Genomic DNA, 87180 nt, shown 5'->3' with positions numbered 1-87180 from the left:
CAGCCGCAGCTGATCGGGACCGACCGGGCAGCCCTGGCGCCAGCTGGAACCGAGCCGCTCCGCGGTGACCGGCTTGATGACGGCAACGTAGGACGACAGGCCGCTGCCGGCCGGCGCGGCGAGTTCCACGGTCTGGACCGTGGCGGCCGGCGCCGACGTGGCACCACCGAGGACCGCGGCCAGCGCGAACGTGATGACAGCAAAGACTTTCGTTCTCAGATTCACGATCACCCCACACCTCACCCCGCGGTTCGGCTGCGTCGGAGTCGGATTCGTCACAGCCGGACAACCTCCGGCAGCTCGGCTTCATCGAGGACGATCTCTCCGGCGCCACGGAACCGGGCCGCGGATGATTAAGCTGCGAACCATGCTGGTGGGTGCGCACGAGGTCGAGGTCTTCGAGGGGGCCAGGGCGCGGTTGGAGGCGATCGCGTACCGCCTGCTGGGGTCGGCGAACGATGCCGAAGACGCGGTGCAGGACACGTACTTGCGGTGGCAGGCCGCCGACCGCGAGCTCATCGAGACGCCCGAGGCGTGGCTGACGAAGGTGCTCACCAACCTCTGCCTCAACCGGCTCACCTCGGCGCGGGCCAAGCGGGAGACCTATGTGGGCCAGTGGCTCCCCGAGCCCGTCTTCGCCGGGGATCGGATGCTCGGGCCGTCGGAGACCGTCGAGCAGCGTGCATCGATCTCGATCGCGATGCTCACGCTGATGGAGCGGCTTTCGGCCAAGGAACGCGTCGTGTACGTGCTGCGCGAGGCGTTCGGTTACGCGCACGGCGAGATCGCCGAGGTGCTCGACCTCACCGAGGCGAACTGCCAGCAGGTCTACCGGCGCGCCAAGCAGCACCTGGCCACCGACCGGCGCCGGGTGGCGGTCGACGCGGCCGCGGCCCGCAAGATCGTCGAGGAGTTCCTCGCCGCGGCCCTCAGCGGCCGGACCGACTCGCTGGTGAAGCTGCTGACCGACGACGCGGTCAGCGCGGGTGACGGCGGCGGCGTGGTCTTCTCGGTGCCGCGGCCGATCACCGGCGCGCTGCGGGTGGCCAGGTTCCTGCGCACGCTGTTCAAGCCCAGCGAGGCCAAGTGGGAGATGGTCGGCGGGCGGCCCGACCTGTTCGCCGCGGTCGCCAACGGCGGGCCCGCGCTGGTGATGGCGGTCGGAGACCGGGTCGTCGGCGTCTTTTCGCTGGAGGTGACCGCCGACGGCATCGCGGCCGTCCACGCCCAGGCGAACCCGCACAAGCTCGACCGCGCGACCCGCCGATGGGCCACCTCCGAACGCGGGGAGCCGCTCGCCGGCGACTGGTGACCTGGATCACAACTCAAACCTGTCAGGTCTCGTGCCGCTGCCCGGTTCAGGAAGCGACACCAGCCGGACAGGAATGAGGGAACCATGAAGCACCGGATCGTCGTCCTGGGGGCCGGATACGCCGGAGCCAACGCCGCCGCACGCCTGGCCAAGCGGCTGCACCCCGCCGACACCGAGATCACGCTCGTCAACGCCGATCCCGGGTTCGTCGAACGCGTCCGCATGCACCAGCTCGCGACCGGCCAGGACCTGAAGCACCGCCCCCTGACCGAGGTCTTCGCGGGCACGGGTGTGCGGGTGCGGGTGGCGCGGGTGACCGCCGTCGACGCCGAACGCAGGACCGTCGGCCTTGCCGACGACCTTGGCGAAATCGCCTACGACACGCTCGTCTACGCCCTCGGCAGCGCCGCCGCCGACTGCGGCGTTCCCGGCGTCGCCGAGCACGCCCACGACCTCGCCGGCAAACAGTCCGCGCTGCGGCTGCGTGCGCGGCTGGCCGGTCTCGCCGCGGGCGGCACCGTCCTCGTCGCCGGGGCCGGCCTCACCGGCATCGAAGCCGCCACCGAGATCGCCGAAGCCCGGCCGGACCTCGAAGTCTCCCTCGTCGCCCGCGGCACCCTCGGCGACTGGCTGAGCGAGAAGGCGCGGCGCCACCTGCGCAAGGCCGTCGACCGGCTCGGCATCACCGTGCACGAAGGCACCGACGTCGCGGGCGTCGAGCCGACCGGCGTGGTCACCACCGACGGCCGCACGATCCCGGCCCAGGTGACCGTCTGGACGGCCGGCTTCGCCGTCCACCCCATCGCCGCGGCCACGACTCTGCGGGTTTCCGCGACGGGCCGGATCGTCGTCGACGAAACGATGCGGTCGGTCTCCCACCCCGACGTCTACGCCGTCGGCGATGCCGCGCTCGCCCCGGGTGCGGGCGGCACGCCACTGCGGATGTCCTGCGCGTCGGGAGTCCCCGCGGCTTACCAGGCGGCCGAAGCCATCGCCGCCCGCCTGACCGGCCGCCCGCTCCCCCCGAACAAGATCGGCTACACCGCCCAGTGCATCAGCCTCGGCCGCCGCGACGCCGTCCTGCAGTGGGTGACCCCGGACGACCAGCCCAAACCGTCCTCCCTCACCGGCAAGACGGCCGCCCGTCTGAAGGAGATGATCTGCAGGACCGCGGCCTGGAGCGTCTCCCACCCGACGTCGATGCTCCCGGCCCGCCGCCGCCACACCGTGCCGGTCGACCGGTCCCGCGCGATCACCGCGTGAAGTTTCCGGGAGATGCGGGCCTCACCGATCTCGGCGGCCGGCGGGTGCCCGGCTTGCGGCGCGAAGAGGTCGCCATGCTCGCCGGGATCAGCGTCGACTACTACCCTCACCCGTCGGCCGACCGGCACCACTAGCCGGGAGCGCTCAGCCCAGGCTGGCATCCATCGAGCGGCTGGGGACCTTGTCCAACGCGGCCAGCGTCTCCTCGTCGAACACGATGTCGCCGGCGGCCGTGTTGGCTTCGAGGTGCGCCACACCGGCGGTGCCCGGGATCAGGTGGACGTTCGGGGCGTGGTGCAGCAGCCAGGCCAGGCCGACTTGTTCCGGCGTGCGGCCGAGGGTCTGCGCGGCAGTGTGCACCGCCGGCTCGTCGGTCACCTTCGGCAGGCCGGGGAAGGCGCCACCCAGCGGGAAGAACGGGACCCACGCGATGTTCTCCGCGACGCACAACTGGAGCATGTCCTCGTCGTCCCGGCTGACGAGGCTGTAGGCGTTCTGAACGCAGGCGATGCCGGCCGGGAGGGCGCGGCGCAGCACGTCGATGGTGACGCCGCTGAGCCCGATCGCGCCGATCTTGCCCTCGTCGCGCAGGGCCGTCATCACGGCGAGCTGGTCGTCGAGGTCGACGAGCTGGTCCCCCTCGGCGAGCACGCCGGGCCGCCGGTCGGCGCGGCGCAGGTTCACCAGGGGGATCCGGTCGAGATCCAGCGCCCGGAGGTTGTCCTCGACACTCGCGCGCAGTTCCTCGGGCCGTTGCGCGAGGCGGAGCGGGATCCGGCCGCCGGGGTCCGGATCGGCGCCGACCTTGCCGGCGATCAGGACGTCGTCGCCGGGCCGGAGGGCGTCGCGGATGACTCCGTTGACGAAGCCGTTGCCGTAGAACTGCGCGGTGTCGACGTGGTCGACGCCGAGCTCGACCGCGCGGCGCAGGAGGGCGACGGCCGCGCCGCGGTCGTCGCGCAAGCGTTCGAGCTGCATCGCGCCGTAGCCGACGCGGAAAACGGTGCGGCCGGCGAGCGCGCCGCGGGCGGTGGAAGGCATGGGTGCCCCCTGTCTCGTGCGATGATGACGAAGCGGAGGAACCTCCGTTCAAGCCGACCGTAGCATAACCGGAGGTGCCTCCGCTTTGTCTTCGCTCGAACCCGGGCGGTCAGTGCGCTCCGACGCGCGCCGGAACCGGGACAAGCTCGTCGCCGTCGCGCGGGCCGCGTTCGCCACCGCCGACGGCACCGTCGCGCTCGAAGCCGTCGCCCGCGAGGCCGGCGTCGGGATCGGCACGCTGTACCGGCACTTCCCGACCCGCGAAGCGCTCGTCGAAGCCGTCTACGCGGCGGAACTCGACGACGTCACGGCCAGCGCACCGGCCCTGCTCGACGAACTCCCACCCGAGGAAGCTCTCCGGGCGTGGATGGACCGCTACGCCGCTTTCGTGGCGACCAAGCGCGGCATGGCGGACGTCCTCCGCGCGAGCGTGGCGTCGGGCCGCATCGCGACGCCGGCGACGCGGCAGCGCCTCACCGCCGCGATCGGCGCGATCCTCGACGCGGGGGCCAAGGCGGGGACGCTGCGCGCCGACACCGATCCGGAAGACGTGACGCTGCTCCTGCTGGGCGTGTTCCTGTCCACGTCGGGGGACCAGGACGCCGAGCGGACCGGCAGGATGCTCGACCTGATCCTCGCCGCGCTGCGTCCCCCCGGCCGGGGGTGATCGCCCGAGTGGCGCAATCCGTCAGTTTCCGCCCGGTGTACGGCGGGACGGTGTTAGTTTCCGTCCGTCATCCGCTGCCCGAGCGAGGTGTTTCAGCCGCTGTGAGCCTGCACACGGACAAATTCGCCGCCTACCTGCGCATGTTGAAGGACCGCAGCGGCCACGGCTACGACCGTCTCGGCCGGCAGGCCGGGGCCAGCGGCTCCAGCCTGCACCGGTACTGCTCGGGCAAGAGCGTCCCCGCGGACTACCGGGTGGTCCACTCGTTCGCCAAGGTCTGTGGCGCGTCCGCCGAGGAACTGCGCGAACTGCACCAGCTGTGGGCCCTGGCCGACGCGGGCCGGGTCGACGAGGCGCCGCCGGAGCACGTCGAGGCCCCGCCACCGGTCGCGCAGGTCACCGGTGAGAACGTCGCACCGGCACTACGCAGACGCGGGTACGCGGCAGCGGCCATCGCGATCGTGGTCCTGCTGACGGGCGGCCTGGTCTGGCTCACCGCCGACCGGTCCGAGCCGGCCAGCGGCCGGTACGCCGACCGGATGCTGTTCTCCCCGGCCTGCCGGCCGCCGGTGAGCATGGGCCAGCACGACGAGTGCGTCACCGAGGTGCAGAACCTGCTGGTCGCGGCCCAGGGACGGCTCTCGGTCGACGGCTCGTTCGGCCCGGAGACGCTGCGCCGGGTCACCGCGTTCCAGGTGCTGGCCGGCCTGCCCGCGCGCGGCGTGGTCGACGAGGCCACCAAGAGCGCGCTGTACGACCACCGGACCAGCCTGGCGACCTGGTCGGGGGCGATGGTGGAGCAGCGCATCCGGGCCGTGTTCACCGAGGCGCCGGACACCGCGGTCGCGATCGCCCGCTGCGCCTCGTTCCTCGATCCGCTGTGGGTGCTGCCGAACACGAACGGCAGTCGCAACTGGGGGGTCTTCCAGATCTCCGACGACCGCCTCCTGGACCTGGGTGGCACGCCACGGCAGGCGTTCGACCCGGTCTGGAACATCGACGCGGCGCACCGCCTGTGGAGCGCGCACCACGACTTCCACGACTGGCCATCCTGCTCGGCGGCCCTGCAGCCCCCGCAGCCGCACTGAGCGCGGACACGGCGATGCCCGCGCCCTCCGAGGGGACGCGGGCATCGCGGCACGGTCGGGGCGGATCAGACCGTCCCGTTCTCCCACCACCACGCGCGGCCGAGGTCGGCCCGGCTGTCCACGTGCTGGTGGTCGGTGTTGTAGGTCTCCAGGCCGGAGAACCCGCAGGTCTCCGCCTTCTGGTACACGGTCTTGTTGGCCACGCCCGGCACGTCCAGGTCGGCCGCGGTGCCGTACAGGTGCATGCTGTCGCTGGCCCCGCCGATCTCCGCGTTGTGCGCGATGCTGCGGAACCCGGAATTCACCGTGATCGCCTTGTTCCCGAGCTTCTTGCGCAGCGCCTCCAGCTTGTACATGCAGCGGCGGGCGTTCTCCCTGGCGGTGGCCGCGCTGACCTTGCCGCCGTTGAAGGTGCCGCTCGACCGGTCGGTGAACTCGCTGAAGTTGAAGTGCGTGGTGGACCCGTCGCTCTGCTCCAGCGCGTTGAGCGCGGCCTGGGTCGCCGGGCCGGCCTGGCCGTCCGCGCCCAGGCCGTAGGCCGCCTGGAACCTGCGGACCGCCGCCGCCGTGCCGGGGCCGAACTCACCGTCGATCGAGACCCGGCTGTGGCTGGGCGAGTCGGCCGCCCAGCCCGCCACCCGGATCTGGAGTTCGGTGACGTCGGCGCCCGTGCTGCCCTCCGCCAGGGTTCGGGACCACGGGTACGCCTGGGCGGTGCCCGTCAGCAGCAGCGGGCTGACCGCCGCGGCCGCGCCGAGCACCACCGCGCCGCGCAGCACCGTTCGGCGGCTCATGGGGAGTCTCATTCTCGTCCTTTCGTAGCGGGGATTCACCGGTTGGCGAGCTGGTCGAGATCGGCCTGGGTGCCGTTGAAGACGTCCCCGGTCGCCGGCGCGGGGATGCCGTCGGGGATGGCCGCGTCGGTGTACTGCCACATCAGCCAGGTCTTCGACCCGGCGGGCAGTGGCGGCTGCGTGATCGACTGGCGGTAGTCGGCGAGCTGCATCGGATAGGCGGCGAACGCCGTGGTGGCGCTCATGCACGCGTCCAGGAACGACTTCTGGGTGTAGATGATCGGGGTCCGGCCGAACGCCGTCCGCACCTTGTCCAGCCACGCCTTGGTGTCGGCGACGGTGGCGTACGGCGGACAGCGGCCGGAGCCGTCGTCCATCCGCTCCAGGTCGAACACGGGCGGCAGGTCACCGGCGCGGTTGCCGGTGTACCCGGTGGCGCGCACCGCGGCGATGAACCGGTCCGCCTGCGCACCGCCGGTACCGGCCGCCGTGCCCGTGTAGAAGTGGTACGGGGCCACGGCCAGGCCGGCGTTGCGGGCGGCGGGCAGGTCCGTGGCCAGGTATTCGTCGGTGGTGGTGAGGCCGCGGGTCGCCTTGACGGTCGCGAACTCGACACCGGACGCCTTCACCGCGCCCCAGTTGATCGGCGCGCCGCCGGGGTGCTGGTACTTCGCCGTGTCCACGCCGTCGATCGGGTGCCCGGCGGGCTTCGGTGGCGTGCAGTAGGTGTTGCGGCCGGACCAGTCGGCGACCTTCGCCCACGTGGTGGGCCCGGCGACCCCGTCGGCACTGGCGTTGACGCAGTGCTGGAACTGGATCACCCGGTTGCGGGTGCCGTCCCCGAAGTTGCCGTCCACCGTGAGGGGTGGGTAGTGGCCCGGTTCCATGGCGAGGTTCAGCCGGCATTGGAGTTCCTTGACGTCCGTGCCGGTGGAGCCGCTCTGCAGGGTCGGCCGGGCCGTGGACAGGCCGCAGACCACGCCCTGCGCGGCCTCCGCCGTGCCCAAGGTGGCGCACTTCCTCGGACGCGCGGCCCACGAGTTCAACGCGGCCCACGTGTTCGGCCCGAGCTGGCCGTCCACGCTCAAGGCGGCGCACCGCTGGAACACGCGTACCCGGGCGTCGGTCGCCGCGCCGAAGGAACCGTCCGCACCGATGGGCGTGTACCTGCTCGCCTTGGTCGCCAGGTTCAGTTCGCACTGGGCTTCGGCGACCGCGGGACCGGTCGCCCCTTGTTTCAGGGTGGGCTGGGCACTGGTGTGCCCGCACACCGCAACGGGTTCGGCCGCGGCGGTGGCGGTGGCGGCAGCCGCGGGGAACACCAGCAGCACCGCGACGGCCAGAGCGAGTCTTTGCATGGCGAGGAGGCTGGCACCGGCCGCCCCGCCGGTCGCCGGTCAGCGACCGACTCGGGACGCCGGGACAGTCCCACCCCGCCGGACCAGCGGGAACGCCACCCGCGTGGGACGCCGCTGGGACGGACCTCGGCCCGGTTCCCGGCCCGACCCGTGACAGCTGGGGTTCCGGTGGGGGTCACCCGAGTCGGTGGCTTGGACCGCGGAGCCGTTCTTTCGCTCCGTTCCGGGGCACTTCTGCGGGGACAGGCGAACGGAAACGGCTCTAGGACAGGAGTATCGCCATGCGACGAATCACTGCCGCCATCGGTGTCTTGGCGTTGACGGCCGGAGTCTTCCTCGGGCTGACGGGAACGGCCTCGGCCCAGGCCGAAAGCGTGCCGCCGTTGGCGGCGTGCGTCGGCAGCTCGCTCCTGATGTTCAACACGACGGCCTTGTGCGTCGTCGACCGGCACTACCCCGTCATCATCTGGGGCTGACCCGTCCGGCGCGAAAGCCGGCCCGGTGCTCCGGGCCGGCTTTCGCGGGGGGAACTTGAGAGCGCTCCCAATCAAGCCCATCACAACGCCGCCCCCTTTCACAATTCCTTGCCGGCTTTATGACGGACATTACGGCGGTTGGCCTCGCAAGGTGCCGCCGATCCGCCTACTGCGAACCCGCGTGCTTTACACGATTGATCCGGCTCCTTACCCTTCGCCCTGGAAGCGCTCCCAGGACCGAGGAGGCGGAGTGCGCACTTCACCGACGAAGGCGGTTTCCCGAGCGGTCGTGGCCCTGCTCGTGCTCGGCCTGACCCTGGGGATCCCGGGCCTGTCCGCGGGGGCCGGCGCCGCCGCCGGGAAGTTCGACTACGGCGAGGCGCTGCAGAAGGCCGTCTGGTTCTACGACGCCCAACGCTCCGGCGTGCTGCCCGCCGACAACCGCGTGTCCTGGCGCGGCCCGTCCGCCGTGGGCGACGGCCAGGACGCCGGCCTGGACCTCTCCGGCGGGTTCTACGACGCCGGTGACCACGTCAAGTTCGGGCTGCCGTTCGAGTTCAGCATGACCACACTCGCCTGGGGTGCGCTGGAGAACCGCGCCGCCTACCAGGCTTCCGGCCAGTGGCGGTACCTGCTGTCGAACCTGCGCTGGGGCGCCGACTGGCTGATCAAGGCGCACCCGCAGCCCAACGTGCTCTACGGCCAGGTCGGCAAGGGGGACGACGACCACAAGTGGTGGGGTCCCGCCGAGACCATGACCATGGCCCGCCCCGCCTACCGCGTCGACACCTCTTGCCCCGGCTCGGACCTCGCCGGCGAGGGCGCCGCGCAGATGGCCGCCGGCTCGCTGGTGTTCAAGGCCGACGACCCCGCTTACGCGGCCACCCTGCTCACCCACGCCAAGCAGCTCTACTCGTTCGCCGACAACTACCGAGGCGTCTACTCCAACTGCATCACCGACGCCCAGAACTTCTACAAGTCCTGGAGCGGCTACCAGGACGAACTGGTGTGGGGCGCGATCTGGCTCTACAAGGCCACCGGTGACACCGGCTACCTGACCAAGGCGCGCGCCGAGTACGAGAAGCTGGCCACCGAGCCACAGACCTCCACCCGCTCCTACCGCTGGACGCTGGCCTGGGACGACAAGTCCTACGGCGCGTACGTCCTGCTCGCCCAGCTCACCGGGGACGCCGAGTACGTGGCCGACGCCAACCGCTGGCTGGACTGGTGGACCACCGGCGTCAACGGCCAGCGCGTGCCCTATTCCCCGGGCGGCCAGGCCGTGCTCGACCAGTGGGGCTCGCTGCGGTACGCCGCCAACACCGCGTTCGTCGCCCTCGCCTACTCGGACTGGCTGCGGACCACCGACCCGGCCCGCGCCGGTACCTACCACGCCTTCGCCGTGCGGCAGATCGACTACGCGCTCGGCGACAACCCGCGCGGCGCGAGCTTCGAGGTCGGGTTCGGCGTCAACCCGCCCCGCAACCCGCACCACCGCACCGCGCACGGCTCCTGGGCCGACAGCATCCTCGAACCCACGGTGAGCCGGCACGTCCTGTACGGCGCGCTCGTCGGCGGCCCCAGCTCGGCCAACGACGCGTACACCGACGACCGCAGCAACTACACCATGAACGAGGTGGCGCTCGACTACAACGCCGGCTTCACCGGCGCACTGGCCCGGCTGTACGGCGAGTACGGCGGCGCGCCACTGGCCGCCTTCCCGCAGCGGGAAACCCCGGACGGCCCGGAGATCCTGGCGCAGGGCGCGCTCAACCAGCCCGACGGCGGCACGTTCACCGAAGTCAAGGCGTACGTGATCAACAAGTCGGCGTGGCCGGCGCGCACGTTCACCGGCTCGCTGCGCTACTACTTCACGCTCGACGGCGCCACGACGCCCGGCCAGATTTCGGTGACCTCCGCGTACAACCAGTGCGACGCGCCGACCGTGCACCAGTTCTCCGGCCCGGTGTACTACGTCGAGGTGCCGTGCTCCGGCGGCGTCGCCCCCGGCGGCCAGTCCCGCTACCGCAAGGAGGTGCAGTTCCGGATCGCCAGTGCCGGAACCTGGGACCCCGGCAACGACTGGTCGCACACCGGCCTCGCCCCGAGCGGAACCGCGCCGGTGAACAACCCGCAGCTCGTGCTCGCGCAGGGTTCCGCGGTCCTGTGGGGCACCCCACCCGGACAGTCCACAGGGGACACCACGCCGCCTGCCGCGCCCACCGCGGTCACCGCCACCCCCGGCAGCACCAGCGTCGCCCTCACCTGGACCGCCGCCACCGACAACGTCGGCGTCGCCGGGTACGACGTGCTGAACTCGGCCGGTGCGGTGGTCGGCAGCACCGCGAGCACCGGTTACCAGGTCACCGGCCTCACCCCCGCCACCGCGTACACGTTCTCGGTCCGCGCCCGGGACGCCGCCGGCAACCAGTCCGCGCCCAGCAGCGCGGTATCGGTCACCACCACGACCGGCGGCGGCAACACCGGCACCGGCTCGCTCGCCGTGCAGCAACGCGACGGCAGCGGCGCCATCGGCAACCAGATCCGCACCGGCCTCCAGATCGTCAACCGGGGCAGCACGCCCGTCGCGCTGAACGGCGTCACCGCGCGCTACTGGTTCACCGGCGACGCCACCAACCCGGGCTACCAGATTTGGTGCGACTACGCGGTTCTCGGCTGCGCGAACGTCACCCTGCGCGTCGTGAAGCTCAGTACACCGCGCCCGGGGGCCGACGCCTACGTCGAGGTCGCCTTCGCCGGCGGCACCCTCGCCGCCGGCGCGAGCACCGGCGAGGTCCAGGTCCGGGTGGCCAAGGCCGACTGGTCCACCCTCAACCAGGCCGACGACTACAGCTACCGCGCGGCCGCGTCGTTCAGCGACCTCGCGACCACCACCGCCTACCAGGCCGGAGTCCTCACCTGGGGCACCGAACCCTGACCCCTCGTGCTTCACCGGCGAACGGCCACGCCTCGATGAGCGAGGAGCGCCGTCAGCAGCGTGGCGGCCACCAGCAGGTATCCCATCGTCGTCACGGCCACCACGGGGATCGGGCCGAGGCCCGCGCTCAGCGTGCCCGCCGCCGTGAGGTCGGCCTGATGCCGGGTTGAAGCCACCGTCCCGCAGAATTGCGTCAGGGTGATCGCCCGGGCCGGGCGCCGGTCGACACCGGAGTCGTGGGTGCCGCGGTGGGGGGAGGAGCCACGGCACCCACCCGAGGGGGGATGAAGGACGCCTTCAGCGCAGCGAATGCACTGAAGGCGTCCTTCCGGGCCACCGTCCCGGTCCTCAACCCCGGGCCGGCTCCGAAGCCTCCGGAACCCCCAGCACCGTGAAGATCTCCAGAGCTGCCGCGCGCAACTCCGAGGCGGCGGCCGTGTCCCCGCGAGACTCCTGGACCGCGGCGGCCACCCGCAGGGCACGTGCCTCGTGCAACTGCTGGCCGTTCTCCCGCGCGCCCTTCAGCGCCCGAGCGATGTACCGCGAAGCCGCCGGGCGGTCGCCCAGGTCCAGGCACGCCGCCGCCAGCTCGGTCAGCGCCGCGCATTCCAGCACCCGCATGCCCGTCTCGTTCATCTTGGCCAGGGCCAGCTCCGTGTGCGTCACCGCGTCCGACGGGTGGCCGATCGCGCGGTGCGCGGCAGCGAGCCCGATGAGAACGGACGTCTCGCCGTAGCGGAAGTGGATCTTCCGGGCCAGCTCCAGCGCCACCGAATATCCCTCGATGCTGTCCGCGATCCGTCCCCGCCGCCGGGCGACGGTCGCGAGGATCTCCAGCGCGCCCGCTTCCTGCCGACGTTCGCCCAGCTCACGACCCTTTTCCAAAGCCTGCCGGGCGCACTTTTCCGCGTCACCGTAGCGGCCGAGGTCGCAGTAGGTCTCGGCGAGGCACACCAGGTTGTTGGTGAACATGTGCCACAGTCCCCACTGCTCGCACAGCAGCAGACCTTCCTCGTGGCATTCCGCGGATTCCCGCATCCGGCCCGCCGTCCAGTGGGCCAGCCCGAGCCCGTTGAGCGCGAGCAGCCGGACGTACCGGTTGCCGGACCGCTCGCTGAGCTCGACGGCCTCGGTGTGCCACCGGATCGCCGTCTCGACCCGGCCCAGCGACAGCAGCGACACTCCGATGTAGTTGGTCTCGCGGGCCTCGGTCCCCAGGTCGCCGGTCTGCCGGGCGATGGCCAGCGCGCGCTCGTGGTGGCGCATCCCGTCGCGTGGCCTGCCGAGCTGCGAGTACACCCGGCCGAGGCCGTGCCGCGCCTCCGACTCGGCCGCGGGGTCCATGTCCGTCCCGCCGCATTCGAGCGCTTCCTCGTACCGGGCGATCGCGGCGTCGTAGTCGCTCAGGTAGTAGGCGATCGTCCCGCGCAGCACGAGCACCGAGACCTCGGCGAGGCGATCGCCTGCGTCGCGGGCGGCGCCCAGGGCGGCGTTGGCCACCGCGAGCCCGTCCGCCGCGAGCCCGCGCCCGGCGTAGTAGCCACGCAGGGTGTCGGCCAGCAACGTGCTGTAGCGGCGCAGCTCGGGCGACCGAGCCGCGCGTTCGACCGCGGCGACGAGGTTCGGGCGCTCCTCGCCGAGCCAGCGCATCGCCGGCTCGTCGTCCTCGAACGACGCCTCGGGTGCCGACGTGGCCAGGATCCGGCGGAACAGCGGGTACAGCCGCTGCGTGGCGGCCACCGCGGTGTCCAGGTAGTACTCGTACAGCCGGGCGTCGGCCGCGGCCAGCTCGCCGGGCACCTCGTCGGCCCGCGCGCGGTCGGCGGCGTATTCGCGCAGCAGGTCGTGGAACTGGAACCGGGTGGCGCTGCGCCGGGTCAGCAGGCTCGCCGCGACCAGCCGGTCGAGGCAGCGCCGGGTGTCCGGGCCGGCCAGCGCTTCCGCCGCGGCGAGGCCGAAATCGGGACCCGGGATCCGGCCCAGCAGCCGGAACACGCGCCGCGCCGGTTCGTCGAGCGCCTGGTAGGACAGCTGGAACGTCGCGCGCACGGCGACGTCCGGGTCGCCCTCGATGGCCAGCTCCGCCAGCGGGTCGGCACGCAGCGCGGCCACGTAGTCCCCGATCGAGGAGTACTTGCCCCCCACCAGGTTCGCCGCCGCGATCCGCAGCGCCAGCGGCAGGTGCCCGCACAGGTCGGCGAGCCGGTCGACGGCCTGCGGTTCGGCGTCGACCAGGCCGGGGCCGAGCAGGTCGGTGAGCAGCGTCCGGGTGTCCGAGGTGGTCAGCACGTCCAGGGCGAGCACCCGGGCGTCGTTGAGCACGGTCAGCCCGCGCAGGTCGCCGCGGCTGGTCACCAGCGCCGCGCAGCCGGGGTGCGGCGGCAGCAGCGGCCGGACCTGATCGGCGCCGGCCGCGTTGTCCAGCACCACCAGCACCCGGCGTCCGGCCAGCAGCGTCCGGTAGAGCACGACCTGCTCGTCCAGCGTCACCGGCACCTGCAAGGCGGACACGCCGAGTGCGCGCAGGCACAGCGTCAGCGCCTGGGTCTTGGACAACGGCGAGGTCGACGCGTACCCGCGCAGGTCGACGAACAGCTGGCCGTCCGGGAAGCGAGCGGCCATCCGGTGCGCCCAGTGCACGGCCAGCGCGGTCTTGCCGATCCCGCCGGGCCCGGCGATCGCCAGCGTCCGGTCCCCGGGTGGGTCGCCGAGCAGCGCGTCGAGCTTCGCCAGGTCCGACGTCCGCCCGGAGAAGCTGGGCAGGTCCGCGGGGAGCTGGCAGACGGCGGGAAGCGGTTCGACGGCCGCCGGCTCTTCCGGTCCGCTGAGGATCGCGCGGTGCGCCGCGCGCAGCCGCGGGCCCGGCTCGACGCCGAGCTCCTCGGCGAGCATCCGGTGCACGTCACGGTAGGTCTCCAGCGCGTCCGCCTGCCGCCCGCACCGGTGCAGCGCCAGGATGTACAGCGCCCAGAACGACTCCTGCCAGGGGTGTTGCCGGGTCAGGGTGCCGAGTTCACCGACGATTTCGCGGTGCTTGCCCAGCTCGAGGCTGACCTCCAGGTAGCGCTCACGGGTGCGCAGCAGCTCCTCGGCGAGCGGAGCGGCCTCGTCGCGTTGCAGCGACTCGGACGGGATGTCGGCCAGCGGCGCACCCCGCCCGCACGCCAGCGCCTCGGCCAGCAGCGTCCGTTCGGTCTCCGGGTCGGCCTCGCGGGCCCGTTCGACGAGCGAGCGGAAGCGCTCCAGGTCCGACTGCCCGGGCTCCAGCCGCAGCAAGTACCCGTCCGGGCGCGTCTCGATCAGGGCCTCGCCGAGCGCACGCCGCAACCTCTGCGCGTAGAGCTGCGCGCTCTTGCGCGCGGTGGGGGGCTGCTCGCCGCCCCACAGGTCCTCGGCGAGCCGGTCGAAGGTGACCGTGGCGTTCGCGCGCAGCAGCAGCGCGGCGAGCACGATGCGCAGCTTCGGCCCGTTGACCGGGACCGGCGTGCCACCGCGTGTCACCTCGAGCGGACCGAGGATTCCGAACCTCAGATCGGATGTGCCCACGTCTTCCCCTCGCACGGACAGCACGAGGTGGGTCGGCTGTCCGCTGCCGACCAGGGTAACGGGGTGCTGCCGGCTCGCCGACCGGTACGCGACGAGATCGCCGCTCCGATCAGGTGGGCGGCAGCACCCGTGGCGGTGGCCTACGGCTTGGCCGACGAGGCGATCGGCGGTGCGGCCGAGGCCCCGGAGTCCGGCACCTGCGCGTAATCGGGCAGCTCGACGCCGTTGAGCGCGCGGTCGATCACCCCGGTGAGCCACTCGACGTCGGGCTCTTCGCCCGGCTCGGCGTCCGGGGCGGGGACGTCGCGGCTGCGCGCGTGCAACCGGCCGATCTCCTGGTTGGCCTCGACGAACGAGCGCATCCGCGTCTCGTAGCCCGCGAACCCGGCCGCCGGGTCCCACCCGGCGGCGGCCAGCTCGCCGGCCAGCAGGTAGGCGCCGACCAAGGCCAGCCCGGTGCCCTGCCCGGACAGCGGCGACGAGCTGAACGCCGCGTCCCCGAGCAGCCCGACCCGGCCGCTCGACCAGCGGTCCATCACCACCTGGGCGACCTGGTCGAGGTAGAAGTCCGGGGTGTCGTCCAGGTGCGCGAGGATGCGCGGGGTCCACCAACCCAGGCCGGCCATCCGCTCGCGCAGCAGGCGCTTCTGGGCCTCGACGTCGCGGTAGTCGACGTCGAAACCGGCCGAGGCGAAGGAGAACATGGCCATCGCCCGGGTGGCGTCCTGGATGGGCCGCAGGCCCGCGGAGCGCCCGGGCTCCTGGTGTTCGATCAGCCAGCGGTCCAGCCCGAACTCGTTGGGCACGGTGTAGAAGGCCAGCACGTGCCCGAGGTGGCGGATGAACCGCTCGCGCGGCCCGAAGACCATCTCGCGCAGCGCCGAGTGCAGCCCGTCGGCCCCGACCACCAGGTCGAAGCGCCGCCGGGCGCCGCCCGCGAAGGTCACGTCGACCCCGTCCGCGTCCTGGGTGAGCTCGGCGATGCGGTCGCCGAAGACGTACTCGACCCGGTCACGGGTGTCGTCGTGCAGTACCCGGGACAGGTCCCCGCGCAGGATCTCGATCTCCGAGATGTACCCGTCGCCGCCGTCGTCGTCCGCGCGGTGGGTCTCCAGCACGGTGCCGTCGACGTCGACGATGTACGCGCCGGCGGTCTCGGTGCGAGCCGCGCGCACCGCCGCGTCCAGCCCCATCCGCCGGATCACCTCTTTGGTCACCCCGCGCGCGTCCACCGCCTGCCCGCCGGGACGCAGCCCGGGCGCCCGCTCCACCACGGTCACCTCGGCCCCCCGCCGGTGCAGCCAGTGGGCCAGCGCCGGCCCCGCGATGCTCGCTCCCGCCACCAAAATCCTGGTCCCGCTCACCGTGTCCCCCTGCTCGCCCGTCCGGATCACCGGCCGGATCGTACAGCGGCCGACGGCGGCAGAACGTTCCCGACAGCCGATCCGCGCTTCATTCGAGGGCGGCTCATCGGCTCCCGGCCGATCGAGCCAGCCCTGTCGCACCCAACCCGGGCTCCTCGTGTTGTCCGATGTGGACAGCGGCACGTCCCGGTGCGCGGGTCGGGGTCAGGACGGGGTGCGGATCCGGTTCAGCCACTTGAGCAGCAGAGCCGTCTCCTCCGGCTCCAGCGGTGACGCGCCCGGTTCCCGGAGCTGGGCCTCGAGCTGGAGGGCCGGCACCGTCATCGCGTGGCCCGGTGCCGCCCCGGCAGTGGTCTCCGGTGTGAAGCACGCGGCGAAAACCGCGTCGCGCACCCGGTGGGAAAGGCCCGGATCGCCGTAGCGGGCCGGTTGGGAAAGCATGCTCAGCGCGACACCGACGTTCGCCGACAGGATCGCTTGGGCCGCTTCGGCCGGCGGAATCCGGAGCGCGCCGATCGCCGCGCAGCGATCGAGCGCGTGGACCAGCAGCCCGAAGATCCGGCCGGCGGGCGCGGGGACCTCCGGCAGGACGGGAGAGAACATGAGCCGGTAGAGCGCCCCGTTGGTGAGGGCGAAGTCCATGTGGTCGTCCCAGCCCGCGCGCAGGTCGGCGACGGGGTCGTCCGTGGACTCGAGGGCCTGTTTCCGCTGGACGTAGCGCTCGAACCCGTTCTGCACCAGCGCGTACAGCAGCCCGTTCTTGTCCTTGAAGAGCCGGTACAGGATGGGCTGGGCCACCCCGATCGCTTCGCACACCGCGCGAGTGGAAATGTCGTGGTCTTCCGACTCGATCAACAGCCTTTCGGCGGCTTCGAGCATGCGAGCACGGACGTCGTCGGCCTTCGCACCCCGCGTGGTGGCATCGGACATGACCAGCCCACTCGCCTTTCCCTGAACTACCCCGGCCGTACCGGCCACCGGGATCTCCGGATCACCTTATTCCAGCCGCCGTCGACCACTTCGTCCACGATCACGGACGGAAGCAGCTGTTCGATGCCGATCCGCCGGTAGAACCCGGCGCGGATGCGGTCGTTGACGACGGAGACGACTTCGCTGCCGTCGTTGCTGGGGTCGACGTGGACGCGGAAGGGGCGGAGCCCGGCCGAAGCCGGCACATCGGCAGCGAGCGGCCGCTCGACGACCGGATCGGCCACCGCTGCCGGCTAACGGCCGTATGCGGCCATGAACATGTCGAGCAGGTCGTCGATGGCCTGCTCGTCGACCACTCGGGTCGAGAGCAGATGGCGGTAGTACAGCGTGCCGCACAGCACCTCCGCCGGGAACGTCAGGTCCACACCCGGGACGAGCTCTCCGGCCTCCTGGGCGCGGGTGATCCGGTCGAGGGTGCGCAACTCGACCGTGCGCAGAAAGCGGTCGTGCAGCGTGGCCCGCAGGGTTTCGTCCGCCTGCGCCTCGGCGATCACCGCGCGGTAGACCGGCCCGATCGGCGGACCGGCGAGCGCGGGAGCCGAGCGCAGGAACTGCTCACGCAGGTCCGCCCGGACGTCGCCGGTGTCGTGGTAGTCGAGGTCGGTGGTCCACGCGCGGCTGAGCGCATCCAGCAGGAGCGCCGCTATCGACGGCCAGCGCCGGTAGATCGTGTGCTTGCCGACGCCGGCCCGACGCGCGACCGCCTCGACGTTCAAGCCCGCGTAGCCGACTTCACCAGCGAGCGCGAGCGTCACATCGAGCAGTTCGGCGGTGCGGGCCGCACCTCGACGGCGCGGTTCCTCGGCCATGACCCGAGCATATCGGCACGCACCGTGCCATTGACCGGATCGGCTCCTTCGGGTCATCATGAGCCCTAACGGCACGGCACGTGCCGATAATCCAAGGAGTACCACTATGGGGACACTTACGGCCGAGGAGCGGGCCGCGCTGAAGGAACGAACCGCAGAGCTCAAGACCGCCACCCGCCGCACCTCGCAGGCAGAAAAGGCCACGCAGGCCGAGCGCGACGTGCTCGCCAAGATCGCCGAAATGCAGCCGTCCGACCGGCTCCTGGCCGAGCGGGTCCACGCCGTCGTCACGGCCGAGGCGCCGGTTCTGGAACCGAAGCTGTGGTACGGCATGCCGTCCTACGCGCTCGACGGCAAGGTCGTCTGCTTCTTCCAGAGCGCGGAGAAGTTCAAAGCGCGCTACGCCACGCTCGGCTTCAGCGACCTGGCCCGGCTGGACGACGGCCCGATGTGGGCTGCGGCCTTCGCACTGACCGAAGTGACGCCTGAAGTGGAGAAGAGGATCGCCGAACTGGTGGCACGAGCGGTGAACTGAGGCGCGGCCGGGTCCGCGTCCGGCGCGAGCCCGGCCGACCTCGGCACAAAGAGCAGCAGAGCGCGTCCGCGCCGACGAGGGTCACGAAGTCACGGCGAGCCCCTCCGGTTCGCTGCCGACGGGCACGGTCGCCACGACGGTGTTCGTCGCGGTGTCGAGAACCGACATCGACCCCGAGGCCGAGTTCGTGACGAACACGTAGCTGGCGTCGGGGGACGCCGCCAGCCCTTCGGGCTCGTCCTGCACCGGGATGGGCGCCGGCGCGTTCCGGCCCAGCACCGACACCGTGTCGGAACCGGCGTTGGCGACGTAGACCTGGCCGCGCGGGGTGACCGCGACGCCTACCGGTGACTGCCCGACCGGCTGCGTCGTCATCGGCGTCGGCGTCGTCGCGCTGAGGGAATTCACGCTGTTCGAACCGGTCGCCGCCACGTAGACACGGTCGCCACCCGGGCTGACCGCGATCCCGGCCGGGAAGCGGCCCACGGGCAGCGTCTCGACGACCCGGTCCGACCTGACGTCGATGACCGAGACACTGGCCGCGCCGTTGTTGGTCACGTACACCAGGCGCCCGTCCGGGCTGACCGCCGGGCTGTGCGGGAACCGGCCCACCGGGATGTGCCCCTCGACCGTGTTCGTCGCGGTGTCGATCACGGTGACGTTGTCGGCGCCGAAGTTGGCGACGTAGGCGTGCGAATCGGTGACCGCGACACCGAACGGGTGGAGGCCCACCGGAACGGTCGCCAGTGTCGCGTAGGTCCGGGCGTCGATCACCGAGACGGTGTTGGAGAGCTCGTTGGCGACGTAGACCCGGTCCCCGCCGGGTGCCGCGCCCACACCGACCGGTGACCGTCCAACCCGGACGGTCGCCACCACCTCGTTCATCCGGGTGTCGTACACGGTGACGCTGTCGGAGCCACTGTTGGCCACGAACACCTGCACACGCGAGGGATAGGCGTGCGCGTCCGGGCAGACGAGACCGAACGCGAGGAGGAGCAGCGCCGCCAGCACCCGGCCGGCCCGTCGGCCGGGAATCCTTCCGGCGACCCGCCGCGAACGAGGAATCGACGTCGTGCCGTTGCCGAATGACATTGCCTTCTCCAGGTACAGCCAACGTGTCTTGCACAGGAAATGAAGGCTTTTCAGATTCGCTGATCGAACGCCTTCCGGGAGGCCGGCTGACGAGGCGCTTGTGGCGCGTCGATTTCCCGGCTGGTGCCAAGCTAACCGACCCCTCGGCGAGCCTGCCACCGGAACAAGATCATGATCGCCCCGACGGGTGAAGACGACGCCGGCGCACCAAGCGGATTACCGCGTGACCCTTCCCTCCTGCGCGTATCGCCGATGCCACGGGAAGGTCGCCTAAACATCCCGACGGGGTGCTTTTCGGCGATCACGTCTTTTTACGGCAATCTTTATGACGCGATGTCTCGCCGAGCACAGCGTCGCCAGAATCGCGGCACCTCAATCCGCCTCACGGGCCGGCCCCACGGAGATGCCTTTTCCCGTTTTTGCGCTCAAAACGTTCCCTCCCGGAAACGGATCCACTGTCGAGTTCTCCTGCCACCGCCGGACAAGTGACCACAGCAGGGACGGTCGACGACGGCCGGACCTCTCCGAGCACCGCCGGCGCAAGGCCGGCTGAGGCTTTGTGCCCGGGAGGCCCGAAAAGCCTGTCCCGGCGGGCAGCCGAGCACCAACCCATACACCGGCCATCGCGGCGTTGCTATCCTCCCGACGAGTGATCGTCGACAAGGGCGCCACCGGCTGGCGACCCGGTTCGCCGGCCCCCCGGAAAGGTCGCGTAGTGGGAAACCCGCTGGTTGCGGAAACCAAGGACTCCACCAAGGCGTACTCGGGCATTTCGCTGCTGGAAACGGCGAACGACCTGAAGTCCGCGATCGAGAGCGGCGACTGGGCCGCCGTGGCGCTCGGCGCCGTCGGCACCGCACTGGACGCCCTCTCGATGGCGATGGACCCCTTCGGCGCGATCCTCGCCGCCGGCGTCGGGTGGCTCATCGAACACGTCGGCCCCCTCAAAGAAGCCCTCAACGGCCTCACCGGCAACGCCGACGAAATCGCCGCCCAGTCCGAGACCTGGAAGAACGTCGCCGCCGAACTCGGCAGCATCGGCCAAGACCTCACCGGCATGGTCCAGGCGGACACCGCGTCGTGGACCGGGAACGCCGCCGACACCTACCGCCAACGCGCCCAAGACACCGTCACCCTGCTCGAAACCGCCCAAAAAGGCTGCGAAGGCGCCTCCAGCGGCGTCAAAACCGCCGGCGAGGTCGTCGCCGCCGTCCGTGCGCTCGTCCGCGACATCATCGCCGAACTCGTCGGCCACCTCATCAGCTGGGCACTGCAAGTCGTCTTCACCCTCGGCATCGGCATGACGTGGGTGGTCCCCCAGGTCATCAACGCCGTCGCGAAGACCGCGTCGAAGATCGCGGACCTGGTCAAGCGGCTCGTCACCGCGTTGAAGGCACTGATCCCGCTGCTCAAGCGCGCCGGCGACCTCTTCGCCGACGCCGCCAAGGCACTCAAGAACATCAAGCCCGGCAAAGCCGCACCACCGCCCAAGCACGCCGACATCAACGGCAACCCGAAGGGCCCGGACGGGCCGAAGGGCGACGGCAACACGACGCCGTCGGGCGCTAAGGGCGACAACACCACCCCGTCCGGCGCCAAGGGCGACCCGCCGCCCAAGAGCGATCCGCCGCCGGCGTCCAAAGGTCCCGACGACACGCCGTCGCCGAACGGCTCGACCACGCCCTCCGGCGGTGGGAAAGGCTCCGGCGGCGGGAAAGGCTCGGGCGGCGGGAACGACGGTGGCCGGCCGCGCGGCGGCGGGCTCGCCGACGACAACAAGACCCCCAAGGAGAACTCGACCCCGACCGACTGCCGCCCGGGCAGCGGCGACCCGATCGACATGACGACCGGGCGGATGATGCTCGCCCAGACCGACGTCGAGATCGAGGGCGTCCTGTCGCTCGTGCTGGACCGCGCCCAGTTCTCCGGCTACCGCAGCGGTGTCCACTTCGGACGGTCCTGGGCGTCGACCGCGGACCAGCGCCTGGAAACGGGGGACGGCCGCGTCGACTTCGCCGCCGAGGACGGCACCCTGCTGGTCTACCCCGTCCCGGGCGCCGCGGCCGTCGCGCCGGTCGAGGGCCCGCGGTGGCCGCTGCGGCGGCTCGGTGACGAGTACGTCATGGAGCAGCCGGACCTCGGCCGCACCCTGCACTTCCCCGCCGGCGGGGACACCGGCTGGCTGGCGGCGATCTCCGACGCCGACGGCAACCGGATCGTCTTCGACCGCGACCCCCACGGGACGCTGCGCGAGGTGCGGCACTCGGCCGGGCACCGCGTCGCCGTCACCACGACCGACGGCCGGATCACCGAGCTCACCTCCGTCGGCGCCCGCGACGACGACCGCGTCACCCTCGCCCGGTTCGCCTACGACGAGCGGGCGCAGCTGGTGGAGGTGGTCAACTCCTCGGGCCGGCCCTACCGGTTCGCCTACGACGACGCCGGCCGCATCACCAGCTGGCACGACCGCAACGGCCGGGGCTACGAGTTCACCTACGACGAGCTGGACCGCTGCGTCCGCGGCGCCGGGCCGGGCGGGGTGCTCGCCTACACCTTCGCCTACGACCGGGAAACCCGCGTCAACCGCGCGACCGACTCGCTCGGCCACACCACCACCTTCGAGCTGAACGAGGAGTTCCAGCTCGTCCGCGAGACCGATCCGCTCGGCGGCGTCACGACCTACGAGTGGGACCGCCACGACCGGCCGCTCGCCGTGACCGACCCGCTGGGCCGGGCCACCCGGTACGGCTACGACGAGCACGGCAGGCGGACGTCGGTAACCCGCCCGGACGGGAGCGTGCACAGCGTCCGGTACGACGGGCGGGGCCGTCCGCAGGCCACGATCGAACCGGACGGCGCGGTGTGGGCCCACGAGTACGACGAGGCCGGCCGGCTCGTCGCGACCACCGACCCGATGGGCGGGGTCCGCCGCTACGGCTACGGCCCGGGCGGGGCGCTCAGCTCGTTCACCGACGAAGAAGGCCGCACGACGGGGATCGCGTGCGACGCCCTCGGCAAGCCCCGGACGGTCCTCGACCCCGCCGGTGGGCGCACGGCCTACACCTACGACCGGCTCGGCCGCGTCGAATCCGTCACCGACCCGGCGGGCCACACGACGACGTTCGCGTGGACGGTCGAGGGCGAGCTGTGGAAGCGCATCGCCCCGGACGGTTCCGTGGAGCGCTTCACCTACGACGGCGAGATCAACGCGATCGAGCGGACGGACGCCGCGGGCGCCGTGACCCGGACCGACTTCGGGCCGTTCGACCTGCCCGTCTGCGAGATCGCGCCGGACGGCAGCCGCACGCGGTTCGCCTACGACACCGAGCTGCGGCTCGTCTCGGTGACCAACGCCGCGGGTGCGCAGTGGCGGATCGACTACGACGCCGCCGGGCGGGTCGTGCGCGAGACCGACTTCGACGGCCGGGTCGTCACCTACCGGCGGGACGCCGCCGGCCAGCTGGTCGAAAGCACCACGGGCGCCGGGGAACCGACGACCTGCACCTGGGACGCGCTGGGCCGGCTGACCGGAAAGCGCCGCGGGGACCGCGTCACGACCTACGCCTACGACGCCGCGGGCCGGCTGGTGCGCGCGACCAACGCCGACGCCGACCTCACCCTCGCCTACGACCGCCTCGGCCGGGTGGTGGCCGAGACGTGCAACGGCCGGGAAGTCCGCTCGGGCTACGACCGCAGCGGGCTGCGGACCGCGCGCCGCACCGCCTCGGGCGTCACGAGCACCTGGACCTACGACGCGGCGAGCGCGCCGGCCGAGCTGAGCACGGCCGGCCGGTCGATCCGGTTCGCGCACGATCCGGCCGGCCGCGAGATCGGCCGTGTCTTCGGCGCCGCGACGCTGACCCAGACCTGGGACGCGAACGACCGGCTCGTCGAGCAGGTCGTCGCGGAAGCCGACGGGCAGCCGCGGCAGCGGCGCGCCTACCGCCACCGGGCGGACGACGTGCTCGCGGGGGTGGACGACCTGCTGTCGGGCCGCCGCGAGTTCGCGCTGGACCGGCTGGGCCGGGTCACCGGGCTGCAGCGGCCCGACGGCAGCGAGCGGTACGCCTACGACGCGGCGGGCAACATCGCCGTGGCGGAGTGGGCCGCCCACCCGGCCGCGGGACCCCGCGAGTACACCGGGACGCTGGTGCGGCGCGCCGGCGACGTCGAGTACCGCTACGACGACCTCGGCCGCCTGACCTGGCGGCAACAGCCGGGCGGCCCTGCCGGCTGGAGCTTCGCCTGGAACGCCGACGACCGCCTCGAGCAGGTGCGGACCCCGGACGGCCACGAGTGGCGCTACGCCTACGACGCGCTGGGGCGCCGGGTCGCCAAGCGCCTGCTCGGCCCGGACGGCACGGTCGCCGCCGAGACGGTCTTCGTCTGGGACGGGATCGTCCCGGCCGAGGAGATCGTCACGAGCGGCGGCGCGCCGGCGCGGGTCACGACGTGGGACTGGGAACCGGACCGGCCGGTGCCGGTGAGCGTGCTGGACCGCCGCACCCGCGCGGACGGTGGCCTCGACGAGCAGTTCCACGCCGTCGTCGCCGACCTGATCGGCAGCCCGGCGGAGCTGGTCGACGAGTCCGGCCGGATCACGTGGCACTCGGCGCAGACCCTGTGGGGCCTGGAGGCCGGTGGCCCGGGGCCGACACCGCTGCGGTTCCCGGGCCAGTACTTCGACGCCGAGACGGGCCTGCACTACAACGTCAACCGGTACTACGAGCCGGAGACCGGGCGGTACATCAGCCCGGACCCGATCGGGCTCGGCGGCGGCACCAACCCGCACGCCTACGTCCGCAACCCCACCGGCTGGCTCGACCCGGTCGGCCTCAAGGGCGGCAAGTGCAAGGGCGGCAAGGCGAACAACCCGGTGCTGGCCAACAACCGTCCGGGCCAGCCGGTGTTCCACGGCAACGCGAACGTGCCGGTGACGGAGATCAGCGACAAGAAGTTCGTCGGCATCCTGGAGAACCTCGCCGCCGGCCGCGGCGAAGGCGCGCGCCGGGCCAAGGAACTGCTGAAGCAGATGCAGGAAGGCCGCGGCTGGCAGCAGACGGCCGGCATCCACCAGGGCGGCCTCGGCGGCGCGGCGGGCGGCGCCGACCCGCGGCCCCACATCACGGTGAACGTGGGCGGCCGCGGCTACCACGTCCACGTGGGCAGCTCCAACGGCAACCTCTTCGCCCAGGACATCACGCCCAACCCGATCCGCTGACGCACGGCACCCGGGGCCGCCGCGGGTGCCCGGCCTTCCTGACCCGACGGCCGGGTGCTCCCGGACTCCGCCAAAACGATGATCATCGGTGCATGCCGACGCGAAGCGCGTCCCTGACCGGTTCACTACTCCGTTCCAGTGAAACGGCGATAGACGGTGATTCAGCGGAACGGTCTCGGGTAGCCGGGATCCATGCATGCGGGAGGAACGAGCACCGCGACGCGGGAGGCGACCGAGGGCCGGTCGAGTCCTTGGCGTCTCGGCCTGCCGGGCTTGGCGACGCTCGCGGTCACCTATGGGTTCGGGCGGTACGGGTACGGCCTGTTCCTGCCGCGGTTCCAGGCCGACTTCGGCGGGTCGGCCGGCGCGCTCGGGGCGGTGACGAGCATCGGGTACCTGGGCGAATTGGTCGCGCTCGGCATCGTCGGCTGGTGGGCCGGGCGGAGGTCGCCACGTCTCCCGATCGGGGTGGGACTGGGTTGCGCGGGCATCGGGATGCTGCTCATCGCCGTGGCTCCCACCACGTGGGTGCTGGTCGTCGGAGTCGCGGTGTCCGGGATGTCCCCGGGGTGGGTGTGGACGCCGTATTCCGACGTCGTCCAGGACACCGTGGCGCCCAGCGCGCGGGCACACGCACTGTCGATGATCAGCACCGGCACGACCTTCGGGGTCATCCTGGCCGGACCGGCTGCGTTGTTCGCAGCCGACTCCCGCTGGAGGTGGGTGTGGCTCGGCGCGGCCGTCGCCGCCTTGCTCGTGACCGGGTGGACCATGCGGGTGCTGCCGGCCGCGTCCACCAGGAGCACGCGGCCTCGCGAACAAGCCCGATGGCGTGAGCTGGCCCTCCGCCCCGACGCGTGGCCTCTGTTCGTCGCGGCAGCGTCGTCCGGGCTGGTCGGAGCCTCCTACTGGTCGTTCGCCGGTGTCGCAGTCGCCACCGCCAACGGTGGAAACCAGCACGTAGCACCGGCGCTGTGGACGGTCATCGGGATCGCGGGAACGGTCGGCGTGCTCACCGGCCGGTTCGTCCGGCGGCACGGTCTCCGTGCTGTCTTCGTCTCCGCGCAGATCGTTCTTTCCGCCTCGACGGCGGTGTTGTGGCTGGCGCCCGCAGGCTGGGGATTCGCCCTGACCTCCGCCCTGCTCTACGGTGCCGGGTTCATGGTCGGCGGGACACTCCTGTCGGTGTGGAGCTCCACGGTCTTCGAAGACCACCCCACACGCGGCTTCAGCGTCGTGGTCCTCTTCATCACCCTCGGCGCGGTAGCCGGTCCGGCGGCGCTCGGACTCGTCGTCGACCACGCCGGATTCGCCACGGCTTTCGCCGTCGCCACGCTGCTCGCCCTCGCCACGTCGGTGGCGCTTCCCCGACGCTCCCAGGACAACTGCGATGCCTGAACCGCTGGAGCACATCGGCGGCATGGTCTGCCTCGACTTGGCCAACACCGTCGGCCCGCGACGGGCTCGTGCCGGCAAGGAACCCCACGACTACCTCACCGACTTCGCGAGCCTCGTCGAGTGGTCCGCGAACGCCGGGACCATCGGCGCGAACCGGGCCGGCCTGCTGCGCAGACGTAGCCAACGCGATCCGGAGGGCAGCCGGGACACCCTTCGGCGCGCCAAGCAGCTGCGCGAGGCCGTGTACGCCGTGTTCGGCGCCATCGCCCAGGGTGACGAGCCACCCGGCTCGGCGCTCGGTCAGCTCCAGCAGGCCTATGCCGAGGCGATGCGGCACGCCGCCCTGGTCTCCACACCCACCGGCTTGGACTGGAGCTGGTCACCCGGGGGCGAATTCGACTGTGTGCTCTGGCCGATCGCCCGCTCGGCGGCGGAAGCCGCGGTCAACGCCGACTTCCGCCGGATCAAGGAGTGCCCCGGTCACAACGGCAGCTGCGGCTGGCTGTTCTACGACACGAGCAAGAACGGGTTGCGCCGGTGGTGCAGCATGACCGCCTGCGGCACCTGGGAGAAGAGCAGCCGACGCAGCTTCACCAGACAGGCATGACCCCTCGCTGCCCGGGTGAAGGGCGGGAGGGGCCGGGCGCCTGCGCCGGCTGCGTGGAGGCGCAACCGGCGCAGTCACCTCGGAGTCGGTCAGGGGTGGGCGTACCCCTCACAGACCAGGTCGTGTTTGTCGGTTTCGTCCCTGAAACAGAGGACGACGGCGACGGCGCCGCCCGCGATGTCCACGGGCACGTTCATCGTGTCGGTGGACACGTCGTTGCAGTGCAGGCTGGTGCTCCTCCCCGGCCATTCCTTCCCGTTGGCGTCGTAGCCGTAGGCGTAGAGCCGGCGGCAGTTGCTGGCCTTGAACGAGTAGTCGACGTCGACGGATCGCTGGTGCCAGCGCAGCGTGCCGAGGGCGTAGGTCGCGCCGTAGCGGAGGATCGGGTCGATCGAGCTGGACGGGTCGGCGGTGGTCGTGGCGGGTGCCGCGGTGGCGATCGGCGCTCCGCCCAGAACGGTCGCCGCCACGACCGCGCTCACGGCGGCGGCCGCCTTCACACGGCTGAACGGAACCTTCGAACCGGCTCGATCCTGGTGCCGGACTGTTGTACTGGCCATCGTGGGTCTCCCCCTCGTCGAGACGACTGCAATCGAGGGGAGCTTGGCAGTGTTCACTGCAATCGCACTGCAGTCTTACGGAACGTGGCCGGTCAGAGGTACCCTCGCCCAGGGAGGGGGGAGTTTGCATGCCTGGTGTTCGATTCGGCGTGCTCGGACCGGTCACTGCCTGGCGTGGTGCGGCCGCGGTCGAAATGGGGTCCGGCAAGTGTCTCCGGGTGCTCGGGGTGTTGCTGCTGCACGCGAACCAGCGAGTGGACCGCGAGCAGATCATCGAGGGTGCCTGGGGGGTGAAACCGCCGAGGAGCGCGGTCAACCTCGTCCAGAAGTACGTCGGTGACGTGCGACGATCGCTGGACCTCGACGACGGCTCACTGCAGACGGTGGGCACCGGGTACCTCCTGCGGGTCGCCCCCGACCAGCTCGACAGCGCCCAATTCGCGTCCCGTCTCGCCAGGGCGCGCGAGACGAAGAGCGACGGAGACCTGACCGCCGCCCGGCAACACCTCGCCGACGCGATGACGCTGTGGCGCGGGCCCGCCTTCAGCGACATCGAGACCCCCGCGGCCGCCACCGAACGCGCCCGGCTGGACGAGTACCGCCTCGGCGCGCTGGAAGACCTCGCCGAGCTCGATCTGCTGCGCGGGGAGCACGCGCTGGCCATCCCCGAGCTGTCCCGGCTCACCGACGAGCACCCGTACCGCGAACGCGCGCGGGAGCTGCTGATGATCGCGCTCTACCGCAGCGGCCGCCAAGGCGACGCGCTCACCGTGTTCCACGACATCCAGCGCCTGCTGGCCGAGGACCTCGGCGCCAACCCCGGGCACGGCCTGCAGCGTGTGCACGCCCGGATCCTGCGCGCGGATCCCGCGCTCGACCTGGCCACCGCGGCCGGGGAGAACCGGCCGATCGCCCAGCTCCCCGCGGACATCCCCGACTTCACCGGTCACGCCACGCCGCTGCGCGAGCTGCTGGACCTGCTGGCCGAGCGACGGGTGGTGGTCATCGCCGGCGCGCCGGGGGCCGGGAAGTCGACGCTCGCGGTGCGGGCGCTCCACCAGGCACGAGACGCGTTCCCGGACGGCCAGCTCTACCTCGACCTCGCCGGCACGTCCGAAACACCCCGCGACCCGGCGATGATGCTGGCCGAGCTGTTGCGCGCGCTCGGCGTCACGGACGCGGTCATGCCACCCGGCCTGCACGAACGCGCCGCCCTTTACCGGTCGCGGCTGGCCGATCGCCGCATGCTGGTGCTGCTCGACGACGCTGCCGGCGCTCAGCAGGTCCGGCCGCTGCTCCCCCCGTCCGGCGGCTGCGCGGTGGTGGTCACGAGCAGGAACCGGCTGGCCGACCTGGCCGGTGCGGAGCACGTCGAGCTGGACGTGCTGTCCGCGGAAGACGCCCGCGACCTCCTCGCCCGCATCGCCGGGGCGGAACGCGTCGAGCGGGAACCGGAGTCGGCCGACGCGATCGTCCGGCTGTGCGGTCACCTCCCGCTGGCCATCCGGATCACCGGGGCCAAGCTCGCGGGCCGGCGCGCGTGGACCCTGCAGGTGCTGCGCGACCGCTTGGAGGACGAATCCCGGCGGCTGCGCGAGCTGCGGGTCGGCGACCTCGACGTGCGGGCCAACTTCGACCTGAGCCTCCGCCTGCTCCCCGAAGAAGCCGTCCGAGCGTTCCGGCTGCTGGGGCTGCTGGGCGCGGAAACGCTCCCCGCGTGGGTGATCGGCCCGCTCCTCGGCGGTCCGGCTCCGGACGACGTGCTGGACGCCCTGGTCGATGCCTACCTCGTGCGCCTGGTGACCACCGACCGCGCCGGCCAGCCGCGGTACCGGCTGCACGACCTGCTGCGCACCTACGCGGCGGAAGGCGCGCAGGACCACTACCCGGTCGAGGAACGCCGGGCGGCCGTGGAACGGGTCCTCTCCGCCTGGCTCGCCCTCGCCGAGCAAGCCCGGGATCTGTTCTACCCCAGCCTTTTCCAGCCGACGCCGGGTCGCTCGCCGCGCTGTGCCCCGGACTACGCCGTCCTCGATCCCATCGCCTGGTTCGACGCCGAACGCGGGACGTTGCTGCGGGCGATGGAACTCGCGGTCGAATGGGGCATGGACGAGCTGGCCTGGGAGCTGGCGATCGCCGCGGTGCCGTACTACGACCACCGCAGCCTGTACCAGGACTGGAACCGCAGCCACCAGGTCGCGTTGGAAGCCGCCGGCGCGGCCGGCAACACCCACGGTGAAGCGGCGTTGCTGCAAGGGCTCGGCCAGGTGCACATCTACCTCGACGAAATGGACGAGGCCCGCCACGACCTGCGCCGTTCCGTGAAGCTGTACCAGGCCACCGGCGATCGACGCGGCGAAGGACTCGCGCTGGCGAGCCTGGGCACCGTGCACCGCGTCCGGGGCGAACTCGACGCGGCTCTGGCCGTCGACAGGGAGGCGCTGGCCCACCTGGTGGCGGCCGGGCACCGGCAGGCGGAAGCACAGATCCGGACGGCCATCGGCATCATCGGCTTCGAACAGGGCGCCGATGACGCAGGTCAGTGGATAGAGGACGGCTTGCGCATCGCCCGGCGCCTCGGCGACCGGCACCGGCAGGCGGTGATCCTCCGCACGCTCAGCCGGTACCACCAGGGAGTCGGCGACACACCGGCCGCACTGCGCGACCTCACCGAAGCGCTGACGATCTTCAACGAAATCAGCGACAAGCGTTGCGGCGCCTACACCGACCAACGGCTCGGCGTGATCTACGCAGGACTCGGTGACCACTTCCGGGCGGATTCGGCCCTCCAGCGCGCGGCCCACGTCTTCCGGCTCAACGGCGACCGCAGCAACGAGGCCGCGTGCTGGCAGCAGCTCGGCGAGCTCGAAACCGAACTCGGCGACGCTGTCGCGGCCCGGCGCCACTTGAGCTTGGCTGCCGGTTTGTGGCGAGCCGTCGATCTGCCCGAGCGCGCCGAGGGTGTGCAGGCGGTGTTGGACGCGGTGGCCGACTGATGACGTCCAGGCCGGCGAGCACGCAGGCCGCGGTCGTGCCGACCTCGCCCGCGGCGTAGCGCCGACGGACTTCGCGGGCATCGCGTAGGTCCGGCCGGCGCCGCGCGACGCCGGCCAACGGCCGCACATCCCCACCGGGGAGTAGTTCCGATCCGCTCGGGTAAGCGCACGACCGCCGACGCCGGTGGTCGCGCGCACCAGGAATTCCGCAGCGGGTTGGAGAGGCGATGCCCAGCGATTCGATCGACCAGGACCACAGCTTGAACCTGCGCTCTCCCGCCGGGAGCCGGGACGAGCCGGACCTCGAGGAAGCGTTCGACCGGATCATCGCCGAAGGCCGCGACCGGCTCGGACGCCCGCTGCTGCCGCTGGCGGCCACCGGCTTGCTCGGCGGCGTCGACGTCGCCGTGGGAGTGCTGGCCTACCTGGTCGTCGAGCACGAGACCGGGCAGCCACTGCCGGCCTCCGCCGCGTTCACGATCGGCTTCATCGCGCTGCTGCTCGCACGCAGCGAGCTGTTCACCGAGAACTTCCTCGTCCCGGTCACCGCCTTGGCGTCCGGAATGGGCACCTGGCCACGGTTGCTCCGCCTGTGGCTGGTCACCCTGACCACGAACCTCGCCGGCGGTCTCGCGATGGCCGGCATGATCGTCGTCGCACTGCCCGATCTCCGGGCCACCGCGGCCGCGAACGGCCTGCACTACGCCACGCTCGGCACGTCCTGGCGCTCGTTGTTCCTGGCCGTGCTGGCCGGCGCCGTGCTCACGCTGATGACCCGGATGCAGCACGCGACCGACAACATGGGAGTCAAGCTCGTCGCCGCGGTCGCCATGCCGTTCCTCCTCGTCGGAGCACAACTGTTCCACTCGGTACTCGACTCGATCATCATGTTCGCCGGTCTGCTGGGCGGCCTGGCGCACTACTCGTGGGGGGACTGGGCCCTCGCGCTGGCCTGGTCGTCACTGGGCAACATCCTCGGCGGCATCGGCCTGGTCACCTCGATCCGGCTGCTCCGAGTGGCACACCGAGTCGAAGAGGCACAGGACGATGCCCGCGGAAAACCCGGTGACCGAACCACCTGACCAGCCACTCCACTCCCCCCGAACTCCGGTCGACTACCCTGTGTGCCATCGGATGCACCCTCAGTACACGATGTGCGCGGAGACTCGTCGCCGAAACGACGCTGAGTGGTCGTTTTACCGGACACCCGCCGCGGCTCCCACCCTTTCCGGGCCGGTGCTGCCAGACCTCCTGACGCGTCGCTCCGGCATTGCTAAATTCGATCGGGGCAGTCGCGAAATCCGAGGAGGTAATGATGAGAAAAGTGCTGGCATCGAGTGCCGCAATCGTGCTCTGCGCGCTCCTGATCACAGCAGGATCGCCGGCCTCCGCCACTCCCGGGAAGGCCGCTGGGCGGGTTGTCGTGTTTTCCACGGAATTGCAGAAACTGGACACGTGGGAAAACCCGGAGGGCTGCCAGAAGCTGCCGGCCCCCGCGCACGTGCTCGTCAACGAGACGGACGCGGTGGTCAACATCTACGGCGATCCGCTGTGCATGACGCCGAACCTCTCCGTGGAGCCGGGGTACGGCGCGCACGTCGCCCCGGAAACCGGCTCGTTCTCGGTCGGCGCGTGAGGCCCGGCGCCGACCTGGTCGTGGTCGGGCTGGGCTACGCCGGCCTGCCACTCGCCGAGCTGGCCTGCCGGTCGGGGCTGCGCACCACGGGTTTCGACGTCGACGACGGCGTGGTCGCAACGCTGGCAGCCGGCCGGTCACCCGTCGCGGGAGTGTCCGACCCCGGCGTCGTCGCCATGCTCGGCTCCGGGTTCACCGCGAGTGCGGACCCGGCGCAGCTCGGCGCGGCGGACGCGATCGTGATCTGCGTGCCGACCGGCCTGACCGGCGATCGCGTGCCGGATCTCGAGCCGCTGCGCGCGGCTTCGGCGACCGTCGGCGACCGGTTGCGGCCGGGCACGCTGGTCGTGCTCGAGTCGACCAGTTTCCCCGGCACGACCGAGGAGGTGGTGCTGCCGATCCTCGAGCGGCACAGCGGACTGCGGGCGGGCGAAGACTTCTACCTGGCGTTCGCGCCGGAGCGGATCGACCCCGGCAACACGCGATTCGGCCTGGCCGACACCCCGAAGGTCATCGGCGGCCACACACCCCTGTGCGCGAAGTACTGCGCCACGTTCTACAGCCGGTTCGTCGACGCCGTGGTCGTGGCCAGGGGAACCCGGGAGGCCGAGCTCGCGAAACTGCTCGAGAACACCTATCGGTTCGTGAACATCGCGCTGGTCAACGAGTTCGCCCGGTACTGCGACACGACCGGCATCGACGTGTGGGACGTGGTGCACTGCGCGGGGACGAAGCCGTTCGGGTTCGCGTCGTTCAGCCCGGGCCCCGGCGTGGGAGGGCACTGCATCCCCGTCGACCCGGTTTACCTGACCACGCGGGCCGGCCAGGACGGGTTCACGTTCACGCTGGTGGAGGCGGCCGCACGGGTCAACGAAGACCTGCCCGTGCACGTGGTGGACCGGGCCGAGACGCTGCTCGGCGACCTGCGGGGCGCCACCGTGTTGCTCCTGGGGGTGACCTACAAGGCGGACGTGCCGGACGTGCGCGAGTCACCCGCCCGGCCGGTCGCGGCGCAGCTGCTCGCGCGCGGTGCGGACGTCGCCTACCACGACCCGCACTTGGCCGGCCTCGACCTGGGAGACCGGCCGCTGCGCCGGGAGCCGGATTGGCGCACCGCCGCGGCGAGAGCGGACCTGACGATTCTGCTGCAGGACCACCGGGATTACGACCTCGTCGTGCTCGCGAACGCGTCCCGGCTGCTGCTGGACACCAGGGGAAAGGTTTCCGGCAGCCGCGTCCGGCATTTGTGATACGTCCCGGTCCGCGTCGGCCCGGGCAGTTGTGTCGATTTCACAGTGTCAATTCCGCAGTGTCAATTCAACGAAGGGATTTTCCCCGTATGACCACCGCACTCACCACCGACCGGCTTCGCCGGCGATTCGCCAAGTGGGACGTCGACGGCAGCGGCACGCTGGAACGCACCGACTTCGAACGCGAGGCGGAGCGCGTCGCGGGCGCGTTCGGCGCCCAGCCCAAGTCCAAGGAGGCCACCGCGCTGAGGGACGCCTTCCGCAACCTGTTCGACTTCCACGCCCGGGAGGCGGGCATTCCGCCGAACGGGTCGGTCAGCGAGGACCAGTTCATCCGGATCAACGAGAAGCTCATGTTCTCCGAGGGGGAAGCGAGCTTCAACCGGGTCCTGCGGCCGGTCATGCAGGCCATCGTCGGCCTCTGTGACCGCAACGACGACGGCATGATCAACCGTGAGGAGTTCGTCGCGTACCTCCAGGGCGTCGGGGTCGACCAGTCCGCCGCGTCGGACGCCTTCCGCCGGATCGACACCGACAACAGCGGTGAGCTGACCGTCGACGAACTGCTGGCCGCGGTGCGGAACTTCCACTACGGCAAGCTCGACGTGCCGCTGCTGGGCTGACGAGCCACGAGACGACGCGGGGCGGCACCTCCTCCGGCCGCCCCGCGTCGGCACGCCCGGACCGCGTCAGCCCACCGGCCGGAAGGTGACCGGCAGCTCGGGCGCCAGCGCGAGGTCGCCGCCCGAGACCGGCGCCGGGGCGGCGATGAGGATGTTGTAGTGGTTCGGGAAGTGGCAGGCGTCGAACCCGTGCACGGTCCCGACCAGCCGGCCGCCGATCCACACTTCGTCGCCGCGATCGAGCACGCCCGCGTTGTGCAGTTCGGCGAACCCGAGAAAGCCCACCCGGTCGATCCGCGCGCCCGGCGCGGTCTCGGCGTGGTCGGTGGTCACCAGTTCGTGCACCTCACCTTCGCGCACGCACCGGCTCGCGTGCGGCTCGAGGGTCATGCCGCGCTCGTCGCGCCGGTGCAGCAGCACCTTGACCAGCGCACCCCGGACGGTCCGCTTGGCGCCGTTCTCGCTCGTCACGCGCGGGTCACCCGGCTTTCCTCGCGGTAGCAGGACTCCACGAGCTCGAGCGCCGCGACACCGTCGCCGGCGGCGCTCCCGCCGACCCGGACGAGCTCGGCGAACTCCGCGACCACACCGCGGTACTCGTGGCCCAGCGACTGTTTGAACCCGTGGTGACCGGCGAGCAGGTCCGCGTACCGGACGGTGCCGTCCGCCGACTCGACCCGCACGTCTTTGACCTCGCCGGGGAACGACCAGTCCAGCTCCACCCGCGCGGTCGCGCCGGAGGACGCGCGCAAGGCGACCACGGCCTGCCGGTCCACCCCGTTGGCCCGCGCGATCTCGACGCCGGTGACGGTGACTTCACCGAGGAACGACCGGACGAGGTCGAACGCGTTCGGCCCGTTGTCGGCCACGCAACCGCCGCCGCACCGCACCGGGTCGAGGTACCACGCGTCCACCCCGACGTGGTCCTCGATCCGTTCGAGGTAGCGCACGGTCACGTGCCGGATCGGGCGGTCCACTGTGGACAACAGAGCAAGCAGGTTGTCGTTGTACCGCCGGTGGAACGCGGTGAACAACGGCCGTCCCGCCGCACGCGCCAGCCGTTCGAGGGCGACGGCGTCGGACAGCGTGGTGGCCAGCGGCTTCTCGACGCACACCGCGACGCCGGCGGCGAGCGCGTCCCGGCACACCGCGGCGTGCGCGTCGTTGGGCACCGTGACCACGACCGCGTCCAGGCCGGTTTCGGCGAGCATCCGGCGGTAGTCGGTGTAGCGAGCGGCGGGCTCCGGCCCGGCGAGCAGCTCGGGCCGCAGGTCGCACACCGCGGTGAGACACATGTCCTGCCGGGGCGCGATCGCGGCGCGGTAGAACGCCCCGATCACGCCGAGGCCGACGAGACCGACGCGGATCACCGCGGCAGTCCCGTCGCGACCAGGTCTTCGTAGACGTCCCGGGCGAGCGGCACGCCCGATCTCCGGTGGGCGGCGGCCCGCTCGGCCTCCAGCCACCCCGGGTAGCGGACCGCGTCCGAGCCCGCCGCGGGCGGGCAGTGCAGGAGTGTGCCGAACATCGCGCCGGCGGTGGCGGCGAACCCACCACGGGGCCGCAGGGTGTCCGGGGCGATCGCGAGCACCAGGTAGCCGATGTCGTCGTCCACGCCGTGGGGTCCGCCGTCGCCCTCCAGCGCGGCGGGAGCGGGCCCGAGCGCGGCGCCGGACAGCGCTGCGGCGAGCAGTTCCACCGCGAGAGCGAGCCCGAAACCCTTGTAGGCGCCGGTCTCCGGGTCACCGCCGAGCCACCGCAGGTGGGCCTCGCCCCGGTCGAACGCCGCCGGGTCGGTGACCGGGTGGCCCTGCTCGTCGGCGAGCCAGCCGCCCGGGACCGCCTCGCCGGCCCGTGCGGCGGCCCGGACGCGGCCGGTCGGCACGACGGTCGTGCTCATGTCGAGGACGAACGGCCGGTCCGGCCGGGCCGGCGCCGCGACACTGAACGGGTTGGTGCCCAGCATCGCCACCGCTCCCCCAGGCGGCCGCGCGATCCGCTGCCCGCCGCAGTTGCTCGCGACCACCCCGAGCATGCCGCGCGCGGCGGCGACGGCCGCGTGGTGCCCGGCGCAGCCGAAGTGCGTGCCGCCCCGTACCGACACGAGCCCGACGCCGTGGTCCCCCGCCTTGTCCGCGGCGAGCTCCACGGCCTCGGTGGCTGCCCACAGGCCGAGCGCGGTTCGGGCGTCGACCACGGCGGCGGGACCGGTGTCGCGGACCACTTCCGGTTCGGCCGCGGGATCGCACCGGCCGGTCTCCAGCAGCGGCAGGTACAGCCGGCGCAGGTTCGCGAGGCCGTGGGAACCGAGCCCGTGCAGGTCGCCGTACAGCAGGGCGGTCGCGGCCGTTTCCGCCCGGGTGGCGGGCACGCCGCGGTCGCGGAACACGCGGGTGGTGAACGACAGCAGATCCGCGTACGGCACGCGGATGCCTGTGTCAGGGAGCGTCAGGGACATGGTCCTCCTCATCGCGCGCCGCGAACTCGGTGAGCACGCGGGTCACGGTGCCGGCGAAGGCGTCGAGCTGGGACAGTTCGGCGAACTCGCCCGCGGCGTGGGCGTTGTTGCCCGCGAGCTCACCCGGCCCGAGGACGACGGTGGCCGCGCCGGGCACGTCGTGCATCCAGATGGCGTCGCAGGTGAACCCGGGTTCGGCCGGGGGCCAGGCGGCGACGCCCGCTGCGTCGAGCAGCCCGGTGGCCCACCGGTCGCGGCAGTCCAGTGCGGGCAGGCCACGTTTGTGCCACCGCAGGGAGACGATCTCCTCGGCGTCCTCCGCGGTGCGGTGCAGTTCCCTGGTCGCGCGGAAGCGGTCGCGGAACTCGGCGAGCCCGGTCCGCAGTGCGCGGGTCACGCGTTCCTCGATGCGCCGGCCCGCGGCGGGCGACGGGTAGGACAGGTTGAGCAGCAGGCGGCCGGTGCCGTAGACGCGGTTGTGGGCCGTGCCGGTGTGCAGCCCCGCGACACACACCCGTCCGCCCGGTTCCACGCCGTCCAGTGCCGTGGCGAGGTGCTGGGCGAGGAAGCCGAGCAGCACCGTCGCGTTGTGCCCGGCGCCGGGCTCGTCGTCGATGCTGCCGGTGCCGTCGACGGCCACGCAGGCCGTCATCGCCGCGGTCGACCTGGTCAGGTAGCGCAGGCCGGTGGGTTCGCAGAACACGTTGAGCCGCCCGACGTGCCCGGCCTCGACGAGCGGACGGGTGCCGTAGACGCCCATGGCGCCGCCTTCCTCCCCCGCGACCGCCTGCACCAGCACCGCGACCCGGTCACCGAGCCCGCGCAGCGCGGCTCGCACCCCGGCGAGCATCGCCACCGCGGGCCCCTTGGCGTCGATGGCGCCGCGGCCGGTGAACCGGACGCCGTCGAACCCGGCGGGCTCGGCGCCGGCGACGGTGTCGAGGTGCACGTTGAACATCACGGCCGGCGCGCCGGCCGGGCCGTGGCGCAGCACCAGGCTCGGCTGCGCGGCGAGGAACCCCGGCTCGCGTGCCCGTTCCCGCACGGCTACGGGCACGTCGTCCCGGTCGAGAACGGCCGGATCCGGCGCGGCGTGGTGGATGGTGGTGAATCCGGCCGCGGTGGCCGCAGCGGCGAAGATCCGCTGCGCCGCCGGCAGGTCGGTGTCCTCGCCTGCCGCCTCGAGCGGGTTGACCGTGGGGATGCGCAGCAGCTCGACGAGCAGGTCGTGGTCGGCGGGGCTCAGCACGGCGTGTCCTCGACCAGTTCCGCCAGCCGGCGCCCGGCGGCGATGAACGACGCCGTGCCGGTCACGTCCGCCCACCAGCCCTCGTGCGGGCGGGTGGCGAGGTGGGGCTCGATCGACAGCGCGCCCGAGTAGCCGCCCGCCCGGAGGAGCCGCAGGCACTCGGCCACCCCGGCCTTGCCGTCGCCCGGCAGGGTGTAGCTCGTGCCGGCCCCGCCGCCGACCGCGTCCTTGACGTGGACGTGGGCCACGAACGGGAGCAGGTCGGCCAGCAGCGACGGCGCGTCGTACCCGTGGGCGACGCCGTTGCCGACGTCGAACAGCAGCCGCAGCGCCGGGCTGCCGACGGCGTCGAGCAGGTCGAGCGTGCGCTCGGCACTCGTCGCCGCCCAGCCCGCGCAGTTCTCGTGCAGCAGGGTGATCCCGGCCGCCGCCGCGAGGTCGGCGAGCACGCGGATCCGGTCGACGACCGCCCGCCGCCAGCCGGCGCCCGTCAACCCGGCGTTCGGGTAGGACATGATCCGCACGAAGCCGGTGCCCAGTTCGGCGCACAGCCCGGCGAGCGCGGCCAGCTCCCCGGTGTCCCGGTCGAGCGGATCGGCGATCGTGCCGGCCCAGCCGCCGATCCGGGAGTCGAGGCACACCACCCGGAGCCCGGCCGCGTGCACCGCGCGGACCAGCCTGGCCCGCCCGGCGCGGTCGAGGTCGGCGACCGCGAGCCCGTCCACGGTGCGCAGCTCCACCGCGTCCCAGCCGAGGGTCCGCACGGCGGCGAGCTGGCCGTCGAGGTCCGGCGCCGCCTCGTCACCGATCCCGCACAGGCCGCCGGCCGGCCAGGCCTCAGCCGGCATGAGCGGGCACGTTCTCGGACGAACGGGCTGCGTCACGGGCTGCGGCCAGCAACCGCACCACGGCCGCGTGCACGGCGAACTCGCCGGGCGGCGTGACCGCCGCGCCCGTGAAGTACCGGTAGGCGGCGAGCAGGAAGGCGCCGAGCGCCTCGTCTTCGAACACCTCGCGCGGACCGGCGCCGACCCGCAGCTGAGCGTGGTGGTCGTCGGCGGACACCGGGTAGTGGCCCACCACCGTCGTGTCCCGCAGGCGCAGGGTGATTTCCCGGCGGCGCACCGGTGAGGTGAGGTCGGAGTGGATCGTCGTGCGCGTGCCGCCGCGGTGCCGCACCGACAGCCAGGCTCCCCCCAGCGGTCCGGCGTGCGGATCGGTCCAGCCGGCGCCGAGCAGCTCGGCCGGCCCCGCGATGGTGAGCGCGACCGCCAGCGCGTGCGGGATCTCGACGTCGAACGCGTCGGCGTGCGCCGGATCGCCCGCCCGGGCGAACCTCGGCTTGTCCTGGCACACGGTGATCGACGCGAGCGGGCCGTGTTCTCCCGAGCGCACCAGCCGGGCGAGCCGCCGCGTGAGGGCGGAGGCGAGCCAGTGCGTCGCCACGACCACGTCGACGCCGTGACCGGCCCGCAGCCGCTCGATCGCCGCGAGCGCGGCGAGATCCCCGGCGAGCGGCTTCTCGACCACGAACCGGCGGAACCCGTGCACCGCAAGGCATGCGAGCACGTCGGCCCGGGTGGCGGGCGGAGTGCACACGTGCACGACGGTGTCGTCGGGCGGCACGAGTGCCGTGAGCCGGTCGAGCGAGTCCGCGACGACATCCACGCCACCGTCACGCAGAGCCAGTCCGGCACGGGAATCGAACCCCACGATCGGATGAGCTCCGAACAGCTCCGGACACGTCGCACGCAAGCGTTTCAGCACCGGCACATGCAGGCCCGCCCCCGACCGCCCGAGCCCTACGACCACCGTGTGCGGCATCGCCGTCCCTTCGTCGTGACGTGGTTTTGCGCTGTCCGGCAACGAGAACACCGTCGACCGTAGCGCCGTGGACGATCATTCGCGACCGCGCGTTCCGGCAGGTCCGCTGGGCGTCCTCGCGCTGAGTCGCCGGGTGTTGGTCCAACGAGTCATGACCGGACCTCGACCGGATGATTCCGGCCCGAAGTCCTCGCCGCGGTCGCGTGAGGCGGGCTACGTTCGAATGGCGTCCACCTGCGACAGACGAGGAGCCATGTCCGTAATCTCCCTTCCCCGCAAGGGAAACCAGCCACCCGCCGCGTCCGCGCAGATCCCGTTCTTCAGCCAGGCAGCCGGTTTCCACCGGCTGTGGCCGGACATCGAGGCGCGCCTGCACGAAGTCGCCGACAGCGGGAAGTTCTCCCACGGCGCGCAGGTCGCCCGCCTGGAGCACCTCCTGGCCGATTACACCGGAGCGACCCACGTCGTCGGCGTCAACAGCGGCACCGACGCCCTGATCCTGTTGCTGCGCGCGTGCGGGCTGGGGGCCGGTGACGGAGTACTCGTGCCGGCGTTCACGTTCGTGGCGACCGCGTCCTCGGTCGTCCACGCGGGCGGACGACCCCAGTTCACCGACATCGATCCGGCGACCTACCAGATGTGCCCCGACGCGGCGGCGCGGGCGATCACGCCCCGCACGCGCGCGGTCATGCCGGTGCACCTCTTCGACCGGATGGCCGACGTCGCCGCGTTCGCCGCGCTCGCGTCCCGGCACGGGCTCACTTTGCTGGAGGACAGCGCGGAGGCGATCGGCATGCGCCGGCAAGGCAGGCACGCCGGGCTGCACGGCGTGGGAGGCGTGCTGTCGTTCTTCCCCAGCAAGACACTCGGGGCCATCGGCGACGCGGGCGCGGTGCTCACCGACGATGCGGGGATCGCCACGAGCGTCGCCGCGCTGCGCCACCACGGGCGCCCCGGCGCGACCATCGGCGACTTCCCCGCCATCAAAACCGGCAGTGAGCTGGTCGGGGTGAACAGCAAGATGGACGACGTCCAGGCCGCCGTGCTCATCGCGAAACTGTCCACTTTGGAACAGGACATCGCCCGGCGCGCGGAGCTCGCCGCCGCCTACACCGAGCGGCTGTCCGGCGTCCCCGGCGTGCGCCGGGTGCCCGGTCCGGTCACGGACGGCCGGGACGACCGCGACGTCTGCTACGCCTACGTCATCGAGGTCGAGGACCGCGACCGCCTCGCGACCGCCTTGACCGCCGCGGGCATCGGCACCGAGGTCTACTACCCGGTCCCGCTGCACCTGCAGCCGTGCTTCGCCGGCCTCGGCCACCGGCCGGGCGACTTCCCCCACGCCGAGGACGCCTGCCGCCGCACGATCGCGCTGCCGCTCTACCCGGACCTCACGGTCGCCGGGGTCGACCGGGTCTGCGCGGAGATCCGGCGCCACTACACGGGAACCACCTCGTGACCGCGACGCTGCCGTTCTTCCCGCCGGACCTGTTCGAAGCCGACCGGGACACCCTGATCGGGATCGTCCGCGACCTGGGCACCGCCCCCGCCCAGCGGTTCATTCTCGGCGACCACACCGCGCGCTTCGAGCAGGCGCTGCGCGACACGGTCGCCGGCGCCGACGTGGTGGCCTGCGGCAGCGGCACGTCCGCCCTGTCGCTCGTGCTCGCCGCGCTGGGCATCGGCCCCGGCGACGAAGTGGTGGTGCCCGCGTTCGGCTGTGCCCCGATCGCCGCGACCGTCGTCACCGCGGGCGCCACCCCGGTGTTCGCCGACGTGCGGCCGGACACCATGACGCTGGACCCCGGACTCGCCGAGGCGGCGATCACCCCGCGCACCAAGGCGATCATGCCCGCGCACCAGTTCTCGGTCATGGCCGACATGCCCGCGTTCGAGGACATCGCCGAACGCCACGGGCTGCGTCTCGTCGAGGACTCCGCGGTCGCCCAGGGCGCCACCCTGCGCGGCCGGCCCGCGGGCACCTGGGGGGACGCGGGTGTCTTCTCGTTCGTCCAGGTGAAGTCGTTCGGAATGCCCGGCGAAGGCGGCGCCGTGATCACCAGGAACCCGGATCTCGCCGCGACCGTGCGGATGCTCCGCAACCACGGGCAGGACGGCAAGCGGCGCTTCGTCCACCACCGCGTCGGGTACAACAGCCGGTTCGACGAGGTGCAAGCCGCGTTCCAGGTGCGGCGTCTGCCCGGCCTCGCCGCCCGGCTCGCGCGCCGCGCCGACATCGCGGCGTACTACACCGAACGGTTCGCGCCCCTGTCCGGCCGCGGCATCACACCACCACCGGCCGGCCGGGACGGACGCTGCTACTACGTCTACTGCTTGCGCGCCGACCGCCGGGACGAACTGGCCGCACACCTCGCCGCACACGGGATCGGCACCCACGTGTACTACCCGGCGCCGCTGCCCGCGCAGCCCGCGTTCGCGCGGTACGCCCCACCGGGGGCGGCGTGGCCGAACGCCGTGGCGGCCAGCGAAACCATCCTCGCCCTGCCCGTGTACCCGCACCTGAGCGACGCCCAAGTCGAGCACATCGCCGACGCGGTGGGCCAGTTTGCCGACCGGAAGGAATCCCGACCGTGAACACGATGGCAGGCACGCCAGGCCGCATCGAAGCCGTCACCGACGACGAGATCGCCGGCGAATGGCGGGAGCGCGCGCGGCGAACCGGCCTGCGCCGGGTGATGCGGGCCTCCCAGCCGGACAGCCTGAACGCCGGCGTGACCGCGCGGACCCGTGCCGTCGTGGCCGAACAGCTCGAGCTCGTCGCGGACCGCCTCGGCCGGCCGCCGCGGCGTGCCCTGGAAATCGGCTGCGGCATCGGACGGCTGACCCCGGTCATCGCGGCGCACGCCGAACGGGTGCACGCGATCGACATGACGCCGGCGATGCTGGACCAGGCCCGCGCCACCTGCGCCCACCTGCCTGCCGTGGAGTTCGAATGCGTCCGGGCGGACCGGATGTCCCCGCCCCGCGAACGGTACGACGCCGCGGTGTGCGTGTGGGTCCTGATGCACGTGCTCGACGAGCGCCGGCTCGCCGACGCCTGCCGGGTGATCGCGGCGTCCACGCGGTACCTCACGCTCATCGAGTACGAGCACGCGGGCGTCCCGGTGAGCAGGTGGTCGCGGTTGCGCACGCTCGAGGACTACGTACGGCTGCTGCCGGGCGCCGAGGTCGTCGACGAACAGGTGATCGACTACGGTGGCGACCACTCGTTCGCCGCGCTCATCGCGATGGGTGAGCAGGCTGCCCGATGACCGGCAGCACCGTCCGGGCGGCACCGTCCACCGCACGCGAGGCCAAGCTCGTCAGTTACGCGCGGCTGGCGAAACTCGACGTGTTCGACTACTACCTGAGCCTGCCGGTCGTCCTGTCCGCCGTCCTGGTGCCGATCGCCGCCGTCGACCTCGCGGTGCTGGTGACGCTCGGCCTGTTCGGGCTCGGCGCCGTCCTCATGACCGCCTCGCTGGTCGCGTTCGACGACCTCACCGGCTACCGCGACGGCAGCGACACCGCCAACTACCAAGCCGATCCGACCCTGCGCCGCGCCCGGCGCAAACCCCTCGTGACCGGAGCGCTGACCGAACGCGAGGTGGTGCGGTTCGGATGGCTCACGGCCTTCGCGGGCGCCGCCGTCTTCGCCGTCGCGGTGGCGACCGCGCCATCTGCTCCACAGTGGACAGTCTGGCTGATCGTGGCCAACTTCGTCTTCGGCATCCAGTATTCCTACGGGCTGAAGATCAGCTACCACGGCTTCCAGGAGGCGTACATCGCCGCACTCGGGTGGGTCATGGTGCTCGCGCCCTACGGCCTGATCACCGGCCGCTTCGACGGTTTCGTGCTCGTGCAGGCGCTGCTGTTCGGACTCGGGCCGCTGCTGTTCGGCGTGTACTCCAACACCAACGACATCGCGGGTGACCGCTCGGCCGGCCGGCCGACGGTGGCCGCGCTGACGACTCCCCGCGGCAACCGGCGGTTCATCGCGGCCCTGTCCGTGGCGGAATTCCTCCTCGGCGCGGCCGCGTCGGCGACCGGCGTGGCCCCGTGGTGGTTCGTCCTGCTGATGTTGCCCGTCACCGTCCTGCGGGCCCGCCAGTTCGGCATCGGATTCGGTCCACGCGGTGACATCCTGCGCGCCCGGGCGATCGGGTTCACCGCCCACCGGGTGGGCGCCGGGCTGCTCGTGGCCGCGAACCTGGTCCTGGCGGTCACGAAATGACCGGCGGACGGGAGACGGACGTCGACGTCGCCGTGGTCGGCGCCGGGATCGCCGGGCTGACCGCGGCGCACGAACTGGCCCGGGCGGGCCTTTCGGTGCGGGTTTTCGAGGCGCGGCAACGGGTCGGTGGCCGCATGGCGAGCCACCGCCACGCGGGGTACACGATGGACGAAGGCGCGGAACAGATCCCGTCGAGCGGGTACCGCGCGACGTGGGAGCTGCTGCGCCGCAGCGGGATCACCGAGGCGGACGTGCCCCGGATCGGCGGCCCCATCGCGATGTGGCGCGACGGCGCGGCGCACCCCGGGGTCTCCGACCACCGAGGACTCGTCAGCGGCGCCGGGCTGGGGCTGCGGGCCCGGGTCGACCTGGCCCGGTTCCTGGCCTGGGCGGCGCGGCACCGGCGGCGGTTCGACCCCGACGTGCCCGAGGCGAGCCCGCTGGGCGCCACCACCGTCGCCGCCCTCGCCCGCCGGTACCACCCCGACCTCCACGACTACCTGTTCCAGCCCGTGGTCGGCAGCTTCTTCGGCTGGCAACCGGAACGCTCGACAGCGGCGCCGTTCGTGAGCCTCATGCTCGACGTCGGCCCGCCGTCGACGTGGCGCACCTACCGCGACGGCATGGACACCCTCGCGCGCGGGCTCGCCGCGGACCTCGACGTGAGCACCGGCACCACCGTCACGCACGTGGCCGCCGACGCCGGGATCGCCGTACTCTCCACCGGCCACGGCCCGGTCACCGCCAAAGTCGCCTTGCTGTGCGTACCCGCACCCATCGCCGCGCAACTGCACACCGACGAGCGCGAACCCGTGCGCCGCTTCGTGGACGCGTGCACGTTCACCCCGACGCTGAAGGTCAGCTGCCTGCTCGACCGTCCGCTGCGGCTCCCCGCCCGCAAGCGGCTCTACACGCTGCTGACCCCCGCCGCCGGGGAACCGGTGCTCGCCGGCATCATCGCCGACCACGTCAAACACCCCGGCCGCGCACCGGCGGGCCGCGGCCTGCTCACCCTGATGACCCATCCGTCGGCGATCCCGGACCTGCTGGACGCCCCGGACGACACCGTCGCCGCCGCGCTCGTCGAGCCCGCGGCACGGTACGTGCCCGGGCTGGCGGACGCGGTCACGGCGACCTTCCCCCACCGGTTCCGCCACGGGCTGCCGGAGGCCACCCCGGACGCGTTGCGCCTGCGAGCGGGGTTCGCCGCCCGGGACGGCCGGTACCCGGTGGACTACGCGGGCGACTGGGAATTCCTGCGCCCCAGCAGCGAGGGCGCGGTGCGCTCGGCCGCCCGCACCGCGTCCCGGGTGCTCGCCCACCTCCGGACGCCGGTTCGCGCGAAGGAGCGGGTGTGAAGCCGGACGACATGGGCGTGCTGCTCGACGAGTGCGCCGACCGGGGCGTGCCGACGGTCGTGCACCTGGACCGCCCCTTCGACATCGCCCCGGACGCCGGCACGGCCCACGACGTGCCCGCGCTCGCCCGGCTGGTGCGGACCGCGGCGGGCTGGCTCGCCGCGGCCGGGGCGCGACGCGGCGACCTCGTCGCGATCGTCAAGGACAACCACTGGGACTACGACCTGCTCGCCTGCGCGGCGGTGCGGATCGGCGCCGTGCCGGCGAAGCTGTCCGGCACCCTGCCGCCCGAGTCGCTCGCCGTGCTCCTCGGCCGGCTCTCCCCCGCGGTTCTGGTCACGACCGCGGACGTGCTGGCCGGGGGGCACTCGGCCGGAATCGACCTGACCGCCGCCTGCCGGGTGACGGTGACCGTCGACCGCGAGCACCCGGGCGCGGCCCACGTCGGCGAATTCCGCGACGCCACGGCGCCGCCCCCGGTCCGGCCCCGCGCGGACGACCCGCTGGTGATCATGCACACCTCCGGCACGACCGGTCTCCCCAAGCTGGTGGCGCACTCCACCCGCACCATCATCGGGGCCCTCGCCCGGGTGGAGGCCGGCCGGGTGCCGGTGGCCGGGGTGCGTCGCAGCGACACGGTGACGACCGTCAGCGCCTACGCGCACGGCCGGACGTTCTGCTGGACGGCGAGCGTGCTGTGCCTCGCACCGCGGAAGATCGTGGTGCTGACCGACGCCGACCCGGACCGGGCCGACCCCGTGCTGCGCGCGCACCCGCCGACGGTGGTCGAGGCGCTGCCCACCGCCTACGTGCGGCTCCAGCCGCTGACCACCAGGTTGGACAACGCCTTCCGGGACGTCCGGTTGTTCGTGAGCACGTACGACGCCGTGCACCCGCCGACGGTGCGGAGCTACCTCGCCGCGTCGGCTCGCCGGCGTCCGCTGTGGATGCAGGGGTGGGGGCAGAGCGAGACCGGGCCGATCACGTTCCGCTTCCTGGGCCGGAAGTCGGCCTCCTGGCGCAACGCCGGACGTGCCATCCCGCTGCGCACGCGGCTGCGTGTCGTCGACCCGGCCACCCTGGTCCCGGTGCCCCGGGGCCGGCCGGGTGTCGTGCAGGTCCGCACCCCGGCCCGCTGCCTCGGCTACGTCGGCGAGGACGAGCGGTTCGCGGGCAAGTGCGCGGACGCGTGGTGGAACACCGGCGACTTCGGGGTGCTGAGCCGGACCGGATCCGTGCGGCTGCTGGACCGCGAGGTCGACACCGTGCTGGGGATGAGCTGCCTCGCCGTGGAGGACGCGGTCGAAGACCGCCTCGGCACCGTGGTCGAGTGCGTCGTGCTCGGCCGGGCGGGTGCCCCGCCCCTGCCGGTGGTGGTCGCCGCCGACGGCACGCTGGACCACACGGCCTGGTCGGCGGCGGTCGCGGACCTGCCGCCCATGGCCGAGCCCGTGGTCCTGGCGTGGGAGGACGTGCCCCGCACCGGCACCGGGAAGGTCCGCCGCACCGCCCTGCTCGCCGCGCTCACCGGGAACACCGCCACCGCGGGTTCCGGACGCTGGACCTGATGGAGACACGATGACCCTCGCCGGCCGGCGCTACGTCTTCGACAACGACAACACGCACAGCGACGAGCAGCACCGCTGCCTGGCCGCGGCCTACGACCCGGCCACCACCGGATCGCTCGCCGCGACCGGCGTGGGCCCGGGGTGGCAGTGCCTCGAAGTCGGCGCGGGCGGCGGCAGCATCGCGCACTGGCTCGCCGGCCGGGTCGCCCCCACGGGCTGGGTGCTGGCGACCGACATCAATCCCCGGCACGTCCGCGCGGCCCCCGGCCTCACCGTGGAACGGCACGACGTCGTCCACGATCCCCTGCCGGAGCGGCGGTTCGACCTGATCCACGCCCGGCTGGTCCTGCTCCACCTCCCCGAACGCCTCGCGGTGCTCGACAAGCTGGTGCGGGCATTGAAACCGGGCGGCCGGCTGCAGCTCGACGATTTCGACATCGCCTACGGGCCGGCGCTGGCCGGCCCGGACACCGGGCTGTACGAACGGTTCCTCGACGCCAAGGCCGAGCTGATGCGGACCGCGGGGGCACTGGGCACCTGGGGACGTTCGGTGGGTGCGGCCATGACCGCCGCCGGGCTGGACCGGGTCGAGGCGCGGCCGCACGTGTCGCTGTGGGACCGCGACTCCCCCGGCCTGCAGCTGCTCGTGCACCACACCCGGCACCTGCGGGACGAGTTCGTCGCGGCCGGGTTCTCCGACGACGACCTCGCCCGCGTGCGGGACGTCATGGCGCACGAGGACTTCCGCGCGTGTTCCTGCCTGTTCTACACCGTGTGCGGCCGGCGTCCGGCATGACCGCGACCCTGCCGGCCACCCACCCGGCGACCCGGCTCGCCCGTGACCACCTCGCCGCGCTCGGCGCGGGTGACACCACCGTCGAACCGGCCGTCGGCTGGGCGGGCCCGGTCGATCTGCCGCTCACCGACGAGATCCTCGTGCAGGCGGCGTGCGGGATCATGCACGTCCACGGCCGGGCGCGGGGAGCGCCCGAACCCCTGGCCCTCGACTACGCGACCGCGGTGGCCGGGGTGCTCGCCACGGCCGGGGTGCTCGCCGCGGAGTTCGCGCGAGCCCGTGGCGTGCCGGTACCGGCCGTGCGCACCTCCGTCGCCCAGGCCGCGCTGTTGTCGGTCGGCCAGTACCTGGTGTGCGGGCCGGACGAGGCACCTCCCACGGTCGGCACACCGCCGCCGTTCGTGTCGGGCGACGGTGTCCGGTTCGAGATCGAGACCCTGCGCGCCGAGGACTGGCAACGGTTCTGGCGGACGCTGGGGGCCGGGGAACCGGCCCTGCGGCAGGGGTGGCCGCCGTTCGTGCACCGGTTCGCGACCGCGACCTGCCCCCTGCCCGCCGCCCTGCACGAGGTGCTTTCCGCGCACCCGTTCACGGAGATCGACCGCGCCGGTACCGCGTGCGGCGTGAGCGTCGTCCCCCTCGGTGACGCGCCACCGGTACCGGTGTGGACCTTCACCCCCTTGCCGGGCGGTCCCGGCGCTTCGGCGGCCGATCCCGACATCGACGCGCCGCTGCGGGGAGTGCGGGTGGTCGAGTCGGCGCGCCGGGTGCAGGGGCCGCTGGCGGGGCACGTGCTCGCGTTGCTCGGCGCGGACGTGCTGCGGATCGAGCCGCCGGGCGGCGACCCGGCCCGCGGGGTGCCACCCCTGGTCGACGGGGTGTCCGCGCGGTTCGCGGCGCTGAACGCCGGCAAGGACGCGGTGGAACTGGACCTCACCGAGCCGGCCGGGCGGGCCGCGGCGAAGGAACTGGTCGCCGGCGCGGACGTGTTCCTGCACAACTGGGCACCGGGCCGGGCCGGGGCGTGGGGCCTGGACGCGCCCGACCTCGCGGTGGTGCGCCCCGGGCTGGTGTACGCGGCGGCGTCCGGCTGGGGCCCGCACCTGGGCCCGCGCCCGCCGCTCGGCACGGACTACGTTGTGCAGGCGCACAGCGGGCTCGCCGCCGCGCTGCGCCCGCCCGGCGAGCCACCCGCACCGTCGCTGATGACGATCACCGACGTGCTCGGCGGACTGGTGTGCGCGGTGGGTGTGCTCTCCGGGCTCCACCGCAGGGAACGCACCGGCGCCGGCTGCCGCGCCGACACGTCCCTGCTGTCCGCGGCGAGCACGGTTCCGCGGGCGCGCCGGGAGTTTCGCCGTCCACTGCGGACCGCCGACGGCTACGTCGCCGTGTCCGCCCCCTTTCACGAGGACACCGGCCGGTGGCCGACCGAGGAGCTGCTGACCCGCCTGCATGAGCACGACATCCCTGCGGTGGCCGTCACGACCGACCTGGGCGCGCTCGGCACCGACCCCCGCTTCACCGCGGCACTGCACCGGTCACCATGGGAGTTCGGGTGAGCGCCGGGTGGACGTCGACGGCGGGAGTCGCGATCCCGGACCTGGTGCCCGCGGAACTGCGGCGCGCGTGGGTGACGCGCGGACTGAGCCCCGGCAAGGACCTCCACCGGTCGTTCACCGACCACGTGGACGCGCACCCGGACCGGCAGGCGGTGATCGACGACACCGGCCCGGTCACCTACGCCGGCCTCGACCGCGCCGTGTCCGCCACCGCGGCCGGCCTGCTCGCCGCCGGGCTGGGCCCCCGCGACGTCATCGGCATCCGGATGGTCGACAGCCGGCACGCGGTCGCCGCCGAGCTGGCCGTGGCCGCCATCGGCGCGGTAGCCATGCCGTTCCCCGCCGGGCGGGGCAGCAGGGATGCCCTGAGCCTCCTCCGCCGCGTCAAGGCGACCGGTCTCCTCGTCGACCAGGAGGCCGACGGCGACCTGCGGACCGGCGACCTGCCCCACCTGCGGGCGACGATCGCCCCCGAGCGGTTCGCCACCCGAGCAGCCGCTCGCCCCGCGCCCGCGCCGGTGGCACCGGGCGACCCGGCCCGCATCCTGGTGTCCTCCGGCTCGGAGACCGAACCGAAGATGGTGGCCTACTCGCACGACGCGTTCCTGGGGGGACGCGCGACGTACGTGCGGGCACTGCACGGAGACGACACCCCGATGCGGAACCTGGTGCTGGTGCCGCTGTCGTCGTCGTTCGGCTCGTGCGGGATCCCGGTCACCGTGGCGGCGCTCGGCGCGACACTCATCGTGCAACGGCGGTTCGACCCGGACGCCGCGTTGCGGGCGATCCACGAACACCGGCCCACGCACGTGTTCGGCGTGCCCACCATGCTGAGCCGCCTCGCCGAACGTCACCCCACCGGCCGCCCGCGCGGCCTCCGTGCGCTGGTGTCCAGCGGCGCACCCATGCCACCACCGGCCGCACAGCGGATCCGGGCCCGGTTCCGCACCCCGGTCATCCTCGTGTACGGCTCGACCGACGGCGTGAACTGCCACAACGCCGTCGACGGCCGTCCCGACCCGGCGGTCGCCACGATCACCATCACCGACGAAGCCGGCCGGCCGCTACCGCCCCGCACGTCCGGGGAAATCCGCGCCAGAGGCCCGATGACGCCCCTGTCCTACGTGGCCGATCCCGAGCTGAACACCCGCTACCGCACCCCCGGCGGCTGGGTCCGCACCGGCGACCACGGCTTCCTCGACGAACACGGCGTGCTCCACGTGACCGGCCGCAACAGGCAGGTCATCCTCCGCGGCGGCCGCACGATCAGCCCGGCCGAAGTCGAGACGTGCCTGTCCGGCCACCCCGCCCTGACCGAGGTCACCTGCGTAGGAGTCCCGGACGCCGACCTCGGCGAACGCCTGTGCGCCTGCATCGTGCCCCGCCCCGGTCACCCACCACCCGGCTTGGCCGAACTGACCGGCTACCTCCGCACCCACCACGACCTCGAACCGGTCAAACTCCCGGAACACCTCATCGTCCTGCCCAGCCTGCCCCTGGGCCCGACGGGAAAGGTCTGCCGGACCACCCTCACCCGGCTGGCCGCCACGCCTCGGCCGGGCCGGAACACCGACGGCTCGAACCGTGCTCAGAGCCAGGAGGCGCCACCGTCCACCGGGAATTCGGCGCCCGTGGTGTAGGTGGCGTCGAAGGCCAGGAAGGCCACCGCCTTCGCCACCTCGGCGGGGTCGCCGAACCGCAGCATGGGGGCGGTTTTCGCGGTGAGCGGGCTCGTCGCCGCGGTGGTGGGTGGGCGCGTTCGGCCGGCTGGTGACCAAGGGCCGCCCCCATCCCCCGGCACGACGACGCCGGGCCGACGCGCGAGGCGTCGGGGAACCCGGCCGCGTGGTGCGGTGACCAGCCGGCCCGACCCTGTCGCCGGGTCGATCAGCCCCACATCACCGGACGTGCCGGCGCACCCCAGCCGACCCAACACCGTTATCGCACCACCAACCCCCTCCGCTGACGTACGCTGGGCGCAAGTCACGTGGCCAGTGGGCTCCGGTCCGGGTGCCGGTGGCCCAGTCCCTGGCTTCCGGTTCAGCAGAGAGCCCGGAGCCATGGACTCCCCCCGGGTGATCGGTCATCCGACGTCATCTTGCCGGAGGGCGAGTGCGGCCCAGAACTGTTCCGCCGCACGCCGAGCCCCGACGCCCGGCTTGATCGGGGGCAGGCCCGCCGCGGCTTTGACCGGCGTGTGGCCGAGCTGCTCGACCAACGCGACCGCCAGCTCGCGAACTTTGACGTTGAGATCCTGGCTGCCGCGGCGCAACGTCTCCCACGCCTCCTCCTCGTCGCACCGCCGCACCGCCATGATCGCGCCTTTCGCCTGCTCCAACGCGGCCCGCGAACGCAGGATCTGCCACATGTCGTCCAGTCCGCTGCCGGCGTCGGCGACCACCAGCGCGGTGCCGACCAGCGGCTCGTAGCGGCCGAGGGTGGCGATCACGTCGCCGGTCGCGGGCCGGTCCAGCACGACCGAGAGCACCAGCACCCCGGAATGGCTCCACCTGCCGGGCACGGCCACCACGCCGCGCACCCGGCCCCACCCGTCCCGAGACGACGGCTGCACCGTGTCGCGGGTCAGCCCCGGCCATCGCGGGTCGGCGAACACATCGGCGGTCACCACCGGATCGTCGCCACGAGCGGCGTCGGGCACCGGGCCACCCCCGCGAAGCTGGACGTCGACGAAGGTTTCGTCCAAGCCGGAAGCGGCCAGCACCGTCAAGGGCGCTTCGCGGTGGCCGACGCTGATCGCGCCGCCCAGGGCCCCGGGTACGTCCTCGATCGCCCGGCCGAGCAGCCCGTCCAGCAGCTGCGCCAGCGGCTTGCCCGGGAAGGCCGGTACACCCGCCCATTCCGCCATCGCCCGGCTCCTCATCTCCCGACGCGTTCGACACGCCGACGCAGCCAGCGGATCCACCAGCGGTTCTCGGCGAGCGTGTCCGGTTTCCTGCCCCGCGTGATGCATCGCTTCGTCGTCGATTCCGACACTGCAAATGCCCCGCGCGGCCGACGGCCAAACCGGAAGACTGTTCACCCGCGAGGCCGCAACGTCGGGGCCGCCATCCATCGCGGGTGGCGCCCAGCGCGGCCGCCCGGGTGAGTGCGCACGCTGCGGCCAGGTCGGGGCCCAGGAACCCAAGCCCGGGCCGCAACGCGGACCGTCTTGCACCCGCCCTGCGGAACTATCCGGAGCCGACTTCACTCTCCTGGGCGACGACCGGCTCAGCCGGATCCTCCCCCTCGGCCTCGCCGCCGAACCGATCACGCAGTTCCTCGACCACGTTGACGATCTGGCTCAGCTGGGCCAGCACCGCTCGGTGGTTCGCCCGGATGGTGGCGGCTTCCTCTTCCGCGCGGGAGATGATGAGTTGCGCGTCTCGCTGCGCGTCTCGCTCGGTCTCCGCACGAGCGCTCTCCGCCTCGGCCACCACCTTCTCCGCGGCCGCCAGCAGTGCGTCACTCTCCTTGCGAGCCTGCTCCTTGATCTCCGCGGCCTCGGATTTCGCGACCTGGAGAATCTTTTCGATCCGCTTGCCCAACCCGGCGGCATCGTCCGGTTCCCCAGCCCGGGGCGCGGGTACCTGGGCTTTGGCCAGCCGGCGCTCCGCGACCCTCCGCGCTTTCTCATGCCGGTCCACTCGCTTCTCCGCGACCCGCACGTACTCGTCCACCTGCCGCCGGTCGTACCCACGCAGGACGATCGGGAACCGGACGTCGGACTCCGGTACTGTCTCGGGTTCGGAAACCGTGCTCTCCATGCACCAAGTGTCGGCATGTTCGAGATGATCGGCAATTCGAGATCACCTATTGACGCCCCCAAAAGCACTTTCGGTGGAACCACCCGCGACCCCACCGGGTTTATTCCGTGATCCGGCGCCTCGGACCGAACCCGGCCAGTAGGTAAAGGGACACAAACAACACTTTCGCATGAATTGCAGTGGGCGACCGGCGTGCTGGACGCGGTGGTGGGCTTGTCGGGCAACGACGAACCAACCTGCGTGTCGAACGTCGATACGTGCAGACCCGACTTGACCGGCAACATCAGTGAGGCAAGGACACCGACCGATGAACACGAGCAGAGCAGTGACCTGGGAAGGCTTCTTCAACACCAGGGACCTCGGTGGACTGCCCACCAGGTCCGGTGGCATGACCAGTTATGGAGCCTTCTTCAGAGCGGCGGACCTCCGTTTCGTCACTGAGGCAGGTTGGGCCCAAGCGCGCGAGTCCGGCGTCCGCACGGTTGTCGACCTCCGCAACGCGGACGAGATCCGGCCGGCGGAAACTTCGTTGACAGCACAGGCGGGTTCGGGACAATTCGCTGCCGGCCCGGAAGGTCCCGCCACCCCGGCCGGCGTCAACCGGCTCGAAGTTCCGCTCGACGACATCGCCGACATCGAGTTCTGGCAGCACGTCAATCGCGAGCAGCTCAACGGCACCCCGCTCTACTATCCCGTCTTCCTCCGACGGAAGGCCGAGCGGTGCGCTGCCGTCGTCAAGGCGATCGCCCACGCCGATCCCGGCGGTGTCTTGTTCCACTGCGGCTCCGGCCGAGACCGAACCGGGCTGGTCACGCTTCTGCTGCTCGCGCTGGCCGACGTGGAACCCCGGGCAATCGCCGCGGACTACACCATGTCCGCCGAAGCCCTCAAGGCCCTGTGCGCTGCCATGGGAACCGCCGACCAAGACCCGCTCATCCAGGCTGTCCTCGCGGACCGCGGTACCACGGCCGAAGAAGCCGTCATGGCGACGCTCGACGGCTTCGATGTCGAGCAGTACTTGCTCGGCGCCGGTGTGACCAGCAGCGAACTCCGCAGCGTTCGCGACAAAATCGGCCCTTGAATGGGTCCACGTCATGCAGAGCTGATGAGTTCACCCCGATGATGTTCACGATCCCGCGAGGGTCGCGGCCCAGTTCGCCAGGAGCTGGAGCCGTTCGGCAGAGGGCGTGTCGGGGCGGGCCGTGTAGGCGGTCAGCGTCAGGCCCGTGTCGGCGGACAGCTCCATGGCCTCGAAGGCGAGGGCGAGTTCGCCGACGACCGGGTGGCGGAAGTCCTTGGTGCCGGTGCGGTGCAGGCGGACGTCGTGGGCGGCCCAGCGGGTGCGGAAGTCTTCGCTGCGGGTGGACAGCTCGCCGATGAGGTCGGAGAGGTCGCGGTTGTGGGGGTCGCGGCCGGCTTCGGTGCGCAGGATGGCGACCGAGGTGTGGCAGGACTTGTCGTAGTCCGGGAAGTAGTCGCGGGCAGCGGGGTCGAGGAAGCCGAAGCGGGCGAGGTTGGGCAACGAGACCTCGCTGGTGCGCGTCGGGCTGTCGAACACCGGCGAGTACAGCGCGCGGCCGAGCGGGTTGGCGGCCAGGATGTCCAACCGTCCATTGCGGACGAACGCGGCCGTCGTCGTCATGCTGTCGAGGATCTGCTGCACGACCGGACGCACCCGCTGCGGAGAACGGCGGCGCTGCTGCCCGGTACCCGTGCGGGGACGGCCGGCCGCGTTGGCGGCGCGGGCGAGGTCGAACAGGTAGACGCGTTCGGCCTCGTCGAGCTGCAGTGCGCCGGCGATGGCGTCGAGGACGCTGTCGGAGACGCCGGCGAGGTTGCCCTTCTCGACGCGGGTGTAGTAGTCGGCGGAGACACCGGCGAGCATGGCGACCTCTTCGCGGCGCAGGCCGGGCACGCGGCGGTTGCCGCCGTAGTGCTGCAACCCGGCCTGCTCAGGGGTGATCTTGGCCCGGCGGGTGACCAGGAAGTCGCGGACCTCGGTGCTCTTGGCGTTCACACTCCCCACGGTACGACGGGGTCAAACCCGTGAGGGGGGTTCTGTCGTGACCCGGAAAGACGCGACCTCCCGCGCGGCCGCGAACGGGCGTTCCCTCGAAGTGTGACCACTCTCGAGAAGACCGCCGCCCCGGCCCGGCCGACCGATCCCGCCGCGGCCACCGGCAGCGCCGTCGCGACGCTCGGCACCGCGTTGCTCGGGTTCTTCGTGGTGACCCTGGACGCGGTCGTCGTGAACATCGCCCTGCCGGACATCGAGGCCGACCTGGGCGGTGGCATCGCGGGCCTGCAGTGGGTGGTCGACGGCTACACGCTCATGTTCGCCGCGGCCCTGCTCTCGGCCGGCTCGCTGTCCGACCGGATCGGCGCCAAGCGGGCGTTCGGGTTCGGAATCGCCGTGTTCACCCTGACGTCGCTGGCGTGCGGGCTGGCCCCGCAGCTCGGCGTGCTGGTGGCGTTCCGCTTCGCCCAAGGACTGGCCGCCGCGGTCGTGATGCCCTCGTCCATGGCGCTCATCGCCCAGGCCTACCCCGACCGGATCCGCCGGGCCCGTGCCGTCGCGATGTGGGCGATGGGCGGGGCCGCGGCGTCTTCGGCCGGCCCGCTCCTGGGCGGCGTGCTGACGACGGTGAGCTGGCGGTGGATCTTCCTGATCAACCTCCCAGCCGGAGCCGTGGCGTTGCTCCTGCTCCGCCGGGCCGCCCGATCGGAGCACCAGCGGGTGCCGTTCGACGCCGCGGGGCAGCTCGTCGGCGCCCTCGCGATGGCCGCCCTGGTCTTCGGCGCGATCGAAGCCGGTCAAGGCGGCTTCGGGCGGCCGTCCGTGCTGGCGGCCCTCGGGATCGCCGTTGTCGCGTTGGCCGCGTTCCTGCTGCTCGAAGCTCGGGTTCCGCATCCGATGCTGCCGCTGGAGCTGTTCCGCTCCCGCACCGTGGTCGTGGCGGTGGTCATCGGTTTCGCGTTCATGATCGGCTACTACGGAATGCCGTTCGTGCTGAGCTTGGTGCTGCAAGACCGCGGTCTGTCGGCGCTGGACACCGGCGTGGTGTTCCTGCCGATGATGCTCGCCGGGCTCGTGCTGACCCCGGTCGTGCCCCGTGTGGTCGAGCCGACCGGTGCCCGGCCCGTGGTCGTGACCGGCCTGGCGCTGATGACGGCCGGCCTCGCTGCAATCGCGCTTCTGCCCGCGACCGCACCCATCCGGGTGACCGCCGCACTGATGATTCTCGTCGGGCTGGGCGGTCCCACGGTGATCCCGCCGGTGATCGCGGTCCTGCTCGCCGCGGTGCCCGCGCACCGGGCCGGGACCGCGAGCGGACTGCTCAACACCAGCCGCCAGCTCGGCGGCGCGCTGGCCGTCGCCGTCTTCGGCGCCCTGCTGGCCGCACCCGCGGGTGCGGCGGCCGGACTGCGGGTCAGCCTGTTCCTGGCCGCAGCCGTCGCCGCTGCGGCCACTTTCATCGCGGTCGCGGGCCTGGGCACTCGCCGCTGGAACAAGATCGACGAAAGGAAATCATGATGACCGGCAACACCCAGTCCGAGCCGTCCGGCGCGCAAAAGATGTTCGGCGACTTCGCGCCCGCGCTGGTGCACTTCACCGACGACGTCCTCTTCGGCGAAGTGTGGAAGCGCACCGGACTCACGCCCAAGGAACGCAGTCTGGTCACCGTGGCCGCGCTGGCCACCAACGGCAACACCGAACAGCTCGGCTACCACCTCGGCCTGGCCAAGGAGAACGGCAACACCGAAGCCGAGCTCGTCGAAGCGATCACCCACCTGGCCTTCTACGCCGGCTGGCCGCAGGCGATGGCGGCCATGGCCGTCGCCAAGAAGGTCTTCCAGAGCTGACCCCCGGCACCCACTCCACTCCAACGTCCGACCATCGGAGGACCGCAATGCAGCACATCCCCGTCAACGACACCGTCAAGACCCCGGCCGAGCGCTTCACCGGCGACGTCTACCTCACCATGCTCAAAACGCCCGAGCCGCCCTCCCGCCTGGTGGCCTCCCTGGTCCGGTTCACCCCCGGCGCCCGCACCAACTGGCACTCCCACGCCGTCGGGCAGACCCTCCACGTCACCGACGGCATCGGGCTGGTCGTCAACCGCGACGGCCAGGTCATCCGCATGCGCGCCGGTGAGACCGTCTGGACCCCGCCCGGCGAAGAACACTGGCACGGCGGCACCAACACCACCTGTATGAGCCACATCGCCATGCTCGAAGGCCCCGAAGAAGGCGGAGACGGCACCACCTGGCTCGAACCCGTCACCGACCAGCAGTACCAGGAAGCCCACCAGCAGTAGCCAAGGGAGCTGATCCACCGTGCACACCCGAATTCTCGGCCAAGGTCTGCGGATCTCGGCCATCGGCCTGGGTGCCATGGGCATGTCCCAGAGCTACGGCCCCAACCCCGGCGACCGCGCCGCCATGATCGCGGTGTTGCGCGGCGCAGTCGAGCGAGGTGTCACGTTCTTCGACACCGCCGAGGTCGGCTCGAGCGGATCGAAGAAAACGCCGCCGCCACCGGAGTACCGCTCTCGGCCGACGAACTGACCGACCTGAACCACATCGCGGCGCGGATCGGCGTGCAGGGCGACCGGTACAACGAGCAGCACATGTCCCTCGTCGGCCGCTGACACCCGGGTAGCGGATAAAGGTGGCCGCCGGGTCAGGCCCCGGACTTGTAGTCGGCGTCCATCGCCGCCAGGACCTTGTCCGGGGTGGCCTGCTTGCTGAACACCTCCTGGATGCCCGTCAACATCGTCTGCTGCACCTTCGGGTTGGGCCACAGCTGGTCCATGAACGGGACCGTCTTGTTCTGGTTGATGGAGCCGGAAAGCTCAGTGAGCGAGGCGTCCAGCTTGAACCCGGTGTCCGAGAGAGCGGGGAGGCCACCCTGCTTCTCCGCGAACAGGTTCATGCCCTGTGGGGACATCACGAAGCTGATGAACTTCATCGCCAGCTCCGGGTTCTTCGCCTTCGCGTTGACGCCGTAGCCCGCCCCGGCCGCCGCCGGCACGATCGTCTGCGCCGGGTCGTCCGTCGCCGGGAGGGGTTTGAGGGTGAACGTGCCGCTCGGATTCTGCTTCTTCAGCAACGAGATCACCCAGTTGCCCTGGATGATACCCAGCGTCTTGCCGGTCGCGGCCAGTTTCTGGCTGGCTTCGTAACTGGTGCCGAGGGGGTTGTCCTGGAAGCAGCCCGTTTGGGCCATCTCGCCGTACTTGGCGAACGCGGCCGCCCACGGCGAGCTCGCGAACGACGTCTGGCCGGCCGCCATCTTCTTCTCGAAGTCCCGGTCCGGGCCGTAGACGAGCGTGGCGGCCAGCGGGTACAGCGCGACCTGGGTGACCCAGTTGTCCTGGATGCCCAGCGCGAACGCCGGGGTGCCCTTCTCCTTGGCCGCGCGGCAGAAGGCGAGCAGCTCGGTCCACGTCGACGGCGCCGTGAGGCCCGCCTTGGTCATCGCGTCCTGGTGGTAGATCGCGCCGATGCCGTTGATCCCGTAGATCGCGTCGTACGTCTTGCCCTCGTACCGGGCGACGTCGCTGACCACCTGCGGGAACTTCGTGGCCCACGGCTGGTCCGACAGGTCACGGAGGTAGCCGCCCTTGGCCAGGACGGTGACGGTGCCGGGGTTGCCGTTGCCCGGCCACACCGACATGACGTCGGGCGCCGTGCCGGAGGACAGCTGAGTGCGGATCTGCTGCTGGAACTGGTCGGCCCCGCTGGTCGTGAAGTTCACCTTCACCCCGGGGTTGGCCGCTTCGAAGGCCTTGACGACGTCCTCGACGGAGCCTTGGTCGACCGAGGCGAGCGAGAGGGTGGTGTTGTTCCCGCTGTTGGTGGCGTTCGTGCCTCCGCTGCAGGCGACCAGCGCGGCACCGGTCACCACGGCCAGCAGGACGGGCATGATCTTCATGACAGCTCCTTCGAAAAGGTGGCGGTGACGACGTGGGAGCCGGAGGGCAGCCGGAGGGTGGCGCCGGACTGGTCCAGCGCTGCATCCTGGCTCGCGATGCTCGCCGGATCGGTGGTCGGGACTTCCAGCACGGCGGTGGTTCCCGGCGGGACCACCGCGGTGACGGTGATCTGATCGCCGTCGAGTGTCCAACCGCAGGCGACGCGGCCCCGGGCCGTTTCCTGCTCGGCCCGCGCCCAGGTCAGCGACCCGCCGGGCAGCGGGCGCAGCAGCAGTTCGGCGTAGGCGACGGAATCCGGCGTCTGGTCGATGCCGGCGACGCGGCCGAAGAGCCAGTCGCCGACGCTGCCGAGGCTGTAGTGGTTGAACGAGTTCATCGCGGCGGACTGGAACCCGCCGTGCTCGGTCCAGCCGTCCCAGCGTTCCCAGATGGTGGTGGCGCCGTGGCGGATCGAGTAGCCCCAGGACGGGAACTCCTCCTGCTGCAGCAGCGCGTACGCCAGGTCGGCGCGCCCGTGGTCGGCGAGCACCGGGCAGAGCAGCGCGACGCCGACGAACCCGGTCGTGAGCCGGTTGCCGCGCTTCTCGACGTCGGCCGCGAGGTGGTCCACCGCGGCCCCCACCAGGTCGTCCGGGACCAGGCCGAACGCCAGGGCCAGCAGGTACGCGGTCTGGGTGCCGCCCTCGACCGCACCGTCCTCGTCCACATAGGACTCGATGAACGCGGTGCGGATCGACGCGTGCAGCGCGTGGTGTTCGGCCGCGACATCGGTCCGGCCCAGCACTTCGGCGGCCTCGGCCACGATTTGTGCGCTGCGGGCGAAGTAAGCGGTCGAGAGCACGTCCCGGGGCGTGGTGACGTCGATCTGCAGCCAGTCGCCGTAGGAGTTGCCGGTCCGGTGCCGCCAGCGCAGGTCCGGGTTGTGGCGCCGGATGTGCGCGACCCAGGCGACCATCGCGTCGAAGCACCGCTCCAGCACACGGCGGTCGCCGTAGGTGCGCCAGAGGTGCCACGGGACGATCACGCCGGCGTCGCCCCAGGCCGGCGCGGCCTCGCGGGCCATGGCGATGCGCGGGGCGACGTCGCCGAACGCGCCGTCGGCGTCCTGGCCGTCGACGACATCGGCCAGCCAGCGGGCGAAGAACGCGCCGACGTCGGCGTTGCGGCTGGCGGTCGGGGCGAAGATCTGGGCGTCGCCGAGCCAGCCGAGGCGCTCGTCCCGCTGGGGGCAATCGGTCGGCACCGCGACGAAGTTGCCGCGCTGACCCCAGGAGATGTTGGCCTGCAGCTGGTTGACCATCGCGTCGGAGCACTCGAAGGTGCCCGTCCACGGCGTGTCGTTGTGCAGCACACGAGCCACGACATCGTCCGCGGTCAGCGCGTACCCGGTGACTTCCAGGTACCGGAAGCCGTGCACGGTGAACCGCGGCTCGAACGCCTCGACCGGCTCACCGCCACACACATAGCTGTCGGTCGCCGCGGCCCGCCGCAGGTTCGTCACGTACAGCTCACCGTCATCGAGGATCTCGGCGTGCCGCAAGATGATCCGGCGACCGGACGGAGCATCGCGGACGGTCAGCCGCACGCGGCCGACGAGGTTCTGTCCGAAGTCGACGATGCACCGCCCGGGTTCCTTTTCCACGACGGAGATCGGTGGCACCTCGCGCGTGACGCGAATCGGCGGATCGGGTTCGGCCACCAGCGGCCCCGGCTCGGTGCCGAGCACGGCCACCGGCTGCCACGCGCCCGTGGCGGCCGACGCGTCGACGTGCTCCCCCATCAGCAGGTCGGCGAAGCGGACGACACCAGGCCGCTCGGTCCAGGCGGCATCCGTGGCCACCACCTGGCGTGAGCCGTCGGCGAAGTCGACGACGAGCTGAGCGAAGAAGCCCGGGTGGTCACCGTAGTGCCGCGCAGGCCGGCGCTCGTCGAACCCCACGAACCCCGACCACCATCCATCGGCGACCACGGCGCCGAGAGCGTTCTCGCCGGTCCGCAGCAACGAGGTGACGTCGTAGGTCTGGTACTGGAGCCGGTAGTGGTATTCCGTCCACCCCGGCGCCAGCTCGACGTCGCCGACGCGCACGCCGTTCAGCGAAGCCTCGTAGACGCCGTGTGCGGTGGCGTACAGGCGGGCCCGCACGGGGTCCCGCGTCAGCTCGAATTCCCGGCGCAGGTTCACCGGCGGCTCGCCGAGCGGCTGGTCGTGGTCGGTCGGCGGGTCGAACACCGGCTGGGCACGGCTGTCGCGGCCGATCCACACCGCCGTCCAGTCGTCGTGGTGCAGCAGGCCGGTCTCGAACCAGCTTTCCGCCGTGCCCGCCGCGGCGCCGGTGTCGTCCCAGAGCTCGACGCGCCAGTGGTAGCGGGTGGCCGAGCGCAGCACCGGGCCGTTCCAGGGCACGAGGACGCCGTCGCAGCCTTCCCGGCGTCCGCTGTCCCACAGCAGGCGCGCGGGGTCGTCGAGGTCGGCCGCGTGTTCGGCGGCGGTGATCCGGTAGGCGCTCTGCGCGGCGCCGCGGCGATCACTGGCCAGCCGCCACGACAGCCGCGGGCGCGACTCGCCGAGACCGAGGGGTTCGTGGCGCTGCTCGGTCTGGAGTCCGTACGGGGTCAGCGTTTCCGTCATCCTTTGAGCCCTCCGGCGAAGCCGTTGATGATGCTGCGTTGCAGCGCGAAGTAGACGACCAGGATCGGCACGATGCTGATCACCAGTGCGGCGAAGATGAGGTTCCAGTCGGCCACGTACTGGCCGACGAACCCGGCGATGGCGACCGGCAGGGTCTGCTGGGCGCCGCCGCTGAGGTAGAGCAGCGGGGTGAAGAAGTCATTCCAGACGGCGACCGCGTTGAGCACGAGCGCGGTGACGGTGACCGGTTTGAGCATCGGCAGCACGACGTACCGGAAGCCCTGCAGCGTCGTGCACCCGTCGATCAGTGCGGCGTCCTCGAATTCGCGCGGGACCGCGCGCAGGAACCCGACGTACAGGAACGTCGTGAACGGCACCTGCAGCCCGGAGTAGAACAGGATCAGCGCCCACGGCGTCCCGAGCAGCCCGAGGTCGCGCATCGTCTGGTACAGCGGCAGCGCGGCCAGCTGGAACGGCAGCACCAGGCCCAGCATGATCAGCAGGAACGTCCACCGCGACCAGCGGGCGGCCACCCGGGCCAGCGGGTAGGCCGCGAGCGCCGAGACGGCCAGGATGACCACCACGGAACCCACGGTGACGAGCACGCTGTTCGCCAGCGCGCCGCCCAGCGCGCCCTGCTGCCACGCCTGCGTGAAGTTGCCGAACGTCGGCGAGGTGGTCGGCGCGATCGGGGACGAGGTGTCCGACGGCTGCCGGATGGCGAGGTTGACCAGCACGTACACCGGGAACGCGAAGACCAGCCCGGCGGCGATCATCACCAGCTCGAGGGTGAGCGTGCGGGCGCGGTAACGGTTCACGACGCGGCCCTCTCGGCTCGCGACAGCCCCAGGTACTGCCCGGTGGACGCCACCGACACGATGACGGTCAGCACGAGCGCCAGCGCGATGCTGTAGCCGAACTCCCCGAGGGTGAAGGCGTCCTTGTAGATCAGCGTCGAGAGCGTGTCGGTCGCGTGCCCCGGGCCGCCGCCCGTCAGCGCGTAGACCTGGTCGAACAGCTTGAGGCCGCCGATGATCGACAGCATCAGGTTGATCGTGAACGCCGGCGCGAGCAGCGGACGCGTCACCGACCAGAACCGGCGCACCGCGCCGGCGCCGTCGATGGCGGCCGCTTCGTGGATCTCGCGCGGGACCGCCTGCAGCCCGGCGAGGAAGATGACCATCGAGTAGCCGGCGTACTGCCACACGATCACGCCCACCACCGACCAGAGCGCGAGGTCCGGGTCGCCGAGCCAATCCTGGCGCCACGAGCCCAGGCCCACCGTGCCGAGCAGGCTGTTCACGGCCCCGTCCGGGCCGAGGATGTTGCGCCACAGGTAGGCGGACACGATCGGCGTGACCAACGCGGGCGCGAACAGGAAGACCCGGAGCACGTTGCGGGACTTGATGATCGTGTTGACCCCCAGCGCCAGCAGGAGGCCGAGCCCGTTCTGGAGGACCGTGATCGCCACCGCGATCACCAGCGTGTGCCAGATCGCCTGGGTGGCCGCGGGATCGTCCACCATGTCCGCGAAGTTGCCGAAGCCGATCCAGGAGAAGTCCGGCGACAGGCCGTCCCAGTCGGTGAACGCGTAGTAGACGCCCCGGGCGCTGGGCACCAGCACCACGAACGCGAACAGCAGCAGGGCCGGGACGGTGAACCACCACGGGACGGCCCGCCGGCTCGTTCCGCCGCGCCGGCGGCTCGGCGGTGCCGCACCGACGTCCGCGTGTCGGTCCTTGATGGCGACAGTCATTGGCGCCCACCTTGTTTGAACGTTTCAGTGTTGCGGCAGAGAGACGGCCGGAACTGAAGAAACTTTGGGTAACGTTGCCCACTGACGGGGTGCGGACGACTCTAAGAGCCGCGTCAGTGTGCGTCAAGACACCTGGTGCAACGCGTACGTGCAGCAGGTAACGTTCCCCACATGGGTCGAGCTGAGCAGCCACGCCGCGTGACGATCGTCGACGTCGCCCGGCACGCGGGCGTCTCGACGACAGCGGCCTCAAAAGTCCTGCGCAACGCCTACGGCGCGAGCCCCGCCATGCGCGCGAAAGTCCAGCGGGCGATCGAGGAACTGGGGTACCGCCCGTACGCCGCCGCCCGAGGGCTGCGCGGCCAGACCTACACCATCGGCGTCATGCTGCCGGACATCCGGAACCCGTTCTTCCCGGAGATCCTCGACGGCCTCACCGATACCTTGCGCGACACCGACTACCACGTCCTGCTCGGCCCCAGCTGCGACAACGAGAAGGACGAAGGCAAGCTCACCGACGCGATGGTCGACCGCGGCATGGACGGCCTCGTCCTGATCGCCCCGGTGATGTCCAAGGCACGCCTCGAACACCTCGCCAAGACCATCCCCACCGTCGTGGTGGGCCGCCACACCCGGTCGTCCTGCTACGACACGGTGACCGACGACGACACGACCGGCGCCGCGCTCGTCGTCGACCACCTCGCCGACCTCGGCCACCGCCACATCGCCCACATCGAGCACCACGAGTCCGATCCCGCGCGCCTGGCCGAAATGCCCAACGCGGTCCGCGCCGACGGCTACCGGAAAGCCATGCACGCCAGGGGTTTGGAGCCCGACATCGTGTCCACGACCTACACCCAGGAAGGTGGCTACCTCGGCGCCCGGCAGATCCTCGCGCGTCCCGAGCGGCCGACGGCCATTTTCGCCGGCGCCGACATCGTCGCCATGGGCGTGCTGACCGCACTCAGCGAAGCGGGCCTGTCCGTCCCCGACGACATCTCGCTCGCCGGCTACGACAACACCAGCTTCGCCGCCCTCGGCCCCATCTCGCTCACCAGCGTCGACCAAGCCGGGCACCACATCGGCACCGCCGCCGCCCGGCTCCTCCTGGAACGCATCGCCGACCGGGCCCGGCCGACGGCCCGGATCACGCTCTCGCCGACTCTCGTTCCCCGGCGCACCACCGCTCCCCCGCACTGACAGGCTCGCGGTACCTCAGTCGGCAACATCGGCGTCGCGACGCCGGTGGTCCACTCTCACTGCCGGACGGTCGATGCCCGCACGACCAGCTCGGGCGAGAACTCGATCTGCGGCCGGGGCAGGTCCGGGGCGCCGCGCTCGCCGGCCGAGCCAAGCGCGTCGATTTCGGCGAAGAGCAGGTCGGCCAGCGCGGTACCCAGCTCGGCGTGGGGCGTCCGGATGGTGGTGAGCGGCACGATCGTGGACCGGGCGAACTCGATGTCGTCGTAGCCGACCACGGCGATGTCGGCCGGCACGCTGACGACCTTCGACGACACGAACGCCTGGACGACACCGATGGCCAGCAGGTCGTTCGCGCAGAACAACGCGTCGGGGCGGGCCGCGGGCGGCCTGCTCGCGATCGCGTCCGCGCAGGCGATGCCCGCTTCGACCGAGCGCTCGGGAACGGGGATGACTTCCAGGGTGACACCGGGGGCCGAGCGGACCGCCGACAACGCGCCGTTGAGCCGGTCGGCCACCTGCTTCAGCGCGAGCGAGGAGGAGACGAACCCGATGCGCTTGCGCCCCTGCTCGATCAGGTGGGACGCCGCGAGCTTGCCGCCCTCGACGTGGTCGATCGAGACGGACGCCTGCTCGGGCGATTCGGCGTGGCGCGCGCTGAGCACGCTCGCGATGCCGAACGAGCGCATCCGGGCCAGTTCGGCTTCGACGTTGCCGACCGGCGCGATGATCACTCCGCTGACCAGCTGCTTGGCGAACAGCTGCAGGTAACTGCGCTCGCGCTGCTCGGATCCGGTGTCGTTGGCCATCAGCATGTACATGCCCTCGGCCGACACCCGCTGCTCGATCGCCGCGGCGATCTCGGGCGTGGTGGCCCCGGCCAGTTCGAAGGCGATGTAGCCGATCACCGGGCTGACGCCGGTCCGGAGGGTGCGAGCGGCGTCGTTCGGCACGAACCCGAGGGCATCGACCGCCTGCTGGATCCGCTGCCTCGTCGCGTCGGAGAGCTTCCGCGGCTTGTGGAAGTAGTTCGACACCGAGGCAGGCGACACCTTGGCCAGCTCGGCGACGTCGCGAATCGTGACCCTGTTCAGCCGACCGTTCCTCTCCGCACGCCGTGGACCCGCGGCCCATGCTAGTGCAGACGTGTGAACCGCGACCCCGCCGCTGACCAGGGCCGAGCTTCCACGGCGGCATCAAGATCTCGATGACCATGGGAGCAGCCTGGTCGTTGCAAACTCCGGCCGCGCCGGGTTTCCCGTCGCCCCCTTCGGCCGACATGGTCAAGACACCGCGATACGCCCCCGGAGCGGGAGGTCAGCCGACGACGTGCCCACGCCGACGGAGTAGCTGCCCGGCACGACCGTCCACCCCGTGCCCGAGTTGAGCCACACCGCGAGTTCGTCCCGCGGCACGTCCAGCGTCACCGTCGTGCGCCGGCCCGGTCGAAGGGTCACCTTGGCGAAGGCTTTCAGCTGCTGTGCGGGCTCGCGAGCCGCCTCAGGAGCGGCGACGTACAGCTGGACGACTTCCGAACCGGCTCGACGCCCGGTGTTGGCGACAGACACCGAAGCACGAAGGCCGTCCGGCGTACGCGACAGATGCAAGTCGCCCAGCCGGAAGCTCGTGTACGACAGCCCGTACCCGAACGGGAACAACGGCTTCTCCCCGGCGTGCTGGTACCAGCGGTACCCCACCGCCAGACCTTCGTCGTAGAAGACGTGCACCCCGTCACCGGGGAACTCGACACCCGTCTTCGCCGGGCCTTGCTGGTCGGAGGCAGGGAACGTCTCGGGTAGCCGGCCACCCGGCTCGGCGTCGCCGAACAGCATCGCCGCCACCGCGTTGCCCTGCTCCTGCCCCGCGTACCAGTTGGCGATGACGCCCTTGACGCTGCCCAGCCACGGCATCAGCACCGCACCCGAGGTGTTCAGCACGACCACGGTGCGCGGGTTCGCCCGCACGACCGCCGCGACGAGCTCGTTCTGATCGGCCGGCAAGGCCAACGTCGAACGGTCCATCCCCTCGCTGGTGACGTCGGCGAGGACCACGACAGCCACGTCCGCGGCGCGCGCGGCCGCGGCGGCCTCTTGGTGCAGTCGGTCGTACCCGGCCTGAGAACCGAGCACCAGGGAGGTGCGCGGAGTGCGTCCACCCGGTGCCGGCGCGGCCGAGACGTAGGTGACCTCGATGGCGTGGTCACCCGCGGCCAGGGCCACGAATCCGTTCTGCACGGATTCCCGGCCTGGCAGGAAGGTGAGCACGACTTTGCCGTCGATGCTCAGCGTGGTCAGCCCGCCGGCGGTGAGGCTGAACCGGTAACGCCCGGCAACGTCGGCGTGGAAGGTGCCGGTGTACCGCGCCGACCAGCCGTCCGTCTGGCTCGCGACGGCCGCCGGGGTCGCCGTGACGTTCAAGTTCGGGACGGTCTCGGTGCCCAGCGGGTCGCCGGTCAGGTCGGTGGACGCGTAGTAGGTGGCCGTCAGCCCGGCCCCGAACGCCGACGCCGGGACGACCGGCAGCGCCCCGATCCCGAGCGTTCCCCGCGCATACGTCACCGGAATCGACCCCGCCCGGGCACGGATGCCGGTCAGCGGAGTCACGACCGGGCCGTTGGAGGTGACGCTGCCCGAGCCGCCGCCGTGGGTCTGGGCCCCGGCATCGGCCGCGTCGCCGATGACCGCGATGCTGCGCGGACGGGCGAACGGCAGAACACCGTCGTTCTTGAGCAGCACGCTGCCTTCGACGCCGATCCGGCGGGCCAGGTCAAGGTGTGCCGGAGTCGAAACCACGGTGTCGACCACGGTGGCCGGGTCGGGCAGCGGGTGGTCGAACAGCCCGACGCGGATCATCGGCGTGAGGACCTGGGTCACCATGGTGTCGAGCTGCGCCTGGCTGACCGCGCCGGAAAGCACCGCCGCCTTCAGCGGGTCGCCGAGGTAGGTACCGCCGGGCATCTCGGTGTCCGAACCGGCCTTGGCGGTCTGGACGGTGCTGTGGGTGCCGCCCCAGTCCGACATGACCCAGCCGTCGTAGCCCCACGCGTCGCGCAGCGTGTCCTGCACACTGACCCGGTTCTCGTGGGCCCACGTCCCGTTGATCTTGTTGTAGGACGTCATGACGGCGCCGGACCGGCCCTGCTGGACGGCGGCCCGGAAGCCCGGGTAGTAGATCTCCTGCAGGGCGCGCTCCGAGACGACGACGTCGATCGAGTTGCGCAGGATTTCCTGGTTGTTGGCCACGAAGTGCTTCACCGTCGAGAGCACGTGGTTGGCCTGGATACCGCGAATCGTCGCAGCCGCAAGCTGCCCGTTGAGGAAGGGGTCCTCGGTGTAGGTCTCGAACGAACGGCCCCAGTGCGGCACCCGGAGGATGTTGATGCAGGGCGCCAGGGCGACGTTGTGACCCTTGGCGGCCTGTTCGGCGCCGTACGCCTTCCCGTAGTCCGTCGCGGTGTCCGGGTTCCAGGTGGCGGCCAGCGCCTTCGAGTCCGGCCACTGGGTGACCCCGACGGACCCGTTGCCGACGCCACTCGGCCCGTCGGCCAGCCGCAGCGCCGGGATGCCGAGCCGGGTGTTGGCGGGGATGTGGCCGGTGAAGCCCTTCGTCGCCGGAACGCCGTGACAGTAGGCGATCTTCTCGTCGAGGGTCATCCGGGCCACCAGCTGCCGGGCCCGCGTGACGGCGGCCATCGCCTCGACCGACGCAGCCGGCGCCGCGCGGAGCACACCACCCGACGGCGCCGCGGCCGCCTCCGCCAAGCCTGCGGGGGTCACAGCCACGGCCCCGGCCGCGGCCACGCCCGCTCCCGACCACCTCAACATCGACCGACGGGTGACGTCCATCTGCACACTCCTTCGTGTGGTGGATCAGAGAGCGGCGGTGGAGACCTGACGCGCCTCAGGCGCGATTCTCCCAGAACAGCCTTTCGGGCTTGTCCGGATCGCTGACGATCTTGCAGTCGGCGTCGAGCCACATCGTGGCACGATTCCTCGGCGTGTAGGCGGGCCATGCCGGCACGTCCGTCGCGGTGGGACGGCTGTGGTGGGCGAAGCCCGCCCACAGCTCACTCATGTGCCGCGCGGTCGCGAACTGCCCCGGCAGACCGTTTCCGGTGTTGGCGAACTTGAGGTTGATGTCCGACGCGTGCGGCGAGCCGAGGGGGAAATCGGTGCCGGGCACCAGGGTCGGGTTCTTGTAGGCGAGCTGGTACATGAACACGGGCGCCGCGTGCTGCGCCGCTTTGGCCTCCGCGATCTTGATCGCGTCGCGCCAGATCGGCGAGGTGGTGATCGCGAAGTAGAGCTGCGCCGGTGTCGCGTCGGGCCTCGACCTGTGGAAGGTCTCGATGATCTCGTCCAGCTCGGCGCCCTGGTACGTCTTGCTCAGTTCCCGGCGCAGGCCGGCCTCGTCGATGCGGAAGATGTCGGGCGGCCCGAAGAGGCTGAAGAACACCGTTTCGTCGCGGCAGGTACCGCACATCAACGGCTTGCCTGCCGAGAACGGTGCCACGCCGTCGGCGAAGGGGTGCTGCGGGATGACGGTGCCGTCGACGAAGGCTCCGAAGCCGGGGAGCGGGTCGGGATCGCCCCAGGGCGCTACGCCGTTGGCGGCTTCGGACGGCTGGATCTCGAGCAGCCTCGCGGCCGGGATGCCGTGCAGCTTGGGGATGTCCGCCTTGCTCAGCCCCAGGAGCTCCAGCGTGCGCCTGGCCCGGGTGTTGGCGCCTTCGCGGGTGGGGAAACGCAGCGGTGCGGCGCTTTCGATCGAGGCTTTGTGGAAGAGGTGCGCAGCCTGCGGCATGGTGTAGACGGCCGCGGTCTTGGCGCCGCCGCCACTCTCGCCCCAGACCATGACGTTGTCGGGGTCGCCCCCGAAGTTCTCGATGTTCTCCCGGGTCCAGCGCAGCGCCGCGAGGATGTCCAGCATGCCCTGGTTGGCGGCGTATTCCCCGCCGGCGAGGTCACCGAGGAACAAGTAGCCCAGCAGGCCGAGCCGATGGTTGGACTCGACCACCACCACGTCGTAGAGCTGCGCCAGGTGGGTGCCGTCCTGCCCCGTGGCGGAGCCGGAGCCGATCATGTAGCCGCCGCCGTGGTTGTAGAACATCACCGGCCGCCGCCTGCGGTCCGCGGCGGGGGTCCAGATGTTGAGGTAGAGGCAGTCTTCGGAGGGGGCCGGCATCCGGCCGTTGCCGTTCGGGCCCATCTCGTTGCCCGCCACCTGGAATGCCGGGTTGGGAAAGGTCACCGCATCGCGCACGCCGTGCCAGCTCCTGGGCGGCTTCGGGGCCTTGAACCGCAATTCGCCGAGTGGCGGCGTGGCGTAGGGCACGCCGAGGAACTTCACGATGCCGTCCTCGCGTTTCCCCCGCACCTTGCCGTAGCGGGTTGCCGCCTCGGCTGTTCTCGTTGCGCCCAGCGCCAGTGCCGGGAACGGCATGCTCATCCCGGCGATCACGGACAGCGACCCGCCGATCATCGCCCTGCGGGTTATCCCTGAGCCCACCATCGGACCTCCTTGTCGAGGGGTGATCAGATCGAAGTCGTGAAGGTGTGCTTGCCGGAGCCGACGCTGTGCGCGGTCGGGCTGCCGGGAAGGTGCACGGTCGCGGTAGCGCCGGGCGGCACGGTGACCTCCAGCCGGAACCCGTGCGCCGACTTCGTCCAGCTGCTGCTGACGGTCCCGAGCGGCGTCCGATAGCTGCCGGACGCGCGGGTCAGGTCGCCGACGAGCGCCGGAGCGATCTCCAGGCTGCGGTAACCGACCGAGCCGGGGGCCTGCCGGATCCCGGCCACCCCGCGAACGAACCACGCGTCGACCGCGCCGAGGAAGTGGTGGTTCTGCGAGCCACCGCCGTCGAGGCTCTCGGACAACGTCGTGTGCCCGCTGGCGACGAGGTAGCCGTAGCCCGGGGACGTCGGGTTGACGACCATGTCGTAGATGACGTCGTTGCGGTTGCCTGCTTGCAGTGCGCGGAAGAGCGGACCGAGCGCGACCGAACCGGTGGTGATGTGGTCACCGGCCTTGCGCACCGACGCGACGAGCCGGTCGAGCACCGCGGCGCGGTCGGCGGGCGCGACCAGGCCCGCGTCGAGAGCCATGGCGTTGGACGCTTCGCTGTCGCTGCCGTAGAAGACGCCGTTCTCGTCGACGTGCCGGAAGCGGGTCCTGAACTCGCCGGACAGCCGGGTGGCCAGTGCGGTGTACTTGGTGTGGTCGGCGGTCTTGCCGAGAACCTGCGCGATGCTCGCCATGTCCTGCGCAGCGGTGTAGTAGCCGGCGGTGATGGCCAGCTGCATCGGCGTGGTGTTGTCCGTCGCGGACCAGTCACCGAGCCCGGGGATGTCTCCGTTGTTGGTGGCCTTGTTCGAGGCCTCGTAATCCAGCCACGCGACCATGTTGTCGTAGTACGTCGCCATCGTCCGGGTGTCGCCGTAGGTCTGGTAAAGCTGCCACGGGATGCGGATGATCGCACCGCCCCAGTTGACCTCGTCGAGGAACTCGATGGTGCCCTGCGGGTACGGCAGCTTGACGGGGGCGACGCGGTGGAACTCCGGCGCGATGTTGGCGATCAGGCCCGGTGATTCGTCACCGGGCTGCCGCTGCGCGGTGGCCATGTTGCGCACGAGCTGCGGCTGGAAGGCCGACATGTCGTAATCGGTGAGCAGCGCGTCGATGTTGTGCAGGTTGTCGCCGGTGTAGGGACCCTTCTCCCGGTCCGGGCAGTCGGTCAAGACCGACGTCATGTTGCTCCGGATCGAACGCTCGGTGATGGCGTGGATCCGGTTGAGCAGATCGCTGGACGAAGTGAACTCGCTCGCGCTCGGGTTCGCCGCGTAGACGACGTCCATGGTCACGGTGTCCTTCGCGGGTGCCTTGCGCAGCCCGCTCACCTGCAGGTAGCGGTACCCGCTGTAGGTGAACTGCGTGTGCCACTTCTCGAGGCCGCGCCCGGCCAGGGTGTAGCGGTAGGCGATCTGGCTGCCGGGTTTCGCGCCGGTGCTGGCGATGTCCAGCGTGCCGTCCGCGGCGAGCTTCTCGGCGGGGATCATGGTGACCGTGTCGCCGGCGCGCCCCGCGACCGAAAGACTGGGCCAGCCGGAGCGGTTGGCGCCGAAGTCGAGGATGTACGAGCCGTCGGCGAGCTTGCGGATGTCCGTGGGCTGCACGGTCTCGGCGACGGTGACCGGCGGACGCGGGTTCGCGCGCAGCGGCGTCGTGTCCCGCGGCGTGGTCGTCTGCGTCAGCTTCACGACGCTCGCCTGCTGCCAGTCCGTACCGTTTCCGCGGCGGGCGTCGTACTCTTCGCCGCTCCACCACGACGAGAACGTCGTCGGCCCGAGTGCGGTGCGCCAGGTGCCATCGCTCGAGACGATTTCGCGGCGCCCGTCCCGGTAGGTGACCTCGAGCTGGGCGATCACCTTCGGTTCGCCGTACACGGTGTACTGCTCGAGGGTGTTGCCGAAGAAGTACCGGCCCGGTGTCTTCACTCGCTGATAGGTGCCACTGCCGGTCTCCAGGCCGATCGTGTTCGTGCCCGGCTTCAGCGCCCGGGTGAGGTCGTAGGTGCGGTAGTCGACCTCGGCGGTGTACGTGGTCTGGCCCGGCTCGAGCACGGCGTCGCCGACCGCGCGGCCGTTGAGCGTGGCGGCGTACATGCCGAGCCCCGTCGTGTAGAGGCGCGCCTGCTTGACCGGCCCGTGCACGGAGAACGCCTTGCCGAACACCGGCAGCGGGGTCTCTTTGCCGTCCGGCTGGGTGTAGTCGTAAGACGGGTTCTCGATCCAGCGGGCCGACCAGTCGGCCGCGGACAGCAGCCCCATCTCCCAGCTCGACTCCGCGCTCCACGGCGAGACGCGCCCGCCGTTGTCCCAGGTGCGTACCTGCCAGCGGACGTGGTCGCGGGCGTGCAGGGCCGGGCCGCCGTAGGCGATGTTCGAGGTGGCGGCCGACCGCACCTTTCCGCTGTCCCACAGGTCTCGGGGCCGGGACGGGGCGTCGAGGGTGGCGCGGATTTCGTAGGCCGCTTGGCCTGCGGAGCCTTGCGGCGGGAGCCAGCTGAGCAGTGGCTTGGCCGCGTCGATCCCGATCGGGTCCACGAGGTTCTCGGTCCTGAGGCTGGTCGGCTGCGCGGCGTGGCCGCCGCCCGGCGCCGCGGCGGCCACGGCCGATCCGGACGCGGCCAGCAGCAACGCGGTGAGGAGGGTGAAGATGGGGCGCCGGTGCTTCATCGGCGGTCCTTTCGGCCGGACGGATGGCTCGGTCTCGGGCTGGCTCGCTGGGCGCGATCGCACCTCGTCATCCCATGACTGAAACGTTTTACCTTCCCCGAAGCTACGAGGGATCCCCCTGGGCAAACAAGAGGTTGTCCGAATCCGGACGGATGCCGAGCACCGTTCAGACCAGTCCACGGCGTGCGGCCCACACCACCGCTTGGATAGGGGTCGCCAGGCCCAGCCGATCGCAGATCGAGCGCATCCGGCGGCGAACGGTCCGGTCGGACAGCTCCAGCCGCTGCGCGATGATGTCCAGCGGCAAGCCTTCCGCGAAGAGCGCGAGCAAGGCGAGCTCCTCGCGGTCGAGCACAGCGATCATCGATCCACCGCCCCCTGCTCACTCCGCCTGGCCGGCGCGGGGTTCGGCCGGCAGCGCAGCGATCGAGTCAACCGGCCTCGTGGCTCCGCGGCCCACCGACAGGGGCCCGCGGCCCGGATCCCAACGCAGCATCGCGTCCTCCGGATTAAAAGGTTTCAATCCATCGCGTGGTGACGCTACTATGGCAGCGAAGGGGAAGTCAACGCCGCGGGGCCACTGGTGGTAAATCGATTTTAGCCTCTGAGCCGACGAGCTGCCGCGCCCGAACAGCGACGTCGCGGGTCTGGCGGGGGTCTCCGTGGGCACGGTGTCCAACGTGCTCGACCGACCGGACCTGGCCAGTCGCGCGACCCAGGCGAAGGTCGAAGCCGTGATGGCCGAGTTGGGCTTTACGGCTCGGCACCTCACCCGCGGTGGGGTCGGGGCGTTGAGCCGTGAGCCAACGTCGGCCGGCTATTGCCACTTCGATCGCCCTAGCCCGTCGACATACTTCCTATCCGGATTCCCCCGCCCGCACGACTGGTTCGTCCGTAGCGCTTGCCAGCACGCGGTTGTTCAGTCGGGGATAGGCGACCAGCGTCACCAGGATGAGGAAAACACCTCCTGCCACATACGGAACCTGGACGCCAAAGGCGCCGGCGAGGACGCCACCGAGTGCCGCGCCGACCGGGCCCCCGATCATTACCAGCGTCCTACTCGACGAGAGCACCCTTCCCAAGAGGCGGCGAGGCACGATTTGCTGACGAAGGGTACTGACCACGACATTCTGCGCAGTCGTCAGCGCACCGGTCGCCATCATCATGAAAGCGGCAACCCATGCATTGGCGACAAGTCCCAGCACCAGAACGGCCACACCTACGCCGGCCTTCCCCGCAAGCAATACCGTGCCGGAGCCGAATCGCTTGCTGACGGCCGAGGCCCCCAACCCCCCGGCCGTTGCCCCCACCGCAGTCGCGGTCAGCAACAAGCCGAAACCAACGTCCGGAAGTCCGAGGACCTGCTTGGCCAGCAGCGCCAGCATCGCAAACTGAGCCGAGGCGACAACGTTGCTGAGGCAACTGATCACGGCCAGTGCCTTGAGGGTGCGATTCCCGATCAGCCACCGAATACCCTCGGCGATTTCCGTCCTCGCGCTCTTGCGTGGAGCGTCGGACGTGACCTCGGTCGTGGCGTCCGCCCGGATCGACCGGATCAAGATACCGCTGGCCGCGAAGGACAGGGCGTTGCCCGCGAACGGCAGGACGGGCCACACACCGAACAACGCGGAGCCCAGCGGTGGTCCCACGAAGTCCTCACCGTTGCTTTCCGCTGCGGCGATCCGCCCGTTCGCCATGGACAGGTGCCGTTGATCCCGTGACACGAAATCGGGAACAGCGGACTGGGCTGCGAGATCGAAGAAGACCTGGCCGACGCCCAGCATGAATGCTGCGAGCACCAGCCACACCAGGTTTACCCGCGAAGTCAGGATCAGTATTGCGAGAACAATCAGGACCGTGAAACGGGCGACGTCAGCCCACACCATCACCCGCCTACGGTCCAGTCGATCGACTATGACACCGGCGTGCAGCGAAACCAACACCCAGGGAATCTCGACAGCCACGACAACAAGGCTCAACGCCAGTGGGCTACTGGTGATTTGGAGGACCAGCAGGGGCAACGCGGCCGCGTGCATGCCGGTGCCGGTAGCCGACACGAGCGTGGCACCAAAAAGCCGGTGGAAACGGCCCCCCAGTTTCACCTTCGCGTTACCATATTCCTTTGTGCGCAGTTTCAAGGCTTCCTTCGATCGGGCGTCAGGAACAAAACACGTCGGCGATGCTTCCTGCCTCGATGATAGCCACACGAACACGCCGGACACCGAAACTCCTGAACTGCGCGATCAGCACCGCCCCCAGTCGACCGGTGGCCGCCGGTGGCCGGTCAACGACAGAGGATCGTGACCTTCCCGCGGATGTCGCCGGCCTCACTCCTGCGGTGCACGTCGGCGAGCCCGTCGAGGGTGTGCGTCTCGGTGACGTCGACGGTCACGACGCCCGCGTCCACGAGGTTCACCAGTTCGGTCAACTGGGCCGTGTCGTAGCGGACGACCACGTGGGTCGAGGTCACCCCCGGCGGCGCGGTCACGGGCGCCGCCGCGGAGATGATCGTGCCGGATCGCCGTACCGGCGGGATCCATGGCGGCGGCGTGCCGACCAGGTGGATCAGCACGTCGACGGGCTCCACGGCCGACGCGACGGACTCGCTGGTGTAGTCGATGATCTCATCGGCGCCGTGCCGCCGGACGGCGTCGAAGCTGCGCGCGCTCGCGGTGGCGATGACGTGCGCGCCGGCGCGTTTCGCGAACTGGACGGCGAACCCGCCGATCCCGCCGCCCGCGCCGTTGACCAGGACGCGCTGCCCGGCGGAGACGTGCGGGAAGACGACCTGCCACGCGGTCAGGCCGGCGAGCGGGATGGCCGCGGCGTCGGTCAGCGGGATGCCGGTGGGCGCGGGAACGAGGCGTCCGTGCGGCGCAACGGCGTACTCCGCGGCCGCTCCCCGCTCGAGCCGGCCGATGACCGGCCGGCCGGCCACCGTTCCCGCGACGTCCCAGCCGAGGGTGCAGGGCAGTGCGATCGGGAACAGCGACCGCAGGGCTCCGGAGCGGAGGGCGGTTTCGGTCGGGTTGAACGACGTCGCCGCGACCTCGACCAGCACCTCACCGTCGCCGGGGAGCGGCCGCGGGACGTCGTCGATCTTGATGACCGAGGGGTCGCCGTGGCGGTGAATCCGTGCGCATCTCATGGAAATCACCCTATGATCGGGCGGGGAGACACTCCATGCGCACAGCTCCTCGTTTTATGTCCGATCCTCTCGTGGGAGAGACTGTGGATGTCTTGAGCGACGTACTCGCCGTGATGCGCAGCGGTGAGCCGCGCTCGGCCCGGGTGGTGTGGAACGCGCCCTGGGGGCAGTGGTTCGCGCCGGTACCGGGCGCCGCGGGATTCCAGGTGGTGCTGCAGGGCACCTGCTGGCTCATCCGGGCGGATGCGGAGCCGCTGCCGCTGACCGCCGGCGACGTGGTCTTCCTGCCCCACGGGCAGGGTCACGCACTGGCCGACAGCCCGGCGACGCCAGTCGACACCCAGGCCTGCGACCCGGACGATCCCGAGTTCGCCGAGCGTTACGCGGACCGGCCGTCGACGGGCACGGGCCCGAAGACCGTGACGCTCTGCGGTGCGTACCGGCTGGATCCGGCGCAAGTGCACCCGTTGCTGTCGAGCCTGCCCGAAGTCGTGCACCTGCCCGCCCGGCTCGACCGTGATCTCCGGGCCGTGGTCGAGCTGCTGTGCGCCGAGCTGGAACGCCCGCGGCTCGGCACGGACGCGCTGATCCCGGCCCTGCTGGACGCGCTGCTGCTGTACCTCCTGCGTGCCTGGTTCGACGAGCGCTCCACGACGGCCGAGACCGGCTGGTCGTCATCGAACTGGGGCGCGGCGTTGCGAGACCCCGCGATCACCGCGGCGCTGCACGCGATCCACAGCGACCCGGCGCACCCCTGGACCGTGGCCGGCCTCGCGGCCCGGGCCGGGCTGTCCCGGGCACCGTTCGCGCGCAGGTTCACCGAGAAGATCGGCCGGCCACCGCTCACCTACCTGACCTGGTGGCGGCTGACCCTCGCCGCCCGGATGCTGCGCGACACCGACGCCCCGCTGCGCGTGATCGCGGGAAAGAGCGGCTACACCTCGGAGTTCGCCTTCGCCAAGGCCTTCAGGCGACACCACGGCACCGCACCCGGCAAACTCCGGCGGGCCGGATCCGAGCGCTGAGCGGCAGACACCGGACGCGCCGCTCCGTCCACTGTGGATCGAACATCCGGCCGGACGCTCACCGAGCCCGTCACCGCAGCTTGGTCGGCGGGGTGGTGCCGGTCCGTTCGTCGCCGTAGCTCAACCACGTCCCGATCGGGGCGTGCTGCCCGACTCCCGGCCGCCTGTAGTCGCACACGCCGTCGGGGAAAGCCGCCCGCAGCCGCGCCCGGTCCGCGGCGGTGAAGGCAACCGGGTAGTCGCGGAAGTCCACCGGCTTCAGCCTGCACTTCAGCACATCGAGGGACAGGCTCTCCCCCGCGACCATCCGGGTGTTCGCCGCCACCGGGTACTGCGCGCCGCACCGGCCGCTCGCCGGGTACGTCAGCTTCTCGGTGATCCGCGACGCGGCGGAAAGGTAGCAACCGTCGCCGAGATCCGCCGGCCGGTTCGCCAGCACCTTCTGCTGGAGACTCCGACGTGAACCGTCGGCGCCGATCGCGGTCAGCCAACGGTCCATCGCGTCGAGCTCGTAGACACTGGCGGCCGCCGCTTCGGCCGCGGTGGCGTGGTTTTCGATGATGACCTGGTTGCCCGCGGTGCCGTTCGCCCGCAGAAGCCGTTGCCGCATCACATAAGACCACTCGGTGGTGTGAATGTCGTTGCCGAACCCGGCGAGGTCGAGATCGGTCCGCTGGTCGATGATCGGCGTTTCCCGCAAACCTTGCGACGCGGAGTTCACGAGATCGAGGGCATACACCGCGTCGAGCGCCTTCGGATCAGCTGCGATCCGCTGCGCCACGGGCTTTCCGGTGTAGTCGAGGCCGCCGATGGTGGCGTTGAGGTCGGCGAATTGCGCCGCGGTGATCGTCCCGGCCTTCAGCGCGGCCAAGCCGTACTGCACACCCGTGGTGTCCAGCGGGCTGCGCACGAACCCGGTCCTCGGGTCCCGCCCGATCTGGTTGACGAGCTGCTCGTTGGAGTTGCACTTCACCCCGCGCGGGTTGGTCACCGGATCCCACCGCGCCGGGACCGGGATGGCCGCGTTGCAGCTGCCGGTCGCGGTGGCGCGGCTGGCGAAGGTCTTGTCCCAGGAGACGCAGGTGTCGTAGCTGGCGAAGCCTGCGACCGCCTGCTTCTGCGCCGCGGTGAACGACGCGCCCGGCCCGGCGAAGTACCGCTCCAGCAAGCGGCAGTCCGACACCGGGCCCCCCGTGCTCAACGGGTCCGGGAACGAGACACCGGGGATGATGCCGTCGACGATGCCCGGGTAGTTCTCCGCGATGTCGTACTGCTGGATCGCCCCACCCGAGCCACCCCAGCCGATGGTGTGGGCTACCGGGCCGTAGGTTTCGACGAAGTGCTCCTTGACCATCATCGCCGCCTCGGCCGAGATGATCGGGCTGCAGTTGTTGTCGAGCACGTTCAGGCTCGACGACGCAACCGCGTAGCCCCGGGCCAGGAACAGATCGTTGACGACCCCGCCGGTCGAGTTGCCTTGGTGGTAGCCCGCGTTGCAGCCGCCGCCGAAGGTGTAGACCAGCTTCCCGTTCCAGCCGGTGCCCGGCGCGACGGGCGACGGCGCGCCGTCGTAAAGAGCCGCCATCTCGTAGACGGCGCGGTCGATCGTGCCGCGCTCCACGCGGACCACGTACGGCACCGCGTGCCCGCCGGCCGTGGCCGTCGCGAGGTCCGCGGGCCGGGTCGCCGGGTCCGCCAGCGGCGCGAACGCCCCGGCGGTCGTCCGGTACTGGTAGCTCACCTGCGGCGGGACGCTGCAGAACGGCTGCGACGCCGCGGGCAGGCCGAACGCCTGGGTCTCGCAGTAGAACGGGTGCTGCTGCGAGCCGGAGAAGACGGGCCCGGTGATCGGGTGGTTGGTGACGCGCAGGTTCGCCCGCCGGTCCGGACCGTGTCCGCTCGTCCTGGCGCTGAAGTCGTTGGCACCGTTGCGCAGGCCGGTCACCAGGCCCAGCAGGCTGCCGTCCGGCTGGGCGTGGAACATCGAGGTCACGTCGTGGCCGTTGACGCTGACGTCGACCCGCCCAGCCTGCGTTCCCTGCGGCGAGCCGACCTTGACCAGGACCTGTCCCCCGCTGACGAGCGCGGGCCGCGGGTTCGACACCGTCTCGATCGTCAGCTGCCGCCTTGGTGGGGCGGCGGGAGCTGCCACCGCCGTCGCGGTCCCCAGCAGGGAGAGCGGCGCGATCAGGACCGCCACCACGATGGATGAGCGCAAAGCACGGTTCGCCACCAGATACTCCGCTCGCTCGTGGCATCGCGTCGTCGCGACACCGGGCAGCTGCCGGTATAGCACCTGCGACCCGACCGGAACAACGTCGAGCAGGCGCGCGGAGACGGCACGGAAATGCTCCAAGTGACGGGGATCGGACAGGTCTGCAAATGTCCGGCTGTCAGATGCCGCAGTGCTGGCACCCCACCTCAATTGCGTCCGAGTAACTTGCCAAGTCAGTTACTTGCACTTGATGTTAAGCGAGGGCCTCCCTAACGTTCTCGGCATGAACCTCACCGTCCTCGCGGCTTCCGGCCAGACCGGCATCGCCCTCACCCGGCAGGCGCTGCGACGTGGTCACACCGTGACCGCCATCGCCCGTGATCCCGAGCGGATCGCCCTGCCCGACTCCTCGAACCTGCGCAAAGTGACGGGCGATGTGACCGACGCGGCCGGCATCGCCGCCGTCGTGGACGGGGATTCCGTGGTCCTCTCCGCCCTCGGCACGGACCGGGCCGGGATTCTCCTGGCCGGTGCCCGGGCCGTCGTCGCCGCCGGCCCACGGCGCGTCATCTGGCTCGGTGCCTACGGCACGGGCAAGTCAGCCGAAGTGGCCGGGGAGGGCGCGGGCGTGCTCGCCGAGGTGCTGGGCGACCGGCTCGCGGACAAGGTCGAAGCCGACAACACCGTTCTCGCGGCCGGGGGCACCGTCTTCCACGCCGGGATGCTCGCCGACGGGCCGGAAAGCCCCCGTCGCCGCACGGTCGGCCTGGACGCCGCACCGCCCTTCGACCTCGGTGCGAAGGTCAGCCGGGAAACCGTCGCCGCGGCGATGCTCGACGAAGCCGAGGCGCCCGGTTTTCCCGGTGCCGTGGCCCTGCCGCTGGCGGAGTAGTCAGCAGGCGGTGATCTCCTCGAACGACGCCCGGACCTGCTCGCGGAGCCAGGCGTGGGCGGGGTCGGAATCGTAGCGCTGGTGCCAGTTGCAGTTGATCGTCGCGGCCGGCGACTCGATCGGCAGCGGCCGGGCGAGGAGCCCGAACGCCTCGATGAGCGGACGGCCGAGGGTCGCCGTGCAGGTGACCAGCGCGTCGCCACGGGCGGCGATCTGCAGGGCGGTGGACACCGTCGCCACCGCCGCGACCACCCGGCGCCGCAGGCCTTCGGCGGCCAGCACGTCGTCGATCGACGCGGTGAGGCGGCCACGCCGGGAGATCACCACGTGCGGGTGCGCCGCGTAGGAGACCAGGTCGAGTCCGCCGGCACAAGGGTGGTCCGCGCGCATCGCCACGACGAGCCGATCGTCGCCGAGCGGCTCGGACCGGAACTCGGGCAGGCTGGGCCGCCCGCCACCGAGTTCCAGATCGACACGGCCGTGTCGCAGGTCGTCGGTGTCGACGGGGTTCTCCGCCAGCACCCGCAGCTGTACCCCCGGAGCCCGCTGCTGGATCCGCCCGACCAGTACCGGTACCAGTGACGCGGTCACCGCGTCGTGGCACTTGATCGTGAAGGTGCGTTCCATCTCGGCCGGATCCAGCTCACGGATCGGCGAGAGCACCTCGTGCGCTTGCCTGACCAGCCGGTGCACGTCCTCCCGCACCGACACCGCGTACGGGGTGGGAGCCATCGAGTGGCCGGTGCGCACCAGGATGTCGTCCCCGGTGACGGCGCGAAGGCGGCCGAGGGTCCGGCTGACCGCGGGCGAGGACAGGTGCAGCCGCTCGGCCGCGCCCATCACGCTGCCCTCTTCGAGGAGGGCGTCCAGCACGGTCAGCAGATTCAAGTCCAATTGCATAAGAGTAAATCCTAACAAGACACAGATTCACTTCCCTCAACTCCAGGAGCCTCCCATGAGCCAGGACCTGCTTGCCGCCACCGTTGCCGCCGTCCGCCACGCCGGTGCCCGGATGAGGACGCGCTATTCCACCGAGTCCCGTCAGCCCGGGCTTCCCGAACTGCTCGCGAACCTCCAGGCCAATGACGCGGCCGTGGTCGACACGTTGCGACCGGCGTTGACCGAGGCCCTGCCGAGCGCGGGCTGGCTCAACGATGAACACGGCTCGGGACCGCTGGCCATGGGCGAGTGGTGGCTCCTCGACCCGGTCGGCGGCAACGTCAACGCCGTCCACGGCATGCCGGACTGGAACATCGGCGTGAGCCTCGTCCGTGACGGCCGCCCGGTGCTGGCGGTGGTCTACTTCCCCGTCCTCGACGAGATGTTCACCGCGACCGAGGGCGGCGGGGCGTTCCTCAACGGCGTCCGGCTGCGGGTTTCGGTCAAGACGTCGCTGGACGGCGCGCTGGCCGGGACCGGCCAGGCCAAGCCGGGTCACGACCCCGAGCTCGCGAAGCGGATGGGCGCCGCCTTCACCGCAATGACGAACTCCGCCCTGTACGTGCGGGTCTCCGTACCGGTGACCGGCCAGCTCGCCCAGGTCGCCGCGGGCCGGATGGACCTGCACTGGCAGTTCGACAACGTCCGGTCCCACGCGGCAGGTGTGCTGCTGGTCCAGGAGGCCGGAGGCGTTGTGACCGACCTCGAGGGCAAACCGTGGGAACTGGCCGGCGAGAGCTACCTCGCCGCCGCGCCGGGTGTGCACGCCGCCGCGCTGGAAGTCCTCACCGCTTGAGGGAAGTCCGGACTCGGCACCGCCACGAACGGGAGATCACGAATGACGACCACCGTGCCGCCCGGCCCCGCCGAAAGCTCCCGCACGCACTCACTCCGCAGACCAAGGACGACCATGAGTATCCTCGCCACGCCCCGAACCACCCCGCCGGCACGGGGCAACCGAGTCCGCTGGCGCATCCCGGCCCGGCTGCGCAAGAGCATCCTCGTCACCCATGTCGTGTCGGCGGGTACCTGGATCGGCATCGATGTCATCTCCGCCGTTCTGGTCGCGATCGGCTGGGTACGTGCGGGCGACGACCGCACCGCCGTGTACCGGGCACTCGCGGACTTCTTCGTCGTTCCCCTGTTGCTGTCGGCTCTCGTAGCGGGAGTGGTCTGCCTCGGCACCGGTGTTCTGCTGGGGCTGGCCACCAAGTGGGGACTCGTTCGCTACCGGTGGGTCGCGGTGAAGCTGGTCCTCAACGTCATCGCTTGCGTGATGCTGCTGGCGTTCCTGGGCCCGATCACCGAACTCGCGTCGGGCGAACAACCGTTGCAGGACATCTGGTTCGTCGCGTTCCTCGCCACCACCGCCATGGTGCTGCTGAGTTTCGCGATGGTGCTTTCGGTCTTCAAGCCGTGGGGCCGAGTCCGGCCTCGGCCGGCTGAACTTGCCTCATGACGCCGACCGTGCCCGGCCCGCGGGCGCCCCGTGACGTCCTCGGCTAAACCGATGCACGCCTTGAGGGGTGTAGCCGGTGTGGTTCCAGGAGGGACCGCACCGGCTTCGAGAAAGGGAAGACGATGGGTTCGAGGGGACGACGGATCGTGCGGGCGACGATGGCGGCCGCAGCGGCGGGAACCATGCTGATGTCGCTCGCGAGCACCGCGCACGCAGCTGCCCGGGACGGGCACTGTGACAACAACGAGTTCTGCCTGTACTGGGGGATCAACCGGTCCGAGTCGCTGTCGGACTTCGCCACGTCGATCCCGGACTACGGGGCCACCCAGCCGACCTGCTATGAATTCAAGGGCGCGGGGCGCGGCCGGCTCACGTGCGTCAAGAACAACGCCGTCTCGGCGTGGAACCGGACTGGCGGCACCGTACGTCTGTACGCCGCGACCAGTTGCACCGGCGACCGGCGCTGGGTGATCCAGCCCGGACAGATCATCAACGACCTTTCCCCGCTGGCCAACCAGAACCAGTCCCACAGCCTCGTTTCGTCGGGCGCCTGCTGATCCACCGCGGGGCTGGTGATCGGGCCGCCCGCCGCAGCCAGGCACGGTAGTTCCAGTCCAGTTCGCAGCATTGGAGGTGGTGGTACCCCAGGACGGCCACCGCGGCGCACCCGTCGGGTGACAGCTCGACCGCGGTGACGTCCTGGGCGCTGAGCGCGAAGGACAGCACCCGGTCGTCGGCCACCTTCAGCTGAGCAGGTCACTCACCAGCCGGCGCGCGTACGCGGGGTCGAGCGAGCCGGGACGGAACAGGATGCGGTACATCATCGGCGCCACCACGCTGTCGAGCACCGTCTCCACGTCCGGCACCGGCTCCCCGCGTTCCGTTGCCCGGAACTGCTCGGCCCACGCTCCCAGGTCGGCCGCGAGGCCGCCCCGGTCCTCGGGCGGGGCCTCGGGCCGCAGCCGCTCCACCGCGACATCGGAAAGCAGCTCGCGCAGGTCACCCCAGCGGCGGTAGATCGTCGACGGCGTGACTTCGGCGCGCGCCGCCACCGAACTTGGGTAACCGTGGCCGTGACCTCGCGGCGTGGGGATCAGCGGTGCCGGGCGCCGCCGTCGACGTGGACCGTCTCGCCCGTCACCCATCCCGCGCCCAAGAGCCACAGGGCGGTGTCGGTGACGTCCTCGAGCGTCCCGACCCTGCCTGCGAGGGAGGCCGCGGCGGCACTGTCGTACATGGCGCGGCGACGCTCGTTCGGAAGCCGGTCCCAGGTGCCCGAGTCGGTGATACCGGGCGCGATGGCGTTGACACGCAGCGGCGCGAGCTCGACGGCCAAGTGGGTGACCAGCGCGGCCAGGGCGGCATTCGCAGTCCCTTTGACGACGGTGCCGGGCTTGGGCTGCCAGCCCACGATGCCGGAGAAGAACAGGAAAGACCCGCCGGCAGGCATCAGGGGGGCGAAGTGCTTGGCCAGCAGCAGCGGGCCGACGACCTTGGCGGAGAAGGCGGCCTGGATCTTGTCGTGTTCCAGGTCGGCCACCGGCACGTCATGGTGAGCCGACGCGGTGGAGATCACGTGGTCGAAGGCGCCGAGCGACTCCGCGGCCCGCGCGATGGTGGCCTCGTCGGTGACGTCGATCCGGACCTCGGGACCGGACCGGGTGGCGACGACGACGTCGGTGCCGGCCTGCCCCGTGCGCCGGACGATCTCGGCGCCGATACCGCGGGCCCCGCCGACGACCAGGATTCGCTTGCCTGTCAGGTTCTCGCTCATGACCGCGACGGTATAGATTTGCTACCGGTATCTTCAACGCTACCGGGAGGCCCCCATGGGCAAGGCGTACAACGTCATGGCGGCGACGTGCCCGAGCCGCACCGTGCTGCACCGCATCGGGGCGCGTTGGACGGTGTTCGCCGTCAACGCACTGGAGGACGGGCCGATGCGGTTCACCGAGCTCAAAGCGCACATCCGCGGGATCACCCCCAAGGCCCTCACCGAGACGCTGCGCGCCATGGAGACCGACGGCCTGCTCGCCCGCACCGACCTGGGCGGCCACCCACCGCACGTCGAGTACGCCCTGACCGAGCTCGGCCGTTCTCTGCTGGTTCCGCTGCGTGCCGTACGGCAGTGGGCGGAGACGCACGTCCCGGACATCCTCGCGGCGCGCGAACGAGCCGGCGTCGGGGAGGCTTCAGGCTGAGGATGCCTCCCCGAACGCCGGCAGTAGCAGCCGTACAACGCACCCGGGTCGGAGCTCAGCCGTTGGCCAGGGCGCGGCCGAGGAGAAGCAGCAGGCGGTCCCAATGAAGCTGCCGAGCGGCGGGGTTGAAGGCGTCGGTGTCGGACATGGTGAAGCCGTGGACGGTACCGGGATAGATCTCGGAGGTGTAGTCGGCACCCGCGGCGTCCAGGGCCTGGTTGAGCTCGCCGAGAGCCTCTGGCGTCAGGTCGGTTTCGGCGTGGCCGAAATGGATCTGAGCGGTGATGCGGTGGAGGCTGTCGGGCCCGGCGGCGCCCACCGGGGCGTGGAACCCGGCGAGGGCGGCCACCTGGCCGGGGTGGGCCGCGGCGGTGCGCGTCGCCAGGAGGCCGCCTATGCAGTAGCCGGTCACCGCGACCGGTCCGGCGCTGACCTCGGGCCGGGTGGTGAGGAACCGGAGGTAGGCGTCGGCGTCACGCAGGACACGTTCGGTGGTGTGCGCCTCGATCAAGGGCATCAGCTGGGCGAAGACCGCGGGCCTGGCTTCTTCTCCGATGTGCTGGGGAAGTTCGATCACCGGTGCCGGGCCGTGCCGGTAGAAGAAGTTGGGGACGAGCACGTAGTACCCGTGACCGGCCAGGTCGCAGGCCATCTCCCGCAGCACGGGCCGGATGCCGAAGCCGTCCGGGTACATCAGCACCCCTGGGTGCCGCCCGCCCTGGTCGGGGAAGGCGGCGAAGGCGTCGGCCTGGCCGTCCGCGGTCGGAATCTGCAGCGTCTTGGTGGGCATGAAGTCTCCTGTCGTGGTTGATGCGTCGAGCCTGTGATCAACACGACGGGAGGCGGAGCCCGCGCAGCAGCGCAAGATCCTCGAACGAACAGCGGGCCCGCACCGGCCCACGCGGCGCTCAGAAGAGCACCGGGTCACCAATCCGTGTGTGGCGCAATGCCGTCCCGGGAATCATGCCCCAAAGCATAGGCCACCAGCCGAGAGCCGACGTCGGTCAGGTCGGCCTGACCGCCTCGATGTGCTCGCTCAGCCAGCTGCGGAAGGTTTGCAGGCGCGGGTTGAGCGACCGGACCACGTCGAGGTCGCGCGCACCGACGAAGTCACGCTCGCCTTCGACGTAGAACTGGAACATGTTGCCGAACTCGTCACCCGCGGGCAGTCCGAGCGCGCGGAACTCCTCGTGCGTGAGGGGCCGGTAGTCGACCGGTTCGCCGAGGGCGTCGGCGAACGCGGCGGCGTACTCGGCGCCGGTCAGGTGTTCACCCGCGATGCTGACGGTCTCGCCGACGTACTTGTCGCCGGCGGCGAACACTCCGTAGGCGGTGCGGCCGATGTCCTCGGCCGCGATGCCGGACAGTTTGGCCTCCCCCATCGGCAAGGTGAGCACGAGCCGGCCGTCCTCGCCCCGCGCCGGCCCGGTGCCCTGGGTGAATCCTTCCCAGTAGAAAGTGCTTCGCAGGTAGGTGGTCGGCACACCCGAGTCGCGGAAGAACGCGTCCGCCTCGGCCTTGGCGTCGAAGTGCGGGACCGTGTAGCGGTTCTGCAGCACCGGAACCCGTTGGCCGGACACGGGAATGACCTCGCGGGTGTCTTCCAGGGTCGACCAGACGACGTGGGCGACTCCGGCCGCCTTCGCGGCACGGGCGGCGGTCGCGGCCTGCGCCAGTTCGACGTCGGCGGACATGGATTCCCAGAAGTTGGTCACCACGTAGGCGCCGTGGGCGCCCTCGAACGCCCGCCGCAGGGACTCCTCGTCGTCCAGGGTCGCCTCCACCACCTCGGCGCCCCGCTCGGCCAGCGCACGGGCCTTCGCCGAGCCTGCGTTCCTGGTGACGGCCCGCGCGGCGAACGGACCGGCGGGATCGTCCAAAATGGCCCGGACGAGACCTCCGCCCTGCGCACCCGTCGAACCCAGCACCGCGATGATCTTCTTGTCGCTCATGAACACTTCCTCTGTAGTGCCGCCGCAACCCGGCGACGGCTTGGTCATTGCGGGCTCAGATCGACTTGAGCACCCGGACCCGGTCGGCGACCGCACGGCGGGCGACGTCGGATTCGAAGGCGATGGAGTCGAACTCGTGGGGTGCGCCGGGGTGGAGGTGGAACTCGACCGGCACGCCGGCGCGGCTGAGTTTGGTGGCGTAGGCGGTGTCTTCGTCGCGGAAGACGTCGAGCTGGCCGACTTCGATGTAGGCGGACGGGAGGCCGGTGGCGTCATCGAGGCGGGCCGGTGCCGCGGTGGCGGGGACGTCGGGGCCGCCGGCGGCCTCACCGAGTAGTGCCGGCCACGCGGTGCGGCTGTCGTCGTAGGACCACAGCACGTAGGGCGCGATGTGCGGGTCGGGGGTGGTGGTGCGGTCGTCGAGCATCGGCATGATGAGGATCTGCCGGGCGATCCGCGGGCCGCCGCGTTCGCGGGCGAGGATGGTCAGCGCCGCGGCCAGGCCGCCGCCGGCGCTGTCGCCCATCACCCCGATGCGCGTGGGGTCGACGCCCAGTTCGGTGGCGTGGTCGTGGAGCCAGCGCAGTGCGGTGTAGGCGTCTTCGAGCGGTGTGGGGAAGGGGTGCTCGGGGGCGCGGCGGTATTCGACCGAGAGCATCGGCACGCCGCTGGCGGAGACGTAGCGGGCGACGGGCCCGTCGAACAGGTCGATGTGGCCGAAGATGTAGCCGCCGCCGTGGAAGAACAGCACGGCCGGGCCGGGTGTCGCACCTTCCTTGACGTACCAGCGCATGGTGATCTGCGCGCCGTCGTCGGCGGTGGCGCGGTACTCGCTGGTCGTCACATCGGCCGGGATCGGCTGGGCCGCCCCGGCGGCGCCGATGATCGGTTCCCACAGGGCGCGGCGCGCCGCGATGTCCCCGACGGCCGGTGGGGTGGTTTCGGCCATCGCCCCGGCCATCGGGGCCAGTGCTTCGGCGATTTCGGGGTCCAAGCTGAGGGCCATGGTCTTGCCTTCCGGGATCGGGTGGGGTGTCAGGCGGGGAGGACGATGACCTTGCCGTGCAGGGTGCCGTCGGTGGCGCGGGTGTGCAGGGTGGCCAGTTCGGGCAGCGGCATTCGTTCGGTGACCTCGACGCGCAGCTCGCCACCGTCGACGAGTGCCACCAGGTCGGCCAGTTGGTCGGCGTTGCTGCGGACGAACAGGTCGATGC

General features: G+C 71.4%; 75 protein-coding genes and 4 pseudogenes. 38 read left to right on the top strand and 41 right to left on the bottom strand.

Annotation, left to right across the window (positions count from 1 at the left end; translation table 11 throughout):
• Window positions 1-225 (bottom strand): annotated as a pseudogene (locus tag AB0M80_RS38875) (M15 family peptidase); the annotation flags it as partial.
• 142 nt (window positions 226-367) lie between these two features.
• On the opposite strand from AB0M80_RS38875, the gene sigJ reads away from it, so the two are divergent.
• The 3 genes and pseudogenes from sigJ to AB0M80_RS38860 form a co-directional block, all read left to right on the top strand.
• Complete coding sequence (sigJ, locus tag AB0M80_RS38870) at window positions 368-1312, top strand: RNA polymerase sigma factor SigJ (RefSeq protein ID WP_364574941.1); 945 nt, start codon at window positions 368-370, stop codon at window positions 1310-1312.
• An 84-nt stretch (window positions 1313-1396) separates the two neighbouring features.
• Window positions 1397-2575, top strand: a complete 1179-nt coding sequence (locus tag AB0M80_RS38865; RefSeq protein WP_364574939.1) for an FAD-dependent oxidoreductase — start codon at window positions 1397-1399, stop codon at window positions 2573-2575.
• Window positions 2572-2679 (top strand): annotated as a pseudogene (locus tag AB0M80_RS38860) (transcriptional regulator); the annotation flags it as partial. The gene AB0M80_RS38865 and the pseudogene AB0M80_RS38860, both read left to right, overlap by 4 nt.
• 40 nt (window positions 2680-2719) lie before the next feature.
• Here the strand turns inward: AB0M80_RS38860 and AB0M80_RS38855 are convergent.
• The gene (locus tag AB0M80_RS38855; RefSeq protein WP_364574937.1) at window positions 2720-3616 is read right to left on the bottom strand and encodes an aldo/keto reductase; all 897 of its coding nucleotides are present in this window, start codon (window positions 3614-3616) and stop codon (window positions 2720-2722) included.
• A gap of 85 nt (window positions 3617-3701) precedes the next feature.
• Between AB0M80_RS38855 and AB0M80_RS38850 the strand changes: the two genes are divergently transcribed.
• Together AB0M80_RS38850 and AB0M80_RS38845 are read left to right on the top strand one after the other, a co-directional pair.
• Window positions 3702-4283 (top strand): TetR/AcrR family transcriptional regulator, encoded by a 582-nt coding sequence (locus tag AB0M80_RS38850; RefSeq protein WP_364574935.1) that lies wholly within the window; start codon window positions 3702-3704, stop codon window positions 4281-4283.
• A 101-nt stretch (window positions 4284-4384) separates the two neighbouring features.
• The gene (locus AB0M80_RS38845) at window positions 4385-5371 is read left to right on the top strand and encodes a helix-turn-helix domain-containing protein (RefSeq protein WP_364574933.1); all 987 of its coding nucleotides are present in this window, start codon (window positions 4385-4387) and stop codon (window positions 5369-5371) included.
• A gap of 65 nt (window positions 5372-5436) precedes the next feature.
• Here AB0M80_RS38845 and AB0M80_RS38840 read toward each other — a convergent pair whose 3' ends face one another.
• Window positions 5437-6165, bottom strand: a complete 729-nt coding sequence (locus tag AB0M80_RS38840; protein WP_364574931.1) for a D-Ala-D-Ala carboxypeptidase family metallohydrolase — start codon at window positions 6163-6165, stop codon at window positions 5437-5439.
• Window positions 6166-6200: 35 nt separating this feature from the next.
• Complete coding sequence (locus AB0M80_RS38835; RefSeq protein ID WP_364574929.1) at window positions 6201-7523, bottom strand: GH25 family lysozyme; 1323 nt, start codon at window positions 7521-7523, stop codon at window positions 6201-6203.
• Window positions 7524-7804: 281 nt separating this feature from the next.
• On the opposite strand from AB0M80_RS38835, the gene AB0M80_RS38830 reads away from it, so the two are divergent.
• Together AB0M80_RS38830 and AB0M80_RS38825 are read left to right on the top strand one after the other, a co-directional pair.
• Window positions 7805-7999, top strand: coding sequence for a hypothetical protein (locus tag AB0M80_RS38830; protein ID WP_364574927.1), 195 nt, complete (start codon window positions 7805-7807; stop codon window positions 7997-7999).
• Window positions 8000-8249: 250 nt separating this feature from the next.
• Complete coding sequence (locus AB0M80_RS38825) at window positions 8250-10937, top strand: glycoside hydrolase family 9 protein (RefSeq protein WP_364574925.1); 2688 nt, start codon at window positions 8250-8252, stop codon at window positions 10935-10937.
• Between the two features lie 11 nt (window positions 10938-10948).
• Here AB0M80_RS38825 and AB0M80_RS38820 read toward each other — a convergent pair whose 3' ends face one another.
• From AB0M80_RS38820 to AB0M80_RS38795, 6 genes are all read right to left on the bottom strand, one after another.
• The gene (locus AB0M80_RS38820; protein WP_364574923.1) at window positions 10949-11113 is read right to left on the bottom strand and encodes a hypothetical protein; all 165 of its coding nucleotides are present in this window, start codon (window positions 11111-11113) and stop codon (window positions 10949-10951) included.
• A gap of 172 nt (window positions 11114-11285) precedes the next feature.
• Window positions 11286-14483, bottom strand: coding sequence for a BTAD domain-containing putative transcriptional regulator (locus tag AB0M80_RS38815; RefSeq protein ID WP_364574921.1), 3198 nt, complete (start codon window positions 14481-14483; stop codon window positions 11286-11288).
• 140 nt (window positions 14484-14623) lie between these two features.
• Entirely contained in the window at window positions 14624-15847 is a 1224-nt protein-coding gene (locus AB0M80_RS38810) for an FAD-dependent monooxygenase (protein ID WP_364574951.1), read from the bottom strand.
• 204 nt (window positions 15848-16051) lie between these two features.
• Entirely contained in the window at window positions 16052-16777 is a 726-nt protein-coding gene (locus AB0M80_RS38805; RefSeq protein WP_364574919.1) for a TetR/AcrR family transcriptional regulator, read from the bottom strand.
• Between the two features lie 26 nt (window positions 16778-16803).
• Window positions 16804-17061, bottom strand: coding sequence for a hypothetical protein (locus AB0M80_RS38800; protein WP_364574917.1), 258 nt, complete (start codon window positions 17059-17061; stop codon window positions 16804-16806).
• Window positions 17062-17070: 9 nt separating this feature from the next.
• Window positions 17071-17646 (bottom strand): TetR/AcrR family transcriptional regulator, encoded by a 576-nt coding sequence (locus AB0M80_RS38795; protein WP_364574915.1) that lies wholly within the window; start codon window positions 17644-17646, stop codon window positions 17071-17073.
• 106 nt (window positions 17647-17752) lie between these two features.
• Between AB0M80_RS38795 and AB0M80_RS38790 the strand changes: the two genes are divergently transcribed.
• Complete coding sequence (locus tag AB0M80_RS38790; RefSeq protein ID WP_364574913.1) at window positions 17753-18181, top strand: DUF1801 domain-containing protein; 429 nt, start codon at window positions 17753-17755, stop codon at window positions 18179-18181.
• Window positions 18182-18262: 81 nt separating this feature from the next.
• Here AB0M80_RS38790 and AB0M80_RS38785 read toward each other — a convergent pair whose 3' ends face one another.
• Entirely contained in the window at window positions 18263-19273 is a 1011-nt protein-coding gene (locus tag AB0M80_RS38785; RefSeq protein ID WP_364574912.1) for a YncE family protein, read from the bottom strand.
• 715 nt (window positions 19274-19988) lie between these two features.
• Between AB0M80_RS38785 and AB0M80_RS38780 the strand changes: the two genes are divergently transcribed.
• The 3 genes from AB0M80_RS38780 (at window position 19989) to AB0M80_RS38770 (ending at window position 26499) form a co-directional block, all read left to right on the top strand.
• On the top strand, window positions 19989-24494 hold the full coding sequence (locus AB0M80_RS38780; protein ID WP_364574910.1) for an RHS repeat-associated core domain-containing protein: 4506 nt from the start codon (window positions 19989-19991) through the stop codon (window positions 24492-24494).
• A 192-nt stretch (window positions 24495-24686) separates the two neighbouring features.
• Complete coding sequence (locus AB0M80_RS38775; protein ID WP_364574908.1) at window positions 24687-25892, top strand: MFS transporter; 1206 nt, start codon at window positions 24687-24689, stop codon at window positions 25890-25892.
• Window positions 25885-26499, top strand: coding sequence for an ABATE domain-containing protein (locus tag AB0M80_RS38770; RefSeq protein WP_364574906.1), 615 nt, complete (start codon window positions 25885-25887; stop codon window positions 26497-26499). Before AB0M80_RS38775 ends, AB0M80_RS38770 begins: the two co-directional genes overlap by 8 nt.
• Window positions 26500-26588: 89 nt before the next feature.
• Here the strand turns inward: AB0M80_RS38770 and AB0M80_RS38765 are convergent, their stop codons facing one another.
• On the bottom strand, window positions 26589-26981 hold the full coding sequence (locus AB0M80_RS38765) for a hypothetical protein (RefSeq protein ID WP_364574904.1): 393 nt from the start codon (window positions 26979-26981) through the stop codon (window positions 26589-26591).
• Between the two features lie 206 nt (window positions 26982-27187).
• Here AB0M80_RS38765 and AB0M80_RS38760 point away from each other — a divergent pair, with 206 nt between their 5' ends.
• The 5 genes from AB0M80_RS38760 (at window position 27188) to AB0M80_RS38740 (ending at window position 33564) form a co-directional block, all read left to right on the top strand.
• Window positions 27188-30055: a BTAD domain-containing putative transcriptional regulator gene (locus AB0M80_RS38760; RefSeq protein WP_364574902.1), complete on the top strand. Its 2868-nt coding sequence runs from the start codon at window positions 27188-27190 to the stop codon at window positions 30053-30055.
• A 227-nt stretch (window positions 30056-30282) separates the two neighbouring features.
• Window positions 30283-31137 (top strand): formate/nitrite transporter family protein, encoded by an 855-nt coding sequence (locus AB0M80_RS38755; protein WP_364574900.1) that lies wholly within the window; start codon window positions 30283-30285, stop codon window positions 31135-31137.
• Window positions 31138-31493: 356 nt separating this feature from the next.
• The gene (locus AB0M80_RS38750; protein ID WP_364574898.1) at window positions 31494-31691 is read left to right on the top strand and encodes a hypothetical protein; all 198 of its coding nucleotides are present in this window, start codon (window positions 31494-31496) and stop codon (window positions 31689-31691) included.
• On the top strand, window positions 31688-32941 hold the full coding sequence (locus AB0M80_RS38745; RefSeq protein WP_364574896.1) for a nucleotide sugar dehydrogenase: 1254 nt from the start codon (window positions 31688-31690) through the stop codon (window positions 32939-32941). The genes AB0M80_RS38750 and AB0M80_RS38745 overlap by 4 nt, the downstream gene beginning before the upstream one ends.
• 89 nt (window positions 32942-33030) lie before the next feature.
• Window positions 33031-33564 carry an EF-hand domain-containing protein gene (locus tag AB0M80_RS38740; RefSeq protein ID WP_364574894.1) on the top strand — a complete coding sequence of 178 codons (534 nt, stop codon included), beginning with the start codon at window positions 33031-33033 and terminating at the stop codon, window positions 33562-33564.
• 66 nt (window positions 33565-33630) lie between these two features.
• Here the strand turns inward: AB0M80_RS38740 and AB0M80_RS38735 are convergent, their stop codons facing one another.
• The 6 genes from AB0M80_RS38735 to AB0M80_RS38710 are packed head-to-tail and all read right to left on the bottom strand — an operon-like array spanning window position 33631 to window position 38939.
• On the bottom strand, window positions 33631-34035 hold the full coding sequence (locus tag AB0M80_RS38735; RefSeq protein ID WP_364574892.1) for a hypothetical protein: 405 nt from the start codon (window positions 34033-34035) through the stop codon (window positions 33631-33633).
• Window positions 34032-34934, bottom strand: a complete 903-nt coding sequence (locus AB0M80_RS38730) for a Gfo/Idh/MocA family oxidoreductase (RefSeq protein WP_364574890.1) — start codon at window positions 34932-34934, stop codon at window positions 34032-34034. Before AB0M80_RS38730 ends, AB0M80_RS38735 begins: the two co-directional genes overlap by 4 nt.
• The gene (locus AB0M80_RS38725; protein ID WP_364574888.1) at window positions 34931-36022 is read right to left on the bottom strand and encodes an Ldh family oxidoreductase; all 1092 of its coding nucleotides are present in this window, start codon (window positions 36020-36022) and stop codon (window positions 34931-34933) included. The genes AB0M80_RS38730 and AB0M80_RS38725 overlap by 4 nt, the downstream gene beginning before the upstream one ends.
• On the bottom strand, window positions 36003-37271 hold the full coding sequence (locus tag AB0M80_RS38720) for a M20/M25/M40 family metallo-hydrolase (protein WP_364574886.1): 1269 nt from the start codon (window positions 37269-37271) through the stop codon (window positions 36003-36005). The genes AB0M80_RS38725 and AB0M80_RS38720 overlap by 20 nt, the downstream gene beginning before the upstream one ends.
• A complete protein-coding gene (locus AB0M80_RS38715) occupies window positions 37265-38119 on the bottom strand; it encodes a sugar phosphate isomerase/epimerase family protein (protein WP_364574884.1) in 855 nt (284 codons plus the stop codon). The genes AB0M80_RS38720 and AB0M80_RS38715 overlap by 7 nt, the downstream gene beginning before the upstream one ends.
• Entirely contained in the window at window positions 38109-38939 is an 831-nt protein-coding gene (locus AB0M80_RS38710; RefSeq protein ID WP_364574882.1) for a hypothetical protein, read from the bottom strand. Before AB0M80_RS38710 ends, AB0M80_RS38715 begins: the two co-directional genes overlap by 11 nt.
• A gap of 409 nt (window positions 38940-39348) precedes the next feature.
• Here AB0M80_RS38710 and AB0M80_RS38705 point away from each other — a divergent pair, with 409 nt between their 5' ends.
• From AB0M80_RS38705 to AB0M80_RS38665, 9 genes are read left to right on the top strand one after another with little or no spacing between them, the layout of a single operon-like run.
• Window positions 39349-40554 (top strand): DegT/DnrJ/EryC1/StrS family aminotransferase, encoded by a 1206-nt coding sequence (locus AB0M80_RS38705; protein WP_364574880.1) that lies wholly within the window; start codon window positions 39349-39351, stop codon window positions 40552-40554.
• Window positions 40551-41690, top strand: a complete 1140-nt coding sequence (locus AB0M80_RS38700) for a DegT/DnrJ/EryC1/StrS family aminotransferase (protein WP_364574878.1) — start codon at window positions 40551-40553, stop codon at window positions 41688-41690. The genes AB0M80_RS38705 and AB0M80_RS38700 overlap by 4 nt, the downstream gene beginning before the upstream one ends.
• Window positions 41691-41695: 5 nt before the next feature.
• Window positions 41696-42367, top strand: coding sequence for a class I SAM-dependent methyltransferase (locus tag AB0M80_RS38695; protein ID WP_364574949.1), 672 nt, complete (start codon window positions 41696-41698; stop codon window positions 42365-42367).
• The gene (locus AB0M80_RS38690) at window positions 42364-43329 is read left to right on the top strand and encodes a UbiA family prenyltransferase (protein WP_364574876.1); all 966 of its coding nucleotides are present in this window, start codon (window positions 42364-42366) and stop codon (window positions 43327-43329) included. The genes AB0M80_RS38695 and AB0M80_RS38690 overlap by 4 nt, the downstream gene beginning before the upstream one ends.
• Window positions 43326-44687: an NAD(P)/FAD-dependent oxidoreductase gene (locus tag AB0M80_RS38685; protein ID WP_364574874.1), complete on the top strand. Its 1362-nt coding sequence runs from the start codon at window positions 43326-43328 to the stop codon at window positions 44685-44687. The genes AB0M80_RS38690 and AB0M80_RS38685 overlap by 4 nt, the downstream gene beginning before the upstream one ends.
• Window positions 44688-44698: 11 nt before the next feature.
• A complete protein-coding gene (locus AB0M80_RS38680; protein WP_364574947.1) occupies window positions 44699-46255 on the top strand; it encodes an AMP-binding protein in 1557 nt (518 codons plus the stop codon).
• A 10-nt stretch (window positions 46256-46265) separates the two neighbouring features.
• A complete protein-coding gene (locus tag AB0M80_RS38675) occupies window positions 46266-47051 on the top strand; it encodes a methyltransferase (RefSeq protein ID WP_364574872.1) in 786 nt (261 codons plus the stop codon).
• Window positions 47048-48613: a CoA transferase gene (locus AB0M80_RS38670; RefSeq protein WP_364574870.1), complete on the top strand. Its 1566-nt coding sequence runs from the start codon at window positions 47048-47050 to the stop codon at window positions 48611-48613. Before AB0M80_RS38675 ends, AB0M80_RS38670 begins: the two co-directional genes overlap by 4 nt.
• Window positions 48610-50253, top strand: coding sequence for a fatty acid--CoA ligase family protein (locus AB0M80_RS38665; RefSeq protein ID WP_364574868.1), 1644 nt, complete (start codon window positions 48610-48612; stop codon window positions 50251-50253). Before AB0M80_RS38670 ends, AB0M80_RS38665 begins: the two co-directional genes overlap by 4 nt.
• On the opposite strand, the pseudogene AB0M80_RS38660 reads toward AB0M80_RS38665, so the two are convergent.
• The 3 genes and pseudogenes from AB0M80_RS38660 to AB0M80_RS38650 form a co-directional block, all read right to left on the bottom strand.
• Window positions 50202-50312 (bottom strand): annotated as a pseudogene (locus tag AB0M80_RS38660) (SDR family oxidoreductase); the annotation flags it as partial. The gene AB0M80_RS38665 and the pseudogene AB0M80_RS38660 overlap by 52 nt on opposite strands.
• A gap of 384 nt (window positions 50313-50696) precedes the next feature.
• On the bottom strand, window positions 50697-51479 hold the full coding sequence (locus tag AB0M80_RS38655) for an ANTAR domain-containing protein (RefSeq protein ID WP_364574866.1): 783 nt from the start codon (window positions 51477-51479) through the stop codon (window positions 50697-50699).
• 322 nt (window positions 51480-51801) lie between these two features.
• Window positions 51802-52377 carry a hypothetical protein gene (locus AB0M80_RS38650; RefSeq protein WP_364574865.1) on the bottom strand — a complete coding sequence of 192 codons (576 nt, stop codon included), beginning with the start codon at window positions 52375-52377 and terminating at the stop codon, window positions 51802-51804.
• A 307-nt stretch (window positions 52378-52684) separates the two neighbouring features.
• Here AB0M80_RS38650 and AB0M80_RS38645 point away from each other — a divergent pair, with 307 nt between their 5' ends.
• Entirely contained in the window at window positions 52685-53458 is a 774-nt protein-coding gene (locus AB0M80_RS38645) for a tyrosine-protein phosphatase (protein WP_364574864.1), read from the top strand.
• 45 nt (window positions 53459-53503) lie between these two features.
• On the opposite strand, the gene AB0M80_RS38640 is transcribed toward AB0M80_RS38645, so the two are convergent.
• Window positions 53504-54394 carry a helix-turn-helix transcriptional regulator gene (locus AB0M80_RS38640; protein ID WP_364574863.1) on the bottom strand — a complete coding sequence of 297 codons (891 nt, stop codon included), beginning with the start codon at window positions 54392-54394 and terminating at the stop codon, window positions 53504-53506.
• A 102-nt stretch (window positions 54395-54496) separates the two neighbouring features.
• On the opposite strand from AB0M80_RS38640, the gene AB0M80_RS38635 reads away from it, so the two are divergent.
• From AB0M80_RS38635 to AB0M80_RS38620, 4 genes are read left to right on the top strand one after another with little or no spacing between them, the layout of a single operon-like run.
• On the top strand, window positions 54497-55912 hold the full coding sequence (locus AB0M80_RS38635; RefSeq protein ID WP_364574862.1) for an MFS transporter: 1416 nt from the start codon (window positions 54497-54499) through the stop codon (window positions 55910-55912).
• A complete protein-coding gene (locus AB0M80_RS38630) occupies window positions 55912-56241 on the top strand; it encodes a carboxymuconolactone decarboxylase family protein (protein WP_364574861.1) in 330 nt (109 codons plus the stop codon). The genes AB0M80_RS38635 and AB0M80_RS38630 overlap by 1 nt, the downstream gene beginning before the upstream one ends.
• 47 nt (window positions 56242-56288) lie before the next feature.
• A complete protein-coding gene (locus tag AB0M80_RS38625) occupies window positions 56289-56696 on the top strand; it encodes a cupin domain-containing protein (RefSeq protein WP_364574859.1) in 408 nt (135 codons plus the stop codon).
• A gap of 19 nt (window positions 56697-56715) precedes the next feature.
• A complete protein-coding gene (locus tag AB0M80_RS38620) occupies window positions 56716-56946 on the top strand; it encodes an aldo/keto reductase (protein ID WP_364574858.1) in 231 nt (76 codons plus the stop codon).
• A 115-nt stretch (window positions 56947-57061) separates the two neighbouring features.
• Here AB0M80_RS38620 and AB0M80_RS38615 read toward each other — a convergent pair whose 3' ends face one another.
• The 4 genes from AB0M80_RS38615 to AB0M80_RS38600 are packed head-to-tail and all read right to left on the bottom strand — an operon-like array spanning window position 57062 to window position 62701.
• Window positions 57062-58315, bottom strand: a complete 1254-nt coding sequence (locus AB0M80_RS38615) for an extracellular solute-binding protein (protein WP_364574856.1) — start codon at window positions 58313-58315, stop codon at window positions 57062-57064.
• On the bottom strand, window positions 58312-60945 hold the full coding sequence (locus tag AB0M80_RS38610; RefSeq protein ID WP_364574853.1) for a family 78 glycoside hydrolase catalytic domain: 2634 nt from the start codon (window positions 60943-60945) through the stop codon (window positions 58312-58314). The genes AB0M80_RS38615 and AB0M80_RS38610 overlap by 4 nt, the downstream gene beginning before the upstream one ends.
• Entirely contained in the window at window positions 60942-61763 is an 822-nt protein-coding gene (locus AB0M80_RS38605; protein ID WP_364574851.1) for a carbohydrate ABC transporter permease, read from the bottom strand. Before AB0M80_RS38605 ends, AB0M80_RS38610 begins: the two co-directional genes overlap by 4 nt.
• Window positions 61760-62701, bottom strand: coding sequence for a sugar ABC transporter permease (locus tag AB0M80_RS38600; protein WP_364574849.1), 942 nt, complete (start codon window positions 62699-62701; stop codon window positions 61760-61762). The genes AB0M80_RS38605 and AB0M80_RS38600 overlap by 4 nt, the downstream gene beginning before the upstream one ends.
• Before the next feature lie 171 nt (window positions 62702-62872).
• Here AB0M80_RS38600 and AB0M80_RS38595 point away from each other — a divergent pair, with 171 nt between their 5' ends.
• Window positions 62873-63901 (top strand): LacI family DNA-binding transcriptional regulator, encoded by a 1029-nt coding sequence (locus AB0M80_RS38595; protein WP_364574847.1) that lies wholly within the window; start codon window positions 62873-62875, stop codon window positions 63899-63901.
• A 56-nt stretch (window positions 63902-63957) separates the two neighbouring features.
• On the opposite strand, the gene AB0M80_RS38590 is transcribed toward AB0M80_RS38595, so the two are convergent.
• The 5 genes from AB0M80_RS38590 to AB0M80_RS38570 all read right to left on the bottom strand — a co-directional run bounded on the left by AB0M80_RS38590 (window position 63958) and on the right by AB0M80_RS38570 (window position 72499).
• Window positions 63958-64980, bottom strand: a complete 1023-nt coding sequence (locus AB0M80_RS38590) for a LacI family DNA-binding transcriptional regulator (protein WP_364574945.1) — start codon at window positions 64978-64980, stop codon at window positions 63958-63960.
• Between the two features lie 204 nt (window positions 64981-65184).
• On the bottom strand, window positions 65185-67746 hold the full coding sequence (locus AB0M80_RS38585; RefSeq protein WP_364574845.1) for a glycoside hydrolase family 3 C-terminal domain-containing protein: 2562 nt from the start codon (window positions 67744-67746) through the stop codon (window positions 65185-65187).
• A gap of 55 nt (window positions 67747-67801) precedes the next feature.
• Complete coding sequence (locus AB0M80_RS38580; protein ID WP_364574842.1) at window positions 67802-69412, bottom strand: carboxylesterase family protein; 1611 nt, start codon at window positions 69410-69412, stop codon at window positions 67802-67804.
• 23 nt (window positions 69413-69435) lie between these two features.
• Window positions 69436-72135, bottom strand: coding sequence for a family 78 glycoside hydrolase catalytic domain (locus tag AB0M80_RS38575; protein WP_364574840.1), 2700 nt, complete (start codon window positions 72133-72135; stop codon window positions 69436-69438).
• Between the two features lie 166 nt (window positions 72136-72301).
• Window positions 72302-72499, bottom strand: a complete 198-nt coding sequence (locus AB0M80_RS38570) for a LuxR C-terminal-related transcriptional regulator (RefSeq protein WP_364574839.1) — start codon at window positions 72497-72499, stop codon at window positions 72302-72304.
• 253 nt (window positions 72500-72752) lie between these two features.
• Between AB0M80_RS38570 and AB0M80_RS38565 the strand changes: the two are divergent.
• A pseudogene (locus AB0M80_RS38565) lies at window positions 72753-72890 on the top strand (LacI family DNA-binding transcriptional regulator); the annotation flags it as partial.
• 102 nt (window positions 72891-72992) lie between these two features.
• Here AB0M80_RS38565 and AB0M80_RS38560 read toward each other — a convergent pair.
• Together AB0M80_RS38560 and AB0M80_RS38555 are read right to left on the bottom strand one after the other, a co-directional pair.
• Window positions 72993-74357: an MFS transporter gene (locus AB0M80_RS38560; protein ID WP_364574837.1), complete on the bottom strand. Its 1365-nt coding sequence runs from the start codon at window positions 74355-74357 to the stop codon at window positions 72993-72995.
• Window positions 74358-74419: 62 nt separating this feature from the next.
• Window positions 74420-75283 carry an NADP-dependent oxidoreductase gene (locus AB0M80_RS38555; protein WP_364574835.1) on the bottom strand — a complete coding sequence of 288 codons (864 nt, stop codon included), beginning with the start codon at window positions 75281-75283 and terminating at the stop codon, window positions 74420-74422.
• 83 nt (window positions 75284-75366) lie between these two features.
• Between AB0M80_RS38555 and AB0M80_RS38550 the strand changes: the two genes are divergently transcribed.
• Window positions 75367-76308 (top strand): AraC family transcriptional regulator, encoded by a 942-nt coding sequence (locus tag AB0M80_RS38550; protein ID WP_364574833.1) that lies wholly within the window; start codon window positions 75367-75369, stop codon window positions 76306-76308.
• Window positions 76309-76378: 70 nt separating this feature from the next.
• Here AB0M80_RS38550 and AB0M80_RS38545 read toward each other — a convergent pair whose 3' ends face one another.
• Complete coding sequence (locus AB0M80_RS38545) at window positions 76379-78541, bottom strand: DUF6351 family protein (RefSeq protein ID WP_364574831.1); 2163 nt, start codon at window positions 78539-78541, stop codon at window positions 76379-76381.
• Between the two features lie 265 nt (window positions 78542-78806).
• Here AB0M80_RS38545 and AB0M80_RS38540 point away from each other — a divergent pair, with 265 nt between their 5' ends.
• The gene (locus AB0M80_RS38540) at window positions 78807-79415 is read left to right on the top strand and encodes an NAD(P)-binding oxidoreductase (RefSeq protein WP_364574829.1); all 609 of its coding nucleotides are present in this window, start codon (window positions 78807-78809) and stop codon (window positions 79413-79415) included.
• On the opposite strand, the gene AB0M80_RS38535 is transcribed toward AB0M80_RS38540, so the two are convergent.
• The gene (locus AB0M80_RS38535; RefSeq protein ID WP_364574827.1) at window positions 79416-80315 is read right to left on the bottom strand and encodes a LysR family transcriptional regulator; all 900 of its coding nucleotides are present in this window, start codon (window positions 80313-80315) and stop codon (window positions 79416-79418) included.
• A gap of 55 nt (window positions 80316-80370) precedes the next feature.
• Here AB0M80_RS38535 and AB0M80_RS38530 point away from each other — a divergent pair, with 55 nt between their 5' ends.
• From AB0M80_RS38530 to AB0M80_RS38520, 3 genes are all read left to right on the top strand, one after another.
• Window positions 80371-81150 (top strand): inositol monophosphatase, encoded by a 780-nt coding sequence (locus tag AB0M80_RS38530; RefSeq protein WP_364574824.1) that lies wholly within the window; start codon window positions 80371-80373, stop codon window positions 81148-81150.
• A 42-nt stretch (window positions 81151-81192) separates the two neighbouring features.
• Complete coding sequence (locus tag AB0M80_RS38525) at window positions 81193-81813, top strand: hypothetical protein (RefSeq protein ID WP_364574822.1); 621 nt, start codon at window positions 81193-81195, stop codon at window positions 81811-81813.
• Window positions 81814-81935: 122 nt separating this feature from the next.
• Window positions 81936-82370: a peptidase inhibitor family I36 protein gene (locus tag AB0M80_RS38520; RefSeq protein ID WP_364574820.1), complete on the top strand. Its 435-nt coding sequence runs from the start codon at window positions 81936-81938 to the stop codon at window positions 82368-82370.
• Between the two features lie 186 nt (window positions 82371-82556).
• On the opposite strand, the gene AB0M80_RS38515 is transcribed toward AB0M80_RS38520, so the two are convergent.
• Window positions 82557-82865: a TetR-like C-terminal domain-containing protein gene (locus AB0M80_RS38515; RefSeq protein ID WP_364574818.1), complete on the bottom strand. Its 309-nt coding sequence runs from the start codon at window positions 82863-82865 to the stop codon at window positions 82557-82559.
• Between the two features lie 41 nt (window positions 82866-82906).
• Entirely contained in the window at window positions 82907-83587 is a 681-nt protein-coding gene (locus AB0M80_RS38510) for an SDR family oxidoreductase (protein ID WP_364574816.1), read from the bottom strand.
• Between the two features lie 55 nt (window positions 83588-83642).
• Between AB0M80_RS38510 and AB0M80_RS38505 the strand changes: the two genes are divergently transcribed.
• Complete coding sequence (locus AB0M80_RS38505; RefSeq protein WP_364574814.1) at window positions 83643-84014, top strand: helix-turn-helix domain-containing protein; 372 nt, start codon at window positions 83643-83645, stop codon at window positions 84012-84014.
• 55 nt (window positions 84015-84069) lie between these two features.
• Here the strand turns inward: AB0M80_RS38505 and AB0M80_RS38500 are convergent, their stop codons facing one another.
• The 4 genes from AB0M80_RS38500 to AB0M80_RS38485 form a co-directional block, all read right to left on the bottom strand.
• Window positions 84070-84804: a dienelactone hydrolase family protein gene (locus AB0M80_RS38500; protein WP_364574812.1), complete on the bottom strand. Its 735-nt coding sequence runs from the start codon at window positions 84802-84804 to the stop codon at window positions 84070-84072.
• Window positions 84805-85018: 214 nt separating this feature from the next.
• Entirely contained in the window at window positions 85019-85966 is a 948-nt protein-coding gene (locus tag AB0M80_RS38495) for an NmrA/HSCARG family protein (RefSeq protein ID WP_364574810.1), read from the bottom strand.
• A 55-nt stretch (window positions 85967-86021) separates the two neighbouring features.
• Window positions 86022-86972, bottom strand: a complete 951-nt coding sequence (locus tag AB0M80_RS38490) for an alpha/beta hydrolase (protein WP_364574808.1) — start codon at window positions 86970-86972, stop codon at window positions 86022-86024.
• A gap of 29 nt (window positions 86973-87001) precedes the next feature.
• The coding region (locus tag AB0M80_RS38485; protein ID WP_364574943.1) for a zinc-binding dehydrogenase at window positions 87002-87180 on the bottom strand (179 nt) is incomplete at its 5' end.

The sequence above is a fragment of the Amycolatopsis sp. NPDC051045 genome (assembly GCF_040682955.1).
Lineage (GTDB): Bacteria > Actinomycetota > Actinomycetes > Mycobacteriales > Pseudonocardiaceae > Amycolatopsis.
This window is presented reverse-complemented; position numbering and strand designations above follow the sequence as displayed.

Bases quoted from the DNA above. Each gene is read 5' to 3' on its own strand.
- AB0M80_RS38675 (WP_364574872.1), top strand. From the start codon at position 46,266: ATGACCCTCGCCGGCCGGCGCTACGTCTTCGACAACGACAACACGCAC.
- AB0M80_RS38570 (WP_364574839.1), bottom strand. From the start codon at position 72,499: ATGATCGCTGTGCTCGACCGCGAGGAGCTCGCCTTGCTCGCGCTCTTC.
- AB0M80_RS38775 (WP_364574908.1), top strand. From the start codon at position 24,687: ATGCATGCGGGAGGAACGAGCACCGCGACGCGGGAGGCGACCGAGGGC.
- AB0M80_RS38830 (WP_364574927.1), top strand. From the start codon at position 7,805: ATGCGACGAATCACTGCCGCCATCGGTGTCTTGGCGTTGACGGCCGGA.
- AB0M80_RS38715 (WP_364574884.1), bottom strand. From the start codon at position 38,119: ATGCCGGCTGAGGCCTGGCCGGCCGGCGGCCTGTGCGGGATCGGTGAC.
- AB0M80_RS38790 (WP_364574913.1), top strand. From the start codon at position 17,753: ATGGGGACACTTACGGCCGAGGAGCGGGCCGCGCTGAAGGAACGAACC.
- AB0M80_RS38770 (WP_364574906.1), top strand. From the start codon at position 25,885: ATGCCTGAACCGCTGGAGCACATCGGCGGCATGGTCTGCCTCGACTTG.
- AB0M80_RS38595 (WP_364574847.1), top strand. From the start codon at position 62,873: ATGGGTCGAGCTGAGCAGCCACGCCGCGTGACGATCGTCGACGTCGCC.
- AB0M80_RS38575 (WP_364574840.1), bottom strand. From the start codon at position 72,135: ATGAAGCACCGGCGCCCCATCTTCACCCTCCTCACCGCGTTGCTGCTG.
- AB0M80_RS38755 (WP_364574900.1), top strand. From the start codon at position 30,283: ATGCCCAGCGATTCGATCGACCAGGACCACAGCTTGAACCTGCGCTCT.
- AB0M80_RS38630 (WP_364574861.1), top strand. From the start codon at position 55,912: ATGACCGGCAACACCCAGTCCGAGCCGTCCGGCGCGCAAAAGATGTTC.
- AB0M80_RS38670 (WP_364574870.1), top strand. From the start codon at position 47,048: ATGACCGCGACCCTGCCGGCCACCCACCCGGCGACCCGGCTCGCCCGT.
- AB0M80_RS38495 (WP_364574810.1), bottom strand. From the start codon at position 85,966: ATGAGCGACAAGAAGATCATCGCGGTGCTGGGTTCGACGGGTGCGCAG.
- AB0M80_RS38555 (WP_364574835.1), bottom strand. From the start codon at position 75,283: ATGAGATGCGCACGGATTCACCGCCACGGCGACCCCTCGGTCATCAAG.
- sigJ (WP_364574941.1), top strand. From the start codon at position 368: ATGCTGGTGGGTGCGCACGAGGTCGAGGTCTTCGAGGGGGCCAGGGCG.
- AB0M80_RS38795 (WP_364574915.1), bottom strand. From the start codon at position 17,646: ATGGCCGAGGAACCGCGCCGTCGAGGTGCGGCCCGCACCGCCGAACTG.
- AB0M80_RS38580 (WP_364574842.1), bottom strand. From the start codon at position 69,412: ATGGTGGGCTCAGGGATAACCCGCAGGGCGATGATCGGCGGGTCGCTG.
- AB0M80_RS38705 (WP_364574880.1), top strand. From the start codon at position 39,349: ATGTCCGTAATCTCCCTTCCCCGCAAGGGAAACCAGCCACCCGCCGCG.
- AB0M80_RS38645 (WP_364574864.1), top strand. From the start codon at position 52,685: ATGAACACGAGCAGAGCAGTGACCTGGGAAGGCTTCTTCAACACCAGG.
- AB0M80_RS38535 (WP_364574827.1), bottom strand. From the start codon at position 80,315: ATGCAATTGGACTTGAATCTGCTGACCGTGCTGGACGCCCTCCTCGAA.
- AB0M80_RS38510 (WP_364574816.1), bottom strand. From the start codon at position 83,587: ATGAGCGAGAACCTGACAGGCAAGCGAATCCTGGTCGTCGGCGGGGCC.
- AB0M80_RS38490 (WP_364574808.1), bottom strand. From the start codon at position 86,972: ATGGCCCTCAGCTTGGACCCCGAAATCGCCGAAGCACTGGCCCCGATG.
- AB0M80_RS38835 (WP_364574929.1), bottom strand. From the start codon at position 7,523: ATGCAAAGACTCGCTCTGGCCGTCGCGGTGCTGCTGGTGTTCCCCGCG.
- AB0M80_RS38865 (WP_364574939.1), top strand. From the start codon at position 1,397: ATGAAGCACCGGATCGTCGTCCTGGGGGCCGGATACGCCGGAGCCAAC.
- AB0M80_RS38760 (WP_364574902.1), top strand. From the start codon at position 27,188: ATGCCTGGTGTTCGATTCGGCGTGCTCGGACCGGTCACTGCCTGGCGT.
- AB0M80_RS38610 (WP_364574853.1), bottom strand. From the start codon at position 60,945: ATGACGGAAACGCTGACCCCGTACGGACTCCAGACCGAGCAGCGCCAC.
- AB0M80_RS38505 (WP_364574814.1), top strand. From the start codon at position 83,643: ATGGGCAAGGCGTACAACGTCATGGCGGCGACGTGCCCGAGCCGCACC.
- AB0M80_RS38725 (WP_364574888.1), bottom strand. From the start codon at position 36,022: ATGTCCCTGACGCTCCCTGACACAGGCATCCGCGTGCCGTACGCGGAT.
- AB0M80_RS38520 (WP_364574820.1), top strand. From the start codon at position 81,936: ATGGGTTCGAGGGGACGACGGATCGTGCGGGCGACGATGGCGGCCGCA.
- AB0M80_RS38600 (WP_364574849.1), bottom strand. From the start codon at position 62,701: ATGACTGTCGCCATCAAGGACCGACACGCGGACGTCGGTGCGGCACCG.
- AB0M80_RS38615 (WP_364574856.1), bottom strand. From the start codon at position 58,315: ATGAAGATCATGCCCGTCCTGCTGGCCGTGGTGACCGGTGCCGCGCTG.
- AB0M80_RS38625 (WP_364574859.1), top strand. From the start codon at position 56,289: ATGCAGCACATCCCCGTCAACGACACCGTCAAGACCCCGGCCGAGCGC.
- AB0M80_RS38855 (WP_364574937.1), bottom strand. From the start codon at position 3,616: ATGCCTTCCACCGCCCGCGGCGCGCTCGCCGGCCGCACCGTTTTCCGC.
- AB0M80_RS38585 (WP_364574845.1), bottom strand. From the start codon at position 67,746: ATGGACGTCACCCGTCGGTCGATGTTGAGGTGGTCGGGAGCGGGCGTG.
- AB0M80_RS38530 (WP_364574824.1), top strand. From the start codon at position 80,371: ATGAGCCAGGACCTGCTTGCCGCCACCGTTGCCGCCGTCCGCCACGCC.
- AB0M80_RS38650 (WP_364574865.1), bottom strand. From the start codon at position 52,377: ATGGAGAGCACGGTTTCCGAACCCGAGACAGTACCGGAGTCCGACGTC.
- AB0M80_RS38680 (WP_364574947.1), top strand. From the start codon at position 44,699: ATGGGCGTGCTGCTCGACGAGTGCGCCGACCGGGGCGTGCCGACGGTC.
- AB0M80_RS38690 (WP_364574876.1), top strand. From the start codon at position 42,364: ATGACCGGCAGCACCGTCCGGGCGGCACCGTCCACCGCACGCGAGGCC.
- AB0M80_RS38840 (WP_364574931.1), bottom strand. From the start codon at position 6,165: ATGAGCCGCCGAACGGTGCTGCGCGGCGCGGTGGTGCTCGGCGCGGCC.
- AB0M80_RS38805 (WP_364574919.1), bottom strand. From the start codon at position 16,777: ATGTCCGATGCCACCACGCGGGGTGCGAAGGCCGACGACGTCCGTGCT.
- AB0M80_RS38525 (WP_364574822.1), top strand. From the start codon at position 81,193: ATGACGACCACCGTGCCGCCCGGCCCCGCCGAAAGCTCCCGCACGCAC.
- AB0M80_RS38685 (WP_364574874.1), top strand. From the start codon at position 43,326: ATGACCGGCGGACGGGAGACGGACGTCGACGTCGCCGTGGTCGGCGCC.
- AB0M80_RS38695 (WP_364574949.1), top strand. From the start codon at position 41,696: ATGGCAGGCACGCCAGGCCGCATCGAAGCCGTCACCGACGACGAGATC.
- AB0M80_RS38785 (WP_364574912.1), bottom strand. From the start codon at position 19,273: ATGTCATTCGGCAACGGCACGACGTCGATTCCTCGTTCGCGGCGGGTC.
- AB0M80_RS38740 (WP_364574894.1), top strand. From the start codon at position 33,031: ATGACCACCGCACTCACCACCGACCGGCTTCGCCGGCGATTCGCCAAG.
- AB0M80_RS38655 (WP_364574866.1), bottom strand. From the start codon at position 51,479: ATGGCGGAATGGGCGGGTGTACCGGCCTTCCCGGGCAAGCCGCTGGCG.
- AB0M80_RS38500 (WP_364574812.1), bottom strand. From the start codon at position 84,804: ATGCCCACCAAGACGCTGCAGATTCCGACCGCGGACGGCCAGGCCGAC.
- AB0M80_RS38540 (WP_364574829.1), top strand. From the start codon at position 78,807: ATGAACCTCACCGTCCTCGCGGCTTCCGGCCAGACCGGCATCGCCCTC.